At 50.6% G+C, this 93,096-nt stretch carries 81 protein-coding genes, 1 tRNA gene and 3 pseudogenes; 39 read left to right on the top strand and 46 right to left on the bottom strand.

The window, feature by feature from the left end:
- Nucleotides 1-107: 107 nt before the first annotated feature.
- From AJE_RS12280 to AJE_RS12260, 5 genes and pseudogenes are all read right to left on the bottom strand, one after another.
- The gene (locus AJE_RS12280; RefSeq protein WP_008951130.1) at nucleotides 108-860 is read right to left on the bottom strand and encodes a hypothetical protein; all 753 of its coding nucleotides are present in this window, start codon (nucleotides 858-860) and stop codon (nucleotides 108-110) included.
- A gap of 189 nt (nucleotides 861-1,049) precedes the next feature.
- On the bottom strand, nucleotides 1,050-1,520 hold the full coding sequence (locus tag AJE_RS12275; protein ID WP_008951129.1) for a hypothetical protein: 471 nt from the start codon (nucleotides 1,518-1,520) through the stop codon (nucleotides 1,050-1,052).
- On the bottom strand, nucleotides 1,517-1,753 hold the full coding sequence (locus tag AJE_RS12270) for an ECs_2282 family putative zinc-binding protein (RefSeq protein ID WP_008951128.1): 237 nt from the start codon (nucleotides 1,751-1,753) through the stop codon (nucleotides 1,517-1,519). The genes AJE_RS12275 and AJE_RS12270 overlap by 4 nt, the downstream gene beginning before the upstream one ends.
- Nucleotides 1,754-1,883: 130 nt before the next feature.
- Nucleotides 1,884-3,072: pseudogene (locus tag AJE_RS12265) on the bottom strand (IS4 family transposase).
- A 288-nt stretch (nucleotides 3,073-3,360) separates the two neighbouring features.
- Nucleotides 3,361-3,585 carry a helix-turn-helix domain-containing protein gene (locus AJE_RS12260; RefSeq protein WP_008951126.1) on the bottom strand — a complete coding sequence of 75 codons (225 nt, stop codon included), beginning with the start codon at nucleotides 3,583-3,585 and terminating at the stop codon, nucleotides 3,361-3,363.
- Between the two features lie 248 nt (nucleotides 3,586-3,833).
- On the opposite strand from AJE_RS12260, the pseudogene AJE_RS18805 reads away from it, so the two are divergent.
- Both AJE_RS18805 and AJE_RS18800 read left to right on the top strand, forming a co-directional pair.
- Nucleotides 3,834-4,241 (top strand): annotated as a pseudogene (locus AJE_RS18805) (flagellin N-terminal helical domain-containing protein); the annotation flags it as partial.
- A gap of 630 nt (nucleotides 4,242-4,871) precedes the next feature.
- Nucleotides 4,872-5,126: pseudogene (locus tag AJE_RS18800) on the top strand (flagellin); the annotation flags it as partial.
- A gap of 24 nt (nucleotides 5,127-5,150) precedes the next feature.
- On the opposite strand, the gene AJE_RS12250 reads toward AJE_RS18800, so the two are convergent.
- On the bottom strand, nucleotides 5,151-7,895 hold the full coding sequence (locus AJE_RS12250) for a UvrD-helicase domain-containing protein (RefSeq protein WP_008951124.1): 2,745 nt from the start codon (nucleotides 7,893-7,895) through the stop codon (nucleotides 5,151-5,153).
- Between the two features lie 206 nt (nucleotides 7,896-8,101).
- Nucleotides 8,102-8,776, bottom strand: coding sequence for a hypothetical protein (locus AJE_RS12245; RefSeq protein ID WP_008951123.1), 675 nt, complete (start codon nucleotides 8,774-8,776; stop codon nucleotides 8,102-8,104).
- Nucleotides 8,777-9,040: 264 nt separating this feature from the next.
- Here AJE_RS12245 and AJE_RS18470 point away from each other — a divergent pair, with 264 nt between their 5' ends.
- The 9 genes from AJE_RS18470 (at nucleotide 9,041) to AJE_RS12200 (ending at nucleotide 17,000) form a co-directional block, all read left to right on the top strand.
- Nucleotides 9,041-10,576 (top strand): hypothetical protein, encoded by a 1,536-nt coding sequence (locus AJE_RS18470; RefSeq protein WP_008951122.1) that lies wholly within the window; start codon nucleotides 9,041-9,043, stop codon nucleotides 10,574-10,576.
- 137 nt (nucleotides 10,577-10,713) lie between these two features.
- Complete coding sequence (locus AJE_RS12235) at nucleotides 10,714-11,607, top strand: tyrosine-type recombinase/integrase (RefSeq protein WP_008951121.1); 894 nt, start codon at nucleotides 10,714-10,716, stop codon at nucleotides 11,605-11,607.
- A 10-nt stretch (nucleotides 11,608-11,617) separates the two neighbouring features.
- Nucleotides 11,618-13,642 (top strand): AAA family ATPase, encoded by a 2,025-nt coding sequence (locus AJE_RS12230; protein ID WP_008951120.1) that lies wholly within the window; start codon nucleotides 11,618-11,620, stop codon nucleotides 13,640-13,642.
- A gap of 39 nt (nucleotides 13,643-13,681) precedes the next feature.
- The gene (locus AJE_RS12225) at nucleotides 13,682-14,137 is read left to right on the top strand and encodes a DUF6641 family protein (protein ID WP_008951119.1); all 456 of its coding nucleotides are present in this window, start codon (nucleotides 13,682-13,684) and stop codon (nucleotides 14,135-14,137) included.
- Nucleotides 14,138-14,249: 112 nt separating this feature from the next.
- Nucleotides 14,250-14,693, top strand: coding sequence for a JAB domain-containing protein (locus AJE_RS12220; protein WP_008951118.1), 444 nt, complete (start codon nucleotides 14,250-14,252; stop codon nucleotides 14,691-14,693).
- Between the two features lie 36 nt (nucleotides 14,694-14,729).
- Nucleotides 14,730-15,140 carry a DUF2787 family protein gene (locus tag AJE_RS12215; protein WP_008951117.1) on the top strand — a complete coding sequence of 137 codons (411 nt, stop codon included), beginning with the start codon at nucleotides 14,730-14,732 and terminating at the stop codon, nucleotides 15,138-15,140.
- Entirely contained in the window at nucleotides 15,137-15,409 is a 273-nt protein-coding gene (locus AJE_RS12210) for a helix-turn-helix domain-containing protein (protein ID WP_008951116.1), read from the top strand. The genes AJE_RS12215 and AJE_RS12210 overlap by 4 nt, the downstream gene beginning before the upstream one ends.
- Before the next feature lie 58 nt (nucleotides 15,410-15,467).
- A complete protein-coding gene (locus AJE_RS12205) occupies nucleotides 15,468-15,803 on the top strand; it encodes a hypothetical protein (RefSeq protein ID WP_008951115.1) in 336 nt (111 codons plus the stop codon).
- Nucleotides 15,804-15,989: 186 nt separating this feature from the next.
- A complete protein-coding gene (locus AJE_RS12200) occupies nucleotides 15,990-17,000 on the top strand; it encodes a DNA cytosine methyltransferase (protein WP_008951114.1) in 1,011 nt (336 codons plus the stop codon).
- A gap of 52 nt (nucleotides 17,001-17,052) precedes the next feature.
- On the opposite strand, the gene AJE_RS12195 is transcribed toward AJE_RS12200, so the two are convergent.
- The 6 genes from AJE_RS12195 to ycaC form a co-directional block, all read right to left on the bottom strand.
- Nucleotides 17,053-17,916 (bottom strand): NaeI family type II restriction endonuclease, encoded by an 864-nt coding sequence (locus AJE_RS12195; protein ID WP_008951113.1) that lies wholly within the window; start codon nucleotides 17,914-17,916, stop codon nucleotides 17,053-17,055.
- Nucleotides 17,917-18,146: 230 nt separating this feature from the next.
- Nucleotides 18,147-18,233: transfer RNA gene (locus AJE_RS12190), tRNA-Leu, on the bottom strand.
- Between the two features lie 437 nt (nucleotides 18,234-18,670).
- On the bottom strand, nucleotides 18,671-19,750 hold the full coding sequence (locus AJE_RS12185) for an esterase/lipase family protein (protein ID WP_008951112.1): 1,080 nt from the start codon (nucleotides 19,748-19,750) through the stop codon (nucleotides 18,671-18,673).
- The gene (locus AJE_RS12180; RefSeq protein ID WP_008951111.1) at nucleotides 19,750-20,376 is read right to left on the bottom strand and encodes a hypothetical protein; all 627 of its coding nucleotides are present in this window, start codon (nucleotides 20,374-20,376) and stop codon (nucleotides 19,750-19,752) included. The genes AJE_RS12185 and AJE_RS12180 overlap by 1 nt, the downstream gene beginning before the upstream one ends.
- A 103-nt stretch (nucleotides 20,377-20,479) precedes the next feature.
- On the bottom strand, nucleotides 20,480-21,043 hold the full coding sequence (locus AJE_RS12175) for an antibiotic biosynthesis monooxygenase (protein WP_008951110.1): 564 nt from the start codon (nucleotides 21,041-21,043) through the stop codon (nucleotides 20,480-20,482).
- A 43-nt stretch (nucleotides 21,044-21,086) separates the two neighbouring features.
- Nucleotides 21,087-21,713 carry an isochorismate family cysteine hydrolase YcaC gene (ycaC, locus tag AJE_RS12170; protein ID WP_008951109.1) on the bottom strand — a complete coding sequence of 209 codons (627 nt, stop codon included), beginning with the start codon at nucleotides 21,711-21,713 and terminating at the stop codon, nucleotides 21,087-21,089.
- Nucleotides 21,714-21,855: 142 nt separating this feature from the next.
- Between ycaC and AJE_RS12165 the strand changes: the two genes are divergently transcribed.
- On the top strand, nucleotides 21,856-22,761 hold the full coding sequence (locus tag AJE_RS12165; protein ID WP_008951108.1) for a LysR family transcriptional regulator: 906 nt from the start codon (nucleotides 21,856-21,858) through the stop codon (nucleotides 22,759-22,761).
- On the opposite strand, the gene AJE_RS12160 is transcribed toward AJE_RS12165, so the two are convergent.
- From AJE_RS12160 to AJE_RS12135, 6 genes are read right to left on the bottom strand one after another with little or no spacing between them, the layout of a single operon-like run.
- A complete protein-coding gene (locus AJE_RS12160) occupies nucleotides 22,758-24,089 on the bottom strand; it encodes a sensor histidine kinase (protein WP_008951107.1) in 1,332 nt (443 codons plus the stop codon). The genes AJE_RS12165 and AJE_RS12160 overlap by 4 nt on opposite strands.
- Nucleotides 24,086-25,408, bottom strand: coding sequence for a sigma-54-dependent transcriptional regulator (locus AJE_RS12155; protein WP_008951106.1), 1,323 nt, complete (start codon nucleotides 25,406-25,408; stop codon nucleotides 24,086-24,088). Before AJE_RS12155 ends, AJE_RS12160 begins: the two co-directional genes overlap by 4 nt.
- A 3-nt stretch (nucleotides 25,409-25,411) precedes the next feature.
- Nucleotides 25,412-26,593 carry an FtsX-like permease family protein gene (locus AJE_RS12150; protein WP_008951105.1) on the bottom strand — a complete coding sequence of 394 codons (1,182 nt, stop codon included), beginning with the start codon at nucleotides 26,591-26,593 and terminating at the stop codon, nucleotides 25,412-25,414.
- 10 nt (nucleotides 26,594-26,603) lie between these two features.
- Nucleotides 26,604-27,911 carry an ABC transporter permease gene (locus AJE_RS12145; protein ID WP_008951104.1) on the bottom strand — a complete coding sequence of 436 codons (1,308 nt, stop codon included), beginning with the start codon at nucleotides 27,909-27,911 and terminating at the stop codon, nucleotides 26,604-26,606.
- A 9-nt stretch (nucleotides 27,912-27,920) separates the two neighbouring features.
- Nucleotides 27,921-28,616: an ABC transporter ATP-binding protein gene (locus AJE_RS12140; RefSeq protein WP_008951103.1), complete on the bottom strand. Its 696-nt coding sequence runs from the start codon at nucleotides 28,614-28,616 to the stop codon at nucleotides 27,921-27,923.
- Nucleotides 28,617-28,630: 14 nt separating this feature from the next.
- On the bottom strand, nucleotides 28,631-29,905 hold the full coding sequence (locus AJE_RS12135; protein WP_008951102.1) for an efflux RND transporter periplasmic adaptor subunit: 1,275 nt from the start codon (nucleotides 29,903-29,905) through the stop codon (nucleotides 28,631-28,633).
- Nucleotides 29,906-30,142: 237 nt separating this feature from the next.
- Here AJE_RS12135 and AJE_RS12130 point away from each other — a divergent pair, with 237 nt between their 5' ends.
- Nucleotides 30,143-30,646, top strand: a complete 504-nt coding sequence (locus AJE_RS12130) for an RDD family protein (protein WP_008951101.1) — start codon at nucleotides 30,143-30,145, stop codon at nucleotides 30,644-30,646.
- A gap of 28 nt (nucleotides 30,647-30,674) precedes the next feature.
- On the opposite strand, the gene lptG is transcribed toward AJE_RS12130, so the two are convergent.
- Nucleotides 30,675-31,742: an LPS export ABC transporter permease LptG gene (gene lptG / locus AJE_RS12125; RefSeq protein ID WP_008951100.1), complete on the bottom strand. Its 1,068-nt coding sequence runs from the start codon at nucleotides 31,740-31,742 to the stop codon at nucleotides 30,675-30,677.
- A 1-nt stretch (nucleotide 31,743) separates the two neighbouring features.
- On the bottom strand, nucleotides 31,744-32,847 hold the full coding sequence (gene lptF / locus AJE_RS12120; protein ID WP_008951099.1) for an LPS export ABC transporter permease LptF: 1,104 nt from the start codon (nucleotides 32,845-32,847) through the stop codon (nucleotides 31,744-31,746).
- Between the two features lie 214 nt (nucleotides 32,848-33,061).
- Between lptF and pepA the strand changes: the two genes are divergently transcribed.
- From pepA to AJE_RS12100, 4 genes are all read left to right on the top strand, one after another.
- Nucleotides 33,062-34,570: a leucyl aminopeptidase gene (gene pepA / locus AJE_RS12115; RefSeq protein ID WP_008609119.1), complete on the top strand. Its 1,509-nt coding sequence runs from the start codon at nucleotides 33,062-33,064 to the stop codon at nucleotides 34,568-34,570.
- The gene (locus tag AJE_RS12110; RefSeq protein ID WP_008951098.1) at nucleotides 34,570-35,034 is read left to right on the top strand and encodes a DNA polymerase III subunit chi; all 465 of its coding nucleotides are present in this window, start codon (nucleotides 34,570-34,572) and stop codon (nucleotides 35,032-35,034) included. The genes pepA and AJE_RS12110 overlap by 1 nt, the downstream gene beginning before the upstream one ends.
- Before the next feature lie 19 nt (nucleotides 35,035-35,053).
- Nucleotides 35,054-37,912 (top strand): valine--tRNA ligase, encoded by a 2,859-nt coding sequence (locus AJE_RS12105; protein WP_008951097.1) that lies wholly within the window; start codon nucleotides 35,054-35,056, stop codon nucleotides 37,910-37,912.
- A gap of 294 nt (nucleotides 37,913-38,206) precedes the next feature.
- Nucleotides 38,207-39,676 carry a Na+/H+ antiporter NhaC family protein gene (locus AJE_RS12100; protein WP_008951096.1) on the top strand — a complete coding sequence of 490 codons (1,470 nt, stop codon included), beginning with the start codon at nucleotides 38,207-38,209 and terminating at the stop codon, nucleotides 39,674-39,676.
- A gap of 48 nt (nucleotides 39,677-39,724) precedes the next feature.
- On the opposite strand, the gene AJE_RS12095 is transcribed toward AJE_RS12100, so the two are convergent.
- Complete coding sequence (locus AJE_RS12095) at nucleotides 39,725-40,369, bottom strand: MarC family protein (protein ID WP_008609125.1); 645 nt, start codon at nucleotides 40,367-40,369, stop codon at nucleotides 39,725-39,727.
- A gap of 215 nt (nucleotides 40,370-40,584) precedes the next feature.
- On the opposite strand from AJE_RS12095, the gene AJE_RS12090 reads away from it, so the two are divergent.
- The gene (locus AJE_RS12090) at nucleotides 40,585-41,673 is read left to right on the top strand and encodes a DUF3083 family protein (RefSeq protein WP_039928698.1); all 1,089 of its coding nucleotides are present in this window, start codon (nucleotides 40,585-40,587) and stop codon (nucleotides 41,671-41,673) included.
- Nucleotides 41,674-41,728: 55 nt separating this feature from the next.
- On the opposite strand, the gene AJE_RS12085 is transcribed toward AJE_RS12090, so the two are convergent.
- Nucleotides 41,729-42,649: a LytR/AlgR family response regulator transcription factor gene (locus AJE_RS12085; protein ID WP_008951094.1), complete on the bottom strand. Its 921-nt coding sequence runs from the start codon at nucleotides 42,647-42,649 to the stop codon at nucleotides 41,729-41,731.
- Between the two features lie 119 nt (nucleotides 42,650-42,768).
- Here AJE_RS12085 and AJE_RS12080 point away from each other — a divergent pair, with 119 nt between their 5' ends.
- Nucleotides 42,769-44,034 (top strand): acyltransferase family protein, encoded by a 1,266-nt coding sequence (locus AJE_RS12080; RefSeq protein WP_083835112.1) that lies wholly within the window; start codon nucleotides 42,769-42,771, stop codon nucleotides 44,032-44,034.
- A gap of 95 nt (nucleotides 44,035-44,129) precedes the next feature.
- Here AJE_RS12080 and AJE_RS18795 read toward each other — a convergent pair whose 3' ends face one another.
- The 3 genes from AJE_RS18795 to AJE_RS12065 form a co-directional block, all read right to left on the bottom strand.
- Nucleotides 44,130-48,164: an efflux RND transporter permease subunit gene (locus tag AJE_RS18795; RefSeq protein ID WP_008951092.1), complete on the bottom strand. Its 4,035-nt coding sequence runs from the start codon at nucleotides 48,162-48,164 to the stop codon at nucleotides 44,130-44,132.
- The gene (locus tag AJE_RS12070; protein ID WP_138984234.1) at nucleotides 48,154-49,995 is read right to left on the bottom strand and encodes an efflux RND transporter periplasmic adaptor subunit; all 1,842 of its coding nucleotides are present in this window, start codon (nucleotides 49,993-49,995) and stop codon (nucleotides 48,154-48,156) included. The genes AJE_RS18795 and AJE_RS12070 overlap by 11 nt, the downstream gene beginning before the upstream one ends.
- Nucleotides 49,996-50,070: 75 nt before the next feature.
- Nucleotides 50,071-50,460, bottom strand: coding sequence for a hypothetical protein (locus AJE_RS12065; RefSeq protein WP_008951090.1), 390 nt, complete (start codon nucleotides 50,458-50,460; stop codon nucleotides 50,071-50,073).
- A 192-nt stretch (nucleotides 50,461-50,652) separates the two neighbouring features.
- Between AJE_RS12065 and AJE_RS12060 the strand changes: the two genes are divergently transcribed.
- The 4 genes from AJE_RS12060 to AJE_RS12045 all read left to right on the top strand — a co-directional run bounded on the left by AJE_RS12060 (nucleotide 50,653) and on the right by AJE_RS12045 (nucleotide 52,677).
- Nucleotides 50,653-51,051 carry a hypothetical protein gene (locus AJE_RS12060; protein WP_008951089.1) on the top strand — a complete coding sequence of 133 codons (399 nt, stop codon included), beginning with the start codon at nucleotides 50,653-50,655 and terminating at the stop codon, nucleotides 51,049-51,051.
- 112 nt (nucleotides 51,052-51,163) lie between these two features.
- Nucleotides 51,164-51,610: a copper resistance CopC family protein gene (locus AJE_RS12055; RefSeq protein WP_008951088.1), complete on the top strand. Its 447-nt coding sequence runs from the start codon at nucleotides 51,164-51,166 to the stop codon at nucleotides 51,608-51,610.
- 2 nt (nucleotides 51,611-51,612) lie between these two features.
- Nucleotides 51,613-52,470 carry a copper resistance D family protein gene (locus AJE_RS12050; protein WP_008951087.1) on the top strand — a complete coding sequence of 286 codons (858 nt, stop codon included), beginning with the start codon at nucleotides 51,613-51,615 and terminating at the stop codon, nucleotides 52,468-52,470.
- Nucleotides 52,471-52,479: 9 nt separating this feature from the next.
- The gene (locus AJE_RS12045; RefSeq protein ID WP_008951086.1) at nucleotides 52,480-52,677 is read left to right on the top strand and encodes a hypothetical protein; all 198 of its coding nucleotides are present in this window, start codon (nucleotides 52,480-52,482) and stop codon (nucleotides 52,675-52,677) included.
- 19 nt (nucleotides 52,678-52,696) lie between these two features.
- On the opposite strand, the gene AJE_RS12040 is transcribed toward AJE_RS12045, so the two are convergent.
- Nucleotides 52,697-55,168 carry a heavy metal translocating P-type ATPase gene (locus tag AJE_RS12040; RefSeq protein ID WP_008951085.1) on the bottom strand — a complete coding sequence of 824 codons (2,472 nt, stop codon included), beginning with the start codon at nucleotides 55,166-55,168 and terminating at the stop codon, nucleotides 52,697-52,699.
- Nucleotides 55,169-55,355: 187 nt separating this feature from the next.
- On the opposite strand from AJE_RS12040, the gene zntR reads away from it, so the two are divergent.
- Nucleotides 55,356-55,763, top strand: a complete 408-nt coding sequence (gene zntR / locus AJE_RS12035; RefSeq protein WP_008951084.1) for a Zn(2+)-responsive transcriptional regulator — start codon at nucleotides 55,356-55,358, stop codon at nucleotides 55,761-55,763.
- On the opposite strand, the gene AJE_RS12030 is transcribed toward zntR, so the two are convergent.
- Nucleotides 55,726-57,321: an amidase gene (locus AJE_RS12030; protein WP_008951083.1), complete on the bottom strand. Its 1,596-nt coding sequence runs from the start codon at nucleotides 57,319-57,321 to the stop codon at nucleotides 55,726-55,728. The genes zntR and AJE_RS12030 overlap by 38 nt on opposite strands.
- Nucleotides 57,322-57,526: 205 nt before the next feature.
- On the opposite strand from AJE_RS12030, the gene AJE_RS12025 reads away from it, so the two are divergent.
- Nucleotides 57,527-59,224: a TIGR03545 family protein gene (locus AJE_RS12025; RefSeq protein WP_008951082.1), complete on the top strand. Its 1,698-nt coding sequence runs from the start codon at nucleotides 57,527-57,529 to the stop codon at nucleotides 59,222-59,224.
- Nucleotides 59,225-59,293: 69 nt separating this feature from the next.
- Here AJE_RS12025 and AJE_RS12020 read toward each other — a convergent pair whose 3' ends face one another.
- Nucleotides 59,294-60,163, bottom strand: a complete 870-nt coding sequence (locus AJE_RS12020; RefSeq protein WP_008951081.1) for a hypothetical protein — start codon at nucleotides 60,161-60,163, stop codon at nucleotides 59,294-59,296.
- Between the two features lie 327 nt (nucleotides 60,164-60,490).
- Between AJE_RS12020 and AJE_RS12015 the strand changes: the two genes are divergently transcribed.
- The 5 genes from AJE_RS12015 to AJE_RS11995 all read left to right on the top strand — a co-directional run bounded on the left by AJE_RS12015 (nucleotide 60,491) and on the right by AJE_RS11995 (nucleotide 64,498).
- On the top strand, nucleotides 60,491-61,144 hold the full coding sequence (locus AJE_RS12015; RefSeq protein WP_008951080.1) for a hypothetical protein: 654 nt from the start codon (nucleotides 60,491-60,493) through the stop codon (nucleotides 61,142-61,144).
- A 68-nt stretch (nucleotides 61,145-61,212) separates the two neighbouring features.
- Complete coding sequence (locus AJE_RS12010; protein WP_008951079.1) at nucleotides 61,213-62,181, top strand: serine hydrolase domain-containing protein; 969 nt, start codon at nucleotides 61,213-61,215, stop codon at nucleotides 62,179-62,181.
- Nucleotides 62,178-63,236: a sensor histidine kinase gene (locus AJE_RS12005; RefSeq protein ID WP_008951078.1), complete on the top strand. Its 1,059-nt coding sequence runs from the start codon at nucleotides 62,178-62,180 to the stop codon at nucleotides 63,234-63,236. Before AJE_RS12010 ends, AJE_RS12005 begins: the two co-directional genes overlap by 4 nt.
- Nucleotides 63,217-63,921 carry a LytR/AlgR family response regulator transcription factor gene (locus tag AJE_RS12000; protein WP_008951077.1) on the top strand — a complete coding sequence of 235 codons (705 nt, stop codon included), beginning with the start codon at nucleotides 63,217-63,219 and terminating at the stop codon, nucleotides 63,919-63,921. Before AJE_RS12005 ends, AJE_RS12000 begins: the two co-directional genes overlap by 20 nt.
- 175 nt (nucleotides 63,922-64,096) lie before the next feature.
- Nucleotides 64,097-64,498, top strand: a complete 402-nt coding sequence (locus AJE_RS11995; RefSeq protein ID WP_008951076.1) for a hypothetical protein — start codon at nucleotides 64,097-64,099, stop codon at nucleotides 64,496-64,498.
- 69 nt (nucleotides 64,499-64,567) lie between these two features.
- Here AJE_RS11995 and rraB read toward each other — a convergent pair whose 3' ends face one another.
- The 9 genes from rraB to nudF are packed head-to-tail and all read right to left on the bottom strand — an operon-like array spanning nucleotide 64,568 to nucleotide 73,785.
- Nucleotides 64,568-64,939, bottom strand: coding sequence for a ribonuclease E inhibitor RraB (gene rraB / locus AJE_RS11990; RefSeq protein ID WP_008609175.1), 372 nt, complete (start codon nucleotides 64,937-64,939; stop codon nucleotides 64,568-64,570).
- A 6-nt stretch (nucleotides 64,940-64,945) separates the two neighbouring features.
- Nucleotides 64,946-65,689, bottom strand: a complete 744-nt coding sequence (locus AJE_RS11985) for a 1-acylglycerol-3-phosphate O-acyltransferase (RefSeq protein WP_008951075.1) — start codon at nucleotides 65,687-65,689, stop codon at nucleotides 64,946-64,948.
- A gap of 47 nt (nucleotides 65,690-65,736) precedes the next feature.
- Nucleotides 65,737-68,016: a DNA topoisomerase IV subunit A gene (parC, locus tag AJE_RS11980; RefSeq protein WP_008951074.1), complete on the bottom strand. Its 2,280-nt coding sequence runs from the start codon at nucleotides 68,014-68,016 to the stop codon at nucleotides 65,737-65,739.
- Complete coding sequence (locus tag AJE_RS11975; protein WP_237709352.1) at nucleotides 68,013-69,443, bottom strand: tetratricopeptide repeat protein; 1,431 nt, start codon at nucleotides 69,441-69,443, stop codon at nucleotides 68,013-68,015. The genes parC and AJE_RS11975 overlap by 4 nt, the downstream gene beginning before the upstream one ends.
- A 15-nt stretch (nucleotides 69,444-69,458) precedes the next feature.
- Nucleotides 69,459-71,351, bottom strand: coding sequence for a DNA topoisomerase IV subunit B (gene parE, locus AJE_RS11970; protein ID WP_008951072.1), 1,893 nt, complete (start codon nucleotides 71,349-71,351; stop codon nucleotides 69,459-69,461).
- Between the two features lie 21 nt (nucleotides 71,352-71,372).
- Entirely contained in the window at nucleotides 71,373-71,939 is a 567-nt protein-coding gene (locus AJE_RS11965; protein ID WP_039928690.1) for a YqiA/YcfP family alpha/beta fold hydrolase, read from the bottom strand.
- A 1-nt stretch (nucleotide 71,940) separates the two neighbouring features.
- A complete protein-coding gene (locus tag AJE_RS11960) occupies nucleotides 71,941-72,699 on the bottom strand; it encodes a metallophosphoesterase family protein (protein ID WP_008951070.1) in 759 nt (252 codons plus the stop codon).
- A 16-nt stretch (nucleotides 72,700-72,715) separates the two neighbouring features.
- On the bottom strand, nucleotides 72,716-73,150 hold the full coding sequence (locus AJE_RS11955) for a DUF1249 domain-containing protein (protein ID WP_008951069.1): 435 nt from the start codon (nucleotides 73,148-73,150) through the stop codon (nucleotides 72,716-72,718).
- Nucleotides 73,144-73,785: an ADP-ribose diphosphatase gene (gene nudF / locus AJE_RS11950; RefSeq protein ID WP_008951068.1), complete on the bottom strand. Its 642-nt coding sequence runs from the start codon at nucleotides 73,783-73,785 to the stop codon at nucleotides 73,144-73,146. The genes AJE_RS11955 and nudF overlap by 7 nt, the downstream gene beginning before the upstream one ends.
- A 126-nt stretch (nucleotides 73,786-73,911) precedes the next feature.
- Here nudF and tolC point away from each other — a divergent pair, with 126 nt between their 5' ends.
- The 3 genes from tolC (at nucleotide 73,912) to AJE_RS11935 (ending at nucleotide 76,849) form a co-directional block, all read left to right on the top strand.
- Nucleotides 73,912-75,207, top strand: a complete 1,296-nt coding sequence (gene tolC, locus AJE_RS11945) for an outer membrane channel protein TolC (RefSeq protein WP_008951067.1) — start codon at nucleotides 73,912-73,914, stop codon at nucleotides 75,205-75,207.
- A gap of 115 nt (nucleotides 75,208-75,322) precedes the next feature.
- Nucleotides 75,323-76,249, top strand: a complete 927-nt coding sequence (gene lpxL, locus AJE_RS11940) for an LpxL/LpxP family Kdo(2)-lipid IV(A) lauroyl/palmitoleoyl acyltransferase (RefSeq protein WP_008951066.1) — start codon at nucleotides 75,323-75,325, stop codon at nucleotides 76,247-76,249.
- Nucleotides 76,250-76,264: 15 nt separating this feature from the next.
- Nucleotides 76,265-76,849, top strand: coding sequence for a TcpQ domain-containing protein (locus AJE_RS11935; RefSeq protein WP_008951065.1), 585 nt, complete (start codon nucleotides 76,265-76,267; stop codon nucleotides 76,847-76,849).
- On the opposite strand, the gene glnE is transcribed toward AJE_RS11935, so the two are convergent.
- A complete protein-coding gene (gene glnE / locus AJE_RS11930; RefSeq protein WP_008951064.1) occupies nucleotides 76,818-79,601 on the bottom strand; it encodes a bifunctional [glutamate--ammonia ligase]-adenylyl-L-tyrosine phosphorylase/[glutamate--ammonia-ligase] adenylyltransferase in 2,784 nt (927 codons plus the stop codon). The two genes, AJE_RS11935 and glnE, sit on opposite strands and share 32 nt — an antisense overlap.
- Entirely contained in the window at nucleotides 79,601-80,530 is a 930-nt protein-coding gene (locus AJE_RS11925) for a CYTH domain-containing protein (protein WP_008951063.1), read from the bottom strand. Before AJE_RS11925 ends, glnE begins: the two co-directional genes overlap by 1 nt.
- A gap of 117 nt (nucleotides 80,531-80,647) precedes the next feature.
- Between AJE_RS11925 and AJE_RS11920 the strand changes: the two genes are divergently transcribed.
- The gene (locus AJE_RS11920; RefSeq protein ID WP_008951062.1) at nucleotides 80,648-81,247 is read left to right on the top strand and encodes a TIGR04211 family SH3 domain-containing protein; all 600 of its coding nucleotides are present in this window, start codon (nucleotides 80,648-80,650) and stop codon (nucleotides 81,245-81,247) included.
- Between the two features lie 9 nt (nucleotides 81,248-81,256).
- On the opposite strand, the gene AJE_RS11915 is transcribed toward AJE_RS11920, so the two are convergent.
- Nucleotides 81,257-81,772, bottom strand: a complete 516-nt coding sequence (locus tag AJE_RS11915; protein ID WP_008609190.1) for an Lrp/AsnC ligand binding domain-containing protein — start codon at nucleotides 81,770-81,772, stop codon at nucleotides 81,257-81,259.
- A 134-nt stretch (nucleotides 81,773-81,906) separates the two neighbouring features.
- Here AJE_RS11915 and putA point away from each other — a divergent pair, with 134 nt between their 5' ends.
- Together putA and AJE_RS11905 are read left to right on the top strand one after the other, a co-directional pair.
- Nucleotides 81,907-85,683 carry a bifunctional proline dehydrogenase/L-glutamate gamma-semialdehyde dehydrogenase PutA gene (gene putA / locus AJE_RS11910; protein ID WP_008951061.1) on the top strand — a complete coding sequence of 1,259 codons (3,777 nt, stop codon included), beginning with the start codon at nucleotides 81,907-81,909 and terminating at the stop codon, nucleotides 85,681-85,683.
- A 107-nt stretch (nucleotides 85,684-85,790) separates the two neighbouring features.
- Nucleotides 85,791-86,915 (top strand): cyclic di-GMP phosphodiesterase, encoded by a 1,125-nt coding sequence (locus AJE_RS11905; protein WP_008951060.1) that lies wholly within the window; start codon nucleotides 85,791-85,793, stop codon nucleotides 86,913-86,915.
- Nucleotides 86,916-86,929: 14 nt separating this feature from the next.
- On the opposite strand, the gene AJE_RS11900 is transcribed toward AJE_RS11905, so the two are convergent.
- Nucleotides 86,930-87,631, bottom strand: a complete 702-nt coding sequence (locus AJE_RS11900; RefSeq protein WP_008951059.1) for a general secretion pathway protein GspB — start codon at nucleotides 87,629-87,631, stop codon at nucleotides 86,930-86,932.
- A 1-nt stretch (nucleotide 87,632) separates the two neighbouring features.
- Nucleotides 87,633-88,562 carry an ExeA family protein gene (locus AJE_RS11895; protein ID WP_008951058.1) on the bottom strand — a complete coding sequence of 310 codons (930 nt, stop codon included), beginning with the start codon at nucleotides 88,560-88,562 and terminating at the stop codon, nucleotides 87,633-87,635.
- Between the two features lie 76 nt (nucleotides 88,563-88,638).
- Between AJE_RS11895 and AJE_RS11890 the strand changes: the two genes are divergently transcribed.
- Together AJE_RS11890 and AJE_RS11885 are read left to right on the top strand one after the other, a co-directional pair.
- Entirely contained in the window at nucleotides 88,639-89,859 is a 1,221-nt protein-coding gene (locus AJE_RS11890) for a multifunctional CCA addition/repair protein (protein ID WP_193353314.1), read from the top strand.
- Between the two features lie 34 nt (nucleotides 89,860-89,893).
- Entirely contained in the window at nucleotides 89,894-90,616 is a 723-nt protein-coding gene (locus AJE_RS11885) for a hypothetical protein (RefSeq protein ID WP_008951056.1), read from the top strand.
- 70 nt (nucleotides 90,617-90,686) lie between these two features.
- On the opposite strand, the gene AJE_RS11880 is transcribed toward AJE_RS11885, so the two are convergent.
- From AJE_RS11880 to folB, 3 genes are read right to left on the bottom strand one after another with little or no spacing between them, the layout of a single operon-like run.
- On the bottom strand, nucleotides 90,687-91,490 hold the full coding sequence (locus AJE_RS11880) for an undecaprenyl-diphosphate phosphatase (protein ID WP_008609197.1): 804 nt from the start codon (nucleotides 91,488-91,490) through the stop codon (nucleotides 90,687-90,689).
- Nucleotides 91,491-91,492: 2 nt separating this feature from the next.
- Nucleotides 91,493-91,981, bottom strand: coding sequence for a 2-amino-4-hydroxy-6-hydroxymethyldihydropteridine diphosphokinase (folK, locus tag AJE_RS11875; RefSeq protein WP_008951054.1), 489 nt, complete (start codon nucleotides 91,979-91,981; stop codon nucleotides 91,493-91,495).
- Complete coding sequence (gene folB, locus AJE_RS11870) at nucleotides 91,981-92,343, bottom strand: dihydroneopterin aldolase (protein ID WP_008951053.1); 363 nt, start codon at nucleotides 92,341-92,343, stop codon at nucleotides 91,981-91,983. The genes folK and folB overlap by 1 nt, the downstream gene beginning before the upstream one ends.
- A gap of 138 nt (nucleotides 92,344-92,481) precedes the next feature.
- On the opposite strand from folB, the gene plsY reads away from it, so the two are divergent.
- On the top strand, nucleotides 92,482-93,087 hold the full coding sequence (gene plsY / locus AJE_RS11865) for a glycerol-3-phosphate 1-O-acyltransferase PlsY (protein ID WP_008951052.1): 606 nt from the start codon (nucleotides 92,482-92,484) through the stop codon (nucleotides 93,085-93,087).
- Nucleotides 93,088-93,096 lie beyond the last annotated feature (9 nt).

Genomic DNA, 93,096 nt, shown 5'->3' with positions numbered 1-93,096 from the left:
GCTAAATAGGTGCTTTGAGCGTGAAGCGGAAGGTTCGGTTAGTTTTGATCTGCCCCTATAATTCTGCAAATTTAAAACCTTGAGAGCACGAGAACTCTGGTCATTCCTCAGTCAACCAGATGGATTGTGCTTTCATATTTGCAAGCGAGAGGTTCGCTTATTCCCAGGGCTAATGCGTTGCCAGGAAAAATCGTTAAATGTAGCTCACTTTGATTTCCTGACCTTTTGTAGTTTTTCTCTACGGTGTAGTTAATGGTTTTATCATCAACACTGATGATGATCCGGTCTTCAGTTTGCTGCCATTGAAATGTCCACTTGTCGTTGCTCTTCGGTATGGCCTGACGAATCATAGCCGTATGATCTTTTGCAAACTCCAGAGAAAACAGGCGAATACAGTTTGTGCTTGAGAAAGTCACCTCCGTTAAATTAACAGGAAATTGCATTTCCAGCTGTTGCTGCGCAGAGAGTAACTGTGCGCGAGGGTTTATCAAATACAGGCCAATATTGGTTTTTTTTGTATAGTAGTGGTTTTTCACTCTGTTTTGAGCAATTAAGTTTGTGTAGTAACCATGCTCGCCAATGGTATCTAAAATCTGCACCAGCGGTTCGTTATCCCCTGAATCTCGGGGATAGATAATAAAACTACCGAAGGTGAGTATAGGAGGCATCCGCTCTGAAACCTCAACGTCGAACTTTTTTTCTTTGAGGGACGCGACTATTTTGTCTATGTCTTCCTGCTCAATCTCATAGGTGTGTAGGAAAACCCTGTTGGTAGCGCAACCAGACAAGAGTGCTATCAAGATCAACAGTAGCGGGCGAAAGGTGATAAGTTTTAATTTTCCAAATAAGTATACATTCAAAATATGCAGCTTCCCTTATCACTGTCTGCTGCCAAGCTGACAGCATAGTTATCAATTGTCAATTTGCAGGTAAATCTGAAAAAAACTGCCAGCAGATCACTCGTTCAATTCTGCTCGTTTTACACTAGGACTTAACGCCTCATTCAGGTGCGCCGTAGGCGTCACCTGGAATGAGTTGTTACACGTACATTACATGGTGACCCAATGGATTTCATTGAAGTTTTCACCTTCTTTATTTTGCCAAGAAAGCCTTACCTGATATTTCAGAGGACTACCCATGTGTATTGCAGCAATGAGTTTAACTCGTGAGTTTGGCTTCATTTCAGGATGTGGGAACTTGTCCGTAACGTCACCACAAAGAGGGCTATCTTCGCAACCAACTAATTCGAAGTTTACGTTATACGCACTACCTTGACCTGTATTTGAAATATAGAAGTAATATGATTTTCCTAGCTTAGTCAGCGTGACATTGAAGATCGGCTTGTCTTTATTGGACTTTTCTTCGTTGAGAGAATCAATTTGTAAGCGAGATAATTCAGCTGTAACTCTTTCAAGTTCAAGCTGTTCTTTAGCTATTTTTCTGGTTCTGACAAGAGAAACAGCAGAAACAACGACAGCTAAAATTGAGATCAGTAAGCTTAGGATTTCGTACTTGCTCATTTCAAACGGCCTTTGAATGCTTTTTTAAGCATTTTTTCAATTTCTTTCTTTGCTTCAGGTATCACAATTTCTTTTGCTTGCTCAACACCGATTTCTTTTAAGTCGGCCAGCATGATCTGAAACCCGCAACCATGACACTTTACGAAGTCATCATCTTGTACATTATCTGGTTGCTCAAATTCAGTATGGCCACATTCTGGACATTGGATTGATACATGTATTGTTTTGATCATGTGTACCTCAATGCTCCCTGTACGTGTAACGCTTATTCGTCTGAAAGATCCGTATATAAACACGGACTTTACTACTTTTTAAAATTTAATGTGTTGAACCTGAGGGATCCCCACAAATTGCTCCCCCATATTATCCACACTCTATCAGATCGTCCGGTGTCCAGCACCACTGAGCTATCCACTGCAAAAATTTGCTTTAGCCCTTGCTGATAATATCGCCTACTTATATTAAGCTTTTGCTCTTTACAGAGCAGTATCCCAAGGGAACAAAGAGCGAGCACTCGTCTATGCTTAACGGTATTAGCCTGATAACGTCGTTGTAAGCCAGCCTTCTCACCCGCACTGCCAAGCAGGTAATGAAACCAGTTAGCCAGGGCTGCCAAGAGCAGTAAGATCTCCAAGCGTGATTTCTTGCGAGTACCATGTAGATCGCTACCTAACCCGTAACGGTGACTTTTTTGATCCCGGAAGCTTTCTTCTATCTGCATTCGGCAGCTATAGCATTTGGCAATTTTCTCGGCATATCCATGACTTTCTGGTAAAGAGGAAACTAATAGCCAAGGCTCTTTGTATTGCCTGTTTTTATCTCTTTTCAATAACTTGTAACCTTTTCCAACCAAAACAGCTTGTGTTTCATAGCTCTGAGATTGGGTGAGTAAGATGTTGCCGACATGCTTGGGCTTGGCTTTGGCCTTACGATAAAATTGGTTAACAGTGATAAACTCTTCCTGCTCTGCCACTTTCAGCTTCACATTCCCTCTGACTCTGGCGACATAATGCCAGCCGAATTCGCGTACTTGTTTTAACCAAGGCACTTTAAATCCGGCGTCTGTCACGATAATTGGCTTGCAGCCTTCTGGTAACATAGCTTTAAGTTGTTCTAAGAATGCCTGATGCAAACGGGGGCTGGTGTACTCTTCTTCAGCAGCGATTTTTTGCAACAACGTTAATGCTCTGCCGTCCGCAGCAATACTCGCTCGTAAAATAAAGTGACGCTTGGCGGTATCCGCATTACTCCAATCGACTAAAATCGTTGGATGGGAATGGGGGGTTACAACAGAAGCAGTCAACGCGGCATAAATCAATGGTAGCTCTCGTTGCAGATTGGCATTATTGAGTAATCTGTCGGCTCGCTTGATGCTGATTTTGTCTGAGGGCCCTGGCATAGCGCGACCAATTGCTGTAACGGTGCAACGAGCGTCTTTAGCAAGAGCAGTAACCGCATCTAACAAGACAGAAAATCTGGCTTTATGCATGGTTTTTGGGGTGACAAATCGGAGGAAATCAGCGAGCATAGTTTTAACATTCATGGCGAGCATCCGCGGGTGTGGGATTTTTTGGCGAATGATCAGATCGGGAACCGCCATGAATGTTCCCTAATTACCTAAATTTTTATTTTAACTACAAAATTTCTGGGGATACCTCAGGTGTTGAACATTACATAGGTTTTTTAGAACTGACAATAGGTTATAGGGACAGGGAATATTTGCATGTGCTACAACTACGGATTAATCCGTCTAAAAGAGGTGGTAATGTCGTGATGCACGACATAATATTTTTACCGTGCCAAAACGACTGGTTTTGGAAAAAAGTAAAAGTAAGACGAATTAATTTTCGGGCAGATATTCAGGCAACAGCTCGCGCGGATTAATCTTGATAAAAGACGCAATCTTGCAAAGCATCTCAACGGTGATATTCACTTCTCCGCGTTCAATCCGACCAATGTAGCTGCGATCAATATTCGCGTTAAGCGCAAGGTTATCCTGGCTCAAGCCAATCTCAACTCTTCTCTTGCGAATATTCTCACCTAATTGCTTTGCCAGATCAGCCATTGTGCGCTCTCAAAATCGGGAGCAGACACTATGTTAAATAGAGGATTAACCTGCCACGGATCATAATCCTCATTAGTAACTTTTAATATTTTAGATTAATCAGATCATAAGCTTAGCGACCACTAGCTCAAGTCGCATTAAAGTTTTCAGGTTTCGGAACGATAACTAAGACAAATGAGGATTATAGTCCTCAATTAGTGATTTTAAGGCAAGTAATGCCTGTCTCTAACCTATTTCATGGATAGTCTATGTCATTGTTTGTTAATACGAACATATCTTCATTAGCCGCACAAAGGTCGATTAGTAACCTTAATACGCCGCTAAGCCAAACTTTTCAGAGGTTAGCTTCAGGCTATCGTATCAATTCAGCAGCTGATGACGCTGCTGGCCTGCAAATATCTAACAGACTTACCAGCCAGATTAACGGCATTGATCAGGGTATCCGTAACGCAAATGACGGCATTTCTCTTGCACAAGTTGCTGAAGGTGCGCTTGACGAAATGACAACATCTATTCAGCGTATGCGAACGCTGGTTATACAGTCACGCAGTGGGATCAATAGTCTGGAAGATAGGACTGCAATTCAGAACGAAGTAAAACAAATCAATAAAGAGATTACTCGCATAGCAGAGACAACAAGCTTTGCCGGTATACCTCTTCTCGACGGCAGACTAAACCGTGATTTTCTGGTCGGTGCCAATGCTGGTGAGAATATAAATGTTAATCTTGAACGTGATGAGGGCTGGACCGCTGAAGGGCTGCGATTATCTGAAGTCGTTGTTGATGGTACAGCAGGTATTAACTCAGCTCGAATAACGGGAGTGAGGAACCCAGGTAATATAGCTTACTCTTTTCCAAATCCGCCAGTTAGCGGCATAGTTCAAGGGCTAGAGGTAAGCGTTAATGGCTTACCGTTCAGGCCCGTGCAAGATGAGTTTACAGGTAATCCATTTGCTCCTTTTCCAAACGTACCGGGGCAACTGACATTTGGTAACGATACGAATATAAACATGCAGGTATTTGGGCTTGCGATTCAGTATGCAGCTTCACCGGAAATCAATTTCACGGCATCAATCGACTTTGCTACAGGTTCTTTTTTAGTCCCCCCCAACATAGAGCTACAATTTCGTTTAACAGGTTCGGCATCTGATGAAGCTTCTGCACTCGCAACACAAGCTTTTGTATCTCAACTTACGGGTCTATCTCCTGATCAAGTTGGTATTCAACCTTTTCAGATAGCACCACCTGAAGATGAAGACTTAATAACCAGACTTAACCTTGAGATCATCGATGAAGCGCTCAGCACTATTGACAGCGCCAGAGCTAAACTCGGTGCCACGCAAAACCGCTTTCAGGCGACAATTAGAAACCTGAGTAATATTAGTGAAAATGTTAGTGCTGCTCGCAGCCGGATCAGAGATACCGATTTTGCTAAAGAAACAGCTGAACTAACTCGGCTTCAGATCTTGCAGCAGGCCAGTACCACAGTGCTATCACAGGCGAATCAGCGACCGCAGGCTGCTCTAACACTACTGCAATAGTAAAGGCAGCAACTTAGTTATCGCTCAAATGAGTTGAACAAGCTCATCTGGTATATCAGCAAATATGCTGGTTTGCGTCTTCTGATTATCAGTTGTTCCATAGGCTGCAGCACCAATTTGTGACGCAAGGATAGTTAAGCTGCTTTTAGCTCTGGTGAACGCAACATAAGTATTGCATAGCTCTTCCTTCAGCGTGCCTAATGAATAGCTGCTAAAGGTGGGGTCAAATACATAGCAATATGTCGCCTCTCGACCTTTTGACTTGTGATAGGTCATACAGGATTCATGAATTTTCTTTGACTTGGGAACTTCATCTTCAAGCTTTTTAAGCGCTTTTTGTACTGTTTTAACGTGAACCTTGTAACGGCAAAGAATGAGCACAGACTCGACATCATCAAGCTTCAACCTCTTGAGCTCTTGTATAAGGAAGCCTGTTGCTGATTTTATCGAACCAAACTGTTTATAACGTGGCAGTGTACTGGACTGCTTAAGCGGGACTGAAATGCTGTGATTGCGATTAATTTTGTAACGGATATGGTTAGCCAGTTCCACTATCGGTGATAGAGAACGGTGATTTTCAACCAGTTGGAAAGGAACAACGTGTCCAAAGTAACGTTTTATCTTCTTGTAGCTGAAGCCAACAGCACCGCGAAACCCGTACATCGACTGAGCAGGATCACCAACAAAAAATAGACTACTACCAGATGAATGGAATGTTTTTAGAATATCAAACTGTGCGTGGTTAGTATCTTGAGCCTCATCGAGCAATATGTGGTCAGGGATTAAAAAGTCCCTCTTTGATTCGCCAGCTTTGATAGACTTAACTAGCTTACGCATTTTCTCAATCAGGTCGTTAAAGTCTAACTTTGACTCCTGCTCCTTCCACTTCTTATATCCTTTTATGATTAACTTGATTTCTGACGAGAAAGATTCAAGGAACGGTTTAACTTTTTTTACGCACTTGTCATAGTCTTTTTGGTCATGATTTACGCTGTAGCTTAATACCGCACTGACATATCTAGCGATGTCCGCAGACTCAAAATGCTCAGGTAGACTGGACTCTTCGGGTATACAAGACTCTATTGCATCATAACTCTGCTCTTGATTGATGATCTTAGACGCTTTCACTTGCTGTAGGTACTGATTACACCAAGCACTGAAAGTACCAACGAACATACCAGAACGCATCAAACCTTCATCAATTAGCCTGTTTCTGAACTCATCGGCTGCATCATTAGTAAAGGCAAGTACGGCGATTTTTCGTGGCTCAGTGCCTGTTTCAAGTAAATGCTTTACGTGACTTACCATAACCTTGGTTTTACCCGAGCCGGGTGTACCCTCAACGTAAATACACTTGCCATCACTACTGGTAATATCTATGACGGAATTCTGCTTTGATCGTTGCTTAGTAACAAATGGAGCTAGATAGTTTTTTGCTGCAACAACATGTTCCTGATAATTACCCAGAGGCTCATGCTCTAAGGTCTTAATAGGTGTAGACAGTGCAGCTTTCATCGCCTCCAGTTTCGGTAAAAATACGGATATAACCTGCTCAGTGTTAAACTTATGCAGGTATTTATTTACCTTGCATTTATAGCGTTTGGCGAGTGATGAGCGAACAGGACGCACCCTTGAAAGTCTTTTGTCACATATGAGTTCAAGCACCTGACTGTCTTCAAGAGCTGCGATGGCTTTAGGCCTGATAAACATTATTCTATGAATGCTGGGATCTATCTGGTCAATCTCACTGAGCGATATATTGCCTGATGGAAAATACTGTCTGGTTTCGATACGAGCACTTGCAGCGTTAGTGGTGAATAGTTGGTCAAGATCACTGATATTGTGGGCGATCTGGCTAAATTCACAGTTGAGAGGCCGCATGACTGACTTGATAAAGAACTTAATCTCTTTAAGAACCTTGTCATAAATAATGTCATGGTTGCGTTTGTCTTTGTGATTACCTAGATAGGTAGTCTCTACCGCTGATTTATTATCGGGTATACAAGCACTGACTTTAACAGCTGACGTCGTTCTTAGCGGAAAGCAAAAGAGCTGAGATAGTCCGTGCATAATATAGCCGGTATCAATGCGCAGCAGCTTGGCCTTTCTTAATAATTGACCGTACCTGCGGGGGCCTAAAACAGATTGCAGCTGATAAAGCATAAAAGATATCTGATTTAGGGTTAGCCTCGTCGGAATAAACTCTATAGAGCAGTTGTAAGGTAAATCGCGCTTGTTGCGCTCATGCGCGGGGTCAGCAATGTAAATGTCCATGTATCGGTAACTGTCGTTATCAACGACCATGCGATACTTATGAGTAAAGAATGGTCTTTTATCGGTTTTCTTAAATCGATGATTTTTACTACCCAGCATGACCTGCTTTACTTGAAGTCTGGCTTGCCTTGGTATGGTTTTGACTGAAGTGATAGGCGAATGCAGTAAATCTTGTTCTTCAGAACCAATCAGCTTATAGATGGCTGTCGATTTCAGCTGTAGACCTACTTCGAGATAGTCAATATCGACCCTGTTAGCGCTGATATCACGGATAGCTTTCTTTAAAAGCGTATCTTGATAATGCGCTATCTCGGGGTCTTTTAGGACTTGTAGTATTCTTTGGGTTATACCGTCATATCTGAAGTGATCAGGTTTAGTTAAGGCTGATATTGAGCTGTTGTGCCGAATATCGAGTAATTCACTATGCTCTTGTATATTAAAAATTTTACTCGGGTAGACCAGTGGTAAAAACTCGGAACCGGCAGAATCGCTCATAGAAGCCTCTTTGGGGTAGTTGGATAGCTGGAACTAGCTATTCCTTCAAAACACACTAAATCGAACAAAATGTTAACATTAAACACTTAACAAACCTTTTTAACGATAAATTAACCAAAATTGCGAGCTCGCAATTGTAATTACCTTAATGCCGATAATTTCCCACCCATTAAGGTATTCTGAGTCAAACTTCGTAGAAACTAGGGTTATGCCTGCTTATTTCCGGTTTTGTTTGTTTTTTTCTTTCGTGTGTACCAACGACTGCTTAAATCTTTTCTCTGCATACCTTTACACAGCCGAATATGTCTCAACCTAGCTCGACTCTCTTCGGAATCCTTAGGAGAAGGAGTGTATTCATATGTATTTCGTAAAGTAATATCAGTAACTGTGATATACCCAAAATCATGAAGTCGACGGATTAATGCAATTAATCGATGAGAGGTAACTTTAATTCCCATAGAAGATGCGGCGATTACTAGACTAGGATAGTAACCGTGCTCGTTAGTAAAAATAATTTTGGATCGCAACGATTCTTCGAAACCAAAAGCAATTCCAACCCTCCAGTCGTCCTGATCTTTATCAAAAAACCACTCTCCATATGTATTGGCAGGAAGAAAACCAAACAAATCTGTCGTTGTAGAAAAAACTTTACCACTTTCTCCCTCAAGTTCAACAAAGAAATATATTGCCAGCTTAATCTCTTGCCCTGTTAGGAATGGATTAGAAATCACGTTTCTTAAATACACATCTTCACCAAAGTCTTTCAGGTCGTGGAAATCAAAGCCTTCATTAGAAGTATTTCGACAATATTGAACAAGCAGTGGCCGCTCGATCGACTCACTTACCAGCCTAATTGGGTTATTTTTAGTACCAATTCTCATTTTTTCACCATGTAAGAACAATTTTATGTTCTTGAAACCACTTCAGCTTTAAAATATCCCTCTAAAACCCGCGTAAACATTGAAGTCTTACAAATACAGTTTGCAAGGAAATCAAGTTAGAGGACTCACTAAAATAAAAAATTTTTTATTAAAAACAATTAGATAAATTACAACCTGCTCATGAAATGTTTCTTCGGTAAATAAGCATATACCGTTTTGCTAAGATCGATTTCGTCAATCACACATAACCGGAGCAAACCTGAAATGAACTCTCAACTACCTACAACATTAGAAAAAACCATGCCTGAATCACTTGAGCAATCGCTACTAGAAAGTTTCAAGGACACGCTTGATAATGGCACAAAAGAGATGGCTCTAGCTTGTAAAAATGTCATAAATCAGTCATCAAAATACATCAAAACAGCTCTATTTATGGTGGACCACAGCAAAGCTTATGTGCACCTTGGCCATAATTCGATAAAAGAATACATCATTAAAGAGACTCATTTAACTTATGACGCTGCATTCAAACAACTTGAGGCAGCTCGGGTAGCCGTCGAATACTTTGGATTAGAATTTATCGATGTATTTTCAGACAGCTCTTTAAGGGCATTGAATAGAATCAGCAACCCTAGTCTCAGAAATGCGATCATTTTAAAAATCTGTAAGGACGAAAATAAAGAGCGAAAAGAACTATGCAGAGCAGATTTAACTGCGGCAAAAGTATTCAAAACCGCTGATTACATCTTAGGTAGACCATTCTACTGTGGTCGAAAATTGGAGGACTTAGGTATTCATCGAGAGGTATATGACGAAGGGTTCTGTAGTGTTAATAGAAAATACATTTCGGGTAAAATTGAGATTTACTCTGCAAGCTCTGATACAGGCTCGGATTACGAAAACAGTTTTGTAGACAATATTTATTATGACTACAAAAACCTTGATAACATTGTGGAAGTTAGTGCGAAACTGTCAATTGTGGATTTCGTGAATCTCATAAAAAAAGATTTCCCAATTTTCTATGAATCGGCTAAATACTACCTGATTGCATCTCATAAGACATGTGTTTTTTCATTTTACTACTTGTTTCATAATCGATACCCAGAGGATGAATTATTAAAGCTTATAACAATAAAAAATCATTCAAACTTTCCTTACAATGTTGCCAACATTAAGGAATTCCTAAGAATTCTGGATAAAAACTCATTGATTCAATTCTCTGCACTTGTTGAGGAAGATAAAGACATCATACTCAGACCTAGAGAAGGCTTCATAGAAAAAATGAATGATTTCTCAGAAGAACAGATCATCGAAGCGATAATCCTCCAATTGAAGGCTCATGAAGATGCATATCTCTCAGATGCTGAAATCGAAGAATGGCAACGAGATCTTGATTTAGAAAGTTCTGAAAATGTTAGTTCTGAGGATGAGGATGAAGATGAAGATGAAGATGAAGATGAAGATGAAGATGAGGATGAAGATGAGGATGAAGATGAGGATGAAGATGAAGATGAAGATGAAGATGAAATAAACTCAGATGATTTGAAGATCATTGATGAAGCAATAAAAATCTCCAGTTCTGGCAACGTGAAACCTATAAATGAAATCGCTGAAGATACTTTAATTGATCTTGAGAAGTTCACTTCAACTGTGATCTCAAATGCTAAAGAATGTCTTGCTAGCCAAAATGTTGCACCTAGAAAGGCCCTAATAATAGCACTTGCTCTAAGTTTAGAGAGTACAGAACTACACTTTATGACTCTTTGCGGTAAGAGCCTTGCCCCGAAGCGGGAAAGGTGAGGGGAAATCTACTAAGCGCGTCAAAAATAGAGGCTGAATTTTGAGCAGTTTTGTGCTATAATTCAGCCTCTTACATCACACCCCTTTCCCGTTTTACAACCACCTAAAAATCACAACTTAACTATCGGAGGTACTCTATGAGTACAGCTTCGCCGTATTCGCTTTACCTAAGCAAATTGTCGGCAAAAAGCAGGGTATCTATTGCCTCACAACTGCGCAGCATTGCTCGTATCATGGGTTGGCCGCTTGATGATGTGACCCGTTTTAATCGCGTCAACTATCAGGAAATGCTGCAAATCCGTGCACTGTTACAGCATGAAGGCTGGGCACCTCGCTCTGTCAACCGAGCCCAGGTTGCGCTTAAAAGCATCGTTAAAATCGCGGTCATGATGAAGCAAGCTGATCCAGAACAACTAGAGCAGCTAAGTACCATTAGTAAGCTGAAGTATCCTGAGTTTCAGGGCACTGCGCTGACTAAGCAGCAGGTTAAATCGTTATTTGACCTCCTAACGCGCTCAACCTCTGCCACCGGTATTCGTAACGTTGCCCTGTTCGCAGTGCTGCTCGGTACAGGCCTTCGACGCTCTGAGCTTGTCGCACTTGAAATAAAAGACCTCGATTTCAGCAAGCAAACGCTGCTGGTGCGTCATGGTAAAGGCAATAAATCTCGCACGGTCTTTCTGCCTGAATGGTGCCAGCAACATCTGCAAAACTGGCTGGCATTGCGTTCAAAACAAGCAGGCTTCTTGTTCTGTCCGGTTCATGTAGGTGGCAAAGTCAGCCCTCATAGCCCTATCAGTGTGTCACTCGTTTTCAGGCTGATTAAGAGCAAGTTAAAGCGTATAGGTGTTGAAAATGCATCACCGCATGATCTACGGCGCACCTATATTACACGCCTGCTTGAGCAAAATGTTGACCTTAATACCGTGCGTCAGATGGCAGGCCATGCGTCTATTACCACTACCACAATCTACGATAAACGCGATGTGCAGTTTATGCAGCAAGCAGCCGCGGCACTGCGTTATGAGTAAGGTATCCAGAATGGCAAAAGCTAAACATAAATCGCCTTCGCGTCACCTGAATCATATGGCTGGCGCGATGTGTTATCGCTTACTGACTGAAATACCCGATGCGCTGTACATGATTGAGCTAACGTTACCGATGGTCAGTCGCATTATAGGCACGGGCTTATCGTACAACGATTACAACACGAACTTTGAGCTGCTGGAACTCCTGAAAATACCTGATCCAGCCCCGAAGAAAACCGAGCAGGTTAGACAAAACCTTAGTCAGTTGTGCAGTATCTTCGAGTTGGATGAGCGAGTCGCCGTGCTGCTTGAGTTTATCCTCATCATGAACATTAACTCGAACGCCAAGTTCCTAATCGACTGTATTGAGTTACCAGACCAAGACCATGACCTGATGCTGTTCTACGAGCATATCAGTGGCCTCGATAAGCATCACATTATTGAGGCGATGGAATCACTGATTTCAAAAGGCATTCTAAGTGCCGATTCAGCACCACAGCATCTGCCGTGGTTAGAGATGTCGAACCCTATTCAGTATCTGCTGACAAAAAGTGTCGTGACATCCTGCGAGCAAATACTGGCAAGCTTTTTAGTCAAAAGCCCTGCTCCGGCATTTACGCTATCTGACTTTGACTATGTGAACATCGACCTGCTGCGTAGGTATATGCAAAAAGCGACGGCTGCTCAGCATACCGGTATTAATGTGCTGCTGTATGGTTATGCCGGCACCGGTAAAACAGAGTTAGCCCGTGCGCTGGCCTCAGAGCTTGACCGGCAGTTATTTGAGATAGGCAGTCAGGTTATTGCAGACGGCAAGTTGCAGCAGAAACACAGTACTAAGTACGTGAACAGTCAACGTGTGCAGTACCTGACGACCGTGCAGACCTTGCTTCGCAACAGTACAGAAAACCTGTTACTGATTGATGAGTGTGAGAGCATCTTTCAAAACGCTGACAGCTCGTACAGCAAAGATATGCTGCATCAGACGCTGGAGCGCAATACGGTGCCAGCGATTTGGATAACCAATCATGTTGGTTGCCTTGAAGATAGTTACTTACGCCGCTTTAAACTGGTACTGGAAATCAACTCACCGGATGAGAACAAGTTAAAAGCGCTAACTGAACAGGCCGTGCATGGCCTTAACCTTAGTGAAAACGCAGTTGAAAAGATAGCAGCGGTTAAACACATCACACCGGCCATCATCGGTAACGCGGCCTATGTCACAAAGACTGTCGGTGAGAAGCGAAACAAAGCCGAAAGCACCATGCTAGAGGTGATTGAAAATACGCTTGAAGCCTGTGGACTGTGGCAAAACGACATGCGCTATCAGCAGGAAATACCGTTTGATGTGAGCTTGCTTAACCTCAAGCAACCTAAATACGTTATCGATGAAATCAATCATGCGGTATCGCAGGGTCAGCCGGTTCGCGTACTGCTCTGTGGACCACCTGGAACCGGTAAAACTGCGTATGCGCACTATCTAACAAAAGCGCATGATATCAAGCTAAAACGGGTGCAATGCTCAGATGTCCTTAGCAAGTATGTCGGTGAAAGTGAGCAGAACGTTCGACAGCTGTTTATCAGCGCACATCGGAACAAACACGCGCTACTGCTTGATGAAGTCGATAGCTTACTGACAAGTCGTGACAGGCTTCAGGCGCAGCACGAAACGCAGCTAGTGAATGAAATCCTGACACAGCTTGAGTGCTTTACGCAGCCGCTCTTCGCTGCAACTAATTTCGAAACAGCGTTAGACAAAGCCGTACTGCGTAGATTCGATTTTAAGCTTGAATGCGACTACTTGCACACAGAGCAAGTGTTGATGCTGTTCCGTCGCGTTCTGGGCGTTTCTAGGCTTACTCAGGACGAGCAACAGCAGCTCAGTACACTCAATCGCTTAACACCTGGCGACTTTGCGATTATCGCAAGACGCATGAAGTTTCAACCCAAGCAAGACCATCGTCAGTCAGCGCTGCAAATGCTGCTCGACGAGAACAAACGTAAACAACCCAACCCAACGATTGGCTTTGTTCACTAATTTAGTGACAAGCGCCAGCGACTAACAAAGGAAATACCTATGACTAGTATATTGAGTTCTCTCAAGGTTATCGCTCGCCCAAAAATTGAGCCTAAACCACCAATTATTGGCAAACGCTTACGGCTGATTGAAAAGCTCGATGAGCAGTTAGCGATTGTACAGGCCATGTTAGACGGTCAGCCTTATGAATCGTATCGCGATAAAAAAGTGAAAGACCCCGAGACTGGTGAGCGAAAAACCGTGCGAACGCGCAAAGCGGTTCGGCCTTGGTACTTCGACGACAACAATCACTACTACTTTGAAATCCGTGTCGGCTTTAAACCTATGGAGCTTGATAAAGGTAAATCTGCAATCGATGTCGGTGATAAAGCACAGCTACCGACCGTGATTAACGCCATCATCAAAGCCGTAGAAGCAGGCGAGTTAGATCAACAAATCTTGCAGGCTAAACCGCAGAAACCCTCAAAACCTAAAGAGCCGAAAAAGACGGCTTAACCATGAACGTGATTGCCAGAGTGTTGCTGCACTCTGGCAATTTCTGGGGTTTTGACAGTGCGCTTATAACAGCACTGAACAGCTAACAGGCTTTAACGGTTTTGGAGGTGCCATGCCAACGTTACGCGAAATCGATGTGAAGTATCGATTTAAAGATGTGGCCTGCAATATCACAGGTAAGAACATTAACTCACCTGAGCGTATTGCACAGCTATTTGACTATCTGAAGTATGAAACAAAAGAGCAGTTAATTGTCGTTAACCTGACACAACAGCACGACATTAACTGTTTTGAAGTCGTTGCAACTGGCACAGTCAATGCGGTTCAGGTTCGTCCTGCTGAAATACTGCGTACTGCTGTGCTACTGAATTTACCGAATATTCTGCTGATCCATAACCATCCGTCAGGCGACCCGAAACCCAGTCAGTCAGACATTAACTTTACAGAGCGGATGATTAAGGCCGCTGAAGTGTTGGACATTAAAGTGATGGATCATCTGATTATCGGACTGGATTGCTTTAGCAGCCTGCAACAGACACACCCGCACATTTTTTAGCTGCACAACCCAACATTTATCGAGAGGAAAACACCTATGCGTATTCAGTACGAAGGCTTAGCTTTGCCTGTAACAAAGCGATTTATCGATGCACTTATCGAAGTCATTGAGCCGGTAAAAGAGCCGATGGCAGAGTTCATTACCGTTAACTTTCGTGATCCGAAATACAGCGCTGAACAAGGCGGCTACCATCCGGTTGAAATCATGATCACAGGCCGATGTGGAAGATACGAACTCTGCTACATCACCGATTTTTGTTATGCAGGTATTGGCGACTGTGCCGAGCTGGTGAAGTCACTCGACTTTGAGTTTATCGCTGGCACCTTTCAGGACATAACAGGTTATTACCCTATTGAAGTCGCCAGAGAAATCTACCCGATATGGGAAGATAACTTTTTAACCTACTGGCTGGATATGGGGGTTTTTGAGGTGGAGGTATCATCATGAGTAGAATAGAGAAACGCAAGAGCATCAATAATGATGATCCGCGCAGAGTCGCATTAGGTCAGTGGGTACGTGAACAGCGCATGGCAAAAGGGTATACTATGCGAGATATGGCAGCGAAAAGCGGCAGACCGCATAGCTATTTTGGCAAGATTGAGCAGGCTCAACGAGGAATGGATTTGTTGGAATTCATTGATATGTGTAACTGGCTTGATGTATCACCGATGAAATCATTTTTGTCTGTGCAAGTCTCGTTTAAACAGCAGTCTTAAACATTAACTAGGGGCAGTAATATCTTGCGACTGCCCTGAAAACTTAATGGGGTTTTCTATGCTGTATAAAAAAGAGTTTGGTGCCAACTTCGATCTTGGGTTTAATCTTAGCGATTTTCCTCAACTCCACGACAACAGCTATCACAACGATGTTTGTCCAAGCTTTTGGTTCGAGAGCAACGGCCAATATTTTATACTTTGGGTTGACTACGAGAAGTCTACAGAACGAGAGCTACAAGGAAAAAGATACACCATTATAAATGCTGAAAACTTTGGTTGTTCTGAATATCCTGAAATCGGCACTACTGACGAAAGCATCAATCTACTTGAAACTGAGTACTTTAGTGAACTCAAAATATTTCTGAGTCAGCCTGGGTATAACCATCAAAATTAATTTTAACAAAAAGCTTGATGGAAATCTTTTAGGTTTTATACCCAACGTGAATTGTCAATCTGATAACGATGTAAAAGCATTTTTAATTATTTCTATTAAGAGCATGCCAGCAAAAAGACCGATGCTGACTCTTTAGGAAAGTAAAGGAATGCTGTATATTTGATCAGGTTTTGGAGGTTGTTATAAATGTTTACATCAATTGAACTTTGCGCAGGCGCTGGCGGCCAGGCATTAGGTTTAGAAAATGCTGGTTTTGATCATTTATGTCTAGTAGAGATTGATGAGCATGCTTGTGAGACTTTGCGCTTAAATAGAAAGCATTGGAAGGTATTAAATCAGGATCTTCGGGCTTTCGACGCATTTGAGTATAAAGGTGTTGACTTAGTAGCTGGTGGTGTACCATGTCCTCCCTTTTCAGCCGCGGGAAAACAACTTGGAGCTGATGACGAGAGGAATTTGTTTGACGAAGCCTTGAGAATTGTTGAGCAGTGCTCTCCAAAAGCCGTTATGTTAGAAAACGTTAGGGGCTTACTCGATGAGAAATTCACTGAATATAGAAATTCAATAACAGATAAATTGCGAACTCTCGGTTATAGCTCAGAATGGAAGCTTTTAAACGCGTCTGACTTTGGAGTACCTCAGTTAAGACCGAGAGTGATATTAGTTGCTCTTAAAAATCAGTACTTCAAAGATTTCTGTTGGCCAACTGAACAACCAGATTTGGCGCCTACAGTGGGTAAAGCTCTTTACGATTTAATAGCCAAAAATGGTTGGCCACATGCCAGAGATTGGATGTTAAAAGCTAATAAAATTGCACCAACTTTAGTAGGCGGTTCAAAAAAACATGGCGGGCCAGATTTGGGTCCTACAAGAGCAAAAAAAGCTTGGAAAGAACTGGGAATCAATGCTCATCTTGTTGAGTATGACTCGCCTTCAAAAGATTTTATAGGAAAAGAAGGTTTCGAAAATATGCCTTATCTGTCACTCAGAATGGCGGCGAGAATCCAAGGTTTTCCAGATAGCTGGGATTTTTTTGGTAAGAAAACACATGCATATAGGCAAATCGGAAATGCCTTTCCTCCCCCTGTAGCCGAAGCTGTTGGAAAAGCAATAGTCAATGCCTTAACGTGTAATTCACTTAAAAGATCTCTTGATGAGACAAAATCTCCTGAGCAATTAAAAGAAGAGATCGCATAATTTTTTAAGGGGTTAGACTCAGCTATACCTAACCCCTATTCTTAAGCTAACATCAAGATTTGAGATTCAATAATCTTGTATTGACTGCTACGAATTGATCCTGATTTACATCAGTGAATCCAAGGTTCTTCAGTTCTTCCGAGTCGTACGCACCAGTCAAAATCAGGATTCCCTCTTTCTCTAACGAATCTCTGGCTCCACCATTTTTACGTAATCGTTTCATTGGATCTTTTTGATTCGCTACACATTCCACAATATACCTATCAATTACTGTATTTGGGACTAAGCGACAAAGTCGTCTGATTTTCTCTGCTCCAGATACATTCAACTCAGTAAGTTGAGCACAAACTCCGGGGCTTAAATTTTCGAAAAAATTTTCCTGCATCCGTACGTTTTTTCCAATCCAAAAAATAGCTTTATTCCCAGGGCTAATACTTCGCTTCTGATCTTGATTCATTCCCGCAGTAATATTGTCAAGCGAGCAGAAGACAACGCCGATACTGAATCTGCCCTTTTTGTCGTTTATTTTGATAAGCAAGCAATGTTGATTAACAGCCTCTTTTGGAATCATCCAACCAGTGCCAATAGTATTTTTAACATCAAGCTCAACGCCATCAACGCTCAAATCCAGAACTTTTCCCTTAGGTACTTGAAGCAGGTGCCTTATGAGAATTTCTACTTTTGTGCCAATGTAAGTTTTCTCGGTCTTCTCTAACTGAGATAAGCTAAATCTCTGTGTTCTTGGCATATCTATGACTTCATCGACCGCCTTTCTCAGAACAGGCCCGACTTCACTCAAAAAGCTTTCTAAACCACCAAGAATATTGACTAGTGAATTTGCTATGTTTACACACGAAATAGCCGCAGGATTTTCCTTCAAATACGAATCAGAATATCCATTAACGCTCATATCCATAAACAAAACTCCTTATTAAAGATTAGTAACTTAACTAGTATTACACTATCTTTATAACAAGTTCAAACCCTTTTCTCAAAAAGAAAAAAACTTACGTCCAGACGTAACATTAAAGGTATGAGGGATAAGAATGGTTAACTATATAAATTTTATGGAAATAGGACATAGAAACTTTCCAAAATCGGAAAATTTTTAGAATTAAAATAGATGCGTTTCACGTGATCTGTATTTGGTGCCTAGGGCCGGACTCGAACCGGCACGTTGTCGCCAACGGTGGATTTTGAATCCACTGCGTCTACCAATTTCGCCACCCAGGCATTTGAGAGGTCTTTTAGCTTGTTACTAGTGCAGAAACAGAACTTTGCAAAACTTTGCATAACCGCTGCACTTTTAATAACTCAAGAATCGTAGACTATTCAATGAGTTATGTCTACCACTATCTTAGACGCATTGCATTTTGAATCCGGCACGTCTACCAATTTCATCACTGAGCCAAAGTCGTTCTATAACAAACTATAACAGCTAATTTGTCAAGATTTTTTAATTTTAATCTCTTTAATTTCAAAAGGTTAAACTTAAAAACTCTATAAAAGCAGACAATTTTGAATCCGCTGCGTCTACCGATTTCGCCACCCAGGCAGAGAGGAGTTGTTTGAGGTAAACGCCTGCATTATACGATGCCGCTTAACAGGCGCAAGTGCTTTCTCGCCCCTTTTTCCGGCTGCCGGCGTCAACTGCTGAAAATAACAGCAACTCAGTTGGCGCTTTGCCATGCGGTTAACTGCTGCAGGATAAAGGCAATCGCCTCTGGTGATTGATAGGAGTCGTGTTTAGACGGCACTATCAGTTCAGCTTGTGCCTGCGGTAAGTGCGCGCTGTGGTAGCTGACCACACCATCATTCAGGCCGGGGCATACTAATGGAGTTTGGCAGCGCTTGGGTCTGTTATTGCCAATTACCGAATACACCGGCACCTGCGGCGGTAACTTACTCAGCTCCTGCAGCAGTGGGTGGCTGGGCGACAACACCCGTACGCTATCCGGTCCCTGTGCCGACATATAAGGCCGCATTTCATCAGTCAGATAATGCATGCGCTCGTCTTGCCACAACCTGGAAAACACCTGATACATACTGCCGGGTAAGCGGATTAACGAGCTGGCAAGCCGGCCGGCCAGGCCACGCGCCTGATCACTGCCCTGATGCGGTGTATCAAGAAAAACGACAGCACTGACATATGGCTTTGGTGTTAAGAAAAAGATCTCCCGCAGCGGTCCTAAGGTCTGCTCCTCGAGCCTTAACTGTTCTGGTGCCACCTTAAAGGTGCGATCCCACAGGGCGTTACCACTATCTACCACCATAGTCCGGCTGATAATACCGCCCATGCTATGCCCAATCAGCCACATTTGCTCCAGCGCCGGTGCAGTAGCCGCCGAATTACTCACCGCCAAGTTGTGCAACTCAGCCCGCAGCTGCTCCAGCTCACGGCGTAGCCGCATCGCGTTAAAAAAGGGTGGCGGACCTGTTGGGTAAAAGGCATGCCAAATTTGATAACGTTTAGCCAACTGCGGATCGGCATAGATGGCCCAACTTAAACGCCGCCAGATCAGTGGACTGGAATATAAACCGTGGATCATCAGGATCGGAATTTTATCGGTAACCAGCGGCTCTATCACGTAGATCCCAAGCTTACTCTCCACCTCAGCCGCACGCAGCAAACCGGTCAGTTCAAAGCGGTCAACTTGCGCCGCCTCGGCCAGCAACAAATAAGGTGTAGCCAAATCATAATGCACCGGATAACGCTGCTCGCCAAACTGCAACTCCTCAGCCTGAGTCATCACCCGCGCCTGCAGCCGCAGCACCGGTTGCACCGGGTTTCGAAAATCAAAGCCTGCAGGAACACTGTCACAGCGCGAAAGATCCCCTCCGGCGGATACCAGCGATCCCGTCCCTGCCCCGTGTTCGGTCGCTGCCCAACCAGGCTGATGCCAAGCGCCTGCACCGCGGGAGCCTGCATTAAAGGATCTTTGGCTTGCACATCGGCAGCCAACGTAAAGTGGGTCAGCGGTAAGCCGTCGTCTGACAAAACCTCCAACTGTAATGCCAGATAGGCGGGTTGTTGCGCAGCGGGCTGTAACGCCGCTCTGACCAGTGGTAATAAGGCAGCATTGTACAGCGCTATGGCAGCTTGCCGTTCGCTGTTGCTTAACGGCTTCGACAGCCAGCGCTCAGCACAGGCCAATTGCAACAGATAGAGTTGACTACTTGGCGACTGGTCGCGCAGTGCCTGACAATAGCCAGCGATACTGGCCGCATCTTGCTGTTGTAAACTAATAAAGCGGTAAGCCAGTAAACTGGTTACCGGATCCAGCACCGGTGCTGCGGTTTGCTCAAGCTTTATAAAACGGGTGTTGCTGCAGCCAGCCAGTTGCAGCAAGATTACCAACACAGCCAAATACCGCATGCTTTTCGTTGCTCAGCATAAGTTCATCCGCTAATCATGGCAGAAAAGTATCAGGCAGGGAAAGCCGGGCTGGCACAGCAGCCCGAAAAAACTCGAAGCACCTTCAGCGAAACAGCCATTTCGCCAACAGCGGCACTAACCTTGGCATGACGACATAAATCACCAGAGCGACAATAATGGCCGCTGAAAAGACGTGCCGCACGCCAAACCATTGTAAAAACGGCAGTAGCGCAAACAGCGGTTGTAACAGTAAGGGAACCAACATCGTTAGCACTGCAATCACCGCTGTGGTCAGTAACCATTGTTTCCAGCGCACCGGATGTGGCGACTGCGGGTTGATCGGTTCAAACCAATAATCAATACCAGACAGAATTTGCACATTCTCCGGCACCGCCAGGCAGGGCTTGACCTGCTCAATTAACGTGGTCCGCTCGGCAGAGCTTAACCAGCGCTCGGCATCCTGCTGGCTGGAAAAACGCACCGAAATACAATAACGCTGCTGACCGGCAGCCGGTTTTAACACCACTACTCCCTGATGACCAGGAAAGCCCGCCGCAACCTGGATAATATCAGCAAGCCATTGCTCATACCGCTGCTGCTGGTCAATCCTGACCTGATGGTCAATGCCGACCGAGACGCCGGCCTTGCTGCTATGCTCAGTAGTCATGTTCTGGCTATCCTTGGGCCTGCCAGCGCAGGCCCGTTGCCGATTACTTATTGGCGGTCAGGGTCATGTAGCTGTTGATCAAATTGCGGTAATCCGGAATATGATTAGAGAACAACTGTCCCAAGCCCTCAATATCATTGCGCCAGTCACGGTGCAGTTCACAGGCGACACCAAACCAGGTCATCAACTGGGCGCCAGCGGCCTCCATCCGTCGCCACGCCGAGTCGCGGGTCAGTTCGTTAAAGGTCCCGGAAGCATCTGTTACCACAAAGACATCAAAGCCTTCAGCCAGGGCAGACAGGGTCGGGAAAGCAACACAGACTTCGGTAACGACCCCGGCGATAATCAGTTGCTTCTTACCGGTGGCTTTAATCGCCTGCACAAAGTCTTCATTATCCCAGGCATTGATCTGGCCGGGTCTGGCGATAAAGGGCGCTTTGGGAAAGATTTCTTTTAACTCTGGCACCAAGGGTCCATTTGGTCCCTGTTCGAAGCTGGTGGTTAAAATGGTGGGTAATGCAAAATACTTGGCCAGATCGGCGAGTGCCAGTACATTGTTTTTAAAGCGGTCAGGGTCAATATCTCTTACCAGCGACAGTAATCCGGTTTGGTGGTCGACTAAAAGGACGGCCGCATCCGCTTTATTTAATCTTACATAGGGCTTGTTCATCGTCAGGTCTCCTGTGTCATCCGAACAAAAAGGCTGTTTGGCACAGCCGGTACTACCCGGTAAGCTTATAGCAAGCTAAGAATAGCAGTAGTCCATCAGAATGCGACACAGCGTTCCATTCTGAGAACGAAGGAAGGGATAAATGCAGGATTTAAACGATCTTTATTATTTTGCCAAAGTGGTCGAGCACGGCGGTTTTGCCGCCGCCGGCCGCGCTTTGGGGGTAGCGAAATCTAAATTAAGCCGGCGTTTGGCCCTGCTCGAAGAGCGGCTGGGGGTACGGTTGTTACAGCGCTCTACCCGGCAGCTGACGCTGACCGAGACCGGTAAACGCTATTATCTACATTGTCAGGCAGTGCTGGTTGAAGCCGATGCCGCCCAGCAAACCATAGATGCGCTAAAGGCCGAGCCGGCCGGGGTGATTAGGCTAAGCTGCCCGGTGGGTTTGCTGCATTTTCATATCAGCCGGATGCTGGCTGACTTTATGACGCTATACCCGAAAGTCCAGATCCAGCTGGAGGCGACCAACCGTCGGGTCGATGTGATTGCCGAAGGCTTTGATTTAGCGCTGCGGGTCAGACCGCTGCCGCTGGAAGACAGCTCACTGGTCCTGAAAATTCTGTCCGACCGCGGCCAGTGTCTGGTTGCCGCCCCGACGCTATTGGCAAGCTATGGCGAGCCGGATACGCCGCAGGCACTGTTAAGTTTACCGGCGCTAAGCCGCGCCCGGCCGGAGGAGCCGCATAGCTGGCAACTGCAACACCGCGACGGCCAGCAACTGCTGCTGCATTTTCAACCGCGCTTCGTTACCACTGATATGCTGGCGCTGAAAACGGCAGCTCTGGCCGGGGCGGGTATCGTCCAGCTACCGCAGCTAATGCTATTAGCGGAATTGGCAAGCGGACAACTGGTGCGTTTACTGCCGGACTGGGAGCCCAAACGCGAGGTGATCCATCTGGTATACCCGTCAAGACGCTGTTTGTTGCCCGCCGTGCGGGCATTGATCGATTATCTGGCGGCACAGTACCAGCTGATTAACGAAGACTAGATAGCCGGCAAACTAAAGCGTACCAGCAAACCACCGGCGCTGTTCTGCAATTGCAAGTCGCCACCATGGGCCTGAATAATGTCGCGGCATAGCGTCAGGCCGATCCCCGAGCCACCGGTTTTGGTCGTATAAAAGGGCGTGAGTGCTTGTTGTAGCTGAGCTTCAGCCATACCACCGCCCTGATCCCGCAGTTCAAAGAGCAACCGCCCTGCAGTTTCATGCAACGTCAGGCTAATCTGCTCCGGTGGTGAGCCGCTTTCATGGGCATTTTTTAGCAAATTTACCAATAACTGACTCAGCTGCGCCTGATCGGCCTGCCAGGGCCGCCGCGGTAACTCCCCTATTAACTCAAACTCATACTGATCCTGCAGCTCATTAATCAGTTTGACAAAATTAATGGTCGCCAGCGTCGGTGGCGGTAACTTGGCAAACTGAATATAGGCCTGCAAAAACTGATTCAAACTCTGACAGCGTTCGCTGATGGTATTAAAAATATCGGATAACTCAGACTGTTGCTGCCGCTCTGCCACAACCTTACCGGAAAATGCCAGCGACGATAGCGGCGCCAGCGTATTATTCAGTTCATGACTGATCACCCGCAGCAAGCTTTTCCAGGCGTTCAGCTCCTCACGGGCGATCTCACGGCTCAGCGGCTTCAGTAAATACAGCCGGTGTTGCTGGTTATGCAGCTGAAACTGGCTTACCGCCAGATGCCAGACACTCTCCCGCTGGCCACTTAATCTCAGCAAACCACTGTGCCTGGCCGCCACGGCGGCCAGTAGCTCCGGAAAGCAGGCCAGTAATGACGGTAAAGCCAGGCCGCTGATGTCCTTGCCGCCATGTAACAGTTGCCGCGCCGCCGGATTAGCTAACAATATCCGCTCACGATCATCGGTCAGGATCAGCGGCCCCGGATTGCTCTGCACCAGCGTATCGAGCAAGAGCTCGCGCTGATACAGGCTATTACGTTGTAACCGTAGCTGTTCACTCATTTGCTGCAGTTGCGCCGCCAGCGGTTTTAATAAGCGTAATTGCTGCGGATTGGCACCGGTATTAAAGCTGCCATCCTGCAAATTCTGAGCATGTAAATTCAGCGCCGTTAGCTCTCGCTTCAGCGGCTGCAATTGCCAGCGCACCAGTAACATCAACAACGGCAACAGTAACCACAGCGCAACTAGCAAGGTCTGGGCTAACGCCGGGTTTAACCACTGCCACTGTGCAGCCAGGCCCAGCAGCACAGTTACCCCCAGCAAACCGAGCAGCAAAGCCAGATTCAACCGAACTACCGGCTGTTGCAAAGCCTGCTGCCAGTGCTGTCGCCGCATCATGGTAATTTAATCCGGTAAAATTCCAGCCGCCGGTAAAAAGCCTGCCGGCTTAACCCCAGCTGTTTGGCAGCGCGTGAGACGATACCGCCGGCCTGCTCCAGTGCCGCCAGCAAGCTGGCCTGATCAATATCATCCAGCGCTTTGCGGCCCGACACTTCAGCCGCAATACCAAGATCAGCGGCAGTAATTTGCTCGCCACTGGCCAACAGCGCCGCCCGTTGACAGACATTCTGTAGCTCACGCACATTGCCTGGCCAATCGTAATGTAACAGCGCCTGCTCGGCGTCAGCGCCCAGTGCCTTGTTGCCCGCTAAAAAGTGACGCGCCAGTGGCAATATGTCGTCTGGCCGCGCCTTTAATGGCGGCAATCTGAGCTCAACCACATTTAAACGGTAATACAGATCCTGGCGAAAGCTGCCGCGGCTAATTGCTTGTTGCAAATCGCTATTGGTCGCACTGATCACCCGCACATCAACCCGGCGCGTCTGGCTGGAGCCAAGCCGCTCAAATTCACCGCTTTGCAGCACCCGCAATAGTTTAATCTGGCCGGCCAACGGCAAGTTGCCAATTTCATCCAAAAACAAGGTGCCGCCATCGGCCGCTTCAAAACGCCCGACCCGGGTTTTGGTTAGGCCACTATAGGCACCGGCTTCGGCTCCGAACAGCTCAGCTTCCATCAGCTCCGCTGGCAGCGCGCCCATATTGACCTTCAGAAATGGCTGTTTACTGCGACTGGAATTGGCATGCAGCACGCTGGCGATACCCTCTTTGCCGGCACCATTCGGGCCGGTGATCAGTACCGCCGCTTGTGACGGCGCCAGTTGCAGCGTCATTTGCAGCAGCTGTTGCATCTGGCGGCTGGCAAACACCAAACCACAGAGATCTTTACCGGCAAACAGGCTTTGCTGTTGTTGCTGCGCCAGTTGCTGTTGCTGCTGCAGTTGCGCCAGCCTGACGGCATTAGCAACAGTCAGCAACAGACGCTGGTCATCCCAGGGCTTGGCGATATAGTCCACCGCACCGGCTTTTATCAGCTCCACCACCATACTGAGCTGGGTCCAGGAAGTCATCAGAATAATAGGTAGCGCCGGAAACTGCTGGCGGATCTGATAAAACAACGCCCGTCCCTGTTCGCCATCACTGACGCCGGCGGCAAAATTCATATCCTGCAGCAGTAAGTCTGGTTTGGCACTGGCTAATAGCGTCAGCGCTTCAGCCGGTGTTGCCGCCAGCAATACCTGATAGCCGTGCAGGCTAAACAGCGTTTGCAGGGCGCCGCCAATAGCGGGATTATCGTCAAGTACCAGTATTTTTATCATTTATTATAAGGTCTTGGTTGCCGTAGCCGGAGAGACCCGGGTTGCCAGACGCGCAGGATACCATGTTGCCAAACTGACACAAAGTAGTAACAACAGCACCGTCAATGGCAACAGATACCACGGCAGCGCTGGCATACTCAGTACCTTAGATAGCTGTTGTTGCAGTAATAGCGCTAACAGCACACCAGCCGCCGCGCCGGTTAGCGTAGTCAGCCAGCTCTCCGTTAATACCTCCAGCATAATCCGCGGCCGGCTGGCACCCAGTGCCCGTTTAATGCCAATTTCTTTTTGCTGCTGTACCCCATGAAACAGCGCATGGCTATAGGCTGATATCATTGCTACCAATAGCATTAAGCCACTAAGCACTGCCAGTAAAGCTGCCAGGCCGGTTTCGCTACGAAACAAGGTCCGGTGCAATTCAGCAAAACTTTGCAAGGTACCAATATCTACTTCCAACTCAACTGCTTTTAATACTGCGGGTAATTGCTCGCGTACCCTATCAAGCTGGCCTGGCTCGATTTTTACCAACAACTGATAACCATAATCGGCACTCTGCATATTCCACGGCAAGTAAATGGCGTAGTTTTGATGATCAGCGTAACGCTGGGTAAGTACATCGCTAACTACCCCTATTACCCTGCCAGCACTGGTTTGCTGCCCCAGCACTTCGCCGTCGGGAAACAATTGTTTCGACAACTGTTCACTCAGCACAATAACCTCAGTATCAACATCGGTCTCTTCCAACCAGCGACCTTGCAGCAGCGTTAAACCTAAGGTCTCGCGCATACTGACGCTCCCCAGCTGATAAGGCACCATACCAATGTTAGTGGTATCTTGTTTATCTATCACAAAGATATTGCCGTTCATGCCACCGAATAACAGTGGCGTTTGATTCATCCAACTGGCCGATACCACGCCTGGCACAGCGCGGATAGCGCTTAATTGTCGCTCCATTAAATCTCCAAGTGCCGGTTGGCTGCGCAGCTCAGGCAAGGTGGGCTTAATTGGCACCCTTAGTAAATTGCTTAAGGTTAACCCTGTTGGCTGATTCGCTAATTGCCGGGCTTGCCACGCTAAAACCGCGCTATTGGCAATTAACGCCAGGGTTAATGCCAACTGCACCAGCAACAGTGCGGTAATGACTTTACGGCGCAATAACGACTTGATTAATAATGTAAAACTCATTAGCGACTCCCTAAGCTTTTAATTGCTGATTTAGCGGGCTGTAAGAAGCACGCCAGGCAGGGTAAACGGTAACCAGATAACTTGCTAATAACGCCACGCCAAACATCAGCAGTATTAAACCTGGCTGCCAATTATTCAGCGCAGAGGTGGCAGGGAGTAATTGATTAATCAGCAATAACATCAGCACCGCAAACAACAGTGCCAATATAAAAGCTAAGACACCATTGACTAACACGTCTGTGAGTAACTGCCCCTGTAATTGCAGACGACTAGCGCCTAAAGCCCGGCGTAAGCTAAATTCAAACTGGCTGGCCATATAGCGGTTTAACGACAAATGGCTGGCATTAAACAAACACACCAATAAAAACAGTACTGATACCATTGCAAATGCGTCTAACTGACGATTGCGCTCATTAAAGGCCTCGGCAATATCCAGCATATTATGCAGCAAATTGCCATTGGGGCGGGGATGGCGGCCGGCTTCTTTCTCACTGGCTACGAGGTTATCCATAAACTGCCGATAAGCGGCTTGCTGCGCTGGGGTATCCAGCCTTACCCAAAACTGCGCCTGGTAGAACTCCCCCTCGCGGCCATTAACGGCAAAGTTTTCGTTATAATTGCGTGAGTCTCGGCTTTGCGTGGTGCTATTGGATTTAATGCCTAAATTGTATGCGGTTTCCCAGGGCAAATAGATCTCTTCTACCGGGGTAATAGCTAGGCCATTATTAACGTCATACAACTTAGGTAACATTTGCCAGTTTTCCAGCACCCCCACTATGGTGTATAGCTCGCCATCCAACAGTAATTGTTGGCCTAACACATCAGTGCGGCCAAAAAACTTTAGCGCCGCATTGTAATGCAGAATAAGCTCCATCCGTGCTTCGTTATCTGCCCAGGTTTGCCCGTGCAAAAAAGGCGCATTAAACAACGTAAAGAAATCTCGCTGCGTCACTCTGATGGTTACTGGCGTTGGGCCATTCTGCGTATTAGGTACGCGAGCATAGCCTCCACTTTGAAACATACCAGCTTGCGCTGAAGGAATAGCCGAGCTACTCAGCTTTTGCACATCTTTATAACTTAACACCCGGAGCGGAGTAAGGCAGCTATCGCACGCTTGTTCCACCGCGTTAATACGTGGAAAAAACAGCATATGGCTTTGCTCCGACAGGGGATCACGGTTCATCCAGTAATACAGGGTGGCATTACTAAAAAACACCCCCAGACCAATACTTAAAATCATCAGCGTCAACGCATAAGGCAGTGGCGCCCGTTTGATATTGTGCAGCGACAGCCGCAAATAGTAGCTAAAGTTTTGCATTGGACCCCCTTACTGATTGACAGCCAGCGGCTGATAAACCGTGGCTTCGCTGAGCATGCCATCAACAATTTGCACATGCCGGCCAGCGCGACGTGCCTGCTCAGGATCATGGGTCACCATTAAAATGGTACAACCTTCACGGTTAAGCTGCTCCAGTAGCTCCATCACCTGCCGTGCCATTAACGAATCCAGGTTACCGGTAGGTTCGTCCGCCAATAAAATGCGGGGGGAACCGGCAAGAGCCCGGGCAATTGCGACGCGCTGCTGTTGCCCTCCCGATAACTGCCCCGGTAAATAGCTGCGCCGCCCAGCAAGCCCTACCCGCTCCAATGCCTGCTCTACGCGCTGTTTACGCTCGGCACTGCTAAAGCCACGATAACGCAGTGGCAGCTCAATATTGTCGTAGATGCTGAAATCTTTGATTAAATTAAAGCTCTGAAAAATAAAGCCGATTTTTTCATTACGCAGTGCCGACAAAGCGCGGTCCGTTAAGCCTTGCACCGCCTGACCATCGAGCAGGTATTCACCGCTATCAAAGCTTTCCAGGGTGCCCAGAATATTCAATAGTGTGGATTTACCTGAGCCGGACGGGCCGGTCAGGGCGACAAATTCACCTTCGCTGACGTTTAAATGAATATCGCGCAGCGCCTGGGTTTCAATCAGCTCAGTACGAAAGGCTTTATTTAAGTTTTTGATGCTTATCATGATATTGTCCTTGCTTAATTTAAGTTGACGCGTGCCTGATCTTTAAATTCGCTCAGGTTAGAAATCACCCATTGCTCGCCCTCACTGGCGCCACTGAGGATCTCTACCCACTGTACCGATAAGGTGCCCAGCTCAACCGGTTTTTTTACCGCCTGTCCCTGCACCAGCTGATAGGCGACCTTGCCACCACCGGAGGCAACAAAGTCACCGCGGGGAATTTTCAGCACATTTTGCTTCTCTTCCAGAATCACCCGCGCAGTCAGACGCTGGCTCTGGCGCAAACTCTGGGCATCGTTGTCGGCAAAACGTACCCGGGCACTGACCTGATTGTTGCGCACCTCAGGTGCGACATAACTGATTTGACCGCGTAACTGCTGATTACCGGCGGTGATCTCCACCGCCATCCCCGGCAGCAGGTCACGGGCGTAACTTTCCGGCACCTGCAGTTCAGCCTCATAGCGCGACAAATCAATCACCGTCAGCAGCATCTGGCCAGCCAGCACATGGCTTTGCTGCTCGACCAACCAGTTACCCAACTGGCCGGTGACCGGCGCGGTAATATCCAGTGCCTGTAGTTTGCGCGACAGCTCGGCCACCACCAGACTCTGGCGCTGAATGTCCTGCTGCCGTGATTTTTGTTCAAACGCCAGCTTGTCCCTGGCCAAGGCGACCTTGCGCTCAGCATGAGCGAACTCCAGCTCAGCCTGGGTTAATCTGTCCTGCGCCACGTCAAAATCCAGCTTACGGATCACGCCAAGGTCGATCGACTGCTGCGCCCGCTGCAGCTCACGCCGCGCCGCCAGCAAATTAACCTGTGCTGTATTTAAGATTTGCTCCATATCCAGCTGTTGCTCACGCGCCTGCAACGCCGCGCGTTCGGCATCGGATTGCAAGGCACTGAGTACTGCCTGCTGCTGCTGATATTCACTTAATAATGCCGGGCTGGTAATGCGCGCCAGCAGCTCACCGGCTTGTACCGATTCGCCCGGCTGTTTCAGGAAGGCGATTTGCCCGGCTTCCTGGCTATATAATGTCGGCGCATTGGCGGCAACGATACGCCCTTGGGCGGCGATATCCCGCACCAGATCACCGCGCTCAACAGTGGCAATTTGCACCTGCTGCCGCGGGATCACCAAGTTCGCGTGCTTGCCGCTCTGCTGCCATAACCAGGCAACAACCAACAGCAGCGAGACGGCTGGTAGCGTCCATAACAGATACTTTTGCCGTGATGGCTTGGGGGCAAGTACCCGGTCCTGGGTGGCGGTGCTTTGAATGGCTACTGGCTGCATCTGTGAGATCCGTTTTACGATAATAATGAAAACCTGCAGTAGCTATAGCAGCTTTAATGCCAGAATTTATCACACTGTTTTTATTGTGTTTTTTATATTTCTCACGGAGAAAAAAGTGTCCGCGGACAGTCCGGGTGTCCGCCAATAACAACGCGGACAAGGTGGCGAACACAAGCCGGCTACTGGGCGCTGCCCAGACCTCATGCTAGACTAGCGCTATTCGTGACAGGAGTAGTTATGTATCAGGATGCCCCCCGCGCCGGCTTTGCCCGGCGTTTGGCCGCAATAATTTATGATGTGTTAATTCTCACGGCGCTGATTATGCTGGCCGCTGGTCTGGCGATGTTGCTGGTGCAACTGCTGGTATGGAGTGGCGCTATTCAGTTACTGCCTGAGCAGGATATTGCTGCCTATGTTACCAGCAGCTGGCGCAGGTGGCTGTACTTCGCTTATCTGGTGGCGGTGATCCTGGGGTTTTATGTCTATTTCTGGTGCAAAGCCGGTCAGACTCTGGGCATGCGCGCCTGGCGTTTACTGCTGGTCAGTCAAGCGGGTAAACCGCTGACGGCGCCGCAGGCGCTGGCCAGAGCACTGCTGGCGCTTGGCGGCATTGGCAATTTCTGGCTCTGGTTACGTTGGGGCAAGGGGCTGGCGCTGCAGGATCAACTGACCAACAGTCAGATGATTATCCTGAGTAAAGAACAAAGCAAGGTACTAAATTTACATAAAACAGCCCGCTAAAGCGGGCTGGTTAAAACATCAACGCGCCCTAGATTTTCCGCCGCATAAAATACAGCGAAATGCCGATAAAGAGTAAGCTGGGTAAGGCCGCTCCCGCCAGCGGGGGTAATTGATACACCAGCGCCAGTGGTCCGAATACTTCGTTACTCATATAAAAGCCAAAGCCGGTCAAAATCCCCAACAGCACACGAGCCGCCATGGTTACGCTGCGCAGCGGGCCAAAGATAAAGGACAATGCCAGTAGCAACATCGCCGCCAGGGTAACCGGCTGCAGAATTTTCCGCCAATAGGCTAATTGGTAACGGCTGGCTTCCTGACCATTTTGCTGCAGGTAATCGACATATTCGCGTAGCCCCCGCAGTGATAACATTTCCGGTTTAATACTCACCACACTGAGCTTGTCCGGTGTCAGCGTAGAGCGCCAGCGCTGGGTTGGCAGTCGCTGTTGCTCAATCCGCTCGTCACTAAAGGTCAGTTCAGTAACCTGCTGCAAGCGCCAGGCATCATCAAGGTACTGCGCCGCTTCGGCCCGTACCACCCGGGCCAGCGCCAGATCCGGTTGAAACTGATAGATAATCACCTCTTTCAGATTCCCCAGATCGTCGACTTCTTTAATATTCACAAAGCTGTCGCCGTCTTTGGCCCAGACTCCCTGCCGCGCCGCAAATACATTACCGTCTGAGATGGCTTTAATTCTGAGCTCGCGCGCAGCGCGGTCTGTCACCGGTGCCCCCCACTCTGCTACCGCCATCATTACCAGTACCATCAGTACAGCCGACTTCATCACCGAGTTAATAATATTCAGCCGCGATAAGCCAGCAGCCTGCATCACCACCAACTCGCTGCTGCTGGCCAGGATCCCCAGGCCAATCAGGCCGCCGATTAACGCCGCCATTGGGAAGAACATCACCACATCGCCCGGCACGCTGTACAGCGTAAACAGCGCAGCATGCACCATATCGTAATAGCCGCGGCCGATAGAACGCATCTGGTCAATAAAACGGAACATCGCCGATAACGCCAGCAATACGCTTAAGGTTAGCGCCGAGGTAGTAAGAATGGTTTTACCGATATAAAGGTCGAGTATTCTGATCATCTTAGCGCCCCGCTACCCAAGCCCGGATCTTCTGCGCCCCTTCCCGGTTACGCAGGATCAATACCGTCCCCAGCGTCAAACCGGCCGCATGCAACCACCACATGCCCAGTTGCGGCGGGATCTTGCCATCTTCCAGCGCCGAGCGGGCGATAATCAGCAAGGCATAGTAGCCCAGGTACAGCAGCAGCGCCGGTAATAACCGGCCAAATTTGCCTTGGCGCGGGTTCACCCGACTCAGTGGTACGGCAATCAGCGTTAAAATTGGGATTGATAACGGGATCGCAATCCGCCAATGCCATTCGGCAATCGCCTCACTACCGCTTTCTTTTAACAGCGCCGGCGTACTTAAACTGGATAGTTTGCGTCGCCGCTGCTCGACTTCCTGTTCGCGGATCTGGATTTGATAGCGGTCAAATTCGATCACTTCATAAGCCGGCGATTGGCCGTCACCAGCATAACGGCGCCCCTGCTCCAGCGTCATTAGCTGCGCTCCGGTTTCCGGATCTTCATATACGGCACCGCCTGAGGCATAAACAATAGCCTGTTGGCTGCCGCCGTCTTTTTCGACGGACTGGGCGACAAACACCTTGGCTAACTGGTTACCGGAGCGGCTGACTTCCTGCACAAAAATCACTGCTTTTTCATTCGAAGTATGCTGGAACCGGCCTGGTACCAGCGAAAATAAACCGGCGTCCGATTCGGCGCGTTCCAGCAGCTGATATTCGCGTTCGGTTGCCCAGGGGCTGAAATACAGGGTAACGCTGGCGGCCAGCAGCGCCATCAGTACCGATAACAATAGGGTTAAACGGGTGACATACCATTCACTGACGCCGGTAGCATGAAGTACTGTCATCTCACTGTCGGCATAGATACGACCGTACGCCACCAGGATACCAAGGAAGGCGCTGAGCGGCAGAATAATCACCGCCAGCTGCGGTAACTTTAACGCCACTATACTCAGTACCAGTTGGCCGGGGATCTCGCCTTCAGAGGCGTCAGCCAGGATTTTTACAAAACGTTGACTGATAATAATGGTGGTCAGAATAACAAAGACAGCTAACTGAGCGCGAAAGACTTCACCAATCAGATAACGAAAAATAATCAAAAATGCCCCCTAAAAACCTGTCTTTTCTCTGGAAAGCTGGTGATTTTTCAGTAAACTTGGTATTTATACACTTTATTATCGGGCAAAGCGGCATTAAAACCGAGCTTTTTCAGTAAAACCCGGTAAAATTTCAGCACCATACCTTGTGGCTGCCGCGTCTGCTGTATGCGATCAGCGCCCATAGTAGCACAGTCTCTTAGAATCAGGAGTAAACATGGAGTTCAGCGTCAAAAGCGGAAGTCCGGAAAAACAACGCAGTGCCTGCATTGTGGTCGGTGTGTATGAGCCACGCCGCCTGTCCGCCGTAGCCGAGCAACTGGATAAAATCAGTGAAGGCTATATCAGTAACTTATTACGCCGCGGCGATCTGGAAGGCAAGCCAGGCCAGATGCTGTTACTGCACCATGTGCCCAATGTATTAAGTGAGCGTGTATTATTGGTTGGTTGTGGCAAAGAGCGCGAATTAGATGAGCGCCAGTACCGTCAGATCATCGCCAAAACCATTAGCACCCTGAACGAAACCGGCTCGATGGAAGCGGTATGCTTTTTATCCGAGCTGCATGTTAAAGGCCGCGATACCTACTGGAAAGTACGTCATGCGGTGGAAACCACACAGGATTGCCTCTACGTCTTTGACAAGCTGAAAAGCAAAAAGGACGAAACCCGCCGCCCGCTGCGTAAAATTGTATTTAATGTACCAACCCGCCGCGATCTGACCATTGGCGAGCGCGCGGTGGAACATGGTTTAGCTATCGCTGCCGGTATTAAACAGTGTAAAGATGTCGGGAATATGCCGCCGAATATCTGTACCCCGGCCTATCTGGCCGAGCAGGCGTCAGCACTGAGCAAGTTATCGGATAAGGTCAGCGTTGAAGTATTAGGCGTAGCCGAAATGTCAGCTCTGGGCATGAACTCCTATCTTGCTGTTGGTCGCGGTTCAGTCAATGAACCGAAAATGTCGGTGATCAAATATCAGGGTGCGGCTGATAACAGCGCGCCGGTGGTACTGGTTGGCAAGGGCCTGACCTTCGACTCCGGTGGTATCAGCCTGAAACCGGGCGACGGCATGGATGAAATGAAGTTTGATATGTGTGGTGCCGCCTCAGTGCTGGGTACCATGCAGGCAGTGATTAACCTGCAGTTACCGGTAAATATCGTCGCAGTGCTGGCCGCAGCAGAAAATATGCCGGATGCCAACGCTTACCGGCCAGGTGATATCCTGACCACCATGTCAGGCCAAACCGTTGAAGTGCTGAATACCGATGCCGAAGGCCGGCTGGTGCTTTGCGATGCACTGACCTATGTCGAACGCTTTGACCCTGAGCTGGTGATTGATGTGGCGACATTAACTGGTGCCTGCGTGATTGCACTGGGTAAACATGCCTCTGGCCTGTTGAGTAACCATAACCCATTGGCGCATGAGCTGTTGAATGCCTCAGAGCAAAGTGGCGATCGCGCCTGGCGCCTGCCGCTGTGGGATGAGTATCAGGACCAGCTGGAGAGCCCGTTTGCTGACTTTAGCAACCTGGGTGGCCGTGCTGCCGGTACCATTACTGCCGCTTGCTTTCTGTCACGCTTTACCCGCAAATATCATTGGGCGCACCTGGATATCGCCGGTACCGCCTGGCGCAGTGGCGGTAAAGACAAAGGTTCAACCGGCCGGCCGGTCGCATTGCTGACCCAGTTCCTGATCAATCGTACTGGTCAGCAGCAGGATCACTGATGCAGGTTACCTTCTATGTGCTGGCTGAGCAAAGTGCTGCAGCCAGTACTGGTTCCCAAGCTAATGAGCTGACGCCTGCGCCAGCTCATTTTGCTTTAGCCTGCCAGCTTTGTGCCCAGCTGTACCGCGCCAAACAACGGGTTTTCGTATATACTGCCGACCAGCAAAGTGCCGAGCTGCTGGACGAACTGTTATGGCAATTTGAACCCGACAGCTTTGTGCCACATAACCTGGCCGGCGAAGGTCCACAACGCGGCGCGCCGGTAGAAATTGGCTGGCAGGCGCCAAAAACCAGCCGCCAGGTGTTAATTAACCTGGCCGACCAGGTGCCGGATTTTGCCCGGCGCTTTAACCAGATCATTGAATTTGTGCCCGCCGAGCCAACGCTAAAAGCGCAGGCGCGGGAACGCTACAAGCAGTATCGACAGGCGGGCATTCTGCCGGAAACGATTACTGCCGACTGAATTTACAGGTATCACTCAGATGGAAAAAACCTTTAACCCCAGTGAAATAGAACAGGCGATGTATCAGGCCTGGGAAAGCAAGGGCTATTTTAAACCGAACGGCGATAACCGGCCGGGTAATAACTACTGCATTATGATCCCGCCGCCAAATGTTACCGGTAGCCTGCATATGGGGCATGCGTTCCAGCAAACCATTATGGATGCGCTCACCCGCTATCAGCGGATGCAGGGTAAAAATGCGCTGTGGCAAGTTGGTACTGACCATGCCGGTATCGCCACCCAGATGGTAGTAGAGCGTAAACTGGCGCAGGAAGGTCTGCCCGGCCGCGCCGAGCTTGGCCGCGACAAGTTTATTGAAAAGGTATGGCAATGGAAGGCTGAATCCGGCGGTACCATTACCTCACAAATGCGCCGCCTGGGTAACTCGGTCGATTGGGACCGTGAACGCTTTACCATGGATGCCGGCCTGTCGAATGCCGTGCAGGAAGTCTTTGTAAGGCTGTATGAAGATGATTTGATTTACCGCGGCAAACGCCTGGTAAACTGGGATCCGAAACTGCATACCGCGATTTCGGATCTGGAAGTCGAGAATAAAGAGCAAAAGGGCCAGTTCTGGCACCTGCGTTATCCGCTGGCCGATGGCGTAAAAACTGCTGATGGTAAAGACTACCTGGTGGTGGCGACCACCCGCCCGGAAACCATGCTCGGTGACAGCGCCGTTGCGGTAAACCCGGAAGATGAGCGCTATAAAGATCTGATTGGCAAAGCCATACTGTTGCCGCTGGCCAACCGCCGCATCCCGATTATCGCTGACGAGCATGCCGACATGAGCAAAGGCAGTGGCTGCGTCAAGATCACGCCGGCGCATGACTTTAATGACTACGAAGTTGGTAAACGTCATCAGTTGCCGCTGATTAATGTGATGACCCCGGATGCCACTATCCGTCAGAGCGCAGACTGCTACTATATTAACGGCCAGCCAAATACCGAACTGCAGATTGCGATCCCGGCTGAATATCAGGGCCTGGACCGCTACGCAGCCCGCAAAGCCATCGTTGCCGCCTTTGATGCCGCCGGCTTGCTGGAAAAAATTGAAGAGGTCAACAACACCCTGCCCTATGGTGATCGCAGCGGCGTGGTCATTGAGCCGATGCTGACTGATCAGTGGTATGTGCGGGTTGCGCCACTGGCGAAAACGGCGACCGAAGCGGTAGAAAACGGCGATATTCAGTTTGTGCCGAAGCAATATGAGAATATGTACTACAGCTGGATGCGTGATATTCAGGATTGGTGTATCTCGCGTCAGCTGTGGTGGGGCCACCGTATTCCAGCCTGGTATGATGCCGACGGCAAGGTTTATGTTGGTCGTAGCGAAGCTGAGGTGCGCAGTAAATATCAGCTGGCAGCTAGCGTCAGCCTGAGTCAGGACAACGACGTGCTGGACACCTGGTTTAGTTCTGCGCTGTGGACCTTCTCGACGCTGGGTTGGCCAGAGCAAACCGAAGACTTAAAGAACTTCCATCCTACCGATGTGTTAGTGACCGGCTTTGACATTATTTTCTTCTGGGTTGCCCGGATGATCATGATGACCATGCACTTTATTAAAGATGCCGATGGTAAGCCGCAAGTGCCCTTTAAGACAGTTTATGTCACCGGTCTGATCCGGGATGAAAACGGCGATAAGATGTCAAAATCCAAGGGTAATGTGATTGACCCACTGGATATGATTGACGGCATTACGCTGGACGCACTGCTGGAAAAACGCACTGCCAATATGATGCAACCGCAGCTGGCAAAGAAAATTGCCGACCGCACCAGCAAGCAGTTCCCGGAGGGTATTCCGGCCAGCGGCACCGATGCGGTGCGTTTTACGCTGGCTGCACTGGCGTCTACCGGTCGGGATATCAACTGGGATATGAAGCGCTTAGAAGGCTACCGTAACTTCTGCAATAAACTGTGGAATGCCAGCCGCTATGTGCTGATGAATACCGAAGGTCAGGACTGCGGCTTTAACAGCAACGATAAGGTGCTGTCACTGGCCGATAAATGGATCCTGGCACAATACCAGCAAACGGTAAAACAAGTGCGGCATTACTTCGACAGCTATCGCTTTGATCTGGCCGCCACTGCACTGTATGAGTTTACCTGGAACCAGTTCTGTGACTGGTATCTGGAGCTGACCAAGCCGGTGTTGTTCAAAGGCTCTGAAGCAGAACAGCGCGGCACCCGCCATACGCTGATCACCGTGCTGGAAAGCCTGTTACGCCTGATGCATCCGATTATGCCTTATATCACGGAAAGTATCTGGCAAGCCGTTAAGCCACTGGCCGGTATTAACAGTGACAGCATTATGCTGGCCGCCTATCCGGTTTATCAGGCCGAGCTGGTGGATGAAACGGCGCAGGCCGATCTGGAATGGTTAAAAGCCGTGATAACCGCTATCCGTAACGTGCGTGGCGAAATGAATATTGCGCCATCTAAGCCATTAACGGTATTGCTGCGTAATCTGAATGCAGAAGAGCAGCGCCGACTGGAGCAAAACCGTAATTTCCTGCTGGTAATGGCGAAACTGGACAGCCTGGAGGTATTGGCGGCTGATGCTAAAGCACCAGCCAGCGCCGCGCAGCTGATTGGCAGCATGGACTTGCTGATCCCAATGGCCGGTTTAATTGATAAAGCAGCAGAACTGGGCCGTATTGCCAAGCAACTGGAAAAAACCCAGCAAGAGTTATCCCGGGTTGCCGGTAAGCTGAATAACGAAGGCTTTGTTGCCAAAGCACCGGAAGCGGTGCTGGAGAAGGAGCGCGCTAAACTCGCTGAACTGGAGCAGGCGGTAAACAAACTGCAAGCGCAGCAGGCCGAAATCGCCGCCCTTTGATCAGCAGCGCTAATTATGATAGCGCGAAACGGCCCCTTACAAGCCCGAACTGGCGTGACCGGTTTGGGCTTTTTTCTGTTTAAATTTCAATTGTGCTGCAGAAATTTTTTGCTATGATGCACGGGTTTGTCTGCCGAAAGAACAGGCGAACCCGTGTTGCATACTTATGCACGTTTCCGCGTGGTCTAGTCGAAGATGCAACACCGTAGTCCGCTCCGTTGAGTTGTAAATCTGCTGCAACGGTTCAGTTAACTTTGCCGGCTATCCCGGCTTTTAGTATGAGAATAAAAAACCATGTCAGCAGATGCATCTTTAGAGAGTCTGGCCGAACCTATTGCTGCGGCGGCCGAAGCGGCCGCCGTTGAACCTTCAGCCATTAGTCTGATCCCCGCCTTAGTCGTGCTGGCGTTTGCCGTTTGGTTAAAGCGGCCTATTCTGGCGCTGGTGTTAGGTGCCGCCGCCGGCTTAATTTTGCTGGCGGGCTCACCGATTGAAGCCCTATTTAATCTGGGCGAAACCTCAGTGCGCGTGATGCAGGACGAAACCATCGGCTGGTTAATTCTGGTCTGTGGTGGCTTTGGCGCCTTAATTGCGCTGCTGGTGCATACCGGTGGCGCCTTTGCCTTTGGCCGGATGGCGCAGCAGTATGCCAGTGGCCGCAAACCGTCGCTGTTTATGACCTACTTTCTGGGTCTGATTATCTTTATCGATGATTACCTGAATGCCTTAACCGTCGGCGAAACCATGAAGCGGATCACCGACAAATACAAGGTATCGCGGGAAATGCTGGCCTATGTGGTTGACTCAACCGCCGCACCAATGTGTGTGCTGGTGCCGATTTCAACCTGGGCCATTTTCTTTGGCGGTCTGCTGGTGGCTAACGGTATCGCGCCGGAAACCGACCCCAATGGCATTAAAACCTATATCTCAGCCATTCCTTATATGGTGTATGCCTGGTTGGCGCTGATTATGGTGCCGCTGGTTATCTTAGGCATAGTGCCGCTGATTGGCCCAATGAAAAAAGCCGAACTAGCCGCCCAGCAATCCAGTGGCAATATTGATGCGCCGGCTGAAACCGCCGCTTCACATACCCATACCAGCGACGACTTTGCAGTAGAAGCCTTTGAAGAAGAGTTTGATGCGTCAGACAAAAAAGGCGGCAAGCTGTATAACTTCCTGTTACCGATGCTGATGCTGATTGGCTTTACCATCTGGTTTGAAGCGGAAATCTGGCCTGCGTTAATCCTGACCTTTATTCTGACCATCCCAATGTATATGGCGCAGCGTCTGATGCCCTTTACCGAGATGATGGAGCTGATGATGCACGGTTTTAAAACCATGTTACCGGCGATCTGTACCGTGATCGCGGCCTTTACCTTTAAGGATGTTTGTGATCAGTTAGGGTTACCGCTATACGTGATTGAGAACCTGGCGCCCTATATGAACGCCCAGATGTTACCGGCGTTGGTCTTTGTGGCGATGGCTGTGTTAGCCTTCGTTACAGGCTCCAGTTGGGGCATTTTTGCGGTGTCGATCCCGATTGTGATGCCGCTGGCTATTGCAGTAGATGCCAATATCCCACTGGTGATTGGTGCCCTGCTATCAGCCAGTTCCTTTGGTAGTCAGGCCTGCTTCTACAGTGACTCAACCGTATTAGCGGCGCAGGGTTCGGGCTGTAACCTGATGAGCCACGCCCTAACCCAGTTCCCCTATGCCTTTATCGCTGCGGTGCTGGCATTCTTTGGCTTTATTATTCTGGCCTGAGCCGGTTACTAAGCAAGCAACACAGGGCGCAACGGCGCCCTGTTTTTTTTACAGACTACGATAAATATCCAGCACGCCGTTAATCACAAACTGCACGGCAATAACCGACAGGATCAAGCCGAATAGCCGGGTAATAATTTCTTTACCGGTCTCGCCGATATAACGCACCAGTACATGCGAATAAATCATTGCCAGATAACAGGAAAAGGTCGTAATACCGATAGCCAGGAACACCGTAATAAAGTGCCACAAACTCTGTGCTTCACTGGTTAGGATCATCACGGTGGCAATGGCGCCGGGGCCAGCAATAAAGGGGATCGCCAAAGGAATAATCGACACATCTTTCGCCAGCTTGCCGTCCGGATGCGGCTCTTTACCTGTTGCTTCTTCGCCATCATCCAGACCTTTTTGCATCATGCTCATCGCAATACCAAACAGGATCAGGCCGCCGGCGATGCGAAAGGCTTCCAGCGTAATGCCAAACACCTTAAAAATAAAACTGCCCAGCAAACCGAATAACAAAAAGATCCCGGCCGAGACCAGGGTGGAACGTTTGGCGGCCCGTCTACGCTGAATGGCGTTGGCATTTGGCAACAAGGAGACAAAAATAAAAGCCGTTGTCAGCGGGTTAACAACAACAAAGAGTGCAGTAATGGCAATTAGCCAATAATCAATTAATAAGGTTACAGACATCATCTATCCAGAGTTCAGGCAGCGGTTAAAAGGTAATAACTGCTTATTCTAGCAGAATTTTTTAAAAAACATCCTGCTATGCATATAAGAGCTATCACAGCCTCGGCAAAAAAACCTGATAACACTCAAGGATTTAAATAATGTTAACCAGCTGGCACATTTGCCAGCCTTTTTGCTACAATTGGCGCAATTTTAATCTGTACAGGAGTACGGTTATGCCCGTCAGTTCGCAACACAAGGTTTATTTGCCCGCGTCGGCCCGCGATAATCAATACCTGCTGGCTGAGTTTGTTTTGTCCGATGAGTTAGTAGCCCGCTACCCGGCAAGCAGCACAGACACCCCCTACCTGGCGCTGTATCAGGCGCTAAGTCAAAAGCTGTTTGAACTGGCCGATCAGTTTGGCCTGCGCAATGTGCACCTGATTGCAAACGGTAAAACCCCGGTAGTGCGCTTCCACCAGGAAGCCTATGTGCTGCAAACCGCCGAGCAAATTCTGTTTTTCTATAACCCCAGCTACCATGAAGCCCAGCATAGCTTCTATGATGCCAAAGTGCGGGCACGGAAAATTAGCCTGTTGTTTCTGGCAACCGAGCAGCCACTGCGCTCTAATGCCGCAGCCTTTCACCAGCAGGTGACGACATTACTGACTGAGCTGCGTAACCGCCTGGCATTGGCAGAGCTGAAAATCAAAGTCCGTGATCACCAGCATCTGACCTATGATTTATTCGCCAAAGCCAAAGGCAGTAAAGAAAGCTACGGCTATAAACTGCGCTCTATCGATGCCCGCTATAAAGCCCGGCAAGCGGAACTGCCGGCCCATAGCGCCCTGACTTATGTGATTGTCAATTTACCGCTCAGCCGGCGGCTAAAAGAGCAGGTAAAGCTGGATCTGCACAGCAGCAGCCCCTATCTGCCGCTGTATCAGCATATCGCCGATCACTTTGTCTCGGCCTGTCAGCAAGAAAAACTGCAACATCTGGCCGTGCTGGCCAATGGTTTATTACCGCTGGTCCGCAACAGCCAGTTTGATAAAAGCAGCCAGGGCACAGAGTTACAGATGATTGGTTTTGACCCCAGCGCCAAGCAAGGCCAGCTGGTCAGCGATCTGCAGGGTGATAAGCTGGTAGAAATGATGCAGCTGATCATTTTCGCCACGCCAGACGACCAAACCGATATGGGTTATGGCCGCTTTATGAATGAAGTAGAAAGCGCACTGCGTCGTTTTGCTAAAGCGGTAAATCTGCAACCTGAGCGCGATGATTTAACGGTGCGTTTCCATCAGCATATCAGTTACCACCAATAAACTTAAGCCGCGCCGGCTATGTCCTTGCAAGACAGACCGGCGCTATAGCGGCTTGCTATGGCTTAGTTTGCGTCCAGTCCACCGTCGCTTTAAACTGTTCTTTATAGCGGCGTGACAACGTCAACTGCTGACCCGTTTTCAATAAAATGCTGCCATCACCACTACTCTGATAGCCAATACTCTCTATATAACGCAGGTTAACAGCCAGACTGCGGTGTATCCGGCAAAAACCGGCCTGCTGCAGAGTTTCCAGGGTAGCTGCCAGCGTAGCGCGTAGCGGATAAATGCGTCCCTCGCTATGCAAATTCACATAGTTACCGTTAGCTTCCAGCCAGGCGATGTCTTCGACACGGATCAGGTATTCCTTATCCAGTTTCTTAACCAGAAAATAACCCGGTTGCTCGACCGTACCACTTGTCGCCCCCTGGTGGCTGGGGTCGCCTGCAGCGTCGGCGCTGACGGCGGTCCCGACCACATAGGCTTCGCCCTGTAATCTGGCGTGAACAAAACGTGCCAGCTGAAAAGCGCAGAGAAAGACCAGATATGCCCACAGATCTTTGCGATATTCATAGATAAGCTCACGTCCGAGCGGCCCGAATTGATAGTCGCTACCCAACCAGCGGTACACCCAGCTACGCAGCGTTACCATAATGCCAACATGACTCAGTGAAAACACCACTGATGCCGCCAGGTGCAGCAGCAGTTGTCGGGCTGGCGCTTTAAATTGCAGCGGGTGCCGGCCAAACCACCAGAATAGTAGCGGGCTGAGTGACAAGGTACTCAGCACGCTGCTGTATTCCCACAGTATCGGTTGCCAAATTAACAAGGTGCTGTCCGGCTGCCGCTGCTCAGCCGTCCAGATTGAACTGACATTGACTGCGGCATTTAAGATCAAAAACAGCGCAAACAGCAAATAGCCGCTACGCACAGGATGGCGCTGCACGCATTGTACGAACCAGGAATTACCGCTTGTCATCTGTCGCCACCTGTTGTCCCTCAGTGCCACCGCTAAGCCAACCTGCTATAGCCGCAACCTATTATCGCCAGCATACTAGCACAAGATTCTGCCGTGAAATCAATTCAAAGGAGTTGTGAATGACCGATACTGTGCCCGGAACCACCACAAGCCACCCCGAACGACGCTACGACCTGGATTGGCTAAGAGTGCTGGCGTTCGGACTCTTGATGCTATACCACCTGGGGATGTTATATGTTGCTTCCTGGGACTACCACTATAAGAGTCAGTACTTATCGTCATCGCTGGAGTATCTGATGCTGCTGTCCTCGCCGTGGCGGATGCTGCTAATTTGGTTAATTGCCGGCTTTGCCCTTGGTACTGCGCTAAAGCGTTTACCGGGGCTGCGGGCTTACCTGCAATTTGCCGGCAAGCGAACCGTGTTGCTGCTGTTGCCGCTAATGGTAGGGCTCTGGATTATAGTACCACCACAGCTCTATGCCGAAATGGTACAAAAAGACGGCCTCTCGCTGAGCTACTGGCAGTTTTATCTGGCGTTTTTTGAGCTGGATCATCCGCTATTTGCTAATTATCAACGGGGCGTTTGGCCACATGTTGATGTCAATCATCTGTGGTTTTTACGCTCCCTGTGGCGCTTTACCTTACTGGCCATGCTACTTGCGCCTTTATTGTATTTGCCTGGGCTAAATCGGCTACTGACGCGGTTATTTACGATGCCTATCGGTTGGTTTTTAGTGTGGGTGGGTGCCCTGTTGTTACTCTGTCGTTATCAATTCAGCGGTGACAGTATCCGGGATCTGCAGGGCTTGCTGTTTTTCCTGCTCGGCATGGCACTGGTTTCAGTACCCGGATTTTGGCAGCAACTTAACGCCTGCCGCCGTCCGTTAGGGTGGTTCTGTTTGCTGAATTATCTGCTGCTCTGTCTGTTATATTTCCAGTTGCAGCAACCGGCGCAGTGGCCAGATTATCAGCAGCCAATGCGTTTTGCTCTCAGACTAAGCTTTTCGCTGCAAGGTGTAGCAGTGGTAGCCTGGTTACTGGCACTGGCGCAGCACTATCTGAACCGGCCACACCGTTATCTGAATATAGCCAACCGCGCGGTGTTTCCCTGTTATTTAGTGCATCAGACGTTATTAATCGTAGCGGCACTATGGCTGACGCCCCATGCCGTGGGCGCACTGGCCGAAGCGAGTCTGATCTTAGTGTTCACGGCAGCAGCCTGTGCTTTATTGGTCTGGCTGGGGTGGCGCTTACCCTGGTGTTCGGCACTGATCGGGCTTAACACCGGTTATCCGTTTAGTCAGCGCCAACGCTTTTGCGGCTATCTGCTTGGCGCCTTGCTGGTAAGCCCGCTGGCGCTGCGGTTGTTGGCAAGCGCGATATAGCGCTACGGTAAGGCAACTTAGCAAAAGCAGGGGCTGTAGCATCAAAGCCGCCAGAGAGGTGCGGCTAGGATGCTACAACTGCACCGGATTGCCTATTAACGCAAGCGCCACTCCTCCCGGGCAGCATAGAGCACCGGTACCATAAAGACGCTAAGTAGCACAAACAGCATGCCGCCAAGCGTCGGTATCGCCATCGGGATCATCAGATCAGCACCGCGACCAGTGGAGCTGAGTACCGGTAATAGCGCCAGTATCGTGGTGGCCGAGGTCATTAAACAGGGGCGAATGCGTTTTAACGCCGCCTGCATCACCAGTTCCCGCACCTCGCTGCGACTTGCCGGTTTCAATGTCGCAAACTGCTGCTTCAGATAGGTTGCCATCACTACGCCATCATCCACGGCAATACCAAACAGCGCGAGGAAGCCTACCCAGACGGCAATACTCAGGTGGTAGCTCTGTAACTGGAACAGCTGGCGCATATTGATCTCAAACCAGTCGATGTTTAAAAACCAGGGCTGCGCGAAAAGATCCAGTGCAATAAAGCCACCAGCCCAAGCCACCGCTATACTGCTAAAGATCATCAGCGCAGTCGTCACCTGCTGAAACTGCAAATACAGCAACATAAAAATCAGTACCAGCGACAGCGGGATCACCCACTGCAAAGTGTTACTGGCACGTTGCTGATGCTCAAAACTGCCGGCAAAACTATAACTGGCGCCGGCTGGTAGTTGCCAGTCACCCGAGGCAATGGCCTGTTGTAAATAGCCGGCAACCGCATCGACGACGTCAACCTCAGCCCAACCGCTTAAGCCACCAAAGGTCACATAGGCGGTTAAAAAGGTGTTTTCGGCGCGGATCATCTGAGGCCCGCGCTGATAACGAATTTCCGCTAGCTGTGTCAGCGGTACCGGATAGCCCGCTGGGGTATCAATCAGGATTTCAGAGAGTTGCTCCAGACTATCACGGCGCTCACGCATATACCGCACCGTGATACCATAGCGCTCGCGCCCCTCCACAGTGCGCCCCGCCTCCATTCCGCCTACTGCAGCGGCGAGATTTTGCTGCACCTGCTGCATACTCAAACCATAACGGGCAATGGCAGCCCTATCCGGGACTACCTCCAGATAGGGCTGGCCAACCACCCGCTCAGCACTGACCGAAGCAGACTGTACCCCGGGCGCCTGGCGTAGCAGTTGCTCCAGCTCTACCGCTAAGCCATCCAAGGTCTCAAGATCCGGCGCTGAGAGTTTCACCCCCATGGCCGCGCGCATGCCGGTTTGCAACATCAGTAAGCGGGTTTCTATCGGTTGTAACTTCGGCGCCGAGGTCACACCTGGTACCTGCGCTGCACGAACGATTTCCTGCCAGATATCGTCGGGCGATTGAATATGCTCGCGCCATTGCCGGTATGGCCGGCCCTTTGCATCTTCAATCAACTCGCCATTCGTATCGCGGATAAAGTCACCACTCTGGCTATCGACTTTAAAGTAACGCCGACGGCCGCGTTCGTCAGTTTTAAATTCGCTGTGATATTGGATCAGGGTTTCAATCATGCCAAGTGGCGCCGGATCCAAAGCCGTTTCTGCCCGGCCAATTTTACCCACAACTGAGCGTACTTCTGGGATCGCCGCAATGGCGGCGTCCTGTTGTTGCAAAATCGCCAGCGCTTCGCCAATAGAGGCATGCGGCATTAAGCTCGGCATCAGCAAAAAGGCGCCTTCATCCAGTGCCGGCATAAACTCCCGCCCCAATCCAGGATAACGGTGGGTTAAATGCACCCAGCTCTCGCTATGCCTGATATGGTTAGCATCACCGCCCAGCCCGGCATACAGTGCCGGTACCCATCCCAGCGTCTGCTGTGCCCCCAGCCACACCGTCGTACCGTAGCCGATAATTAGCAACGGTAAACACAAAAACAGCACTTTAACGCGTAAAAATAGCGCGAGCAGGAAGGGGTAACTCCATAAAAACAGCAGAAAGCCGCCCAGCACCAATAGCAACAGCAAGCTAACAAAACTCCAGTTGGCAAACTGGCCGGCCATAGGCCCAAGCGGCAACCAAACCTGGCTTAGAATACTGACCGCCGCCACTAACACTGCCAGGATGAGTAATTTGTGGCCAAGCGACCACAGCCAGGGCGTCCTTAGCTGTGCCAGACGCTGGCGCAATCTAAGTATGCGCTGCGCTAAGACTGGTTGCTGGTGTTGTAAATGGGACCAAAGCCGATGTCTCAAGTGGGAATGAGCAAGCAGCACCAGTCCATAGAACAGGGTCGCCCAGCCAAGCAAGCTGTAACCTGACCAGACAAAGATGATAATAAGCGCCAGCAATAACCACCAACGCCGGCTACTCAATAACCAGCGCTGCCAGTGGCTGCTTAATTCGCTGCGGCGCCATTTAAATAATAAACACAGAATGACTGGCAATACGGTTAACGCCAGCAACGCAGCAGCAAGCAAGACGAAGGTTTTAGTATAAGCCAGCGGACCAAACAACTTTCCTTCGGCACCGGTCATGGTAAACACCGGTAAAAAGCTAATGACGGTGGTACTGATAGCGGTAAGAATAGCCGGCCCCACTTCGGCACCTGCTTTTTTAACCAATGCGATACTGCTAAGGTCTGGCTCCTGTTGACGTTGGCGTAACAGGTTCTCACTGACGATAATTCCCATATCGACGATGGTCCCTATCGCAATGGCGATCCCGGCCAGAGCCACGATATTGGCATCTACTGCCAGCCACTTCATCGTAATAAAACTCAGCAGTACCGCCAACGGCAGCATCAGACTGACGGCAAGCGCAGCGCGAAAATGTAACAGTAATGCCAGTACCACTACTATGGTCACCAGCAGTTGCTGGGTTAATGCATCCTGCAAGGTGCCGAGGGTTTCATCAATCAGTTCGCTGCGATCGTAAAATGGTACAACCGTCAGCTGACTTAGGGTTAACCAAGCAGGCCAAGCATCGCCAGGAGTGGTTCTAAGGTAATTGAGCCAGGCTTGCTGGCTGGCGCTATCCCGTCCTTGCCAGGCGGGTAGTTGTTGCAAAGCAGCAAAGGACGCCACTTCAGATGCATTCACCTGCTGCCAATCGATCACCGCTTTCGCTGGCAAACCACGGCTAACTTCGTCTAAACGACGCTTGACATTCTCAATGGCCCGGCGCGGGTTATAGCCCTCGCGTACCGTTACCACCCCACCCACAGCTTCGGCACCGTTCACATCTAATGCGCCGCGCCGCGCTGCCGGACCAAGCTGAACTCTGGCCACATCACTGACCCGGATCGGCGTGTTGTCCGCTGCCAGTCTTACCACCGCCTGCTCGATATCGGCCAGGCTTTTAATATAACCTACGCCGCGGATCAGATACTCGGCGCCGTTAATTTCGCGACTGCCGGCACTGACATCCAGATTTGACGCCATCACAGCATCACTCACATCCGCCAAACTGACCTGAAAAATACGTAACAGGTCCGGGTTTACTTCCACCTGATATTCACGGACATAACCACCGATAGAGGCAACCTCACTGATCCCCTCAGCCGCCAGTAAGCCGGTACTCAGATACCAATCCTGCACCGTGCGCAGCTCATCGAGATCCCAGCCACCGGTCGTTCTACCGGTAGGATCACGGCCCTCAAGAGTATATAAATACACCTGCCCCAGCGCCGTGGCATCAGGTCCGAGCGTCGGCTGCACCCCATCCGGCAGGGTACCCGGAGCCAAGCTGGCCAGTTTTTCGAGTAAACGGGTACGGGACCAGTAAAACTCGGTATTATCGTCAAAGATCACCGCAATGCTGGAAAAACCAAACATTGACACCGAGCGCACATCTTTAACTCCCGGCACCCCCATTAGAGCGACGCTAAGCGGATAGGTAAGTTGATCCTGCACGTCCTGCGGTGAACGGCCTGGCCAGTCAGTAAAAACAATTTGCTGGTTTTCACCCAAATTTGGAATAGCATCCACCGCTACTGGCTCAAGCGGCATACCGGTTTTCCAACCGAAGGGGGCATAGGCAACACCTGCCAGTAACAGCAATGCTGCCAACAACATCACCAAGAGTTTTTGCGCTAAACAGGTGGCTAATAATCGCTCAAACCAAGGACGCACCGGCAATTCAGTGTTCATGCGTCTCTCCTGATGCGAATTGTTGCTCAACCTCGCCACATCGCAGCATCATGGCACCAAAATAGGGATTCAGAATATTTTGCTGTGGCTGTAACCAGGCTGCACCGTCGCCATTGCGCGCCATTGGGCAAAACGCCCGATACCAACCCGGTGCAATCACACCCAATTCAGCCAGACGCAACAAACCTAAGTTATGCTGGTAAAACTGTGCTCTGGCGTCAGCTAAGCTGGTCACATCGTCGATCTCATCGCGGCCATGCTGCAGTGCAACGACAATCCGTGGAAAATTCGCCGGCCAGTTGATTTGCGCAACTAGCTGTTGAAAACGAGCGGTTCCAGCTTGCCACTCACTGAGGTTATCTTCGGTTAATGCCAGATAGAGTTGCTGATAGGCCGCCAGTAAGCTTTGGTGTTCGGTGTCGGTTAGACGAAAATCGACTTGTGGCGCCTTGTCAGTGACTGGCTTTATCACCGAAGTTTGATCCTTCTTGTCCGAGGCCACGGCATGCCGGTGTCCGGCGTGCGGATCTGCACCGCCACCAGGCGACATCATGCTGGGCAAGCCACGGATCTGTAGCTCACTATCCAACCTGAACGCACCTTTGCTAACCACCAACTCATGTTCGTTTAAGCCAGCCAATAGTTCGTAATGGTCACCCAAACGTCGTCCCAAAGTCACTTCACGCCCGGCATAGGTAGGTCTTTCGTCGTCTAATTTCACATATACCAGCGCCCGCTCACCGGTTACTAGCACCGCCGAAACCGGAATTAACAATGCCTCAGTCTGTTCAGTGCTGAGGGTGGCGTTGGCCAGCATACCAGGCTTTAACCTGCCATCCCGATTGGGCAGTACCGCCCGCAGCCGGGCCGTACGCCGGTAGCTGTCGACCTCCGGCTCTATCAGCTGCACTTTGGCTTCCAGCGTTTCACCGGGCAACGCCAGCAGCGTAACCTGCAGTGTCTGTCCCGGCCGGATATCGCCTAACTGATGTTCGAACACCTCAAGCTCCAGCCACAGCGTCTCAAGTCCCAGCACCGTAAATAATGGCTGACCGGTGCTAACATAGGCCCCACTATTAACCATGCGCTCCATCACTCGACCAGAAACGGGTGCAGAAATGGTCACCGTATCCTGCAGGGTTTCTCGTTGCAGGATCTGCTCAATCTGAGCCGCCGGCACCCCGAGCAAACGCAAGCGGCGGCGGGCAGCATCCAATGTACTGGCGGCAGGTAAACCTGCGCCACGGCCAGCAGACAACTGCTTGGCTTGCAGTAACTCCTGCTGGATCACGATAAGCTCAGGATTAAAAATTTCGACCATAGGGTCACCTTCGCGAACATCCACTGCCGTGGTAGCCAGATAAAGCTGCTCAATACGCCCGGAAGTCCAGGCACTGATGGTTTTAAGTCGACTCTGATCAGCCGCCAAACGCCCCACCAGTGACAGGCTAGCCGAGGCTTTCTGTCTCAGAACCGGTGTTAACTCCGGTTGCAATAACGCATTGGCCCGAGGGCTTAACCGGATCACAGCATCATCTCCTTCTGGCAAGGGATCATCATCCTGCTCAACCGGAATTAAACTCATACCACAGATGGGGCAGCGATCGTTTGGATTTTCAGAACGAAAATGCGGATGCATCGAGCAAGTATAAAGTGTGGTTGCTTGTGGGCTGAGCGCGGCAAGTGCACCTTGCTGTGCCACTGCCGACGCCTGCGGCTTAGCATGTTGATGCTGCTCAGAAGCATGTTGATGTGGCATAGCCATCAGGTTGTAACTAATTAGCACACACCAGCCAAACAGCATCTTGCTATAAGATTGAGAACGAAACATAAAATTATCCTGCCGGGTAAATACAAATAACACTACACGCCAATGCATGCAGCCCAATCTGAATCACTGCAGGTGTTAAATTAATAAGGCAGATTTTTGAATGTAAAGCGGGGTCGTTCGGGGATAAGGCGGACTGACTACCTGAGATAAAATCTGCTGCCCGGCAACAAGGCCAGGCTGCACTAACTCAATGATGGCATAGGGCCACAGCAATGCTGCCGGCAACTCAGGCGTTACCGTTTGTACCGCCTCTAACGCACAGCCACTGCATAAATCATGCAGTAGCTGTGGTTCTTGCGTTAACTGCCCGGTTACGACACCATGGCAAGGTGGCTCGTGCTGCAGCTCTGCACTATGATTTGCTGCAAATAGCTGACCACAGAACAGCAAACACCAGGACAAGGCAAGGCTAACCATCATCGGGATGACCCAGATTTTTTGCCGTTGTACAAAAGTGCTGAGCATCTGCAGTTACCAGAGTTGAGATGCGCTTAATTTACACTTTCGTCTTGTAATTGTCAAAATTATTAAGGCAAGTAGATCAAAACACAGGCCAGATTAAGTGGCAGAATGCAGCCGATACCACAGGGCAGAATATTTGCCTGCAGAGGAAAAGTTCGCTAAAGTTTACGCAGAATTGAATGCTTAGGTGCCCTAATGCGCTGTACCGCTCTGCTGATGATTGCTGCCTTGCTGCTGAAAAGTGTGACTGGTTTTGCTATGGCTGGTTGTCATCTCGGGCACCAGCCTGCAGAGTCAGCCAGCAAGCAGGTTGATAGCCATGCCCAGGCCAGTGATAACAGCTCAGCTCAGTTAGCCAGTGCAGAACCTTTAAACAGCACAGTGGAATTACCTCGTCAAGCCGATGTATCTCAGCCTGAGGCCGCCGCCAAAGCGACGACTCCCGTCTGTAGTCTGTGCGCAAGTTGCTGTGTCACCGCTACGCTGACTTTCGAGCAGAGTTCGCCTCAAGCTACCCAGGTAACGGATCCCATCCCTAGCCTGGATTTTATTGATTTAAGCGTTTTGTTAAACCGCGCCACCCAACCTCCCTAAACCTGCTGATAGATTTGGTTTTAAACCCAGTTTAGCAAGGCTGTCTTGGTCCAAACCAGGGCATGCTGTTGTACCCCATACAAAACCAATTAAATTTTTGAAGGAAATGATGATGAAAACTTTAGCTAGCCTGATGGCAGCCCTGATCTTCTTTGCCCTGCAATGCACTGCAGCTTTAGCTCATACCCCACTAATGTTCTCTATTCCGGCAAAGGACGCCGTGCTCACAACATCCCCTAAAGTGGTGATGCTACACTTTGGTGATCCGGTGCGGATGTTATCGCTGGAGCTTACCTTGGATGAAGAGGCCATTGAATTTGGCTTTCGCCGCAATACCGAAGCCACCGATCATATTGAGTTCACACTGCCGGCACTGAAGGCTGGCAGCTACCAGTTTGCCTGGGCTGCCATAGGCGCTGACGGCCACAGGGTCAGCGGTGTCATTGACTTTAGTATTGATCCAAACGCAACAGAATCCTCCCCTGGCAAGCAACCTGAAGCGGATGAGCACCAGCACCATCACGCGAGACTGCTGACATTGCAGTCACAGGGCATTTAATCATGTACTGGGAGCAAGGGGCTGCCGCAAGCCGGATCTTACTTTATCTGTGCACGGCCATCACACTGGGGCTGGTGCTCTGCAACTGGCTGGCACAGCGGCACCGGCTTAGCGCACCGCTAAGCCGGCCTGGTCAGGCGCTGGTGTTTGGCCTGGGTGCTTTTAGCGTGCTAAGCAGCTTTCTGCTGCAGGTAGGAACTATGGCCATGGCGGGCATGGGAGGCATGTTTGATTGGGAACTGATGCAATTTCTGTGGCCGGACGCCGCAGGAAAAACGCTGTGTCTTCAATTGCCGGCCTTTGGCTTGCTGTTGCTTAGCCTGTTGCTTCTAAAGGTTAAATACCTGCCAATTCTGCTGCAAAGTCTGGCATTGCTATTACTGATGTTCGGTTTCTTGCAAGGCGGACACCTGCTGCGCTTTGGCCTGCCAGGGCAGTTGCTGCTGCTAACTCATCTGTTGGCTGTTGGCTTTTGGGTAGGCTCCCTGCCACTGCTGTGGCGGCTTTGCCGCCATAGTCCAACCGCAAGGCTGCACGCGTTACTGCACCAGTTTGGTCAGATCATGATCGGGGTTTTGCTGCTAATACTGCTGAGCGGCGTCAGCATGCTGTGGCTGCTGTTATCCGCGCCAGAGCAACTTTGGAGCACCAGCTATGGCCAACTGTTGCTTGCTAAAATACTGCTGGTTATTGGCTTGCTGAGTTTAGGAGCCTTGAATAAACTCAGGCTGGTACCCGCACTGCAACAACATTCAGATCCAAGGCGGTTGCAAATGGCTATCGTCGCAGAAATGCTGCTCGCCACGGCTATTTTTGTCATCACCGCAGTGGTGACAGTGATCGTGGGCTGGTCCGGTTAGGAGGCTAAGATGAGTATTGAAATGCTGCTGACACATCTGGTGCTGGGCCTTTATAGCCTGGCACTGACCGCGGGGATCTATGTCCACCATCAGTTAAAAACTCAGGGCCATGCTATGCAGCATCTGGCCCTGGTGTTGCTATTGCTGATTGAGGCGGCAGGTTTAGTCTGTATCTTTTACCACCTGTTAAAACCGCTGTTGCGATAACGCTGGAAAAGGCGTTTAGCTACCGAAAGCGCTGCAGCCGCAAAGCATTACTCAGTACAAAGATACTGCTTAATGCCATAGCGCCTGCCGCCAGTCCCGGTGCCAGCAAGGTGCCGGTGAACGGGTACAGCACACCGGCTGCCACTGGGATCAGCAGCACATTGTAGGCAAAGGCCCAAAACAGGTTTTGCCGGATATTGCGCATCACAGCGGCACTTAACTGCAGTGCCTGCGATACGCTTCCTACATCACTGCGCTGCAACACCACGTCGGCCGCTTCTATCGCCACATCGGTGCCGGTACCAATAGCAATGCCGACATCGGCGGCGGCCAGCGCCGGCGCGTCGTTAATGCCATCACCAACAAAGGCCACCTTGCCATACTGCTGCTTTAGCTGCTCTACTAGTTGCTGCTTACCCTCGGGTAATACCCCCGCCCGCACTTCGCTAATCCCTAACTGTTTTGCTACTGCCTTTGCCGTTGGCAGCTGATCACCGGTCACCATCACCACCGTTAAGCCGGCTTGCTGCAAGGCTTGCACCGCAGCCTGACTTTCCGGTCGCAGTTGATCGGCCAGCGCTATCATCGCCAGCAACCGCTCAGTATCCGCTAAGAAAATTACCGTTTTGCCAGCTGCCGTTAACTGTTGTAGCTGCTGTTGCTGGCTGGCATTCGGCAGTTCCGCTGCCGGGAACTGTGCCGGCAGCTGCTCAGCCAGCAGCCGCAGATTCCCCAGATAATAACGTTTACCGTCAACCAAAGCTGTAACGCCCTGACCATTAATGGCCTGAAACTCCGTCGTTGCCGCAAAGGGCAACTGCTGCGCCTGAGCGGCAGCGACCAGCGCCTGCGCCAGCGGATGCTCGGCAAACTGCTCTAAGGCGGCCACGATAGCTAACACCTGCTGTGCGGTTAAATCGGCCGTCGCAACGATATCAGTCAGCGCCAGCTTACCCTGGGTCAGGGTACCGGTTTTATCAAAGGCCACCAGCCTGACTTGCTGCAATTGCTGCAAGGCCGCGCCCTGGCGAAACAGTACCCCCAACTCAGCCGCGCGGCCGGTACCGACCATAATCGACACCGGTGTGGCTAACCCCATGGCACAGGGGCAGGCAATAATCAGCACCGCCACCGCATTCACCAGGGCCTGCGTTAAGGCCTGCTCACCGCCCAGCCACAACCAGAGCAGCGCCGTTAGCAGCGCGATCCCCAGTACCACCGGCACAAATACCGCGGTAACCTTATCGACCAGCGCCTGAATGGGCAGCCGGCTACTCTGTGCCTGCTGCACCAGGCGGACAATTTGTGCCAGCACCGTCTGCTCGCCAACGGCCTGAGCTTCACAGAGCAGCGCACCAGCAGTACCATTAAGCGTACCGCCGGTGACCACAGTGCCCGCCTGCTTTGCCACCGGCTGCGGCTCGCCGGTGAGCATCGACTCATCGACCCAGGATTCACCGCTGATCACCCGTGCATCAGCAGCAATCCGCTCACCCGGACGCACTAAAAACTGCATGCCGACCTTGAGGTCCGCCAGCGGCAGATCCTGATAGTTATCATTCACCCGCACTCTGACCTGACTGACTTTTAAGCCCAGTAACTTGCGAATAGCGGCACCGGTGCGGCCCCGGGCCCGCCCTTCCAGATAACGCCCAAGCAGGATCAGGGTAATAATCACCGCTGCCGATTCAAAATACAGATGGCGACTCACCTGGGGGATCAGCTCGGGGGCAAAAGTCACCAGCGTCGAAAAACTCCAGGCCGCAAAGGTACCCAATGCCACTAAAGAATTCATATCCGGACTTCGGCGCCACAAGTTTGGCAAACCAATGCGGAAAAAATCCCGCCCCGGCCAGGCCAGCAGCAAAGTGGTCAGCGTAAATTGCAATAAGGCGGAGTGCTCCGGCAGTAATACCCGCTGTAACAGCGCGGCAAAAGCCGGTAGCAGATGCCCGCCCATCTCCAGCACAAACACCGGCAGTGTTAAGGCCAGCGCCAGCCAAAACTGACGCTTTAAGCGACGTTGAGCCGCCTGTTGCTCCTGCTCGGGATCGGCGTGCTGCTCATCCACGACCTTAGCCTGATAGCCCAGACGTTGCACCGTTGCCAGTAACTCGCTGGTCTGTGCCAACCCACTGATGCGGCTAAGCTGTAGCTGACTATTGACCAGTTGCACCTGCGCCGATAATACGCCGGGGATCTGCCGTAAGGCCTGCTCAATTTTGCTGACACAGGACGCGCAATGCATACCGCTGATACTAAACAGTAAAGCTTCGGTGCGGGTCGGATAACCAGCCTGTTCCAGCGCACTCACAACCTGGGGCAGTACTGTCGCGGCCTCCAGGCTTAACTCGGCGTTGCCACTGGCCAGATTAACATTGGCTTGCTGCACGCCCGGTACAGCACTAAGTGCTGTTGTCGCGCGGCGCACACAACCGGCACAGGTCAATTTGGTAACAGGTATCAGCACCTTCAGGTTCGCTGCAGACATGGCAAGTACTCCATCAGATAGTTCAGTCAGCGCATTGTGCAATCTGGAGCAACTCCAGAGTCAAGCAGTATTAACACGCTTTTTTCAGACTTGACTCTGGAGCTGACTCCAGACTTATACTTAAACTGTCGGGCGGTAGTGACAGACCGCCTTCGCAGCAATAATTTTAGCAACTCAGGTATCCGGTATGAAAATTGGCGCACTGGCTCAGCAATTTGACGTCACGGTAGATACAATTCGCTTTTACGAAAAACAGGGCTTACTGGCAACAGCTCCACGCTCTGGCGCCGGCTATCGCCAGTACGGCACAGGCGATGTGCAACGCTTAAGTTTTATCCTGCGTGCTAAGGCTATTGGCTTTAGCTTACAGCAGATCCGCGAGCTGCTGGCTATTGAAGATAACAAAAGTGCCTGGGTCTGCGCTGATGTTAAAGACAAGGTCGCGTTAAAAATTCAGGAAATAGAGCAACAGCGTGCCGAGCTGCAACGGCTGCAACAGGCACTGCAGCAATTACACAATGCCTGTTGTGGCGGCACAGTCAGCGCCAACGCATGCTCTATTCTGGCTGCGTTGGCTCAGGCTGAGCCGGTGTAGCCTGCGCATTATCCGCTGGCAGCGCCGGGATAAACCCCGGCCGCCGATATGCAGCCAGTTGCTGCTCCAGCAAGGCGCCGATGCGGATTAACTCTGGCTCTGACCAGGGTAAACCGACCAGGCTAATGCCGAGCGGCAACACCCCGCTATAGCCGCCGGGTAAGGTAATAGACGGATAACCGGCTACCGCAGCTGCCGTCGAGGTGCCAAAATTAAACTGATCGCCGTTGACATGATCAATAGGCCAGGCCGGACCATAGGAGGGCAAAATGATCGCCGAGAAACCCTGCTGCAGATACTGGTTAAGTGCGGCCTCAGCCAGAGCGCGGCTTTGTGCCAGCGCTGCAATATAGTCGGCTTCAGCAGCAACCAGATCGATCGCCGCCGCCTGCTCCAGATATTCCTGACCAAAAAACGCCAGCGCCCGCTCGCCCTGCGCGCGGTTAAACGCAACGATCTTTTGCAGCGTATTGACCTGCTCTGGCACCTGATAGTCGGTTAGCCACCGCTGCAGATCACGGGCATATTCGTACAGCAACACGCTAAACTCGGCCTGATATAACTCCGAAGGTAACTGCCATTCCGCCGTTTCCACCACCTCAAAACCGGCCGCCGCTAATGCCTGAGCGGTATTATCCAGCATCGATACCACGGCAGGCTCGCGCTCGTCGTAAGCGCGCACTAGCAGGACCTTGCCGGCATTCGCCGGCTGCAGTGCCGCTGCTGTCAGCGAAGCCGGAATGGCTTCACGGGCGGCGGGCGTCAGCATGGCTTCCAATAACAAGGCCGCATCATAGATTCGGCGTGCCATAGGGCCGGCAATATCCTGGGCGCTGGCAATCGGAATAATACCCTCGCCGGACACGGCCCCCCGGGTGGGTTTAATACCAACGATACCATTAATGGCAGAGGGGCAAATAATAGAACCATCCGTTTCAGTACCTACTGCCAACAACCCAAAATCCGCTGCAATAGCCGCCCCGGCACCGGAGCTGGAACCACAGGGCGTATGGCTGAGCAGATGCGGATTGCGGGTTTGCCCACCCAGGGCAGACCAACCACTGGCCGAGTTTTCACCGCGAAAATTCGCCCATTCTGATAAATTGGTTTTTGCCAGAATCACAGCACCGGCCTCCCGTAACTGCCGCACCAATTCGGCATCCTGCGAGGTTATATGCCCCTGTAATGCCAGGGCACCCGCAGTGGTAGGCAATTGATCAGCGGTAGCGATATTGGCTTTTAACAGCACCGGCAAACCATGCAGCGCCGAACGGACCCGACCAGCTGCCCGCTCTTTATCTAATTGCTGCGCCTGCGCCAGGGCGTCCGGGTTAATATCGGTAATGGCATGTAGTTGATAGCCTCGCTGATTATGCTCGGCTATCCGTGCCAGATAAAACTGCACTAACTGTTCGCTGCTGATCTCATTACTGGCTAATGCCTGCTGCGCCGATCGGGCGTCCAGCCATTGTAAATCACGCCCCGGCGCAGCTTCCGGTAACGGCGCTGGCCGACAGCCCAGTAATAACAGTGTTAAACCTATTCCCAGTAAACGCATACAGCCTCATTTTCTGTTATGGCAATGGCTTTAGCTTACTGCCAGGCGCGCCCGATTGCAGGGCCTTTTACCGCAGCCCCCTGCTGCTGGTCGCAACGGAGCAATGGAACTTCTAAAGCATTGTCTGACCAAAGTGATGAAAGCTAAGGCATTATCCTCTAAACTATATTACTAAGCCCGCCTGCAAACCAATAAGGATCGGTTAATGAAAAAATTACTCTGGTTAATTCCGGTGAGTCTGCTCACCTTGCTGCTGGTGGCCTATTTGCTGGCCAACAGTATTATTAAAAGCATCTTAATCAGTGAGCTGGAGCAGATCACCGGCGCCGAAGTGAATGTCGACAGTGTATCGCTGCGCCTGTTACCGGTATCGTTGCAGCTTGATGGCGTACAGCTTACCGATCCGGCAAAGCCAGATTTTAATAGCATCAGCTTTGCCAAAGCCTATGCCCGAGTCGACCCCTGGCCGGCCTTAAAAGGTTATTATATCGTTGAAGAGCTGGAAGTGCTGGAGCTGGCATACGGCAGTCAAAGAGCCCGGCCCGGCAAGGTATACCGGGTACCGCCGGCCAATGATAATGCGCTGGATTTAGCCTCTTTACTGCAAGTCGAGATCCCGACCGCTGATGCCATTCTGGCCAGAGCCAATCTACAGACGCTGCAGCAGGGCGAACAGTTACAACAGCTGGCCGCGCAGCAGCGCCAAAAAATGACCACCTTGCGCCAGCAACTGCCAACACCGGAACAGCTGGCTGAGTTTCAAAGCAGCATTAAGGCGCTGACCGACAGCCGTATCAGCGACGCGGCAGATCTGGCCGCCAAAACCCAGCAATTAACCAGCCTGCAGCAACAATTACGCACTGAACGCGACAAGCTGCGCGAGTTGCAACAAAGTCTGACCGAAAGCCGCGATAGCCTGAGCGCTGCCGTTAAAGCCGTACGCACTGCTGCCGAGCAGGACTGGCAACAGCTGCAACAGCTGGCGAATATTCAGCAAGGCGGCCTGGCACCGATTTTCCAGATCCTGCTGGGCGATGTCTGGGCGCGTGAAATCCAGAAACTGGAAGCACTCTATCAATTGGCCAAACCCTATTTGCAGCAGGACGGCGAACCGGCCCCGGCAAAACCGCTGGATCCGAATCAGCCCTTTCCGGATTTCTGGATTAAAGAAGCGCGCATTCAGGTGTTACTGGCTGGCACCGAGAGCCTGCTAACCATGCAGGACATTACTACCCAACATCAACTGATCAATAATGTAGCAACCCGCTTTAAACTGAATGTCGCAGGTCTGCCCAAACTGGATAAGCTGCAACTTAATGGCGATTTTGCCATTCTGGAGCAGATGATCACTAACCTAAGCTGGCAGCTGGAAGGCATGGCCCTGGAAAACCTGACACTGGGCCGCGAGCAAAATGCGCTGACACTGCTGGCGGGCTTATTTAGTGCCAATGGCTCACTGAAAATTACCGATGATCAGCTAAAACAGCAGGCCAAAGTGTTGTTAAAAAATGCCCGCTTTGACCAAACCGGCAACCGCTATCTGGACCAGCTCGTCACTTTACTGAACCGCCAGGGACAGATCCCGCTGGATGTGCTGGCAGAAGGCTTGATCTCCAATCCGCAAGTGACAATCCGCTCCTCACTGGATCGGATGTTGGGTGATGCGCTGCTGGGCGAAGCCAAACAAAAAATCGCGCAGCTACAAACCCAGCTACGTACCGAATTGGATAACCGCCTGACGCAGCAACTGGGGCCACAACAAGAGTGGCTAAACCTGTTACAGCAACAAGAAACCGATAGCAAGGCCATGGAAGCCAAACTGGAAGAACTGCTAAATGCCAAAATGGGTAATCTGCAGGATCAGTTGCGTAACCGGCTGCTTGATCGGCTGGGTGGCGGTTAAAAGCGCAGGCGCCGCCGCATTAATCAGGCGGCGCTTTTTACGAATATAGCCCTATCTAGAGTCAGACTGTTATTCGCCTTGCTGCCTGATTATAAATCGAGCGTTACCTGGCGGTCTTGGTTCAAAACGTCTTAGCTTAAAAGTGCTTGGTTGAACCAAGTTGCCTTGTAGCTCTGAAAATAGGTAACCGTTTATCATGCTAGCGCTGTTGCGATGCAGCAGCACTTTATTAGCAAAAACATTATGCGATGTGCGAATAAATAAGATATTTCCAGCCTCATTAATTTTCCCGGCTTCAAAGAAGGCTTCGTCGGTATAAGCAGTTCCTGTAACATAACGCATAAAACGGGAGCGTCCTGTTTTATTAAACTCCAGAAATACCAGATCCCGCTTTTCATCCTGCTCAAGAATACCCAGCCAGGGGCCATAATGGCCATCTTGAGCCTCATCAGTACGAACATTATGTTCAAAGAACTGTTTATAAAAGGCGATATGCTGTTCGGTAAAACGTTTTACTGTAGATTCTCCGGCTTGCTTTAATAGCAAATAACTATTACTGGACAATGCCTTCCCTTCTTGATGGGTCGTAATGTCTAACACCCGCAGACCTTGATCGAATTGCGGAGTAATAATTAAGCGGATTCTTGAATCCGACCAGTTGGGATTCACAACGTCCAAGATACATTCTGAAGCTGAGCATTGCAGTTGCTCTTCAGAAAACTCCACTACAGAACCGGAAGTAAAAGCATCAACAATGCTGAACCGTACCAGCGCATGCGGAGGCTGTTCGTTGATTTGCAACTGCTCAAACAGCCACCCTTGAGCATTAACGCCCTCATATAAACCCACGCCCGGGCGAAACTCCGCATTCTGCGCCAGACTTACTTTTGACATCACAGCCAACAGCCCGCACAGGCTGATAAAACGAAGCAGTTGCATCCTTTCTCCTAATTAGTTTCGCTGTATAACATCGCACGGTCTCACTATTTAGCCTCTATGCAGAAAATTAGCAGGCCAGTCAAACCGCCGAATGACACCAGATGCGTTTACATCTTCCACGCAGAGGTTCGATTCTAGGCGATGTTATAACTTAGATGAAACCAGTAACACTGATATTTTCTAAAACTTTTCCCGTTGTTACTCGCCTTTCCTCTTGCTCTGTGACCAATAATCCGGCTCAGCGACCAGTTATCATAAATTACCCCAGGCGGACAAATGGCGGCATTATGCTGTAAGCTCAACACGCCCTACTACGGAGGACATGCGATGAAAAAAATTTTACTGAGCAGCAGCCTGTTACTGGCCAGCTTTGGTAGCCTGGCTGATGATTACAGCGGTCACTGGCGCGGTGTACTTGAGCTGGCTCCCGGCGTTGGTATTGTGTTGGGAGTAAACCTTAGCTCAGCAGAGCAGGGTTATCAGCTAGAGTTATTAAGCCCAAATCAACACTCGCAGCCAATTCTGCCCAGCAGCATGACGCTGGAGGGCACGCACCTGAAATTTGCCGCTGATTCATTACGTGCCAGCTTTGATGGCCGCTTTGCCGGCGAAACCCTGGCAGGGGTCTTTACCCAGGGCCGAGCAATGCCCATTACGCTCACCCGGCTTAGTAAAACTGATCTGCAGCGTTTGGAACATGAACAGCAGTGGGCGGGCGATCTGGCACTGAGTAATAACGCCAGCTTGCCGCTGGTGTTAAATGTCGCCGTGATTGCCGGCGGTTATCATGTGACCCTGGATAGTCCGAAACAACAGAGTTATGGGATTCCTGTCGACCAGTTTAGCGTCAGCGATAGCCAGCTTAATTTCAGCGCTAAAATGATCAGCGCCAGCTATCAGGGGCAATGGCAACAAGATCAGTGGCAGGGTACCTTTATTCAGGGCCGGGCCATGCCGCTTAATTTAAAAAAAAAGCCCTGACACCCACTGAGCCACTGACGTTACAACAGTTACCCGGCTGGCTAAAACAGGAGTTTGGCCAGCACGGCGTGGCTATCGCGCTGGTAGACGGGCAGCGGGTGCAGTATCAACTGCATGGCCTGGCCGACACCCAACCACAAGCCGCTAGTCAAGCAGTGGACCGGCAGACCTTATTTGAAATTGGCTCGATAACCAAACCCCTGACGGCGCTGGCAGTATTAAGCCTGGTACAACAAGGGCGCTGGCAACTCGACCGGCCGCTGGCACAGCAGTTTGCCCGCCCGGAACTGGCTAAACATCAGTATAGTCTTGCCGACTTACTGACTCATCGCAGTGGTTTGCCAAGGCTGCCGGCTAATTTACCACTGGACGACTTACGTAACCCTTACGCCAGCTATCACGATAATCAGCTGCGTGCCGCCCTCACCACAACCGACTTTACTGAGCGCCAGTTTGGCTACTCCAACTATGGCTATGGTCTGCTGGGTTGGCTGTTGGCGACTGAGTTAAAGCAGCCCTATGCTGAACTGATGCAGCAGCGTGTATTCCAGCCACTGGCGATGCCAACGGCCAACGTGCAACTTTCACTGCCAGAGCACACCGGCACAACCGCAGTGTGGCCTAAACTGGCCCGTGGTTATGCCATTAATGGTGAACAGGTCGCGAACTGGCAGTTTGATAGCCTGGCCGGTGCCGGCGCGGTCATCGCCAGTATTGAAGATATGGCGGGCATGCTTAAGCACATCTTCGCCACGGCCAACACCGACCCGCTACTGCAGTTATGGCTGACACCACTGCCACTTAGCGACCAACCGGCGATGACACCGGGCTGGATGCTTACCTCTAAGGGCTGGCACTGGCATGCCGGTCAAACCGCTGGCTTTAGCAGCCTGGTGGTATTCGATCCGACACAGCAAAAGGGGCTGGTGATCCTGAGCAATATTGCGCTACCCGTTACCGAACAGGGCATGGCATTATTTGCCGACTGGCTGGCTAAGTCCGCTACAACCCTTTTACCACAGGATAAACAACCATGACGTTAAGCCGGTCAGCGAGTTATGCGCTACTACAATGCAGTGGCTGGGGGCTGCTATACGCCCTGCTGAGTCTGATGATCTATAACAGACCGGTGTTTGTTGCTACCGAACTGCTATATGGTGCGGTGCTGGTCGGCAGTACCGGCCTGGGTTCACATCTGTTGCGTAGTGTGTACCGGCGCAAACTGCAGCAGGCTGGCGTAGTGCGCCAGGCCACCAGCTTACTAATTGGCAGTATTTTGGTTGCCGCCGTAGCGACCTGCCTGCTACTGATGGTATTTTTTCTGTTAAGTCTTACCCAATACAGCTTTCCTGTCCCTGCCGCACAACGCTGGTTTGTCATTAAACATATCTTCAGCGGTAACTTTTTAAATATGCTGCTGGCGATGTCGCTCTGGTCTGCGCTCTATTTCGCAATAACCAAGGTACGACAGCTGCGACAAACCACCGCCTTACTGCAAGCTACCCAACTCGACGCCTTACTCAATCAGCTACAACCGCATTTTCTGTTTAATGCGCTAAATAATATCCGTGCGCTGATCCTGGAAGATCCGGAAAAAGCCCGCGAGATGTTAAGCGTGCTGGCCGATATGCTGCGTTACAACCTGGACCCACGAGCTGGTGTTAAAGTGCCTCTGGCGCAGGAGCTGGAAGTGGTGCAGCATTATCTGGCGCTGTGCTCGATTCAGTTTGAACAACGTTTGCGCTATCAACAGCAGATCCCGGAGGCCTGTCTGGCCTTGGCCGTACCCAGGTTATTGCTGCAACTCTGTGTAGAGAATGCGATTAAACATGGCATTAGCCAGCTACCGGCCGGGGGGGGCATTGCGATCAGCGCCCGGATTACCGATAATCAGTTGTGTTTAACGGTTAGCAATGACGGCCAACTCCAACCAGGTACCACCGGCACAGGCGTAGGACTGGCTAATATCCGGCAGCGGCTTGGTCTGCTATATCAGGGCCGTGCCAGTTTGCAACTGACACAGCAACAGCATCAGGTGCTAACTGAGATCTGTCTGCCCATGGAGTCGCTCGATGAAAGTACTGCTGGTTGACGATAGCCGCTTAGCCCGGCTGGAGCTGAAAAATCAGCTAAAACACTGCCCACAGATTGAAATTGTTGGCGAAGCGGCCGATGTTAGCCAGGCATTACAACAGATCGCAGACACTAGCCCGGATTTATTGCTACTGGATATTGATATGCCCGGGGCAGACGGCTTTCAGCTGCTAGAGCAACTGGCGGAGCAGAGTAAGCTGCCGCATGTGATCTTTGTCACCGCCTTTGACCAATACGCACTCAAATCCTTTGATTACCACGCTACTGACTATCTGCTAAAACCTGTTACTCTACCCCGCTTACAGGCCGCGCTGGCAAAGGTGCCGGCACCCAGCCAACGCCCGCAGATGACCTTGCAAAGCCAGGTTTTTCTAAAAGACGGTGACCGCTGCTATTTTGTTACGCTGGCCGATATTTACGCCTTTGAGGCGCAAGGCAACTACACCAGGGTGCACTTTGCCGCCGGTAAACCGATGATTTACCGCAACCTGAGCGCGCTGGAGCAAAAATTGCCCGCTGAGACCTTCTTTCGCGCTAACCGCAGTTGGATTATTAACACCCAATATATCCGGCAGATCGAACCGACTATCAGTGGTGGTTTTGACGTGAGTCTAAGTGCCGAACTGAGAGTAGAAATTTCCCGCCGTCAGGCCAGCACTTTTAAACAGGGTTGGAGTTTGTGATATCTAAAAAACTGACTCCGGAACAGAATAACGGAAAGGCCGGTGTCGCGGTCGGTATTACACCAGCTTATCGTTACAAAATAGTTAAAATATACCGATACTTATCTTGTAAATTAGTAATAATTGTCTAAGCTGTAATCTTCACATAATCGAAAAACTCGTTGGAGCGCTCACAATGAAAATCACCGCATTACTGCTACTGACCTTGTTCCTCGGCGGCTGCACTCTGAAACCGACTCTGGAATCTGAATTGATTGGTCAGGCACGTCCGGCCATTGCGCCTTCTGAGGTGGTATTGGTAGAACGTTTACCGGAAAAGTTTGACAGAATTGCGGTATTAACTGCGATGAGTCCACCGCGGTTAAGTGCAGCAGATCCAAAGCTGACTGACGAATTATTAGCGTCGCTAAAAACGCAAGCAGCTGAAGTCGGGGCTAATGGTCTGATTCTGACTACACTGCATGATGAAACAAAGCCTGTCAGGCGAACTGGTAGCCTTGATGGTAATCAAGGCTTTGCCATAACTGAAAACCAGATCCAACGTGTTGCTCAGGCTGTCGCTATTTATATTGATTAACCCGCGATCAGGGAAGCCAGGCGACTCTGCCTGGCTACTAACGGCTTAAGAGGTTAAAGCAACGCCGGCTTACTCCTCGTCGTCTTCATCCCACTCTTCGTCTTCATCACCTTCAAAGTAGGTGCCCCAGCCGTCATATTCGACTTGATGCTTTTTCGCCAGCGCTTCCAGCTTGATCGCATCAGCAGTAATACTGGCCGCTTCCAGTGATTGCTCACGGATGGCATCAAATACCCAGGCACTGCCGCCGTCTTCAAATTCCACTTCTTCAGCGTCAGTTACTTCATAGCCGAGCTTAAATAATTCAACAGCCAGCTTTTCCAGTTTATTAAAATCCTGGTCATAAAAGTGATGCTCAATGGTGTACATCGCATCCGGATCGCTGCCATCTTCTAATAAGGCAGCGATAGTTTCTTCAGTAAATTCTTGCCAGTTTTCCATGGGTTATTACTCTGATTGCGGTTGTTGCTGCGAAGTGTAGTCGTTACCCAGCTCGGCATCAAGGGCGCTGATCTGCGCCGCCATCTGGTTGCGCAGATCTTTGGCGAACTGACGGATATTCTGCTCTTTGCTCAATTCTACCGGCGCCTGCATCTGAATAATCACCTTACCATTATTCCAGCGATTAAGCTTAAACTGCTGATGGGTGCTGCTCATACAGACCGGCACCAGCGGCACTTTAGCTTCCAGCGCGATATGAAAGGCACCCATCTTAAAGGGCAGTAAACCCCGGCCATAGCTGCGGGTGCCTTCCGGGAACATCCACACCGAGATCTTTTGATTCGAAATCCGCTCGGCCGCCGCCAGCATAGTGCTTAGCGCCTTAGTTTTATCATCACGGTCAATCAGGAAATTGCCACTTAGCCAATACAGCTGGCCAAAAAACGGAATATATTTCAGGCTTTTTTTACCAATGGTTACGGTACGCGGCAGCACGGAACCACTTAAGGTAAAGAGATCGAGATTATTCTGATGGTTGGCGACAAACACATAAGGTTCACCGGCCTGGATCGCCGGATCGCGGCGGATTTCCACCTCAATACCGAGGATGCGGGACACACTGCCATACCAGAGGCTAAACCAGTACACATTATTAGGATGGAACGGACGCAGCAAACAGATCAGTAAGCCAGCGACTGTACTGACAATAAAAAACAGTGCTAACAGTATTAAACGAACAACGGCAACCAAAACAGGCCCCTTGCAAGGTCAAAGAATAACAAGGGGCCTAGTATAACTTATTGCTCGGCGTCTCTGGTTTGATCACTGCTGCCGTTGACGATCACTTCATCAATCCGCTGCAAGCCGCGTGGTAGTTTATTACCACGCCGGCCGCGCTCACCCTGATAATGCACCAGATCGTCCATTTTCAGGCTCAGTTTACGTTTACCCGCCACCAGCGTGACACTGCCGGTTGCCGGCACCACCGCCAGCTGAGTAACATATTCTTCGCGGCTGGCGGCACGAGCCGACGGAATCGACATCAGCTTATTACCCTTACCCTTACTGAGTTTCGGTAACTCTGTTACCGGGAACAACAGCATCCGCCCTTCGTTAGAGATACACAGCAGCAAATCATGCTCCGGATCGCCAACCAGCACCGGCGGCAATACCTTAGCACCAACCGGTAAACTCAGTACCGCCTTACCGGCTTTATTGCGACTGAGCAAATCACTGTATTCGGCGACAAAACCATAGCCGGCATCCGAGGCCAGCAGCAGGCTTTGTTTCTCATCCCCGAGCAGTACGTGCTCAATACTCTCACCGGCGACAATGGTAAAGCGACCGCTTAACGGCTCGCCCTGACCGCGCGCCGACGGTAACTCATGGGCTTCAGTGGCAAAGCTGCGACCGGAGGAGTCTAAAAATACCGCCTGCTGGTTAGAGCGGCCTTTGGCCAGTGCTTTAAAGGCATCACCGGCTTTATAACTTAACGCATTGCCATCCACATCATGGCCTTTGGCACAGCGGACCCAACCTTTTTCCGACAGTACCACTGTCACCGCTTCGCTGGGCAGCAGCTCTTTCTCGGTTAAGGCTTTGGCTTCTTCGCGTTGTACCATCGGGCTGCGGCGCTCATCACCATATTTTTCAGCGTCAGCCAGCAGTTCATCCCGGATCAGTTTGGTCAGCTTTTTCTCGGAGCCTAAAATCGCCTGCAACTTGTCCCGCTCTTTACTCAGCTCATCCTGCTCACCACGGATCTTCATCTCTTCCAGCTTGGCCAGATGCCGCAGTTTTAATTCCAGAATGGCTTCGGCCTGACGTTCAGTAATGCCGAAAAAGGCGACCAGCTCAGGTTTGGGTTCATCAAAGGTGCGGATAATCCGGATCACGTCGTCAATATTCAGAAAGGCAATTAATAAACCTTCTAATACATGCAAGCGATCCAATACCTTATCCAGCCGGTATTGCAGGCGCCGGCGCACCGTATCGCGGCGGAAAGTCAGCCACTCGCCAAGGATTTCCACCAGATTGCGGACTTTGGGCCGATGATCCAAACCAAGGATATTCAGGTTAACCCGGTAGCTTTTCTCCAGATCAGTGGTAGCAAACAGATGCTGCATTAATTGCTCAACATCAATCCGGTTTGAGCGCGGCACAATCACGATACGGGTCGGGTTTTCATGATCCGACTCATCACGTAAATCCGATACCATCGGCAGCTTTTTCGCCTGCATCTGTGCAGCGATCTGCTCCAGCACCTTGGAACCCGAGGTCTGATGCGGCAGCGCTGTGATCACAATATCGCCATCTTCCTGCTGATACAGGGCGCGCATCTTAATGCTGCCACGGCCGGTCTGATACACGGCTGCGATATCGTCGGCTGACGAAATGATTTCCGCATCCGTCGGATAGTCCGGACCTTTTACGTACTGCAGCAAGTCAGTCACACTGGCCTGTGGGTTATCCAGCAGCGCAGCGCAGGCATTGGCCACTTCGCGGGCGTTGTGCGGCGGAATATCGGTTGCCATGCCCACGGCAATACCGGTGGTGCCATTAAGTAAGATATGCGGTAAGCGTGATGGCAGCACCTTAGGCTCGTCCATGGTGCCGTCAAAATTCGGGATCCAGTCAGTCGTGCCTGAGCCCAGCTCCGATAACAGCACTTCACTAAAGCGCGAAAGCTTAGCCTCGGTATAACGCATCGCCGCGAACGACTTAGGATCGTCCGGCGCCCCCCAGTTACCCTGACCATCCACCAATGGATAACGGTATGAAAACGGCTGCGCCATTAATACCATGGCTTCGTAACAGGCCGAGTCACCATGCGGGTGATATTTACCCAGCACGTCACCGACAGTGCGGGCCGATTTTTTATATTTCGCCAGATGCGATAAGCCCAGCTCTGACATGGCGTAAATAATCCGCCGCTGTACCGGCTTTAAGCCATCACCGATATGTGGCAGGGCCCGGTCCATAATGACGTACATCGAATAGTTCAGATAGGCGTCTTCGGTAAAACGCCGCAGCGGTAACTGTTCCGTACCGTCAGCGGCAATCAGGGTTTCTGTCATGACTTTTCCTGTTTCGTCAGTTCGAGTTTACGGCGCTGCTGTTGGTTTTTTCTAACTAGCATAAACAAAGCAAGGATCAACGCAATAATACCCATTGCTATTGCCAACCACATCCATTGGATTTGTCTGGCGCGGTTGATTTCAGCCAACCTTAGCGCTTTCACCTGCAATTCTTGCTCTAGCAAGGTCTGCCTTGCCAGTTCCCGTTCAGCCTCAAACCCCATGCGCAGCTTGGCTAACTCAATTTCATTTTCTTTGTCTCGAAATTGTTGAAAGCCACGGACAAAAGCTTGCAAGTTTTGGTAGGCACGTTGATATTGCCCCTGTTCTGCTAACAGCTCAGATTTCAACAACTGCAGCGCTAACAACATATTGCCGGGATCGTCATGTTCCAGTTTTTGTAAATACTCTTCGGAAAGCTGTAGTTGCTGCAAGGCGAGTGAGTTTTGTTGCAGTTTTTGATAAATCAATGCCTTCTCGTAGTGATGGCCAGACAAATAATAAGCAGATTGAATAACATTTAAATACTCCTCTGCTTTTTCCATGTAATTCAACGCAATTTGAGGCCGGCCCATTTCGTTACTTGTGATAGCGAGCCCGCTGTAGGCGTAATACATGCTCAATAAATCATTGGCAATTTGAGCCGACTGCAGCATCCGGTCAAAGCTTTGTAGTGCTAATTCAAAATTCTCTAAATAACTGTAATTCCTAGCCAAGTTATACAATACGGTGACCTTATTGCGTTGCCAGCCTAACTCGTCGTACAAGGTCAGAGCTTGTTCCAGAAACTGTTGGGCTTCCTGCTCAAACGCTAAAGACGAATACATTAAACCAAGCTGCGCATTCACCTCTGCCAGTAGCTCTTTGTCTTGCAGAGTAGAAGCTTCTTGATAGGCTTGCTTTAACGCTTGTAAAGCTTGCTGATCGCGATCTTGTAACGTGTCGATAGCTGCGATGTTGACCATCGCACGTATTCGCAACTTGTTATTCTCCAGCGCTATGGCAGTGTCACTCGCCTGCCGGTACAAATTCAGCGCCTCAGTTAGTGCCAATTGCATTTCTCTGGCATACCCCAGTTCCAGCAACAATTCCACCTGCAGCAAACTCGGTTGCTCTTCCAGTAGCGCCAATCCACGTTGAGCTGCCTGCTGTTGCTCGGGATAGCGACCAAGATGGCTATATACAGTAGCTTCAATATTTAACCAAAATGCCTGCTGTGTTTTAGTCAGATCGACAAAGACATCTTGCTGTTGTTGCAGTTGCTCCAACACGCTTTCGGGAGAGCGATGCTTTTGTGCATCTAACTGCTGTAACCACTCTGGCACCACAAGGGTTTGAGCCCAGACAGGAAAACTGCTGCTGAAAATTATCGCAGCCGAGATAGCAAGCAGCAAAAAATGATAGCGAAACATAGAGCCCAACATCATGTTCTTCCTTTAATGTCAGGCGACTATTGCCCGATCACCCTTTTGCTCTAACCACTCCTTACGATCATTAGCACGTTTTTTTGCCAGCAGCATATCCATCAGCTCCAGCGTTTGCGGCGCATCATCGATCGTCAGCCGCACCAGGCGCCGGGTATTCGGATCCATGGTGGTTTCGCGTAGCTGTAACGGGTTCATTTCACCCAGACCTTTAAATCGTTGCACATTGACCTTGCCACGTTTCTTCTCGGCTTCAATCCGATCCAGAATACCGTTCTTCTCTTCCTCATCCAGCGCATAGTAAACGTCTTTACCAATATCGATCCGGTACAACGGCGGCATGGCAACAAACACATGGCCCTGTTCCACCAGATGACGGAAGTGCCGCACAAAGAGCGCACAAAGTAAGGTTGCGATATGCAGACCATCAGAGTCAGCGTCAGCCAGGATACACACCTTGCCATAACGCAGCGCCGACAGATCCTCAGAGTCCGGATCAATACCAATAGCCACCGAGATATCATGCACTTCCTGCGAGGCCAGAATTTGCGAGGACTCGACTTCCCAGGTATTAAGGATTTTACCGCGTAGTGGCATCACTGCCTGAAATTCACGGTCGCGCGCCTGCTTGGCAGAACCACCGGCCGAATCCCCTTCGACTAAAAACAATTCGGTACGGGCTAAGTCCTGGGCCGCACAATCGGCCAGCTTGCCGGGCAGCGCCGGGCCAGAAGTAACTTTTTTGCGGACGACTTTTTTCGCCGCTTTTAAGCGGCGCTGCGCGTTGTTAATACAGAAATCGGCCAGTGCCAGTGCAATATCGGTATGCTCGTTTAGCCACAAGCTAAAGGCATCTTTCACAATGCCGCTGACAAAGGCCGCCGACTGCCTGGATGACAAGCGTTCTTTGGTCTGGCCGGCAAATTGCGGATCCTGCATTTTCAGCGATAGCACATAAGCACAGCGATCCCATAAGTCTTCCGGTGACAGTTTAATGCCACGTGGTAACAGATTACGGAACTCGCAGAATTCACGCATCGCTTCTAACAAGCCCTGACGCAGGCCATTGACATGAGTACCACCCTGCGCCGTTGGGATCAGGTTGACGTAGCTTTCGGTGATCAGTTCACCGCCTTCAGGTAGCCACAGCAGTGCCCACTCTACGGCTTCGGTACTGGCGGCAAACTGACCCACAAAGGGTTGCTCAGGCAAGGCCTGATACTGTTGCACCGCTTCGGCCAAATAATCGCGGATCCCGGCCTGATAACACCACTGGTATTGTTGCTGGTTAACTTTGTCGTCAAATTTAACCGTAAGACCAGGGCATAGCACGGCCTTAGCCTTCAGCACATGCAATAAGCGACTGACGGAAAATTTAGGCGAATCAAAATAGGACGGTGTGGGCCAGAACCGCACCCGGGTACCGGTATTGCGTTTGCCCACGGTACCGGTTATCGCCAGCTCAGAGACTTTGTGACCATCCGCAAAGGCCATCTCATAAACATTACCATCGCGACGGATGCTGACTTCAACCCGGCTGGACAGCGCATTGACCACCGAGATCCCGACGCCGTGTAAGCCACCGGAGAATTGATAGTTCTTATTGGAGAATTTACCACCGGCGTGCAGCCGGCACATAATCAGCTCGACGCCGCTGACCCCTTCCTCCGGGTGAATATCCACCGGCATACCACGGCCGTTATCAATGACTTCGATCGACTGGTCATCGTGCAGGATCACCTGCACCAGATCAGCATGCCCTGCCAGGGCTTCATCGACACTGTTATCGATAACCTCCTGCGCCAGATGGTTTGGCCGGGTCGTATCGGTATACATGCCGGGACGGCGTTGTACCGGCTCTAAACCGGTTAACACCTCAATGGATTCGGCGTTATAGAGTTGTTCAGTCATATTGTTGTAGTTGCTTCCTGTTTACGGCTGTTGCAAACAAAATTCTGCGATCTGTGCCAGATATTGCTGATAGCCAACAAAGCTATGATCACCGCCTTCGACCAGCTCAAAACGGGCGCCCTGATAATACTTAAGAGCCTGCCGGTAATCTAACACCTCATCACCGCTTTGCAAAAGGACAAAATACTGCTCTGGCCGCTTTAACGTCAAGGGCATCAGACTGGCCAACTGACTCATATGCTCAGTGCGCACCTGATAGCGTTGCTGTAATACCGGGTGCTGATACTCACCAATGTAATCTGCCAGCACCTTATGCGGAGCCACCGCCGGGTTAATCAAACAGGCGCGACAGCCATACTGCTCGGCCAGTACCGTCGCCAGGAAGCCACCGAGCGAGCTGCCGATAATGGCGGCTGGCGGCGCGGTGATCTGTTGTTGTAGCGTCGCCATGGCTTCGGCGGGCGTATAGGGTAAGTCCAGCGCCGTTAGCTGCACTCCCGGCAGCGCCGCAAAATAATCCTGTGTCAGACGGGCCTTTTCCGATTGGCTGGAACTGGCAAAGCCATGTAAATAATAAAGTTGCTGCACACTAAAGCCTCTTAAACTGCCAACTGACTGCACCTGCTGCGGCAAATTGCCACTCACACCACTGTGGTCCCTGCTCCACGGTCTGCCAGTCGGGCGTGGTTAAAAATTGCACTGAGGTCGCAGGGCAACCGACCAGCTGAATACCGTCCTGCACCCGTTGATAGGCCAGATGGGCATGACCATGGCTTAGCCCCCGCACCCGTGTTTCAGTTAACAGCAGCTGCCAGAACTGTTGCTGTTCAGTCAGGCCATAACGGTCGATAAAACACGCCAGCGGCTGCGGATGATGGTGCATAAACAGCCAGAAATGACGCGCAGTGCTGATCGAAAATTGCTGTTGTAAGGATTGCTGCTTACTGCTGTCGAAGCTGCCGGCCGGTGTAGTACCGGTGCTGTCCAACAACCACAACTGCCAATCGGCCAGCTCTAATAAAGTTGCAGCATGAAAAGGCGGCTGCTGTTGCAGCTCTGCCAGTAGCAGCGGATCGTCATGATTACCGGGCACGAAAAATACCGGGCAGCGTAATGGCGCCAATAACTGTGCCAGCAATTGATAGCTGGCGCGGCTGTGATCCTGGGTTAGATCGCCGGTTAATAGCACCGCATCAGGCGGTGACTGCAGCAGTTGTGCGACAATCTGCTGTACATGCAAGGCCGGCTGACAACCCTGATACCAGCCGTCGGCACTGGCCAGCAAATGGCAATCGGTCAGCTGCACCAAACGGTAGCTGGCTTGCGCGGGAAACAGATAAGACTTCATAGTTAGCAAGATACCCTTAAGGCAATACTTCTGGCTCGGCGCGGTAACCGGCGCGGGCGCAGAGCCGCAACCAGTCACGGAGCAGTAGATTAATCTGACGTTTTTCATCCGGTTGCGACATGGTCGGGTTCGGATAAGGATAAACCGCCGCAAACCGCCATTGCTGCTGTACCCGCACCACTTCCGCTAAGCGGGCGTCGTGATAAAGCTGCACATCAAAGCTGGGCTGAAAGTAATGCTGCTGTCCCTGCCAGAGCTCAATTTTTAATTTGGTGGTAAAGGGCGCGACGTCCAGAATAGTCAGCCGGTAAATATCCTGACTACTAAATTGAATAAAGCTCTGCTCTGCCACAGCCAACACTGGCGGCAACAGCCGGTGCAAAGCGGCATAGTTGCGCTCACACAGGCTTAAAAAATCCGGCAGTTTTGGCACATAGACGCTTTTTAACAATCAGTCCCCCAACGTGCAGTTACGTCTGCTAAATGCAGCGCCAACCATTGTAGTGCAATTACGGTTGCCGCATTATCAATTTTGCCCTCCGCCAGCAACTGCATCGCAGTGGCCCGGGGTAACAGATGCACCTTAATATCTTCGTGTTCTTCAGCCAGCCCAAACACCCCTGGCGTCACCGCAGCAGTTAACCGCCCCAAATACAGCTGGATCCGTTCAGTACTGCCTCCCGGACTGGAATAGTAGTGTAACATGGGCCACAGCTCTGTCAGCTGAATGCCGGCTTCTTCTTCGGCTTCGCGGCGCGCTGTCAGTTCCGCACTTTGTCCGGGTTCAATCATGCCGGCAATCGCCTCCAGCAACCAGGGACTCTGACCACTACCCACAGCCCCAATCCGGAACTGCTCCACCAGTACCAGCTCATCGGTTTGCGCATTGTACGGCAGCACTACTACCGCCTGTCCGCGCTCAAATAATTCGCGGGTCATGACCCCACTCCAGCCGCCGGCGAAGCATTTATGCCGTAACTGCCAGCGTTCAATCCGGAAAAAGCCCTGAAAAACCGTGCTTTTGTCGATTATCTCTAGATCCGAAGCGGAAAAAGACGGATACTGCTCAACCTTGAATTCTGACATCGGTGTCCTCACATTTTGTTACACTCTTCAGGGTAACTTTACGGTTTAATCGTTACCTAGTTTACGTTAACAGGTTATCATTTGGGCACTTATACGCACTTTCCTTTACCACCAGGATTTATAAAGATGAAAAAAACCCTTTTAAGCACCTTGGTGCTGTCATCTCTGAGCTTTTTCAGCCTGCAATTAAGTGCTGAGGATTTACAAGCCGTTTATCAGCTAGCCACCCAGAAAGATCCGGTGGTACAGCGGGCGGCCGCTAGCCGTGACGCTGCCACTGCCCGTATTGATGTCTCCAGATCACGCTTGTTGCCCTCGGTCAACTTCGGCGCCGATGTTACGCGTAGCAGCCGCGATAACCTGCGCTTTAGTGGCAACAATACTGTCGGTGCCGGTATTCAGGCCAGACAATCGCTGTTCGACTGGAGTAACTGGCAAGGTTTGTCCCGCGCGGAAAAGGTCGCACTACAAAGCCAGACCGTTTACAACGCCGAAGTGCAGGCCTTGATTGTCCGGGTGACCAGTGCTTACTTTGATGTGCTGCGGGCCCGCGATAACCTGACCTTTGTTGAAGCGGAAAAACGCTCAGTAGAGCGCCAGCTGGAGCAAACCAAACAACGCTTTGCCGTGGGTTTAACTGCCATTACCGACGTGCATGAAGCACAAGCACAGTTTGACAGCGTCGTTGCCCGGGGTATCAGTAGCGAGAATGCACTGGAAAACGCCCGCGAAGCGCTACGCGAAATCACCGGCCAGTATCATGCTGAAATTGCGCAGTTGAATACCGATAAATTCTCTGCGTCACGGCCATCACCTGAGATGGTCAGCGAGTGGATGAGTATCGCCGAGCAAAATAACCTAACGTTACAGGCTCAGCGCATTGCGCTGGATGTGTCGTCACTGGATATCGAGCTGGCCAAAGCTGGTCACTTGCCAACCCTGGATGCCACCGCAAACCTGGGCGTATCGAAAACCTCAGGCTTTGACCGCGCCGATAGCAGCTCTGTGGGCATTAATCTGTCAGTACCCATCTATGCTGGAGGCGGGATCGAAGCAGGCGTGCGGGTCGCGCAGGCAAATTATGTTGAAGTTAGCCAGGCACTGGAACAAAGCCATCGTTCCGTGGTACGGCAGGTGCGCAGTTCTTTCAATAACGTCAACTCACAAATGTCAGTGATCCGTGCTTTGGAACAAGCGGTAATTTCGGCGCAAAGCGCACTGCAGGCCACTGAAGCCGGCTTTGAGGTTGGTACCCGGACTATCGTTGACGTCCTGCTGAGCACCCGTAACCTGTTTGACGCCCAGCGTAATCTGGCCGGTGCCCGTTATGACTATATTCTGGCCCAGCTGCAGCTAAAACAGGCAGCAGGTAATCTGACCGAACAGGACCTGCTGGCAATCAACGCAGCCCTGACTAACTAAGCTGGTTGCGGGTGTAGCTCAGGCTGCACCCGCCCATGCTCCTACCAGTTTCAGCTTTCCCGCAGTCATTTTTCCGTTACAATACCGGCAACCTGAGTTTTCGGATACGTAGATAGTGGTGAATGCTCCCCGTTTTAGTTGGCGTTTTTTGTTACCGCAATATTGGCTGGTATGGCTGGGTGCGGCCTTTCTGTACCTGCTAAGTTGGTTACCATATCGGGTATTAATGGGTATCGGCGCCGCTTTCGGCCGCTTATTGTTTAAAGTGCTGAAATCCCGCCAGAAAATTGCACGCCGTAATTTAGAGCTGTGTTTTCCCGATATGCCCGCGACCGAGCGCGAAACCCTACTTTGGCGTAATGCCGAAGAAAGTGGCAAAGCTATGCTGGAAACCGTGATTGGTTGGTGGTGGCCAAATTGGCGGATCCGCAAGCTGGCCCATTTTAAAGGCTACGAACATATTCAACAGGCGCTGGCTGAAGGCAAGGGCGTGTTACTACTGGCCGCCCACTTTCTGCATCTGGAAGCGGCTTGCCGGGTATTCGGCTTAACGCATCCCAGTGTTGGCTTTTACCGGCCGAACAACAACCCACTGTGGGACTACTTGCAGTACCATGGCCGCGCCCGCTCGAATAAATATATGATTGGTAAGCGGGATGTCAAAGGACTTATCCAGGCCCTGAATGAACAGGAAGTGTGTTTTTATCTGCCGGATCAGGACTATGGCCGCAATCGCGCCGAATTTGTGCCTTTTTTTGCTGTTGCTGAGACAGCGACCACGACCGGTACCCTGCTGTTTGCCAATGCCGCTAACTGCGTGGTGATCCCGGTTATCACCAGTCGTTTAGCTGACTATCAGGGTTATCAGATTGAAATTCTGCCGCCGTTTCAAGACTTCCCCAGCGGGGACGATAAACTGGATGTGACCCGCGTAAATCAATGGGTCGAGCAGGCTGTGTTAACGCATCCAGAACAGTATATGTGGCTACACCGGCGCTTTAAAACCCGGCCTGATCCCGATGCCAAATCGCTCTATCATTAAAGGTCGGAGCTACCAATGAAAATAGCTGTGAATTTACTGCTGCTTATACTACTCCTCGCCCTAGGTTACTTTCTACTGGTAAAACCAGACTTGCTGATTAACCCAGAAAAAAGTAATCCTGCTGCCGAGGGTTTCAGCCGCTTCTACAGCAACTTTCGCAATAGTATCTTACAGGGTAGTAATAAGAGCGACTATGTGATTACGCTAAAAGACAGCAGTGGCGACCTTGTTGCCCAGCTACGGCGTCGCGAGCAGCAAGTATATGCTGCGGATCCCGCCTGGCGAGGTGAAATTATGCGTCGCCGCTTTAATGCTGGCGACACGGTTAAACAGGCGCTTGGTAGCTATGCACAACAAGAAAATATGGTTTTATTTTGGACCTTGCCACGCGATTACGTCATTAAACAATTCTTCGAAACTCAGGGCTCTTTACTTGAAGCCTTGCAAGAATTAGCGTTCACCATCAGCCCCGATTTTAAACAACAAGCTGTTGGCTGGTATTGTCCAAAATCCCGAGCTCTGGTGATGACTGATTTACAGGACCCTTTTTTACAGCAGAATTGTATCGCTACAGCCCGAAGTTTACCGGCTCGTCGATAAGCCATTGCTGCCAAGCTTGTTGTACTGCTAACTGTAAGCGTTCGAGTCGCTCATCCTTGCCAATGCTGGCCGGTGCCAAGGTCAGCCGGTGCCCAACCCCTCGTAGTACCTGATAGGCCTCTGCCAGCGTATTAGCTTGTGGAACTGTTATTAACCCTACTTCAGCGGCAGCCTCCAGGATCCTGATATTGTCACTGTATTGAAACAGCGCAGCATAGCACCAACCGTAGGCAAGTACCAAATACTGACTAATAAACTCCAGATCGACAATGCCGCCCACACTATGCTTTACGTCCGCCTGGTCGGCACCGTGGTGCTGTCGCAGTTTCTGACGCATTTCCCGCACCTCTTGCTGTAACTTACCAAGATCACGTCGCACACTTAAGATCTGCTGTCTTATCTGATTAAACCGCTCGGTCAGCTCTGTCGTACCGGCGATGAGACGCGCTCTGACCAGCGCTTGATGCTCCCAAGTCCAGGCTTCCGTTTGCAGATATTGCTGATAGGTATCGATATGAATTGCTAATAAACCTGAATTGCCAGATGGTCGTAATCTGGTATCAATGTCATACAACACACCGCTATTGGTGCGAGTGGTACTCAAGTGCAAAATTCGCTGCACCAACTTTAGATAGAATTGCAGCGAGTCAATCGCTCGCTCACCGTTGGTCAACTCCTGACTCTGACATTGGTGCACAAACACCAGATCGAGATCAGAGCCATAGCCCAGCTCTAAGCCACCTAGCTTGCCATAGCCAATAACGGCAAACATCTTATTGTCATTACTCGCGCCGGCAGGCAGGCCAAAGCGTTCGGTCATCTGTAGCCAGGCCAACTCAACCAACTGCTCAATAATCACTTCAGCCAACCAGGTTAAGTGATCACTCACTTTCATCAACGGCAACACCCCACTGATATCGGCGGCCGCAATTCTGAGTTGCTGCGCCTGTTTATATTGGCGCAGCGTTTCCATCAGCAGTTCCAAATCATTCTCTGGAACCCTTAAAAGGTTGAGCCTTAAGCGATCCCGGTAATCATCTTTCGTAGCAACCTGATATAACTGCGCAGGGTCAATCAGCTCATCCAATAACATCGGATAACGGGCCAAATGCTCCGCCAACCAGCCACTCTGCGAGCAAAGTAGTACCAGTTGCTGTAATGCTGGTGGATTCTCAAATAGCAGCTCCAGATAAGCGGTACGGGTAACAATTTGTCGAAATACCGCAAGGATCCTGCTTAATACCGTCGCTGATGCTTGCTGTTGTTCCAGCCAGTGCAGTAAACGTGGCATTAGTTTAGCCAAATAGTCCCGACCACGCGGACCAACTGACCGGCGCTGGCAATCCTGTTTAAACTGTTGTAACTGGGAAATTAGCTCCACAGCCTGTTCCGGCGTTAACCAATCAAGCTGCTCTGCCAACTCTGCTGCAGGTAACTCACTATCCCATAAAATCCGGCCTAAGCTGATTTCCTCCGCCTCAAGCTTATGTTCCGGTTCTATTACCAGCTGAAATTGAGCATGGATACGTTGCATCGCGGCTTCAATTTCTGCGGTCAGTTCCTGCCAATTTTCTCGCCGCAAAGCGGCTAAAAGATATTGCTGCTGTTCTGGATCAGCAGGTAATGTTTGTGTTTGTTTGTCATCTATACCTTGTAGCGCCTGCTCCACCTGCCGTAGCCAAAGGTAATCTTCTGTCATTGCTGTTACATGTGCCGGTTCAAGCAATCCTTCTGTTGCCAGCGCCCGTAACGCTTTGAGAATGGACGGCTGTTGCAAACTTGGAATTCGCCCGCCACGGATCAGTTGTAAAGTTTGTACTACAAACTCTACTTCGCGGATGCCACCGGCACCAAGTTTGATATTATCACGCCGGTTACGACGACGATTTTCCTGCTCAATCAGCTGCTTCATTCGCCGCAGCGATTCAATCGCGGAAAAATCAATATAGCGACGGTAGATAAAAGGCCGTAATAAGGCTTTTAACTCCGGGGTATAGTAAGGGTCCGGGTTCAGTACCCGGGCTTTAAGCATGGCGTAACGTTCCCATTCCCGTCCCTGCTCCTGATAATAATCTTCTAATGCAGCGAAGCTGAGTACCAGTGGGCCACTCTCACCAAAAGGGCGCAACCGCATATCCACCCGATAACAAAAGCCATCGGCAGTCAGCTGATGCAACGCAGCGATCAGTTTTTGTCCAAGTTTGGTAAAGAACTGCTGATGCTCAAGGCTTCTGCGCCCTCCTACTGTTTCACCGTTGCTTGGATAAGTAAAAATCAGATCAATGTCAGAGGAAAAATTTAGCTCCTGGCCACCCAGCTTGCCCATACCAAGGATCAGCATTGGCATCGGTTGACCCCGCTCATCCATGGGTGTGCCATAAATAGCAGCCATCTGCGCATAAGCCCACTGATAGGCACTATTGATCAAATAATCAGCTAAGTTTGAAACTTGAGTTAAACTGGCAGTGACTGGCTGCAATTGCAAAATATCGGCAGCCAGAATCCGACACAAACTGGCATTACGATAACGTCGCAATGCTGAAAAAGCTTCCGCTTCGGGAGCATCGGCTTGCAGCAGTAAAGACGCCGGAGCCAGTTGAGTTAAACTTGCCAACAGCTGTTGCGGATCGGTAAGCTCATTGCTCAGACCAGGCTGCTGTTGTACGGTACGTGCCACAAAAATACTGGCCCTGGTGAGTAAGTGCCACTTTTGCTGTTGGTCAAGGGTTAGCTGCGCTTCGGTATTCGACATCAGAAAGCTCCTGACTCACGCTGCAACAGTAAAGCGGAAAGTTTAAGCAGGAACAGTTGATATGCCCGACTGCTTAACACTAAAACCTGCTGATCCTGTAGTTGTCGCTGCAAAGCCCGTCCCTGACTTGCCAGTAACTGCTCACCATCATCTTGCAACAGAGCCGTAATTTGCTCTAACTCGATCACCATCTCGGCTAATAATCGTGGCTCCAGTTGCTGCTGGTAGCAACATTCAAACTGTTGCAAGCGTTGCATCCGTTGTAACAGCGATAACGCTGCTGAGGTACTCTGCTCAAGTGGAACAGGTAGCGGCGTCGTGCTTTGTCGGTACAATTGATACCCTCGTGCCGCCTTACTTAACCAACCAGCACGCAATGGCAACGCCTGCAACAAAAACTCTGCTAGCCTAAATAGCTCAAGTGGGTCACCGTCGAGCAACTCCAGCTCAACTTCAGAAATGGGCTGTCGCCGTTCACCCGAACGCACCTCACCCCGATCATAAACGACCTCGATCTGCGCCTTGGTGGTAGCTAACTGCCAGCTCTGACGATTAAAATCCGTGCGGAAAAGCTCTACCAATTGCGATTGCAGCTGCACAAGCTCGGTGTTCGCTGGCCATATGGTTGTTGGAAAAGCCGCCAGAACCGGCACTACCCCCTGACAAGGAAGATTAAACTCAGGGCGCATTTGTAAGGCCCCATGCTGCTGACCTGCCAACTTGATCGTTTGCTCGAACCCTTGCTTATTCTGTCTGGTGCGCAGCCCCATATCATGACAGCGAAACCATTGATTTTCTGTATCGAAGTAAGCATTAAGCAACTGTTGTTGCTGTTGCTGTGTGATTTCTGCCGCTACCGCTAATAATGCTTCGATCTCGCTCTCATCGATAGCATCAATTAAAAATTTTAATTCCAGCTCAAGTCCCATCTCGCCCTCTAAAACCGATAATCCGGCATTGGTATTAGTCCTTGTAAAGTGCCACACAACTGCCTATCATCGCCGATGACCATGTATGGCCTAAGAATAATTAGTCTCAGGATACCTATGTTTAAGCTATTTCGCAGCCTTGTTGCCCCGTTATTTTTACTCTCTGTGGTGCTATATCAGCCAACAGTCAATAGTCAAACCAGCCAGACGCCCGCTTATATTTCGGATAATTTAGTGGTATATCTTCATTCTGGTCCGGGCAACCAATACCGGATTGTAGGCACACTGACTGCTGGCAGTGACGTTGTCGTGCTGAGCGAACAAGACGGCTATGTGCAGATCCAGTTTGAAGAAAACAGAAACGGCTGGCTGCTTAAAGAGCATATTAGCTATACGCCGGGCCTGCGTAGTCAATTAGATGAATTACAAAACCGTTTTGAACAGCAAAGCGTCCGTTTAACTGAGCTGGAACAGGATAGCGGTCAAGGGCAACAAGTGGTGCAGCGCCTGACGCTGGAGCGTGATCAGGCGCTGGCCGAACTGGAACAGTTAAAGCGTACTAACGAGCGGCTTAGTAATGAGCTGGATGCGCAGCAAGCCAGTTTCTGGCAACAACCTATGGTTTTAGGCGGCGCCCTCTTACTGTTTGGTCTGTTATTCGGGCTGATTTTGCCCAAGTTGGTACCACAGCGTCGCAACAGCGATCGCTGGATGTAACATGGGGCGTTAACTTTGTGCCGGTGGCGTACTCGCATCGGCATGCAGTTTCAGCGGCAAGCCCTGATCGTTTTTCACCTGCTCGATCACCACATAAGTATGGGTTTGCGCCACACCGGGCAAATCCACAATCTGCGCCAGAATACTGCGGTAGGCTTCCATATTCGGCAGCCGCAGTTTCAGTAAATAGTCAAAACCGCCCGCCACCATATGGCACTCCGCCACCTGCGGAATTTGCACTACGGCATCGCGGAACTTATCAAACACATCGCTGGTGGTGCGATCTAAGGTCACCTGAATAAAGGCCGCAGTACCATAGCCAAGTTTGCTGCTGTTTAACCTGGCGCCATAGCCTTCAATAAAACCCTCTTTTTCCAGCCGCTTTACCCGGTCAATACAGGGGCTGGCGCTTAAATTCACCTTCTTTGCCAGGTCGACATTGGCAATACGCCCTTCTTTTTGCAGCGTATCGAGAATACTAATATCGATCCGGTCTAACGCTTTAATTTTGCTGTTCGTCGTCATGGCAGTATTTTTTTGGGTTTTGGCTATTATTGACAGAATTATATACGGTTAAATTAAAAAAATAACCACCCTATGCGGCAGCCTTTTCTCTACAATGCCGCGAATAATATGGCCTACTTTCAGGATACTTTTCTATGCTGTTTAACGGTTCACTGGTTACTACCGACCCGCTGCGTCAAACCATCCGCAATCACTACCGCGCCGATGAAGATCAGGTGTTAGATTTTCTGCTGCCGCTGGCCGAGGTTGATGCCAAAACCCGTAGCCGTGCCTGGGAGCGGGCCCGTCAGCTAGTGCTGTATATCCGCCAGTCACAGGTTGGCAAAGGCGGTGTTGATGCGCTGTTAAACGAGTTTTCGCTGTCGACTGAAGAAGGTCTGGTGCTGATGTGTCTGGCCGAGGCCCTGCTGCGGGTACCGGACAAAACCACCGCTGACCGTTTAATCCGTGACAAGCTGTCACAGGGCGACTGGAGCTCGCACCTTGGCAACAGCAGCTCACTCTTTGTCAACGCCTCGGCCTGGGGTTTGTTGTTAACCGGTAAGCTGGTGAATTACTCCGACGACGAGCGTAAGCAGCAATTTGGTTTATTAAAACGCACCTGTGGCCGTTTGGGTGAGCCGGTGATCCGTCAGGCGGTGCGTTACGCGATGCAAATTATGGGCACCCAGTTTGTACTGGGCACCACCATCGACAAAGCCTTAGCGCGTGCGGTGGAAATGGAAGCCAAAGGCTTTAGCTATTCATACGATATGCTGGGGGAAGGCGCCCGTACTATGGCCGATGCTGACCGCTACTTTGCCGCCTATATGACGGCGATCCATGCCATTGGTAAAGCGGCTAACGGCCGTGGCCCGATTAAGAGCCCGGGCATTTCCGTAAAATTATCGGCTATCCATCCACGTTACGAATTCAGCCATCTGGACCGGGTGCATGCCGAGCTGGTCCCGCGTCTGAAACAGCTGGCACTGGCTGCCAAGTCTTACAATATTGGCTTTACCGTTGATGCTGAGGAAGCCGATCGGCTGGATATGTCGCTGGATGTGATTGGCGCGGTATTCAGCGATCCGGATCTGAACGGCTGGGAAGGCTTTGGTTTAGCGGTACAGGCCTATCAGAAACGTGGCTTGCATGTGATTGAGTGGCTGCGCGAGCTGACGGTAAAAGTCGGTCGTAAGCTGATGGTGCGCCTGGTGAAAGGCGCCTATTGGGATACCGAGATCAAACTGTCACAAGTGGAAGGGCTGGACGATTTCCCGGTATTTAGCCGCAAACCGTCAACTGACGTCTCCTATCAGGCCTGTGCTAAAAAACTGCTGGCGTACCGCGATAGCATCTATCCGCAGTTTGCTACCCACAATGCCTATACCGTGGCCACTATTCTGGAAATGGCCGGCGATCTGACCGGTTTTGAATTCCAACGTTTACATGGCATGGGCGATGCACTGTATGACTTAGTGGTTGCCAATGAAAAAGTGCCCTGCCGTATCTATGCCCCTGTTGGTGAACACTCGGATCTGTTGGCCTACCTGGTGCGGCGCTTACTGGAAAATGGTGCCAACAGCTCCTTCGTCAACAATATTATCGACGAGAGCATTCCGGTCGAGTCGCTGCTGCAAGATCCGGTTGAAGTGGTAAAAAGCTGGCGCCAGAAGCGCAATCAGTCTATTCCGCTGCCAGCGAATTTATATGGCGCCAGCCGCCTGAACTCAAAAGGCATGGATCTGACCGATATTAATCAGCTAACGCCGCTGAAACAGCATATGTCGCAGTTTGAGCAGCAGATCATCAGCCAACAGGCGCCGGACGGTGCAGTAGCCGTGGTCAATCCGGCGAACCTGCAAGAAGTCATCGGCTATCTGCACTACCATAGCCCGGAGCAAATGCAGCAACTGCTGGCCAACGCCGAGCAGGCCTTTACCAGCTGGTCGGCAACCGCCGTCAGTGAACGGGCCGCGCTGTTGCGTAAGTTAGCCGATGCCATGGAGCAACACCGCGACGAATTATTAACCCTTTGTGTTAAAGAGGCCGGAAAAGTACTGGCCGATGCGGTAGCTGAAGTACGCGAAGCGGTCGATTTCTGCCGTTACTATGCCCATCAGGCCGAGCTGCTATGTGCCAAACCACAGCAGGCGCGTGGGGTATTCTTATGTATCAGCCCGTGGAACTTCCCACTGGCAATCTTTATCGGTCAGGTCGCAGCAGCGATGGTAGTGGGTAATACCGTGGTGGCGAAACCGGCAGAACAAACCAGTCTGATTGCGCTGCGTACTGTGGAATTACTGCGCGAATGCGGTATGCCGGAGCATGTGGTGCAACTGGTGATTGCACCGGGGCGTCAGGTTGGTGAACACATAGTGCCGGATCTGCGGGTGCAAGGCGTGATGTTTACCGGCTCTACCGAAACCGGCTGCTGGATCGCCCGTAAACTGGCAGAGCGCGGCGGCGAGCCGGTACCACTGATTGCCGAAACCGGTGGGCAGAACTGTATGATTGTTGACTCGACTGCCCTGCCAGAGCAGGTCGTAGACGATGTGATTTCATCGGGCTTCCAGAGTGCCGGCCAGCGCTGCTCAGCACTGCGGGTGTTATTCCTGCAGGAAGATGTCGCCGATAAGATTATTACCATGATTAAAGGTGCAATGGCTGAGCTGCATGTTGGCGATCCGGCCTGGTTAAGCACTGACTTAGGTCCGGTGATTGATGCCAAAGCGCATGACCGCCTGACCAGCCATGTGAATTATTTAAAAGATAAAGCCAAGCTGCATTATGCCTGTGCTATTCCGACTGAGGGCGAGCATTATTTCTTCGCGCCGCACCTGTATGAAATTGCCGATTTGACTGTGTTGGAGCGTGAAGTCTTCGGTCCGGTGGTGCATATTATCCGCTTTAAGGCCGAACACGTGGAAGATGTGATCCGGCAAATCAATGCCACCGGCTATGGCCTGACCATGGGCGTACACAGCCGGATTGAGCAGTTTACCAGCAAGGTCGCCCGCGAAATTAAAGCCGGTAATATCTATGTGAACCGTAATATGATTGGCGCCGTGGTAGGCGTGCAGCCTTTCGGTGGCCGTGGTCTGTCCGGCACAGGTCCGAAAGCCGGTGGCCCGCTGTATCTGGAGCGGCTGGTAAAAGACAACCTCAGTGTTGATTGTGCGGCGCTGGATGAGGCGAAAAAAGCCCGCTTACTGGCCGAAACCACCAGTAGTGCGGTGGCTTATGCGATGCCGGCAGCCACAGTGGCACAGCAGAAGTGGTCACAGCTGCCAACTACGGCGCGTACCTCAGTACTGCGGCAATTCCTGGCGTCCTTAGCCAGCAATCAGGTGGTAAGCCGCCAGGAGCCCGATCTGGAGCAGGTGTTAATGGTCGCCCGCGCCAAACTGCAACGGGTTGAACTGGAATTAAACCGGCCAATTAACCTGCCTGGCCCAACCGGTGAGAGTAACGTGCTGGTATTGGATCCACGTGGCATTCTGGCCTTATTGCGCGATGACAGCAGCAGCTTTAGCCACTGGTTACTGAGCATTATCACCGCGCTGGCGGCCGGTAACGCCGTGATCACCGCGGTGGAAGATGCCGAGCTGCCAGAAGCCGAGGCCTGTATTAAAGCGCTGTTGGCGGCGGGTATGCCACAGCATTTACTGGCAGTAGTCCGGCTGGATTGTCTGACCACCTTGCTGGCGCATCCGGAATTAAACGGCGCCATTATTGAGGTTAGCAGCGCGCTGAAGCCACTGGCCGCTGAGTTGATTGCGGCCCGTGAAGGCGCCATTCTGCCGCTGATTACCTCACCGGCCGATGAGCGGATGCTACACCGTCTGGTCACCGAAAAGACCATTACCATCAATACTACAGCGGCCGGCGGTAATGCCTCGCTGATGACGATGGCGGATAATGTCGGGTAACAGGTATTTTTTCAGTTAATTTGTGTAAAAGCCCACCTGCTAGTGGGCTTTTTGCTATGCTCATAGTGCAGGTCAGCGATAACTACAGGACGTAGGGAATAGGATAAATGCCTTATCAGAGAATACCCATTGACCAGTTACAACCTGGGAGTTACGTCGTACAGGTGCTGGAGCAAAAGGGTGAACTGGCAATCAAACACGCTGGCTGGGTCCGTACCAGGCAGTCAATCAGACATTTGCGCGCGCTTGGGGTATTGGCTGTCGCCATTGATCCCAGCAAACAACTGAGCACCACTCCCGCTCCTCCAGCTAAAACACCAAGTACAGCGGAGCCTGTCGCTTTCAGGGCATTGTTTGCCGACGAGCAACCCAAAGCTCAACGCTGCCTCGAACAAACTCAACAGGTTCAACAACAGATCCTGCAGGCTGCTGCAAGTGGCGACGCCGTCGATCTTAGCCTGATACATGAAGTCAGTGCAGGAATGTCCGATGCAGTTAGCCGAAATCCTGATGTTCTACTATGCTTGGGCCGGATTGCAGAGCAAAGCGATGTGTTGCTTCGGCATAGTTTAAACTGTGCCATTTATATGGCCGCTTTTGCGCGCTTCCTAAACCTGCCGAAACATAAGGTTCAGGCCCTTATCACAGCAGCATTGTTGCATGATGTGGGTAAAGCTCAGAATCCACAGTTACTGCAGTCAGATGATGCCGCCGCAATCAGCACTAGTCTCGCAGTGCTGCAGCGCAGTACAGCACTGGCAGGAGAGGTATCGCTCTGGATCAGCCAACATTGCGCTTGTCCCGATGGTAGCGGCTTTCCCGCACTCCAGGCCCACCAAATTGATAATGGCAGTAAGATGTTGTCGATAGTTAACCTTTACGAAAAACTATCCGCTCCTGAAATGGGCTATATCAGCCCGCTGGCAGTCGCAAGACAAATGCTCGCACTGGCACCTAACAAGCTTGATAGTGATTTATTACAGCTGTTTATCAAATGTATCGGGGTGTACCCACCAGGCACTGTTGTGCGCTTAACTACCGGGCGTCTGGCATTAGTGTTAGAAAACAACTCAAAAAAACCTACCTTGCCAAAAGTAAAGGTGTTTTATCACAGTAGCCACCACCATCATATTCCACCTCGGATATTAGATTTATCACGACAAACTGAGGAGCAGATCGAAGCCTGTGTAGACCTGAAAAAATATGGGCTAAATGTTCGTAACTATCTGTGATGGCTGAAACCTGGTTACCACTCACTTAATGCGCGCATACTAAAAAGTGTATTACCAAATTCCAATAGTACGTAGTGTGGCGTAATCTCCCGTAACCTGACATCAGCTGTAATCCATTGCCCCTCTTGTAAAGATTTACCGTTAACTTTAACCCACCTTTGCGCTGGCTGAGTGGCAAAGACATGCGCCTCAAATTTCAAACGCGGTAATTGGCGCTGCAGGGTTAAATCCAGCATACTGATGTCCTGAGCAGGCGCATTATGTGCCGTCACTGACGCAGCGGCGCGTGGCTGTTGTTCACTAGCAGCCAGAGCACTGGCAAAACGCTCGCGCAGCTCCGCCGATACTTCCGGTTCCGGCTGCGCCACTGGCTCGGCACGGGCGGTATTGGTGGTTAGCGTGACTACAGGTTGCGCCTCAGGCAGGGTTTCGATTATCGGCGTCGGCGCTTCGACCTTAGCAGGCTGCGCTGGCACAACCGCCACAGCCGGCGCTTGCAGCAGTGTGGCCGCAATAGTAGTACTACTGGCCGGGGTAACAACGGGCTCGGTAACTGCAACAGCAGTTGTTTTACCTGGCAGCAACAGATAACCGGCGATAAACCCCGCTAACACTGCCAATAACAAGGCCAGGCTAATCGCCAGATTGCGCCAGAACTTTGAAACCGGCGCCGTTACCGGTGCTTGTTGCTTTAACGCATCCATCAGGATGGACATATTATTCTCCGCGCCAGATTGGCAACAGTTGTACTGCCAGTAAGAAGCCCAGAATTATACCGAACAGCGCCAATAGCGGCCAGAGCCAGCCTGGTAGGCTTTTCTCAGTCGTCGACGCTTGATTCAGCGGCAGGATCTCGGCCGCAGCGCGTTGTACTTCGTTGGCTTCCACCACCGCTTGCTGTTTACCATAGGCCGCCAACAACGCCCGATCAGCCAGCAGGTTAAGTAAACGCGGAATACCACCGCTGAGCTCGTACAGCTTTTTCACTGCCTTGTCGTTAAAGACCGGCCGCTCACAGCCGGCCACTTTCAGCCGAAAACGCACATACTGCTGCACCTCGCTAAGGTTAAGCGGTAGCAGATGATAACGGGCGGTGATCCGCTGTGCCAGCTGCCGTAAGTCGTTGCGCTGTAACAGTTGTTGCAGTTCTGGCTGACCAATCAAAATCACCTGTAGCAGTTTTTTGGTGTTGGTTTCCAGATTAGTCAACAGCCGCAGTTGCTCCAGTACCGCCGGCTGTAAATGCTGAGCTTCATCGATAATCAGGATGGTCTTTTTGCCGGCGTCATGATTTTTTTGCAGCCGCTGGGTAATTTTATCGCCCAGTAGCTTCAGGCTGGCGTCGGTTTTTTTATAGCGGATCTTAAGCTCATCACAGATCGCCGCCAATAGTTCCAACTCAGATAAGGTAGGGTTCAGAATAAAGGCCACATCGGTTTGCTCGTCCAGCTCCTGCAACAGGCTGCGCGATACCGTGGTTTTACCGGTGCCGACCTCGCCGGTTAACAGCACAAAACCACCGGCATCACCCAGGCCAAAGCGCAGATGTGCCAAAGCCTCCGCATGGCGGGGGCTTAAAAACATAAAGTCCGGGTTGGGTGCTATCGAAAACGGCGGGCTGCTAAAACCAAAAAATCCGCTATACATCGCTATCCTGTTTATCAGCACTGCAAATTAGGCCAAGGCGGGTATAATGGCAAAAAAACAGCAATCAGGAAAGCGTGTGCAAATTTATCTTGTTGGCGGCGCCGTGCGCGACGAACTGCTGGGCTATCCCTTTACTGAGCGTGACTATGTCGTCGTCGGCGCCAGCCCGGCGCAGATGCTGGAACTGGGCTATCAGCAGGTGGGTAAAGATTTCCCGGTATTCCTGCATCCGAAAAGCAAAGAAGAATACGCCCTGGCCCGTACCGAGCGTAAAGCCGGCAGTGGCTATACCGGCTTTAACGTCTATGCGGCGCCTGATGTGACGCTGGAGCAAGATCTCGCCCGTCGTGATCTGACCATTAATGCGATTGCTAAAGCCGCTGACGGCAAGCTAATTGATCCCTTTGGCGGACAGCAGGATCTTGCCCACAAGCTGCTACGCCATGTCTCTGCTGCCTTTGTGGAGGATCCGCTCAGGGTTCTGCGGGTTGCCCGCTTTTATGCCCGCTATGCCCATTTAGGTTTTAAGGTAGCACCACAAACACTGGCTTTGATGCAACAACTAAGTCGCAGTGGCGAGCTACAAACGCTGAGTGCAGAGCGGGTGTGGGTCGAAACTGCCAAAGCGCTTGCGACACAAACCCCGGCCGCTTACTTTGCGTTGTTACAGCAATGTGGTGCGCTTGACGCCCTGATGCCCGAGCTGGCCGCGCTGTGGGGCGTACCCCAACCGGAAAAATGGCACCCGGAAATTGATACCGGAGTCCATACCTTGCTGGTGCTGGAGCAGGCGGCCAAGCTGTCAGAAAAAATCGAAGTCCGTTTTGCCAGTTTAGTGCATGACCTGGGTAAAGGTGTTACCCCAACCGAACTGTTACCTTCCCATCATGGTCACGAGCATACGGGTTTACCATTAATCCAGCAGCTGTGTGAGCGCTTACGGGTACCCAATAGTGGCCGTGAACTGGCACTGCTGGTTTGCGAGTATCATCAGCTGGTGCACCGCGCCCAAGAGCTAAAAGCCAGCACCGTGCTGAAGTTTTTCAATGCGATAGATTTATGGCGCAAACCAGAGCGACTGAACGAGATCCTGCTCTGCTGCACCGCCGATCTGCGCGGCCGTACCGGCTTTGAGCAGGCGGAGTATGCGCAGGCGGCTTATTTACAACAGTTAGCAGAGGCCGCACTTAAGGTAACAGCGCAACAGGTCATGGCTACGGGTATCACAGGCCCGGCGATTAAAGAGGCATTGCAACAGGCGCGCTTACAACAGCTGCGACTGCAGGGCCTGAAATAATCAACCCTTGCCCTAACCGAAGAGGAACAGGCAGATGCGACATAAGAACAGTGTTGCTTTGCATGATGCAACCTTAGCCCCATCCAAATCGTTAGTCCTTACCCGGCTTGCTCTGAGCCTGAGCCTGGCGGCTATTACGCTACCAGCCTTAGCAGGTAGACCAATGCTAAACGACGATGCCACCCTTGTCGACCACTGTCAGTTGGAGAGCTGGGTTGAACGCCAGGCTGGCGCCAATACATTTTGGGCGATACCGGCCTGCCAGGCCTTTGGCGTGGAATGGGGTATTGGCCTTGCCAAAACACCGGGTGGCGAACCACAGCAGTATGCCTTTGCAGCCAAGACCGAGCTGAAAACGCTTGAGAGCAATGGCTTTGGTATTACCGCGCAACTGGCTTATCAGTTTGCTGCTGACGCCCGGCAAGAGGGTGATTGGCTGTTAAACCTAGCCTACACCAGAAGCCTGGCAGATGACGCCGTCCTTATTCATACCAACCTGGGCCACCTGAAGCGCGATAGCGCAACAAACGACTGGGTTGCCGGCGTCGCCGCGCAGTTTGCCGTCCGGGAAAATCACTGGGTATTTGCAGAACTGTACCGTGAACAGGCTGGCCGGCCACTTTATCAAATTGGCTATCTGGCGGAGCTGATCCCAGAGCGGTTACAGCTCGACGTCAGCTACAGCAACGGCCTTGACCGCTCGGGTCGTGAAGATCTATTCACTGCCGGTCTGGTATTTTTCTTTAGCCTGCGCTAGCGTCTCACTGGCGGCAGGCTAAAAACAGCATTTAATGCAAAGGCATCTCCGCCTTCAAAACCTGATGCCGTTAATGAAAGAAGGTTAAAAACACCAGCAAACCAGCACCTAACAACAGCCGGTAAATAACAAAGGGTAGCATCCCCATCCGGCTGATAATTTTTAAGAAGAAGTGGATACAAATCAGGGCACTGATAAAGGATAAACCCAGGCCAGCAGCCAGCGCGGGTAAATCATAGGCTTGTGGCTCTTTTAATAGCTTACTGGCCTGATAACCACCAATCAGTACAATAATCGGGATCGACAATAAAAACGAGAAACGGGCGGCGCTGGCTCGATCCAGCCCCAGCATCAAGCCTGCGGTCATGGTAATCCCTGAGCGTGAGGTGCCCGGGATCAGCGAAATGGCCTGGGCAACGCCAATAATCAACACCTGGCGCCAGCCCATCTTTTCCATCACAGTATGTTGTTTCGCGGTGGCATCGGCATACCAAAGTAAGGAGCCGAAGATCAGGGTGGTAATGGCAATCACCCAGGGCGAGCGCAAATAGGTTTCAATGGCGCTGGCAAAAATCAGCCCAGCCAAACCTGCCGGTATAGTGGCAGCGATAACCATCCAGGCTAGCGTGCCATAAGTGCTTTGTTTACCCCGGCAAGAGTTAACCCAGCCTACTGTAAGTTGGCCGATATCCTGCCGAAAATACAACATTACCGCCAATAAGGTGCCGACATGCACCGCCACATCAAAAGCAATGCCCTGATCTTCCCAGCCGAAAATGGCGGAAGGCAGAATCAAATGGGCGGAGGAAGAAATAGGTAAAAATTCGGTAATACCCTGAATAATCGACAGGATAATCACTTCAAGCATGCTCAAGATTAGTCACTCCATGAAAAATCAATTGGCCAGAGTTTCTGGGGTTTGTTGTAGTTTTGCCACAAAGTAGCGTAGCTTAGTTGGGTTAACGGATGAATTTGTTCCGCGGCAATTTCGGCCAACGGCCAAAGTACGAAAGCATTTTCGGTTATCTCGCCACGTGGCAGCTCCACCGGCTGCTGACAAACCAGTTGATCGTAGGTCAGTAAATCCAGATCCAGGGTGCGGCCACAAAACTTTTCCGCACCACGCACCCGGCCAAATTGATCTTCAATCTGTTTTAGCAGCGTGATGCACTCGGTCAGACTCAACGTCGTTTCAACACCGACCACCAGATTATAAAAAGGGTCGCCGTTAAAACCGACCGCTTCACTTTCATACACTGAGGATAAGGTTAAAGCACCAAAATGCTCGGCCAGTTTACGCACACCGGCGCGCACATAGTACTCCCGGTCGATGTTCGAGCCGACACTAATATAAATCAGCGCCATCAGCTCATTGCCCCGCGGCTGCGCTGAATGCTGACACCAACGGTTTGCGCCGCAGGCACAGCACCCGGCTTGTACACTGTGACTTTAACATCCTGGGTCGCAAACTCGCTGAGCAGCAGCTGGGCAACCCGCTCCGCCACCGTTTCGATCAGTTCAAGCGGTTGCGCAGTAATCAACGCCACTACCCGTTCGCTAATCACGGCATAGTCCAGCGTGTGACGCAGTTCGTCACTACGTCCGGCCAGGGTCAGGTCATAACTGAGTTCCAGATCCAGCAGTAAGCGCTGCTTGATCTGTTTTTCCCAGTCATAAACGCCGATCACCGTATCAACGGCAAGTTGCTTGATAAAAACGATATCCATCCGGTGAATTCCGCATTGCGTTATTTTTCGTTTCAGGTAGGCTGGTCGGATAGGTAAAATGCAGGAACACCCGTATTCTGCTGCCCGAATAAAACTGTCGTCATAGTATCGCAAAAATGGGTGCTGAGGAACCACGGAATGACCCTGCTGATCCTGATCATGATGTTAGCTGCTTACCTGCTGGGTTCGATTTCATCGGCTGTGCTGGTGTGTCAGCTATTTCGTCTGCCGGATCCGCGCTTTCATGGCTCAGGCAATCCCGGCACCACCAACGTACTGCGCTTAGGCGGCAAGTTGCCCGCTCTGCTGGTGTTATTGTTTGATATTTTAAAAGGCACTATCCCGGTTTGGGGCTCGTACTTTCTGAAAATTGAGCCACTGTGGCTGGGGATTATTGCGATTTGTGCTTGTTTAGGGCACATCTACCCGCTGTTTTTTGGCTTTAAAGGCGGCAAAGCTGTGGCTACCGCCTTTGGCGCCATGATGCCGATTGGTCTGGATCTGGCGGGCTTACTGATTGGCACCTGGCTGCTGGTAGTATTACTGACCGGCTATTCATCACTCGGTGCGTTAATCACGGTGGCGCTGGCGCCGCTCTTCACCTGGTGGATCAAACCACTCTATACTCTGCCAGTACTGATGCTGAGTATCCTGATTATTGCCCGCCATCATGAAAATATCCGCCGGCTCTACCGTCGGCAGGAAAGTAAGATTTGGGATAAATCCAAGCGGGTTCGCGAATAACCCGCTTGC

It is taken from the genome of Alishewanella jeotgali KCTC 22429, from assembly GCF_000245735.1.
In the GTDB taxonomy this organism is placed as follows: domain Bacteria; phylum Pseudomonadota; class Gammaproteobacteria; order Enterobacterales; family Alteromonadaceae; genus Alishewanella; species Alishewanella jeotgali.
This window is presented reverse-complemented; position numbering and strand designations above follow the sequence as displayed.

What these genes read in the sequence shown, in the direction of transcription:
- AJE_RS12015 (WP_008951080.1), top strand. Translation starts at nt 60,491, where the DNA reads ATGAAAAAAATTTTACTGAGCAGCAGCCTGTTACTGGCCAGCTTTGGT.
- AJE_RS12095 (WP_008609125.1), bottom strand. Translation starts at nt 40,369, where the DNA reads ATGTCTGTAACCTTATTAATTGATTATTGGCTAATTGCCATTACTGCA.
- AJE_RS11905 (WP_008951060.1), top strand. Translation starts at nt 85,791, where the DNA reads ATGCCTTATCAGAGAATACCCATTGACCAGTTACAACCTGGGAGTTAC.
- AJE_RS12205 (WP_008951115.1), top strand. Translation starts at nt 15,468, where the DNA reads ATGCTGTATAAAAAAGAGTTTGGTGCCAACTTCGATCTTGGGTTTAAT.
- AJE_RS12185 (WP_008951112.1), bottom strand. Translation starts at nt 19,750, where the DNA reads ATGACTCAGGCTGAGGAGTTGCAGTTTGGCGAGCAGCGTTATCCGGTG.
- plsY (WP_008951052.1), top strand. Translation starts at nt 92,482, where the DNA reads ATGACCCTGCTGATCCTGATCATGATGTTAGCTGCTTACCTGCTGGGT.
- AJE_RS12160 (WP_008951107.1), bottom strand. Translation starts at nt 24,089, where the DNA reads ATGATGCGGCGACAGCACTGGCAGCAGGCTTTGCAACAGCCGGTAGTT.
- AJE_RS12225 (WP_008951119.1), top strand. Translation starts at nt 13,682, where the DNA reads ATGACTAGTATATTGAGTTCTCTCAAGGTTATCGCTCGCCCAAAAATT.
- AJE_RS12165 (WP_008951108.1), top strand. Translation starts at nt 21,856, where the DNA reads ATGCAGGATTTAAACGATCTTTATTATTTTGCCAAAGTGGTCGAGCAC.
- nudF (WP_008951068.1), bottom strand. Translation starts at nt 73,785, where the DNA reads ATGTCAGAATTCAAGGTTGAGCAGTATCCGTCTTTTTCCGCTTCGGAT.
- glnE (WP_008951064.1), bottom strand. Translation starts at nt 79,601, where the DNA reads ATGTCGAATACCGAAGCGCAGCTAACCCTTGACCAACAGCAAAAGTGG.
- AJE_RS12200 (WP_008951114.1), top strand. Translation starts at nt 15,990, where the DNA reads ATGTTTACATCAATTGAACTTTGCGCAGGCGCTGGCGGCCAGGCATTA.
- AJE_RS12090 (WP_039928698.1), top strand. Translation starts at nt 40,585, where the DNA reads ATGCCCGTCAGTTCGCAACACAAGGTTTATTTGCCCGCGTCGGCCCGC.
- pepA (WP_008609119.1), top strand. Translation starts at nt 33,062, where the DNA reads ATGGAGTTCAGCGTCAAAAGCGGAAGTCCGGAAAAACAACGCAGTGCC.
- AJE_RS12245 (WP_008951123.1), bottom strand. Translation starts at nt 8,776, where the DNA reads ATGAGAATTGGTACTAAAAATAACCCAATTAGGCTGGTAAGTGAGTCG.
- AJE_RS12210 (WP_008951116.1), top strand. Translation starts at nt 15,137, where the DNA reads ATGAGTAGAATAGAGAAACGCAAGAGCATCAATAATGATGATCCGCGC.
- AJE_RS12270 (WP_008951128.1), bottom strand. Translation starts at nt 1,753, where the DNA reads ATGATCAAAACAATACATGTATCAATCCAATGTCCAGAATGTGGCCAT.
- AJE_RS12100 (WP_008951096.1), top strand. Translation starts at nt 38,207, where the DNA reads ATGTCAGCAGATGCATCTTTAGAGAGTCTGGCCGAACCTATTGCTGCG.
- AJE_RS12150 (WP_008951105.1), bottom strand. Translation starts at nt 26,593, where the DNA reads ATGAGTTTTACATTATTAATCAAGTCGTTATTGCGCCGTAAAGTCATT.
- AJE_RS12055 (WP_008951088.1), top strand. Translation starts at nt 51,164, where the DNA reads ATGAAAACTTTAGCTAGCCTGATGGCAGCCCTGATCTTCTTTGCCCTG.
- AJE_RS12030 (WP_008951083.1), bottom strand. Translation starts at nt 57,321, where the DNA reads ATGCGTTTACTGGGAATAGGTTTAACACTGTTATTACTGGGCTGTCGG.
- AJE_RS11935 (WP_008951065.1), top strand. Translation starts at nt 76,265, where the DNA reads ATGAAAATAGCTGTGAATTTACTGCTGCTTATACTACTCCTCGCCCTA.
- AJE_RS12155 (WP_008951106.1), bottom strand. Translation starts at nt 25,408, where the DNA reads ATGATAAAAATACTGGTACTTGACGATAATCCCGCTATTGGCGGCGCC.
- putA (WP_008951061.1), top strand. Translation starts at nt 81,907, where the DNA reads ATGCTGTTTAACGGTTCACTGGTTACTACCGACCCGCTGCGTCAAACC.
- AJE_RS11915 (WP_008609190.1), bottom strand. Translation starts at nt 81,772, where the DNA reads ATGACGACGAACAGCAAAATTAAAGCGTTAGACCGGATCGATATTAGT.
- AJE_RS12045 (WP_008951086.1), top strand. Translation starts at nt 52,480, where the DNA reads ATGAGTATTGAAATGCTGCTGACACATCTGGTGCTGGGCCTTTATAGC.
- AJE_RS11900 (WP_008951059.1), bottom strand. Translation starts at nt 87,631, where the DNA reads ATGTCCATCCTGATGGATGCGTTAAAGCAACAAGCACCGGTAACGGCG.
- parC (WP_008951074.1), bottom strand. Translation starts at nt 68,016, where the DNA reads ATGACAGAAACCCTGATTGCCGCTGACGGTACGGAACAGTTACCGCTG.
- AJE_RS12085 (WP_008951094.1), bottom strand. Translation starts at nt 42,649, where the DNA reads ATGACAAGCGGTAATTCCTGGTTCGTACAATGCGTGCAGCGCCATCCT.
- AJE_RS12235 (WP_008951121.1), top strand. Translation starts at nt 10,714, where the DNA reads ATGAGTACAGCTTCGCCGTATTCGCTTTACCTAAGCAAATTGTCGGCA.
- AJE_RS12195 (WP_008951113.1), bottom strand. Translation starts at nt 17,916, where the DNA reads ATGGATATGAGCGTTAATGGATATTCTGATTCGTATTTGAAGGAAAAT.
- AJE_RS12220 (WP_008951118.1), top strand. Translation starts at nt 14,250, where the DNA reads ATGCCAACGTTACGCGAAATCGATGTGAAGTATCGATTTAAAGATGTG.
- AJE_RS11885 (WP_008951056.1), top strand. Translation starts at nt 89,894, where the DNA reads ATGCGACATAAGAACAGTGTTGCTTTGCATGATGCAACCTTAGCCCCA.
- AJE_RS11895 (WP_008951058.1), bottom strand. Translation starts at nt 88,562, where the DNA reads ATGTATAGCGGATTTTTTGGTTTTAGCAGCCCGCCGTTTTCGATAGCA.
- AJE_RS12020 (WP_008951081.1), bottom strand. Translation starts at nt 60,163, where the DNA reads ATGCAACTGCTTCGTTTTATCAGCCTGTGCGGGCTGTTGGCTGTGATG.
- AJE_RS12230 (WP_008951120.1), top strand. Translation starts at nt 11,618, where the DNA reads ATGGCAAAAGCTAAACATAAATCGCCTTCGCGTCACCTGAATCATATG.
- AJE_RS11920 (WP_008951062.1), top strand. Translation starts at nt 80,648, where the DNA reads ATGTTTAAGCTATTTCGCAGCCTTGTTGCCCCGTTATTTTTACTCTCT.
- AJE_RS12130 (WP_008951101.1), top strand. Translation starts at nt 30,143, where the DNA reads ATGTATCAGGATGCCCCCCGCGCCGGCTTTGCCCGGCGTTTGGCCGCA.
- AJE_RS11995 (WP_008951076.1), top strand. Translation starts at nt 64,097, where the DNA reads ATGAAAATCACCGCATTACTGCTACTGACCTTGTTCCTCGGCGGCTGC.
- AJE_RS12140 (WP_008951103.1), bottom strand. Translation starts at nt 28,616, where the DNA reads ATGATAAGCATCAAAAACTTAAATAAAGCCTTTCGTACTGAGCTGATT.
- AJE_RS12070 (WP_138984234.1), bottom strand. Translation starts at nt 49,995, where the DNA reads ATGTTTCGTTCTCAATCTTATAGCAAGATGCTGTTTGGCTGGTGTGTG.
- AJE_RS12040 (WP_008951085.1), bottom strand. Translation starts at nt 55,168, where the DNA reads ATGTCTGCAGCGAACCTGAAGGTGCTGATACCTGTTACCAAATTGACC.
- AJE_RS12260 (WP_008951126.1), bottom strand. Translation starts at nt 3,585, where the DNA reads ATGGCTGATCTGGCAAAGCAATTAGGTGAGAATATTCGCAAGAGAAGA.
- AJE_RS12000 (WP_008951077.1), top strand. Translation starts at nt 63,217, where the DNA reads ATGAAAGTACTGCTGGTTGACGATAGCCGCTTAGCCCGGCTGGAGCTG.
- AJE_RS12105 (WP_008951097.1), top strand. Translation starts at nt 35,054, where the DNA reads ATGGAAAAAACCTTTAACCCCAGTGAAATAGAACAGGCGATGTATCAG.
- AJE_RS12175 (WP_008951110.1), bottom strand. Translation starts at nt 21,043, where the DNA reads ATGACTACTGAGCATAGCAGCAAGGCCGGCGTCTCGGTCGGCATTGAC.
- AJE_RS12005 (WP_008951078.1), top strand. Translation starts at nt 62,178, where the DNA reads ATGACGTTAAGCCGGTCAGCGAGTTATGCGCTACTACAATGCAGTGGC.
- folB (WP_008951053.1), bottom strand. Translation starts at nt 92,343, where the DNA reads ATGGATATCGTTTTTATCAAGCAACTTGCCGTTGATACGGTGATCGGC.
- AJE_RS12250 (WP_008951124.1), bottom strand. Translation starts at nt 7,895, where the DNA reads ATGAGCGATTCTGCCGGTTCCGAGTTTTTACCACTGGTCTACCCGAGT.
- ycaC (WP_008951109.1), bottom strand. Translation starts at nt 21,713, where the DNA reads ATGAACAAGCCCTATGTAAGATTAAATAAAGCGGATGCGGCCGTCCTT.
- tolC (WP_008951067.1), top strand. Translation starts at nt 73,912, where the DNA reads ATGAAAAAAACCCTTTTAAGCACCTTGGTGCTGTCATCTCTGAGCTTT.
- AJE_RS12145 (WP_008951104.1), bottom strand. Translation starts at nt 27,911, where the DNA reads ATGCAAAACTTTAGCTACTATTTGCGGCTGTCGCTGCACAATATCAAA.
- AJE_RS18795 (WP_008951092.1), bottom strand. Translation starts at nt 48,164, where the DNA reads ATGAACACTGAATTGCCGGTGCGTCCTTGGTTTGAGCGATTATTAGCC.
- parE (WP_008951072.1), bottom strand. Translation starts at nt 71,351, where the DNA reads ATGACTGAACAACTCTATAACGCCGAATCCATTGAGGTGTTAACCGGT.
- AJE_RS11925 (WP_008951063.1), bottom strand. Translation starts at nt 80,530, where the DNA reads ATGGGACTTGAGCTGGAATTAAAATTTTTAATTGATGCTATCGATGAG.
- AJE_RS12080 (WP_083835112.1), top strand. Translation starts at nt 42,769, where the DNA reads ATGACCGATACTGTGCCCGGAACCACCACAAGCCACCCCGAACGACGC.
- AJE_RS12025 (WP_008951082.1), top strand. Translation starts at nt 57,527, where the DNA reads ATGAAAAAATTACTCTGGTTAATTCCGGTGAGTCTGCTCACCTTGCTG.
- AJE_RS18470 (WP_008951122.1), top strand. Translation starts at nt 9,041, where the DNA reads ATGAACTCTCAACTACCTACAACATTAGAAAAAACCATGCCTGAATCA.
- AJE_RS12065 (WP_008951090.1), bottom strand. Translation starts at nt 50,460, where the DNA reads ATGCTCAGCACTTTTGTACAACGGCAAAAAATCTGGGTCATCCCGATG.
- AJE_RS12060 (WP_008951089.1), top strand. Translation starts at nt 50,653, where the DNA reads ATGCGCTGTACCGCTCTGCTGATGATTGCTGCCTTGCTGCTGAAAAGT.
- AJE_RS11960 (WP_008951070.1), bottom strand. Translation starts at nt 72,699, where the DNA reads ATGAAGTCTTATCTGTTTCCCGCGCAAGCCAGCTACCGTTTGGTGCAG.
- AJE_RS11975 (WP_237709352.1), bottom strand. Translation starts at nt 69,443, where the DNA reads ATGATGTTGGGCTCTATGTTTCGCTATCATTTTTTGCTGCTTGCTATC.
- folK (WP_008951054.1), bottom strand. Translation starts at nt 91,981, where the DNA reads ATGGCGCTGATTTATATTAGTGTCGGCTCGAACATCGACCGGGAGTAC.
- AJE_RS12215 (WP_008951117.1), top strand. Translation starts at nt 14,730, where the DNA reads ATGCGTATTCAGTACGAAGGCTTAGCTTTGCCTGTAACAAAGCGATTT.
- zntR (WP_008951084.1), top strand. Translation starts at nt 55,356, where the DNA reads ATGAAAATTGGCGCACTGGCTCAGCAATTTGACGTCACGGTAGATACA.
- AJE_RS12275 (WP_008951129.1), bottom strand. Translation starts at nt 1,520, where the DNA reads ATGAGCAAGTACGAAATCCTAAGCTTACTGATCTCAATTTTAGCTGTC.
- rraB (WP_008609175.1), bottom strand. Translation starts at nt 64,939, where the DNA reads ATGGAAAACTGGCAAGAATTTACTGAAGAAACTATCGCTGCCTTATTA.
- AJE_RS12050 (WP_008951087.1), top strand. Translation starts at nt 51,613, where the DNA reads ATGTACTGGGAGCAAGGGGCTGCCGCAAGCCGGATCTTACTTTATCTG.
- AJE_RS12110 (WP_008951098.1), top strand. Translation starts at nt 34,570, where the DNA reads ATGCAGGTTACCTTCTATGTGCTGGCTGAGCAAAGTGCTGCAGCCAGT.
- AJE_RS12180 (WP_008951111.1), bottom strand. Translation starts at nt 20,376, where the DNA reads ATGCGGTATTTGGCTGTGTTGGTAATCTTGCTGCAACTGGCTGGCTGC.
- lptG (WP_008951100.1), bottom strand. Translation starts at nt 31,742, where the DNA reads ATGATCAGAATACTCGACCTTTATATCGGTAAAACCATTCTTACTACC.
- AJE_RS12135 (WP_008951102.1), bottom strand. Translation starts at nt 29,905, where the DNA reads ATGCAGCCAGTAGCCATTCAAAGCACCGCCACCCAGGACCGGGTACTT.